The following is a 107,514-nucleotide window of genomic DNA, read 5'->3' on the forward strand; positions in this document are numbered from 1 at the left end:
GCGCCGAGGCGCGGGGCAGAAACGCGTTGGTACTCCGCCCGGAAAATCAAAATGGGCGGATGAGCAGCTAATGCGGCGAGTTTTTCAACGATATCCGCCAGAAGCGGACATCGCGCCACCCCGCGGCCACAGGCTGCTAGGCGGCGGAGACAAAGTCTCTCGCCGCCCTCCTTGGGCACATATAGTGGAGGCTAGATGCCGGAAAGAACTCCAATGTCGCCGGAGCGCCAGACGTTGTCGACGGTGTTGCGGGTGATGACCCAGAGGCCGCCGTTCCTCTTGAGTTCGACGTCGTAGCGGTTCTTCATCAGGTAGTGACGCGAGGGATCGCTGCGGGGAACGTGCTGGGCTTCGACGAGAACGTCCATGCGTGCGGTGTCTCCATCGATCATCACCCGCGGATTGCTGACGGAATGCGTCGTGTCCAGGTTGGCGAGCGATGTCGCCAACGCCGAGACGATGACATCCCGGCCCTCGATGACGGGATATTCGAAGCCGGCCTTGGCAGCAGCCGGTCGGAAGTCGGAGACGGCATTCTCCGCCAGCGATGATGCGAGGAGATCGCTGTCGCGAAGATCGATGCCGGCCGTGAAGCGATAGAGAGCCTCGACGACGGCGAGCCGGTCTGCAGCATCCTGTGCGAAGGATGGCGATAGGGTCATGAATTTGCTCCTTGTCGTGCCGGAGGCCTGCGGAATGCACGCCCTCCCCGGCATCGGCGCGCTGGGCGCAGATGTTCCTGTTTTGATAGGGCTGAAAATTAGTCTGTTATTCGAGATCGGCGTCGATGCGCTCGATCAGGCCATCGGGATTGACCGCGATCTTCAGGATCCCGATCTCGTGTCCGAAATCGCCTGTGAAATCGAGCCGGACGTCCGAATGGAATTCGTCGAGCTCTTCGATCGACAGCAGCTTGCTGTTGGTGCTGTAACCAACGAAGAACCGCTCGAGGTAATGCCGGACATCATTGCGGCCGACAAAGGCATCGCCGACTGAAACGTCGTCGATGACGGCGTCGGCTGCGAACAGCGACAGCGTCCCTTCCACGTCGAAGGCATTGGCGGCCATGATGAAGGATTCGATGAGCTTCTGCATGACGCCGGTCTCCTTAGACATCGTTGATCGAGGTATCGGCGATGGTCTGCGCGAAGCCGGTTCCGAACAGGGCCGCAGGCGTCTGGAAGCCGGGACGGACTTCGCCGCCAAGGACGCGCCGGCCAGCCTCGGCCGCCGCCATCGCCGTGAACGTGTAGCCGTTGACCGTATCGAGGATGGAACGGGTGATCGTTCCATCTGCGCCAGTAACTTCGACGGCTGCCTGGTAGCGGTTCGCCCGCCGCTCCTCTTCACTGGGGCCGTCCGGTAGGGTCGAGAGATCACCCTGCGGGAAACCATCGCCGGTGACATGCACAAAGGTCTCGACGTCGGGGACCCCCGTCGCCAGCCAGATGGTGATAAGATCAGGCAGCGTCACCGGGAAGCAGTCGACCGCGCCCTTGCCGAAATCGAACTTGCGGATGCCGTCGGCGGCAATCGAGACAAGCTCTCCGTCCACACGGGCCAGGGTTTCGACTGTGGCGTTCTCCATGGCGCTGATCGCCGACCCGCGCGAAAGTCCGCCTGCGACATGCAGCGCAATCCTGATCTTGCGGGGGTCGTCCACACGAGCGACCGCATGTCCGGCAAGGCTGCCGAGCATGGAGACGCTTCCGCCGCCGCCCGGCATGAGCATCACGCCCGCAGCCTTCGCGTCGTCGTCGAGCGTGCCGGCCAGACGGTAGCTGTCGAGTTCGGCAGCCGTGTCGAGATAGTGGATGCCGTTGCGGATCGATGCCTTCATCAGCGCATCGGCGGTGCGCATGAATGGTCCTGCGCAGTTCAGCAGGACGGAGACGCCAGCCAGACCGACGTCAATTGCCGCAGCATCATCAAGGCCGAAGACGCGGTACTCGACGCCGAGTTCCGCAGAGAGTTTCGAGAGGGTCGCTTCGTTGCGGCCGGCGAGAACGAGAGGCGTGCGGGCAGCCTTCGCATGTTCCGCCGCCATGCGGCCGGTATAGCCGGTCGCGCCGTAGATCATCAGCTTTGTCATATCAGTGCTGCCATTCCTTGTAGGCGAATTCGAGGCTGTAGCCGTCCGGGTCGCGAACCTGGGCGGCGTAGTAGCGGGGGTCGTAGTGAAGCTGCGCTCCGGGCGGATGGATTTTTGACGCGCCCGCGGCGACAGCTGCGGCATAGGCGGCGTCGACCTGGGAGGTGCTGTCGGCGACGAAGCCGATATGAGCAGCACGGCCTTCGACCACGCCTTCGCGGAGCCAGAAGAACACCCTGCCATTCGCGCCGAACCCCTTCAGATCAGGATGGCCGGGCGGCCCGTCCTTTCCGTCATAGTCATGAGCATGAACAATCCCGAGTGGTGCCAGTGCCGCTTCGTAGAAGGCAATCGACCGATCGATGTCGCTGACGGATATGAAGACATGGTCGAGCATGGTGCTCTCCTTTGCTCAGACAATGTATCCGCCCGAGACCTCGATGTTCTGGGCGTTGATCCAGCGGTTCTCTGCCGACAGGAGACTGGCGACGACTCCACCGATCTCTTCAGGCTCGCCGACACGGCCAAGTGCGGTTTGGCCTGCCAGCATGGCCTCGAACTCGTCGTTGAGGCCGCCGCCAAGCTCCGTGCGGATTGCGCCGGGTGCGATCGAGTTCGCCCGGATGCCGCGCTCGCTGAACTCCTTGGCCATGTAGCGGGTCAGGACTTCGAGCCCACCCTTGAAGGAGGCATAGGGCGCGACGCCAGCGGTTGCCACGCGCGAGGTGGCGCTAGTGATGTTGATGATCTGGCCGCCATCCGCCAACAGCGGCAGCAGGATCTGGGTCAGGAAGAACGGCCCCTTGAGATGGACGTTAAAGAGCCCGTCGAACTGTTCTTCCGTAACAGTCGCGATCGGATTGAAGAGGCCGTATCCGGCATTGTTGACGAGATAATCGAAATCGTCCCGGCCGAAGATGGAACGCAGTTTCGAAGCAACAAAATCCCGGAAGGCCGGAAACGCGCTGATGTCGCCGACGTCGAGTTTTAGGGCAACGGCCTTACCGCCGTTCCCGATGATTGCCTTGACGACATCGTCCGCTTTTGCCGGGTTGCTGTTGTAGGTCACGACAACGCCCATTCCTTTGCGGGCGCATTCGATGGCTGTGCTGGCTCCAAGACCCCGGCTTCCTCCGGTGACGATGACGATCTTCATGGCTGTTTCCTTGCCTGTTTGCTGTGCCCTGAAGCTAGGCCTGTGCCATCTTGCCCGCTCACCTATTCCTCTCCGAAGCTTGCCTATTTCTGCTTTACGCTTGCAGGGGCTTTCTCGAGCTGTCACGGTCATCGCCATGGAAAAGCAACTTCAGGAACTGCGTGCCTTGGCATCGACGGCGGAAAACCGCCGCACGGAAACGGGAATTCCCCGTGTTGCGATGGTCCAGGGCGAGATCCCGGAGCACCGGCTCTCGGCCGTCTACGAGCCGATGATCAACCTGATCCTCACAGGCTCGAAAACGATGACGGTCGGCGAGCGGACATTCGCCTACGACCCGGCGACGTATTTCGTCATGTCGGTCGATCTTCCGGCGGTGGGGTCGGTTCACCCTTCGGTGGCGGGAGAACCCTATCTCGCGGTCAGCCTGACACTCCACCCGCCAACGGTCGCCGCCCTCATCAGCGATCTGCCCGTGCAGGTGTGCAGCAAGCTGTTCGGCTCCGGTTTCTCCGTCGCGCCGGTCAACGACGAGTTCCTCGACGCCTGGGTGCGGATGCTCCGGCTGATGGACCGTCCGGACGAAATCGCCGTGCTTGCACCTGCCTACGAGCGTGAGATCCTCTTCAGGGTGCTGCAAGGCCCGCTCGGCTGGATGCTGCGGGACATTGCCGCGCCAGATGCTGCACTATCGCGGATCGGCGTTGCGATCCAATGGATCCGGGAAAATTTCGCCAAGCCGCTCAGGGTCGAGGCTCTCGCGGAGATGGCGGCGCTCAGCGTCTCGGCGTTCCATCGACACTTCAAGGCAATCACGGCACTCAGCCCGATCCAGTACCAGAAGCAAGTCCGGCTGCTGCATGCGCGCAGGCTTTTGATGGCTGGAGAAGGAACGGCAACGTCGGTCGCCTTCGGCGTTGGTTATGAAAGCCCGAACCAGTTCAGCCGTGAATACGCAAGGCAGTTCGGACTACCGCCCTCGAAGGATGTCGTGCGCCTTCGGGGGTGAGACCGTGTGACGGGATGCTTTCCTGCAACGGCGCTTTGGGCCGAAAGCGGCCACCCCGCCGTAGCCAACGAGCATCTGCTGGCCATAACCGCAATCCTCCTCAGTCCCGATAGCCCGACCCCTCCCCATCCAGCACCCGCCGCACACTCTCCAGATGCATCCGGGCGCTCTCCGGGTCGCCCTCGCGCATCTGCTTTGCCGCAGCCGCCGCCACCTCGGGCGCGACCGGGAGCAGGCGGCGGCCGGTGCTCATGGCTTTGAGCTGCACTTCGGCGGCGCGTTCGAGGTAGTAGAGATCGTCCCAGGCCTCGGCGATATTGGGGGCGCAGACCATGACGCCGTGGTTCTTCATGAACAGGATGTCGTTGCCGCCGAGGACGGCGGCGATGCGGTCGCCTTCGCGTTCGTCGAGCGCCAGGCCGTTGTAATGCTCGTCGACGGCGACGCGGCCGTAGAATTTCAGGGCGGTCTGGCCGGCGAAGATCAGCGGCTCGCCTTCGACCATGCTGAGAGCCGTGGCGTTCGGCATATGGGTGTGGAAGGCAGCGCCGACGCGGGGCGACATCTTGTGCAGGCGGGCATGGATGAAGAAGGCGGTGGCCTCGGGCACGCCGTCACCGGCGACCACATTGCCCTCGAAATCGCAGATCAAGAGCGACGAGGCGGTGGCTTCCTGGAAGGCAAAGCCGAGGCGGTTGACGAGGAAAAGATCGGGATGACCAGGGACGATGGCCGAGAAATGGTTGCAGATCCCCTCTTCCAGGCCGAGCTTTGCAGCCATCCTCAGGCAGGCGGCGAGATCGGCGCGGGCCTTCCAGATCTCCTCGCTATCGAGCGGGATGTTGCGCAGGATGGCTGGGCCGCCCTTCGAGAGATTGAGTTCGTGCGCCATGTCTGCCTCCGCAATATCCGTTACATCCAGCCGGCGGCAGCGAGCACGCCGGGCACCTTGTCGAGCGTTGGAACCACCGCGTTGGCGGCGTAATCGGCCAGCGGCTTGCGCCCCGTGCCGCGATCGACCCAGACCGTACGAAAGCCGAGTTCGCGGGCGGCGGCAAGGTCGAGATGCGGGCTGGCGCAGATATGCACCAGATCATTGATGCCGATGCCCAACTCTTTCCAGGCGTGACGGAAGATTTGCGCCGATGGCTTGTAGGCGCCTGCCTGCTCGGCGGTGATCACCCGGTCGACATGGCCGCAGAGCTGGGCGACGTTGCCCGCGATGATCGCGTCATCGGTGTTGGAGATAATGGCGAGGCGGAAACCGGCTGATTTCAGCTGACCGAGCGTTTCGACGACTTCGGGAAATGGCGGCATCCTGCCGATCGAGGAGGTCAGGATCTCGGCATCGTCAGGCGTAAAGCTTAGGCCGAATTCGCCCATCGCCTTTTCCAGCGCCACGGCGCTGACTTGCTTAAACGAGCGGTGCGGGCGCTCTTCCTCCAGCGCGTGCTCATGGCGGTCATAAGTCGCGATGAAGGCTTTCTGGTCGATGTCACCGCCCTTGGCAGAGAGGATGCTATCCATCGCCGCCAGCAGCCCCTCGTCCCACTGGATCAGGGTTCCGTAGCAATCGAATGTCAGCCAGCTCGGCCGGGTGCCTGGAAGCGTCATCTGCGTCATCTCCGTTGATGCGGCCAGATTGACAAAGCGCGCGGTCATTGAGAAATTAAATATAGAAATTTCTCTCAGTGAAAAATCGAATGAGCTACGGATTCGACCTCGATCTTCTCAGAACCTTCGCAGCCGTTATCGATTGCGGCGGCTTCACCAAGGCGGCCGAGCGGGTGCATCTGACGCAATCGACCGTCAGCCAACAGGTGAAGAAGCTGGAGGCCAATCTCGGCCACACGCTGCTGTTGCGCGACAAATCGACGGGCGGAGTACAGACGACGGAGGCCGGCGAACTGCTGCTGAGCTACGCCAGGCGGCTACTTTTGACGGCTGATGAGGCATCCGAAGCGATGCGCAAACCGGCAGCGCCGAAGACCGTTCGTCTCGGCGTTCCCGAGGATTTCGCCGGGCGGCGGCTGATTGACCTGCTCTCCGGCTTCTCGGCGGCGTCGCCGCATATAAGGCTGGATACGGTCAGCGGCTGGAGCACGGAGCTCCGGCGGCTGCTCGATGCCGGCGAGATCGACCTGGCGCTGATCAAGCGCGAGCCCGGCGATGGCGCCGCTTTGGCGAGCTGGAGCGAGGAACTGATCTGGGTCGAAGGCGGGCAGCCGAGTGCCGGGAGCGACCCGGTGCCGCTGGCGGTTTTTCCCGTCGGCTGCATCTATCGCGACCGGGCGATCCGCGCCATCGAGCGCAGCGGACGGCGCTGGCGGATCGCCTATACCAGCCAGGGGCTGATGGGCGTGCAGGCCGCCGTCGCCTCCGGCCTCGGCATCAGTCTGCTGCCATCGGATGCAGTGCTGCCGGAACACAGGCCGCTCTCGGCAGGGGACGGCTTCGAGCCGCAGCCGAACTCGGAACTGGCGCTGGTCAAGGGACGGACGCGGCTTTCGGCGGAGGCGAAATTCCTCGGCGAGTTTCTGGTGGGCAATCTGGCGCCTTGATGATGCGGCAGGGGCGAGCCACAGCCCGCCCCTTTGCGTTTGCTGATATCAGCCGAACTTCTCGGTCGTGTCAGCCTTGCCCTTCACCCAGTAGCCCGAGGCCTTGATCCAGGCGAGCGGGTAGCCGCGCTCTTCGGTCAGATAGGCGCGGATGGCGCGGACGACGGAGGCTTCGGCGGCGACCCAGACGAGGGTCTGCGGGGCGATGTCGATGCCGCTCAGCGCCGCGATCAATGGCGCGGCATCGGTGGCATCAAACAGCGGGCGGTGGACCCAGCGCGCCGTCAAGGCGGCTGCCGTCTCGAAGGTCTGCTGCTCTTCCGGTCCGGCGACGGCGCCGAGCACGGTGATGACGCTGTCTTCGCCGCTTTCCTCGATGCGCCGGCCGATCGCCGGCAGGGCCGTCTCATCGCCGACCAGAAGCCAGCGCTTCACCTTGTTCGAGATGACCGCCGAGCCGCGCGGGCCGCCGATTTCGAGCGTTGTGCCCGGCTTCGCGTCGATCGCCCATTGGGTGACCGGACCGGCCTCATGGAGGGCGAAATCGATCGTCAGGCTGCGGGCGGCGTTGTCGTAGCGGCGCGGGGTGTAATCGCGGCGTTCTTCCTCGCCGTCCTTACCTGGCACGATCACCTTGATATGGTCGTCGGGCGCCAGGCTGACGAAATCGGCGAGGTCTTCGCCTGTCAGCACGACGCGGCGCATGCCGGGGGTGATGTCGGTGACGCTCTTGGCGATCAGCGAACGGCGGCGCAGTTCATGCCTGACACGCTCGATTTCGGGCGCGGCATTGGCGTTGTTTGCAGAATTGGTGTTGTTATCCATCTTGTCCTTCTTGGGGCTCATAGAGCTCGATCCGCAGGACATGGTCGCGCAGATCGAAGCCGCAGAGCCGTTCGATCATACGCGTTGAGTGACGTTAACGCTTACGTGACCGGGCAAGCGCCCGGACATTGACGAACCGGCTTTAACCGACAGAGCCCCTCGCCGCAAGACGGACGGCGGAGCGAATATCCGATGTTACTAAGATTTAACTTTTGCAAGGCCGATCATCCGCGTCAGATATTTCCCATATAGGCATTCGAAATCAGATGGAAAAGATGATGGACGCCAAGATCCGCACGGTTCTCGACACATATGAAGAGATGATCGCCAAGGAGCGCACCAGCCCCCGCATCGAGCCGCCGGGCGGGCGGGACGGCGGGCAGGACCGGCGGATGCGCGCCGTCGGCCCGGAGACCGGCCAGTTTCTCAACATTCTGGCCAAGAGCCTCGATGCGCCTGTCATCCTGGAGCTCGGCACCTCCTTCGGCTATTCCGGCATCTGGCTGGCGGATGCGGCGCGCGCGGCGGGCGGCAGGCTGATCACCATGGAAATGCACGGCTACAAATCCGCCTTTGCGCAGGAGATGGCAGAAAAGGCCGGGCTATCCGCGCATATCGACTTCCGGATCGGCGATGCCGTGGAGATGATCGGCACGCTCAAGACGGGCGTCGATTTCGTCCTCGTCGATCTCTGGAAGGATCTCTACCTTCCCTGCCTCGAGGCCTTCTATCCGCGGCTCAATCCCGGCGCGATCATCGTCGCCGACAACATGATCCGGCCTGGCGACGACAATGTGAAAGCCTACAGCCGGGCGATCCGCGCCAAGCCGGGGATTTCGAGCGTGCTGCTGCCTGTGGGCAGCGGGCTGGAGATCAGCCGGTACGAGCCTTAGCGGAAGGTGGTCTCCATCTCCGGCCGATACCCTTCCTCGCCCCAATGCTGCATCCGCACGGCTCGTCGCGGCGGGTTATAGTGGCGGGCGAGCGCCAGGAGGGCGGTGCGCAGCATCAGCTTGGCAGAGCGCACCGGCCATTGGCGTTCGCGTTCCACGGTTTCCAGCCCCTTCATGAAGCAGCAGATATCGAGGGCTGCGCCTGACAGTTCCGGCCCCATCGCCTCGATCGCGCGGTTGACGGCGATGCGGGCGGCGACGGCGCTGTCGGCGAGATCGGCCATGCCGCCGCGCTCGCCCTTGCTGCGGCCGGAAAGCCGCGGCTGCCAGGAGGCGGTGACGCGCGGCTGCAGCTGGGCGCGGGTGAAATCGGCATGCAGGTGCTCGCCGGCGGCAAGGGCGGCCTTCGGCAGGAAGGGCTCGCCATTCCTGTCCTTCAGGCGGGCGAGCGAGGAAAGCGGCGATTCCGCCTCGTTGACCCTGAGCGTCTCGGGCCGGCCATCGATGTCGCGGGTTGCGCGGGTGATAGTGCCGTGCTGCTCGATGAAGGCCTCGTCGCGTTCGGCCAGCGCCCGGCGAAGATAGGCGCGGGCTGCCGGCGCCAGGCTGGCGCTGTCCTGCGCCATCGCGACAAGGCCGCGGGAAACGGCTTCGGAGAGCAGGCCGGACGGGATTTCATGACGGGCTCCGCCCTGATGGAGGGCGACGGTCTCTGCGCCGAAGCGCTCGAGCAGCACCTCGCCTTTCGCCAGGAAACGCAGCATTTTCAGCATCTGCCTGTCGTTGTTGACGGGTCGCTCAGTCATGGGCTGCTCCTTCCGGAAAGCGGAAGACGGAGACGACGGTGCGCTCGATGGCCGAGACGAAATCATCGAAGGCCGGGTCGTCGCGGCGCTGCTCGACGATCATGCAGGCATGGGCGACGGTGGTGCGATGGCGCCCGAAGCCGCCGGCGATCTCCTGCTGCGAGAATTGCAGCGCCGTGTGGCAGGCATACATGGAAATCTGCCGGACGTGGCAGAGCATGCGGCGGCGATCCCGCCGCTCCAGCATGCGGCTGCCCGCGATCATCACCATCTCGGCGGTGATCTTCTGGGCGGTGCGGCAGACGATGCGCACCGGCAGCGACACCGATGGCGGACGCGGCTCAGGCGGTGGAGCCGGCGGCTCGTCGTCGATGATCGGGCGGAGAGCTGTTTCGAGGCGATTGCGCGGTAAAGGGATTTGAGTGTGCGGCATGTGAAACTCCCGGAAATAGGAATTAATTCACACACCATAAGAGAGGAATGCGCGAAGCGGAAGAGCAATGCTGCAAATTTTTCGTGCTCTTGGCTCTAAGGGCGCTTAACCTGCTGAAATTGAATGTGGATTATTTTCCTATATCGATCGTCCCGCCGAAGGCGCTGGAGATGGGCTGCCGGAGAGGAGAAGGCGAATGCCGAGGCCGACAAGGACGATGCCGGTGAAGCGCTCCTGCCAGGCGAGCAGTTTCGGAAAGCGGTGAAGGACGTGTCCGACAGTCCCCGATGCCAGTGCGACGCCGCCGAGCGAGAAGATGCCGACCAGTTTCTGGATCGATCCAAGGACCAGCAACTGCAGCCAGACCGGCCCGGCATGAGGATCGACGAAGAGCGGCAGGAAGGTGAACATGAACAGCAGGGACTTAGGGTTAGTCAGGCTGTTCAACGTTCCCTCGCGCACGGCCTTCCACCCTGACACCGGCCTGGATTTCAGCCTTGCTGCGGATTGATGGGCAAAGCTTGCCCATACCATCCTGATCCCGAGATAGATCAGATAGGCCGCGCCCAGCCATTGGAGGACATGCAGCGCAGACGGATAGGCGGCCACCAGCGATGCCAGGCCGAGGACCAGCAGGCCGACCTGCACGGCCCCGGCGACAAAGACCATGCCGACGACCGTCAGAAGCGCGGTCCTGCGCCCCTGGCCGACGCCGCGGGCGATGACCAGCATCATGTCCGGTCCCGGCGTGATTTCGAGGACGGCAAGGGCGATGAGGAAGGTCAGGAAGATCGAGGCGTCGGGCATGGTTTCGAGATCGCGGAGGGAGGAAAGCTACCAATTGAAAACAAGAGGTAGCGGAAGATGGGTTGCCGTTACAACCCCGCTTCGGCCATCCAGAACTCGGCGTCGGCGCCTCCAGGGATGCGCAGCGGTGCTGCGGGATCGGTGGCGGCGCGCCAGACGGCTTCGGCGACATCGGGCGCGTGGGTGACCGGGCCGGTATCGTCCTGAACGCTTTTGACGAATTCCTGGATCAGCGGCGCATAATCCGGGTCATCGGCGCCGCGCAGATGCGGCCGGGCATTCTGGCCGAAGCGGGTCTCCGGCGAGCGGCCCGGCAGGACGATATGCACCCGCACGCCGAACGGCTCCACTTCCACCGCCAGGGATTCGCTCAGCGCATTCACCGCCGCCTTGCTCGCCCGGTAGACGCCGATGACGGGCATCACCTTGACCGTGACCGTCGAGGTGACGTTGATGATGACGCCGGCGCGCCGCTGACGCATCTGCGGCAGCACCGCCTGGATCATCGCCAATGTGCCGATCACATTGGTCTGAAACAGCGACTGCGCCGTCTCGGGGTCGGTCAGTTCGATCGGCGCCGGCGCGCCGAAACCGGCATTGTTGACCAGCACGTCTATGGGACCTGCGCTCTTCACCGCTTCCGCGACGCTTGCGGGATTGGTGACGTCGAGCGGCAGGACGCGAAGGCGATCGGATGGCTGAAGCAGGCTGGCAGCCGGCGTGCGCATCGTCGCAATCACCTCCCAGCCGCGTTCGAGAAACAGTTTGGCGGTTTCAAGGCCGAAGCCGGACGAGCAACCGGTGATCAATATCTTGGGCATGTGCTTCTCCATGTGAAAAGGAATGCCGCGATGGTAGTGACCGGTGACAGGACTTTATATAGGCTATAGTCTCCTTTTCTTTAGCGTTAGTCCTGATCATGAGCATCGATCCGCTTGCCGACATCGTCACCTTGCTGCAGCCCGCAGCGCGCTTCTCGAAGCTGGTGGAATGCGCCGGCGAATGGCGCATTCGTCGCGAGGCCACCGGCGAGCCGTTCTATTGCGCCGTCCTGGACGGCGCGTGCCGCGTCACATTCGGCGACGATCAGCCGTTCATTCTGGAAACCGGGGATTTCGTGCTGGTGCCTGCGATGCGCGATCTCGTCAACGAGAGCCTCGATGCGCCAGCCGATCTGCCGGATACGATCCCGGCGCAGCTCGCCGACGGCCGTTTTCGCGCCGGACGCCTCGATGGACCGGCGGATCTGCGCATGCGGATCGGCCATTGCAGCTTCGGCGCGCCGGATGCCGCCCTGCTCGTCTCGCTGCTGCCGGATGTGGTGATCGTGCGCGGCGAACCGCGGCTGGCGACGCTGATGCAGCTCCTTGGCGAGGAGACGCGGGCGCGGCGCGCGGCCCGCGAACTGGTGCTGGAGCGGCTGCTTGAAGTGCTGCTGATCGAGGCCCTGCGATCCGGGACCGAGACCACCGCGGCACCCGGGCTCGGCCGCGGCCTTGCCGACGAGCGCCTGGCGGCAAGTCTGCATGCCCTGCATGCTCGCCCTGCCCATCCCTGGACGGTGGCCGATCTTGCGGCCGAAGCCGCCCTCTCCCGCTCCGCCTTCTTCGCCCGCTTCAGCCGCGTCGTCGGGCTGGCGCCGATGGAATATCTGCTCGCCTGGCGCATGGCGCTCGCCAAACAGCTGCTGCGCCGGCGGGAGCTCACCATGGACGAGGTGGCCGAGCGCGTGGGCTATGGGTCGGCGAGCACGTTCAGCGTTGCCTTCACCCGCCATGCGGGGGTGCCGCCGGCACGGTATGCGCGGGGTGGGTGAGATGAGGGTGCCGTGCGGGTGGTTTGGTCGCAAGGGTTGGGGCGTGTGGCCCCCTCATCCGGCCCTTCGGGCCACCTTCTCCCCGAGGGGAGAAGGGACCGTCTCCATTAGTCACCGCGGCTCGCTGAAACCAGCACAGAGGCTGCCGCGACCCTTCCCTTCTCCCCTCGGGGAGAAGGTGCCCGAAGGGCGGATGAGGGGGCTGCGGGTGAGGTGCTCACAAAGCAGGGCGCTCAGCGCAAACGCAATGCTTTCGGCTCCATGACGAATAGAGTCGGGGGCCCCTGCAACCGCAATCCTCTCCTCTCCCACCCGCGGCGCCAAAGCACCCCTCGCCCCACCACTCCCTGTCATCAAACTGATAGAATTCACTTGCTAATGATTTGCAATTGCAGATCGGAACGCATTTGATGACCAGACCAGAACCAGAGACGAAAATCCTCCTCCCCCTCGTCGTCCTGTCGATCGCCCAGCTGATCGGCTGGGGTGCCGTCGGCTTTCCGGCGGTGGTCGGGCGGGACGTGGCGGCTGATCTGCAGATCGGCATGCCGGCGGTATTTGCCGGAACGATGACCTTTTACGTGATGATGGGAGCCTGCTCGCCGCTGCTGTCGCGGTTCTTTTCTACCATCGGCGCGCGGGTGGTGATGATGGCCGGGACGGTGGTTTCGGCTGCGGGGCTCATGCTGGTGTCGCTGGCGCATTCGCCCGTCACCTATTTTCTCGGATGGCTTCTCATCGGGGCGGCGGGCAGCGCCAGTCTCACCATGCCGGCGCATATCCTGCTCAACGAGATCGCCGGACGCAGGGCAGCGCGGGCGATCGCGACGCTGATGCTGGTGACCGGCCTGTCGAGCACGATCTTCTGGCCACTCACCTCGTTTCTGGCGGCGCATGGCGGGTGGCGGGGCGCGTGCCAGGTCTATGCGCTGGTCATGGCCCTGATCTGCCTGCCGCTCTATGGCTTCGGGCTGCCGCGCAGGCGCAACGAAGCCGCCTCTTCTGCAGCGGCGCCAGCGCCGGTCGAGGCGCGCGCCTATGACGGGACCTTCTACCTGATCGTCGCAGCAATCGTCTTCAATGCCTTCATCACCTACGGCTTCAGTTCAGTGCTGATCGAGCTCCTGAAAGGCGAAGGTCTCAGCGCTTCGCAGGCGCTGGCTTTCGGCTCGACGCTCGGCATCATCCAGATCGCCGCGCGCGGGGTGAACCTGATCGGCAAGACCGAATGGGACGGCGTGACGATCGGCGCCGGCGCCTCCGGAATGCTTTGCCTGTCGCTCCTGATCCTGCTCGCCGTTCAGGGCTCGCCCGTTGCCGTCGGGGTTTTCCTGGTGCTCTATGGCACCAGCAGCGGCGCACTGGCCGTGGCCCGCTCTACCATTCCGCTCACCTTCTACGACAAGGCTGAATTTGCGCGAGCCCTGTCGCGGATCGCCCTGCCGCTCAACTGGATCTCGGCGGCCTCGCCGCCGCTGCTGATCTGGCTGATGACCACGTATGGCAATGGCGCGGTGCTGGCCCTGTGCCTGTTCTGCTCGCTTTGCGCCATCGGCATGCTGCTTTTGCTGCGCGGCCGCCGCCCGGCCGATCAGGCCGCCGCCGTCCCGTCATAGCCGCAAAACAAAAAAGCCGGGCGCAAAGCCCGGCTCTTGACATCGACTGCGCGCTTTTCAGCCGCGGCCGCGCTTGCGGCGCTGGCCGAGACCCATTTCCTTGGCAAGGCGCGAGCGCGCTTCAGCATAGGCGGGAGCGACCATCGGGTAGTCGGCGGGAAGATCCCACTTCTCGCGGTATTCTTCCGGCGAGAGACTGTGATGGGTCATCAGGTGGCGCTTCAGGGACTTGAAGTTGCCACCGCATTCCAGGCAGGTGATCTGCTCGTCCTGAACGGACTTGCGGACAGAAACAGCAGGCTTCTGCTTTTCTACGATCGCTGCGGCGGGCTGTGGTACGGACGTGTTGCTGAGGGCGGAATGCACGTCGGAAATCAGATTGGCCAAGTCGGTGACCGGGACTACATGATTGCTGACATAGGCCGCCACGATGTCAGCCGTCAGCTCTACCAGCAATTCCGGCCCAGTGCCGGTCGCGGTATCCGTCATATTTTATATCTCCTGTTCGCATGCGTGGATGATCTTTGTGCCAAAAAGCACAAGATCGCCTTCGTAGAGGCTAACAGTAGAAGTCCAGCTTACAGCAGCATGTCCTAAAACGCGAATCCACCCCTAGATTCTTGCCGCCGAAATCTGTCCCAATACTGCCTGAATCCGAATCATACGTCGCACTCTTCGACCGCAGCCTTAATTAGACATTGGATATCAACGTTAAGGATGGAAAAAGCGAAACGATTCTAATTCGAAATCAGAACTCTACTTGCAATTCAATTAGCATCGTTTGACCGAAAGTCCAATTCTTATTTGCGTGATCTCTACGTAAAAAATTGTCCGACATTAAGATTTTGCAAGCAAGCATCCGACTTTAGTCCATAAGCAGAGACAAAATTTGCGTAAAATTGCTTAAAGCCCTGTATTTTATACTCTCATCGTTTGCGCATATCGTCACGTACGGAAAATACCGACAAAGCATGTCCGGTGGCATGTGCCGCCCTTGCAAGCAGATGTGCAGCAACCGGAGCGGTCAGAAGCAGAAAGGCTATCCCGGCCACAGCTCGCGTAAAAATTGATAAATCCCCGGAATGGACCCCGGCAGCGAGCAGCAAGAGGCTGGCACCGACCGTGCCGGCCTTGGAGGCGGCATGCATACGGCAATAGACATCAGGCAGCCGCAGCACGCCGATGGCTGCAGCCAGCGTGAAGAATGCGCCTGCCAGCATCAGGACGGCGACGATGATCGCAACAGCATAATCCATCACCGCGCCCTCCCCGGTTTGGCGGCTTTCACTTTTGTCTTCGGTTTTGCGGCCTTGCCCTGCTTCGGAACCGCGTCCGGCTCCGGTTGCCCGGCCGGCATTCCCCGCGACAGTACGAAGCGGGCAAAGGCGACGGTCGCCAGGAAGCCGACGAGGCCGAGCGAGACGGCGATGTCGATATAGAGTGCGAAACCGGTCCTGGCCGCGACCACGGCGATGAAGCCGATGGCGATGCCGGTCAGCATGTCGAGACCGGCGATCCTGTCGGGCAAGGTCGGCCCGGCGGCGATGCGCCAGGCGGTGAGCAGCAACGACAGACCAAGCACGGCCAGTGCCGCATCGGCCGCAAGCTGGATGATGACGGCGGGCTCGATCACCGGAAGGCCTCCATGATCTTGCGCTCGAAGCCTTCGGCAATCGCCTTGCGGGCCGCCTTCGGATCGGAACAGTCGAGCGCATGGACATAGAGCGTCTTGCGGTCGTCGCTGACATCGACCGACAGCGTGCCGGGCGTCAGCGTGATCAGGTTGGCGAGCAGGGTGATCTCGAAATCGCGATCGACGGTCAGCGGAAAGGCGAAGATGCCGGGCTGTATCCGCATCTTCGGCCGCAGTACCGTCAGCGCCACCGCCGAGGCGGACAGTGCGAGCTCCCGCAGGAAGAGCAGAGCCAGCGACAGAACCAGCCGGAAGCGGCGCAGATAGCCGCTGCCGCCGAAGGGTTCGCGGACAACGGAGAGAACGGCAGCGCCGAGCACGAAGCCGAGCAGCAGATTGTGCAGCGAAGCGCTGCCCGATACGGCGGCCCAGGCAATGGCGAGCAGCAGGTTGAAGACGAAGGCGATCATGGTGTGCGAGCCTCCGGGAGGACCGAATGGATATAGGCGGTCGGATCGGCAAGGTTTTCGGCGGCCTGCTGCGTCAGCGACAGCAGCTGCTCCGGCAGCACGCCGAACAGGGTGACGAGCGCCGTCAGTGCAATCAGCGGCGCGGCGGCAGTCCAGCCGACCGCCACTGGTGCAAGCGGAGCCGCTGCCGGACGCCAGTAGGCGAGCAGGAAGAGGCGGCCGAAGCAGATCGTCGACAGGAAGCCGCCGGTCAGCAAGGCTGCCGCCAGCCACCAGGCGCCGACATCGAGCGAGGCCTTGACCAGCATCAGCTTCGGCCAGAAGCCGGAAAAGGGCGGCAGGCCGGAGGAGGCGAAGAACAGCATCAGTGAGACGGCTGCGAACCAGCCGTTTGCCCGGTAGAGGCCGCCAAGCGACACGAGCGAGAAGCTGCCGCCGAGGCGCCCGGCAATACCGGCTGCCAGATAGAGCGCGGTCATCAACACGATCGACTGCAGCGCATAGAAGATCGCGCCGCTGACGCCACCCGGCGTGCCGATCGAGATGCCGATCAGCATGCTGCCGATGCCGGAGATGACGGTATAGCCAAGCACGCGGCGGATATCGCTCTCGGCCAGCGCCCCCAGCGCACCCAACAGGACGGTGGCGGCACCGAGAATGGCGATCAGCAGGCTGAGCTCCTCGCGCTCGACCGGCATCAGCATGATCATCACGCGGATCAGCGCGTAGATGCCGACCTTGGTGAGCAGGCCGGCAAACAGCGCCGACACGACGGTTCGCGGCGTGTGATAGGAGGCGGGCAGCCAGAAATTGACCGGAAAGGCGGCGGCCTTCATGGCGAAGGCGAACAGGAAAAGAGCTGCCAGTGTCATCAGCGGCGCGCCGTCGCGCAACCCGGCGGCCTTTTGGGCGATATCGGCCATATTGAGTGTGCCGAAGATGGCATAGAGATAGCCGACGGCCACGAGGAACAGCGTGGTGGCGATGAGGTTCAGCACCGTATATTTCATCGCCCCGTCGATCTGCCTGGGCTCGGAACCCAGGATCAGCAGGCCGAAGGAGGAGATCAGCAGCACCTCGAACCAGACGTAGAGATTGAAGACGTCGCCGGTCAGGAAGGCGCCGCTGACCCCGGCCATGAGCAGAAGCAGCAGCGGGAAGAAGCCGAAGCGGCGATGCCCGGCATCGGTATCGGACAGCGCATAGAGACTTGCCGCCAGCGCCGCGATAGCACCCGCCAGCGCCATCAGCACGCCGAAGAGATCGGCGGTGAAGGCAATGCCGAACGGCGGCAGCCAGCGGCCCATGACCATGGTGACAGGGCCTTCGGCGATGACCTTCTGCAAGAGCAGTGCATCGATGACGACGAGAGCCGTCAGGCCGGCGATGGCGATCGGGGCATGGAGATGGATGCGGGACCGTAGCGTCAGCAGCAGGGCGCCGAGGACGATGCAGAGCGCGACCGGGAGAATGACCAGCCAGTGACCGGCCGGCACGGGGGCGGTGAGCATGGCGGTGGAGAGGTCGAGAGTGGTGGTGGGGGTGGCCATCTAGGTAGTGGCTCCCTTGAGTGTCGAGGGTGTGGTGGCGGCCTCAGCTGTGGGCGTTACGGGTGGGGTACCCCCCTCTGCCCTGCCGGGCATCTCCCCCTCAAGGGGGGAGAACACGAGTGGTGGGCTCCCCATCTCATCTTCGAGCGACATCGCCAATTTCGGCTCGCTGAGAGAGGCACGAGCGGATGCAGCCAGCCAATCTCCCCCCTTGAGGGGGAGATGCCCGGCAGAGCAGAGGGGGGTAGCCACGCGCACAACACCCATCCTCAATACCCCACCGGCGGAACCGGCTCGTCGCGCGGCTCGGCCATCCGCATCTCGTCGGTATTGTCGGTGCCGGTGTCCTGATAGGCGCGGTAGGTCAGCACCAGCAGGAAAGCGAGGAAGGAGAAGGAGATGACGATCGCCGTCAGGATGAGGGCCTGCGGCAGCGGGTTGGCGGCGCCCGCAGGAAGGGTGTCGAGACCGGCGGCGATGATCGGCGGCACCTCGCGGGTCAGGCGTCCGGCGGTGAAGAGCAAGAGGTTGACGGCATTTCCGAGGATGGCGATGCCGAGCATGATGCGGATCGAGAATTTCGACAGCATCAGATAGATGGCGGCCGAGAAAAACAGGCCCGAGAGGATGGCGACAAGCGGCTCCATCAGTCGTCCTCCCTTTCTTCCAGCGCCAGGGCGATGGCGGTGATAGCGCCGAGCACGACAAAATAGACGCCGATATCGAAGAGCATGACCGAGGAGAGCGGCACTTCCAGACCGAGGATGACGGGATAGATCCAGAGCCCGGTCATGAAGGGGACGGCGGCGGCGATGGATATCAGCCCGGCAGCCGTGGACATCAGCAGTCCGGCACCGGCGATTGCCAGCGGGTGGATACGGATGGCGCGGCGCACGGCCGGCACGCCATTGGCGATGCCATAGATCGCCAGCGCGGAAGCCGCGATCAACCCGCCGATGAAACCGCCGCCGGGCTCGTTGTGGCCGCGCAGCAGGATGAAGACGGAAAAGAGCAGTATCAGGGCCGTGAGGAAGGGGGCGATGGTGCGGAAGATCAGGGTGTTCATGGGTGGGCGGCCTCGCCTTCCCTTCTCCCCCGCGGGGAGAAGGTGCCCGGCAGGTCAGGCGCAACTTGTTGCGCCGGGGATGAAGGGGCCGCGTGCTCGAAGCGATTGATGAAGCTGGGCACGGCCTTATCGTGTAGCCCCCTCATCCGGCCCTTCGGGCCACCTTCTCCCCGAGGGGAGAAGGGGAAAACTAGCACCACCATCACGTCTCCCTCCCCGGCCGCTTCGGCAGTGGCCGCGCGCCGCCTGCCCGCATGCCGATCAGGGCGATGATCGCCAGGGCGGCGACGGCGACGACGGCGATTTCGCCCAGCGTGTCGGTGCCGCGGAAATCGACGATGATGACGTTCACGACATTGGCGCCGTGGGCGATGGTCTTCGAATAGGTGTTAAAGAAATCGGAGAGCGTTGCATCGAATGGCCCCGCGGTAGCGCGGATCAGCAGCAGCGTCAGCCCCGCACCGCAGGCGAGCGCGATCGCCGCATCGGCAAAACGCTGGCCGGGCGGGCGGCGGTCGGCGGGCGAGAGCCTGAGCCGGGTCATCACCAGCGCCAGGATGACCACACTCAATGTCTCGACCATGAACTGGGTGAAGGCAAGGTCAGGGGCGCCGAACAGCAGGAAGATCAGCGCCACGGAGAGGCCCTGGATGCCGAGCGCGGCAATCGCCGTCAGCCGGTCGCGCGCCACCAGCACGGCGCCGAGCCCCGCTGCGGCAAGAAGGAACACCGCCCATTCATAAAGGCGCACGTCGCGCGGCCAGACGATCGCCTGTGGCCACTCGCCATAGACATAGAGCGGCACCAGCAAGATCGCCGCCAGCAGCACGAAGGTGGTGGTGACGTAGATTTCGAGCTTTCCCGGCTGCAGCAGCCGGGTGACGCGATGCGAGAGGCGCACGAGGCCCGAGATGAAGAGATCGAAATACCAGTCCGGCCCCGGCCCGGCAGCGCGGAAGAAGGCATCCGTCCATCGGCGGCAGCGGTCGAGTTGCCAATAGACGGCGATGCCGAGCGCAATGGTGACGACTGACAAAAGCAGGGGCACGCCGATATGCGGCAGCAGCGAGATTGTGACCTCCACCGGCCGGTGCTCGATCGCCGAGGCCATGGGGATGGAGATGTAGCGGTGCACGGCAGGCGCGAAGATGGCCGCGGCAAGGCCGAGCAGCGCCAGAAGCGCCGGGCCGAGCCAGAGCAGCAACGGCGCCTCATGGGCGATCTTCGGCGTGGTAACGGGCGTGCCGATGAACGGCTTGAGGCCGACGGCGAAGGCAATCGCAAACATCAGCGCATTGCCGAAGATCGCAACCGAGGTGAAGACAATGGAGCGCAGATCGCCGAGCGCAAGCGCGGCATAGATCTCTTCCTTGGCGAGGAAGCCGAAGAAGGGCGGCAGACCGGCCATCGAAATCGCGGCAGCAAGGGCTGCGGCGCAGGTGAGCGGCATTGCCGGTCCGAGACCGCTGAGGCGGGTGACATCGCGGGTGCCGGTCTCGTGATCGAGAATGCCGGCGACCATGAACAGCGCGCCCTTGAACAGCGAATGGGCGACCAGATAGAGCACCGCCGCCTCGATCGCATATTCCGAACCAAAACCGGTGAGCAGCACCAGGAGGCCAAGCGAGGCGACCGTCGTATAGGCGAGCTTCAGCTTCAGATCGGTCTGGCGTATGGCGAGCGCCGATCCGGTGACCAGCGTCATGCCGCCGAAGAACGGCAGCAGGATTTCCCAGGCGGGCGTTTCGCCCAGCAGCGGATGGAGGCGGAGCAGCAGATAGACGCCTGCCTTCACCATGGTTGCCGAGTGCAGGTAGGCAGAAACCGGGGTCGGCGCCTCCATGGCATTCGGCAGCCAGAAGTGAAAGGGAAACTGTGCCGACTTGGTGAAGGCGCCGCCGAGCACCAGCAGCAGTGTTGCCAGATAGAACGGGCTCTGGCGCATCAGATCGCCGGCTTCCATGATCAGCGACAGCTGGGTGACGCCGGTGATGTTCCAGATGAACAGCAGCCCCGCCAGCAGGCAGAGCCCGCCGCCGCCGGTGACGACGAGCGCCTGAAGCGCCGCGCGCCGGGCTGCCGCGCGCTCGTGGTCGAAGCCGATCAACAGGAACGAGGTGATCGAGGTCAGCTCCCAGAAGATGAAGAGCATCAGGAAGCTGTCGGACACGACGAGACCCAGCATCGAGCCCATGAACAGGAAGATGAAGGAAAAGAATCGGCCCTGATCTCTATGGCCCTTCAGGTATCCCCCGGCATAAAGCACGATCAGCGTGCCGATGCCTGTGATCAGCAGCGCGAAGGTCAGCGACAGACCATCCAGAAACCAGGAGAAGCTCAGATTGTAGCTCGGCACCCAGACATAGCCGCCGGTCGCCACTTCGCCCGCGGCGATCTCCGGCAGGAAGCGGGTGAAATGCAGGAAGGAGAGTAGCGGAAAGAGCGCCAGGGGCCAGGCGGCTTTGGCGCCGAAGATGCGGACGGCAAGCGGTGCGGCGGCGGCGCCGATGAGCGGCAGACACAAGGCAAGGAATGTCAAAGCCGTGACATCGCCCATGCGCCCTCCCCTTGCCAGAACCCTAGAAAATTCCGGAAAAACCGGGTGCGTCGCCAAGATTTAGGTCAATCGGCGGCGGGCCTCAAGCCTTTTCGGGATGGGTGCACAGGCAAAGCGCGGCCCGGCAGCGGCATGGATCAGCGGCAACAGAAGAACCAGCGGCCAGAACAGGCAGGCAGCCAGCCCGGCGATCCGCCAGGGGCCGAAGCGGTCATGGTTCACCCAGCCCTCCAGCGAGGTGGCGGCCATGCAGACCGCAGCGGCAGCGGCATAGGCAATGACGAAGATAACGGTCAGCACCTCCAGATCCCCCTGTTGCGCCGTTACCCGACAGAATAGGCGCTGGAGCGGCCAGCCGCAAACCTGCAATAGGGACTAAGCTTTTCAGGCTACCCTTGATCCGGCCCGATTTCCGATCCACATTCCGCAGGTCGAAATTTGTCTTCTCCGGCGCCGAAGGAGCAAGCCCCCATGTCCGACACCGACAGTTTGAAGATCGATAAGACCGACGACGAATGGAAAGCGCAGCTGACGCCGGAGCAATACCGCATCACGCGGCAGCACGGCACCGAACGCGCCTTTACCGGCCCCTACTGGGATCGTTTCGAGACCGGCCTCTACCGCTGCATCTGCTGTAATGAGCCGCTGTTCCGCTCCGACACCAAATTCGACGCCGGATGCGGCTGGCCGAGCTATTTCGAGGCGGTTTCGCCTGAAGCGGTGACCGAGTATCGCGACACGTCCTATGGCATGGTGCGCACCGAAATCCGCTGCGCCAATTGCGATGCCCATCTCGGCCACGTCTTCCCCGACGGCCCGCCACCGACAGGGCTGCGGTATTGCATCAATGGGCATGCGATGGTGTTCGAGCCGGAGGGGTGATCAGCGGCGCAGGCGCTCGACGACGAGCGCTGCGGCTGGTCTACTGAGGTGCATAACGCGGCGACGTTAGGAAAACCGTCTAAGCGATCTTTTTCGGACTCACTCCGGCACCCTCAGCTCCATAAACGTCAAATCCAGCCAGCGGCCGAACTTCTTGCCGACTTCCCTGAAGGTGCCGCCGTTGCGGAAGCCGAGCTTTTCGTGGAGGGCGATCGAGGCGGTGTTGTTGGCTTCGATCCCGGCAATCATCACATGGATGCCGTTTTCGGAGGCGCGCTTGATCAGCGCCTGCATCAGGAGCTTGCCGATGCCGGCGCCCTGATTGTCTTTCTCGACATAGACGGAATGCTCGACCGTGTGGCGGAAACCGTCGAAGGCGCGCCAATCGCCATAGGCGGCGTAGCCGGCGATCTGGCCGTTGCGTTCGGCGACCAGCACCGGAAAGCCCCTCGCCCTGCGGGCATTGAACCATTCCACGCGGTTTTCGAGATCGACGACCGTCTCGTTCCAGATCGCCGTCGTGTGCTCGACCGCATGATTGTAGATGTCGCGGATCGCCGCAAGATCGGCTTCGGTGGCGTCGCGAAGGGTGACGGCGTCGGTCATATCATGTTCCATTCCGGCGGATGTTGCAGGACCGATACGCTGGCATTCCGGGGATGTAAACCCGGAGATTTGCCGCGACTGGGATTGCGGTTTGCGCTAGTCTGCGGCGATCTCTGAGGGAGCCTTCATGCGCCTGCTCTTCGTACTTCCGCTGCTTCTTGCAGCGGCGCCTGCTCTTGCCGACGGCTGGAAGCCCTATGCTAATCCGCGCTTCGGCTATGTCATCGACCTGCCCGGCGATTTCCGCACGATCAGCGAGGCTGACAATGGCGATGGCATCACGCTGCAATCGAAGGATGGCAAGGCGACCCTGCGGGTGTTCGGCTCCACCGTGACCGAGGGCACGCTCGGCGAAGATGTCGCCAACCGGAAGCAATCGGAAAAGGACGAGGGCTGGACGATCACCTATGAGAAATCGGCCAAGGACTGGATGAGCTATTCAGGCACCCGCAAGGACCGCATCCTCTATGTGCGGGCGGTCTCGCTCTGCCAGGGCGCCGGCGGCTATTTCACGCTCGAATATCCGAAGGCGCAGGCGAAGCTCTACGACCCGACGGTTGCCCATCTGGTCAAGACGCTTTCGGGCCCGCCGCACTGCCGCTGATCAGAGATTGGAAGCGCTCATGCTGAAGCAGGTGAGCACGGCCGAGTAGTGTACGGCGGCCGCGGCAACGACGAAGCCGTGCCAGATGGCGTTCTGGAAGCGCAGCTTTTCCCAGACATGGAAGATGACGCCCGCCGAATAGATGACGCCGCCGATGACGATCAGGAGCATCGAGGCGAAGGGAATGCGCGAGGCGACAGGTTCGGCCACCAGCACGCCGCTCCAGCCCATCGCCAGATAGAGCAGGATCGCCAGCCGGTCGTAACGCCCGGGAAAGACGCATTTCAGCACGATCCCGGCGATGGCGACCACCCAGATGCCGATCAGCATGGCAAAGAGCAGCGGATCGTCGGAGCCCTTTTCGAGGAACGGCGTGTAGGTGGCGGCGATCAGCACGAAGATCGACGAGTGATCGAAGCGGCGCAGGAACCATTTGGTGCGCGACACCGGCCAGGCATTGTAGGTGAAGGAGATGCCGATGGTCATGACCAAACCGACACCATAGACCCAGGCGGCGGCCAGCTCGCCATAGCTGCTCCACAGCGTCGCATAGAAGATCAGCACGGTGGCGCCGACCAGCGCCAGCGCCAGCCCGACACCGTGGACGATGCCGTCGGCGATCAGTTCGTATTTGTCGTAAGCCCAGCGGATCCCGTTGAACTCGGCCATCATGCACACCCGTTTTTCATCGGCCGCAATGCTCGCATCGAACAGGGAGCGGCGCAACCGACACTAAGGCAGTAGGCGGTAAAACTTCGTGAAGCCGGGGATGGCAGGGCGCGGATTTCCGGCTATAGGCACGGCCGGAAGAGACGAGCGGCAAGAGGCCGCATCGCGGCCTTCTGCCCGAAGGCTTAGAATTCCTTCATCGATATCGTTGAAAACAGTTCCCATGATCCGCATTCTTCTCGCCGTTCCGCTGCTTGCAGCCTGTCTTTCCGCTGCCTCTGCGGCCGAGCTTCCGGCTCTGCCCGCCGCACCTGCCGCCGCCGCGCCGGTGGCGAAACCCAAGGGACCGAAGCTTGTCGAGCCGCAGCTGCATGTGGTGCGCTCAGGGGTTCCCGGGCGTCCGCGGATCGCGCTGACCTTCGATGCCTGCATGGGCAAGGCGGATGACCGGATTATCTCGACGCTGGTTTCCGAGCGAATTCCGGCGACGATCTTCGTCACGGCACGCTGGCTGAAGCACAATCCGCAGGCGCTTTCGATCTTCCTGCAGAATCCCGATCTGTTCGAGCTCGAGAACCACGGCCAGAACCATATTCCGGCCGTCGACAAGCCGGCGTTGATCTATGGTATTGCCGCGGCCGGATCTCCTGAGGCGGTGCACCAGGAGGTGCAGGGTGGCGCCGACGCGATGCTGGCAGCAGGCATTGCCGCGCCCCACTGGTTCCGCGGCTCGACGGCGAAATACGATCTCTCCGCAATCGCCCAGATCCGCGCCATGGGCTACAAGATCGCCGGCTATTCTGTGAATGGCGACGGCGGCTCGCTGCTGGGAACGGCGATTACTGAAAAGCGGATCAGCTCCGCCAAGGACGGCGACGTGGTGATCTCGCATATCAACCAGCCGACGCATGCCGCCGGTGCCGGGGTCGCCAAGGCGATCGTGGATTTGAAGGCGAAGGGCGTGGAGTTCGTACGGCTGGAGGATGCCGAGGGGCTTGGGGATGACAAGACGACGAATTAGTCGCTGAGCCTTCCAACGGCGTTGTGCCCTGCAAGCCCCGAGCACAACGCCCGCTCCTACCGCAGCACCGTCTCCACCCCACGCTCGCCAGCCCTGACATTCCGGAATCCCGGCCCGTCGCGGTCCAGCGCGTAGTCGTCGAACCAGTCGCGATAGATGCCGGCCACCATGGCGCCGACCATCTGGGCGGCGAGGAAGGAGAAGGTGATGCCGTTGCCGCCGTAGCCGTAGGCGGCGTAGACATTCGGCATGCGGGGCACCGGGCCGATCAGCGGCAGGCCATCGGCGGTTTCGCCGAAGGTGCCGCACCAGGCGGTGGCGATTTCCGCATTGGCTTGCGGCCAGAGCCGCTTCATCTTCTCGCGGATCGCCTGCGCCTTTGCAGCGAGCTTGGCATCGCGCCGGTCGGGATCGGTGGTGGCGTCGTCCTCGCCGCCGGCAACGATGCGGTGGTCCGCCGTGGTGCGCATGTAGAGATAGGGGTCGGCATCCTCCCAGATCAGCGTTTCTCCACGCCAGAGGGTTGCCGGATCCTGCGGCACGGTGGCGATCGCAAAGCTGGAGGTGGAGCGATGCAGCTTCGGCGTGTCGATACCAGGCATCGTATAACCCGTCGCCAGCACAGCGGTATCGGCCTCGATGACGAAGGGGCCGTCGAGCTCGGCGGTCACCTTGCCGCCTTCGCTGTGCAGCCGCTCCACGGTGCCCTTCACCAGCATGGCGCCGCGGGCGATGGCGATATCGAGAAGCCCCCAGGCGAGCAGCAGCGGATCGGCCTCGGCGGAGCCCGGCGACAGGATCGCCCCATCGCGGTCGAGTTCGAACTGGGTCAGGAGATCGCAATGTTCCAGATAGACGCCCGGAAGACCGGCGCGGCGGCGCAGCTGGCGCTCCTCGTAGAGATCGCGAGCGCTCTCATGGTTCTGCGCCAGAAACAGCGTCTGCCGCGGCTGGAACTGGCAGGGCAGCGCGTGGGTGGCGACGAGCTTGGCAAGGCCGGAGACGGCAGCCGCGCTGCGGCGGTACATGCCAGCGGCCCGCTCGAAACCGTAATAGTGCTCGAGTTCCGAAAGCGTGCTGTCGATTTCCCATTGCAGCATGGCGGTACTTGCCGCCGTGGAGCCGAGTCCAGGCTCTTCCTTGTCGATGACGACGACCGACAGGCCGCGGGCCGTCAGATGCTCGGCAGCCAGCGCGCCGGTGATGCCGCCGCCGATGACCAGCGCATCGGCCTTGAAACTCTGCGTCAACGGCTCAAAAGCAGGGCGGCGCCCGCCCCTGCCCCACGGGCTGCGGCCGCTGCGCAGATCGTCCTGGCTTGCCGGGTCGAATTCGATGCCGTTTGCCATCATCGTCTCCCCTTCACTTCGGCAACTGCGGCGTGACGCGCTCTTCGATGAACAGCTCATCGACGATGGTCATGACGATCAGCGACAGCGGCAGCGCCAGCATGGCGCCGACAGCCCCCCACATCCAGGTCCAGAAGATGATGGCGAGGAAGACGACGAAGGGATTGATCTCGAGGCGGCGGCCCATGACCGCCGGGAAGATCAGATTTTCCATCAAGAGGTGGACGATGAAGAAGGCGGCCGCCGGCAGCAGCGCGAACAGCATGCTGTCATGGGTCAGGATACCAGCAACGGCGATGGCGAAGGTCATCATGGTGATGCCGAGATAGGGAATGAAGCTGGAGAGGAAGGCGAAGAAGCCCCAGAGAATGGGGACCGACAGCCCACCCGCCCAGGCGATCACCGTCATGATCACCCCGAGGCCGGCATAGATGATGGCGGCGGTGGCGAAATAGAAGCCGAGCACCTGCTCGACCGAGCTGATGACGCGGATGGCCGCCAAGCGCTGCGGCCGGCTGCGGAAGGTCATGATGATCGTCTTGCGCAGGTTGACGCGGCCGACGAGGAAGAGCAGCAGCGCGGCAAAGAAGATCAGCCCCTGCACCAGCGCCGGCGTCAGGTTCGCGGTGACGACATGCAGGACGTTGCCGGTGTTTTCGAGCAGCTTGTCGGCCGACATCGGGCCGCTCTGGAAGGTCTCGGGCGTGATATGCAGCCAGCGGACTTTCTCGAGATAGGGCATCAGCCTGTCGATGGTCTTCTCGACGAAGGCGGGCCCCTCGTTCATCAGGGTGCCGACCGGCCCGGCCAGCGCATTGGCGACCAGGAAGATGACAAGCGCCACCGCACTCGACAGGATCACCGCATTGGTGATGCGGGGCACGCCGAGCTTGCTCAGCTTTTCGGCGAGCATGCCCAAGATCATGCCGACGACAATGGCGAGCGTCAGCGGGATCAGGATCAGCGACATCTGATAGACGGCGGCAAGCCCGAGAATGCCGAAGATACCGATGATGGCCCAGGCCATGCTGACATCGAGACCATCCTTCTCGACGCGGCGCACCGGCGCCTGCTGCATCTCTTCGGTGGCGGCCGAAAGCTTTTCGGCCCAGGCGCTGGTGCGCCGCTCGCCGATGGCGATCTTCTTCGCATGCTTCTTGATGCCGTTGGCGATGCCCATATCCCATGTTCCCCGAAAGCCCAGCGCTTCGCCACGACAACGCGGATTGGGGGATTCGGTTCCTTGGGGGAGAAGGGTGGGGGCGCGGGTGTGGCGGAGCGGACACGTTTGGAAACTTCTGGTTGATTTTCCGGGAAGCGAAGGCATTGTGTGCGAAAACTGACCAATACGCCTGAGCCTATCAACCATGGACACCACGGACCGCGCATGGAGCCCATTCTCGAGATCATCGCCTCAAGCCCGCCGATCGAAATTCGGCAAGCTATCGAAGCCGCCCTGGATGCTTTCAACATCGATGCGGCGGGTATCGCCGACGCAGATCCGGATTTTGCCGTCGCATTGCGAGACCCGGAGACGAATGGTGTGTGCGGTGGTCTCTACGGCGTCGGAGACTACGGTTGGGCGTTCATCAAGCTGGTTGTGGTCCCGGCGGAATATCGCGGCAGAGGTCTCGGCACCAAGCTTCTTGCCGAAGCCGAGGCCATCGCCAAGGCGCGCGGATACGCCGGTGTGTGGCTTGATACGTTCGAATTCCAGGCACGGCCATTTTACGAGAAGCTCGGCTATACGCTATTCGGCGAACTCGAAGGCGACGGCAACGCAATCGCGCGATATTTCCTGAAGAAGAAATTTTGAACGTATCTGGCGGGACAGGTGAAGGGATGGCGGCGGTAGAGCGGCATGTGATCGATCGTGGCGACGGCGCCTCCGTCGAGCTTCTCCAGGCGGGAGGACCGGTTGGCGCGCCGCGGGGAGCCATCCTTTTCGTCCACGGCAATCAGGGCGGAATGCTGCTGGGGGCCAAGGAGGCTGCCGACAACGGAACGCTGCTGCGGTTCTCCTCACGGCTGAATGTGACGGCGGCGGCCGTATCGCAGCCGGGCTTCGGCGCATCGGACGGACCGGCGGATTTCTGCGGACCGGCGACCCAGCGTGCGATTATCGCCGCGCTCGACTTTCTCAAGGTGCAACCCGCCGTCGACCCGGCCCGCATCGTCCTCTATGGCAACAGCCGCGGCGCGGTTGCGTCTGCGATGGTCGCAGCGCAGGTGGCCGACCTGAGGGCGCTCATCCTGTCGGGCGGCGTCTACGATCTCAAAGAAGCCTACCAAAACAGCGCTCCGGGCCTGCAGCAGGCGATCATCCGGGAGGCTGGCACTTCGGACCAGGCGTTCCTGGAGCGCTCCGCGCTTTATCATGCACACGAGATCAGTGCGGAAACATTGCTTCTGCATGGCCAATACGACGACCCGGCGTCGATCGAGCAGGCCGAGAAGTTCGCGGCCGTGCTTTCGCAGGCGCGGGTGCCCGTGGCGCTGCACCGGTTCGAATGTGGGCATCAGATCCCCCGCGAACAGCTGACCCCGGTTCTCCGGGATTTTCTAAAGAGCGTACTTGCCCCTGCCACTGCGACATACCACTGAGCGGCCGCCAATCAATCGGCTTGCACTTAGAGTAGAGCAATTGTTTACGCCCGGCTGCGATTGTGGAGCGGGCATATGGCGAGAGTGTCTGATGGTGGGAACCGAACGGCAAGCAAGCGGTCGGCCCAATATTCGGATGCCTGTCTGAGACCCCAGCGGCATTAGATCCAGCATGTCACTTTAGACAACTTCGGCCCCAGGCATGTTCCATGATTGAAGCAACGAGACGCGACGCCTTCATCGATCAATGCAGGGGAATCGCGATCCTCATGGTGATAACGATACATGCCGGTCAGTCTGTTGCGGGGTTGGCGCGATGGACGACGTCAATCACCGAACTCGGTCAGTTAGGCGTGCAGCTTTTCTTTGTCGTCTCCGCCTATACCCTGTGCGAGAGCGCAAGCCGTCGATGGTTTCATGAGGGCTGGGTCTCCGGGTTCTTTGTTCGGCGATGGTTTAGAATTGCGCCTCTTTATTACCTTGCGATCGCATTGTATTTCACCGTCTCAGCAGGGATGGCCCGGCAGGGGAACACAGCGATAGAGGCCTACAGTTTGGCAGCTGTAGCTGCCAACTTTGCCTTGGTGCACGGTTTCATACCAGCTGCGAACAACAGCATTGTGCCAGGGGGCTGGTCGATAGGCACGGAGATGGCGTTCTATCTGACGTTTCCGCCCCTGTTCTGGTCCTTGTCTCGGCTCGCAAGCGATGCGGCGCGAGGCGGCATGGCGTTGGCGGCCGCAGTGATCGTTTCCGCGGCGAGCGTATACGTCGCCAGCACCTTCCAGGATTCTGCGCTGGCAGATAACAACAGCTTCTATTTCTATAATCTTTTCAACCAGATGCCGGTCTTTCTCGCCGGCATCTCTGCCTACTGGTGGAGAGACCAATCCGCAGCAAGAAATGCCTTGGTGACCTCGCTCGTATCCGTCGTCTCATCGGCATGCGGGGTGGCCCTATTCTATTCCGGTCTTCCATTCGCATTCGAGATGCTTCCGATCGCCGCAGGGATCGCTTTCGCGTCGTTGGCGCTCACCCTGCGGTCTATCGGGGTAAGAGCAAAGGTGATCGAATATATCGGCGTCCGATCATTTTCGATCTACATTTTCCACTTTATGTTCGTCTCTCAAGCTGCGAAGATTTTTGAAATCGCGGCCATTAAAATAGTCGCGTTGCCCGCGCTCAGCATCTTCGTTCTGACATGGCTAACGACCGTCATAGTAACAACGTTGCTTGCCACGATGACAGAGATGAGTATCGAGCGCCCATTCATAGCGCTCGGGAGCAAGGCCGCCGGATTTTTTGAGCGCCGTGAGGCTTCCTCCAGATCGTAGCGCCTCACCGCCGCTTGACGGATCCATGAACTTGGCGCCTCCAAGGGCTTACCCCGTCACCCTCTCCAACACCCTCCCCAGCCTCCCCACTGCCACATCCGCCTCCTCCGCCGTCAGCCCCGAAAAGCCCAGCAGCAGCCGCGGTTCCGGCCAGGCGGAGATGTGCATAGGCGAAACGGGGATGACGACCACGCCACCCTTGAGCGCGGCCTCGGCCAGCGCGCGGTCATCGCGCCATGTGCCGGTGCTGGAGACGGTGAAGTGGATGCCCTGTTCGGGGACCGGGGCGATCAGGTGATCGGAGAGCCGCGCCTTCAGTTGGAACGCGAGATTGTCGCGGGCGGCGCGGTGGCTTTCGCGCAGGCGGCGCAGATGTGCCGGGAAATAGCCCTCGTTGAGGAAATCGGCGACGACGAGCTGATGCAGCGGTGCCGGGAAACGGTCGATGATCGGGCGGACGGCACGGAAGGCGGCGACGAGATCGTCCGGCACGATCAGATAGCCGACGCGGAAGCCCGGCAGCAGCGCCTTGCTGAAGGTGCCGGCGTAGATCACCCGGCGCGTCGCATCGAGGCCCTGCAGCGAGGCGATCGGGTGGCCGTCATAGCGGAATTCGCTGTCGTAGTCGTCCTCAATGATCCAGCTGCCGCGAGCCTGAGCGAAGGCCAGCAATTCCAACCGCCTCGCCAGCGGCAGGGCCGAGCCTGAGGGATATTGATGCGACGGGGTGACGTAGATCGCTGCCGGTGCCGGGCCGTCGTAGAGGGAGAGCTTACCGGTGATCACGCCCTCGCCGTCGACGGGCATGCCTGAGATCGCCGCACCGTTCAGCAGGAAAGCGAGCCTTGCCGGCGGATAGCAGGGATCCTCGATCATCACGGTTTCGCCGGGCGAGACGAGCACGCGGATGGCGAAATCCAGCGCCTGCTGGGTGCCTGAGGTGATGAAGATCTGGCCGGGATGGCAGCGCACGCCGCGCGAGGCGGCGAGATGGGCCGACACCGCCTGTCTCAGCGAGAGCTCGCCCTGCGGATCGCGGTAGCGGTCGCTGGCATAATCGATATGGCGATGGGCAAGCCGCTTCAGCAGCCCGGCGGTGCGCGCGTCGTGGATCACCCGGCCGGTGGCGAAGGCGACCTGGGCGGGCGGCGCCAGATCGGTGCGCATCGCCAGCCGTGCCGCGGTGGAGATGCCGCGCCGGGCGCTGTTATCCGCCATCTCCCGCACGGTGCCGCTTCCTGATGGCATCGGCGGCAGGCCGGAGGCGACGTAGGTGCCGGAGCCATGCCGTCCCTCGGCATAGCCTTCGGCGATCAGCATCTCATAGGCCTCGGCGATCAGCCCGCGCGACAGCGACCATTCCGATGATGCCGTGCGGGTCGAGGGCAGGCGGTGGTGCGGCTGCAGCGTTCCCGCGACGATGGCATCGCGCAGCTGCAGATAGAGCTGGCGGACCGCCGGAACCGACGTGGACGCATCGATATCAGGCAAAAAGCCGGCCGCGGCACTTTCGCGGCGGAATGTGCGGGCGCTGGTTTGGCGGGGCGAAGTGGCTTGCATGGCTGACTCAAAGTGGCTCTGGATATGTTTGCCATTATTCCTTTTTATCGGACCACTTTCAACCGCTGTCCGGACATGCCGATGCGCCCTTCCGCCGCCCCTTTTCTCTTCACCGGCACCATGCTTGCTGCGGGAGGCTATGGCGCCACCTTCCTGTTTTCGGCCTATTACCGCGCTCATGGCGGCAGCGATGTCGATACCGGGCTGACGCTGGGTGCGGCGATGGCCGGCACTTTTACCGGCGTGCCGCTGGTCGGCTGGCTTTCGGGGCGGATCGATGCGGCGCGGATGAGCGCTATCGCCACCTGCTCCGTCGCCTTCGGCTTCCTGCTGCTCGCCTTTGCGGCGGGCGGCGGCCTCGCCCTGCCGCTGGTCTCAGGCTTCTTCATCGGGCTTGGCTGGGGAATGTTTTATATCGGCGCGCCGATGGCGCTGTCCGAGCGGGTCACCGATGCCGATCGCGGCTTCTGGTTCACCCGCTTCGGCGCCTTCCAGATGGCCGGCATCGGCGGCGGGCCCGTCATTCTCAATCTCATGCTGCGGCAGGTGGGGCTCTCGGTCGAGGCGACCTTCATGCTGGTGGGTGCTGCCTGCCTTGCGGCTTCCATGCTGCTCTGGGTCTTCGGCTCGATGGCGCCCGGCGGGCCGCGAACAGCGGGACTTCGCCCTTGGGTACGCGATATCGGCGTGATCGGCCGCAGCGCTTCCGTCCGGCCGATCCTGATGGTGGCGCTCGGTGCCTGCGTCTTTTCGGGTCTGCTGACCTTCCAGTCGTCGCTGGTGGAAGGAACCTCCGCCGATGCGGCAACCTTCTTTGCCGTCTACGCCGTCACCGTGGTTGCCGCCCGGCTGCTGCTTGCCCACTTGCTGGCGGCGCTGCCACAGGCACAGCTTGCAACGGCCTTGCTCACCTCGATGAGCCTCGGCGTCGCCGCCATGTTCGGCACCGGCATCCACCCGGCCTTCCAGATTCTTTCAGCCATCCTCACCGGCATCGGCTACGGCCTGGTCTATTCGGTGATCCAGACCTGGGCGGTGAACAACACCGAACCGCGCTACCGCCATGCGGCGCTCACCTGGTTCGTGATGTCCTATTTCACCGGCATCTTCGGCTTCCCTGTCATCGGCGGCTGGGTGCTCGTCCATCTCGGCCGCGACGTCTTCCTCGGCATCCTGCTTGCCGCTGCGATCGCCGAACTGGCGATCGCAGCAAGCATCGGCCTCAGAAAGGTTCAGGCCGCGTGAGCGCGCTTACCGATCGACCGTCGCCATGATCCACGAGGCGTAGCGCTCGCCGGAGACCTTTTCCGGCGCGAGTGCAGCGTCGAGGCTTGCGAGATCGGCGGCGCTGAGGGCAACGGCGGCGGCGCCAACATTTTCCTCCAGATAGCTCTGCCGCTTGGTGCCGGGGATCGGCACGACGTCGTCGCCCTGGTGCAGCAGCCAGGCGAGCGCGATCTGGCCGGGCGTTGCATTGTGATCGCGGGCGACGGCATGGACGATCTCGGCGGCCTTGACGTTCTCGTCGAAATTCGCGCCCTGATAGCGCGGGTCGTTGCGGCGGTGGTCGTTCTCCGGATATTCCTCGGCGCGCATCACCTTGCCGGTCAGGAAGCCGCGGCCGAGCGGCGAGAAAGGCACGAGGCCGATGCCGAGTTCGCGCAGCACCGGAATGATCTCCGGCTCCAGATTGCGCTCCCACAGCGAATATTCGCTCTGCAGCGCCGAAACCGGGAACACCGCATGCGCCTTGCGGATATTGGCGATACCGGCTTCCGACAGGCCGAAATACTTGACCTTGCCTTCCTTCACCAGCTCACCGACCGTGCCTGCGACGTCTTCCATCGGCACGTTGCGGTCGACGCGGTGCTGGTAGAGGAGATCGATATAGTCAGTCTGCAGCCGCTTCAGCGATCCCTCGACCGCCTTGCGGATGTCTTCGGGACGGCTGGTGGTTTCCGCGCCCCGCTGCTTGCCCTCGACGATCTTGAAGCCGAACTTGGTGCCGATCGTCACCTCGCTGCGGCGGCCCTTGAAGGCGCGGCCGAGCAGGTCTTCATTGGTGTGCGGACCATAGACCTCGGCGGTGTCGAAGAAGGTGCAGCCGAGATCGATCGAGCGGTGCAGCGTGCGGATCGCCTCGTCCTGATCGGCCGGTCCATAGGACTGGCTCATCGGCATGCAGCCGAGGCCGATCGCCGAGACTTCGAGGCCCTGAGTGCCGAGTTTACGTGTCTTGAGGCTCATGATGCATTCTCCATTCGTGATTGCATCCGGAGACTGCGCCCGGCGCGCCGAATTTCAAATACTTGTAAATTCTGATTACATGCGCGAGAATTCGAAAATGTCGAACGATCCCTTTTCCGACCTGCTCACCCTCACCAATGCCCAGTCCGTCATATCGGGCGGCTTCACCATCGGCGGCGACTGGTCGCTGCAGTTCCGGCCGCAGCAGATCAAGTTCTATGCGGTGCTGAAGGGCAGCTGCTGGCTGGATGTCGAGGGCGGCGCCGGGCCGGTGCGGCTGGAAGCGGGCGACACGTTCCTGGTCACCACCCGCGACTTCGTGCTCTGCACCGATCTGTCTCTGACCCCTGTCGAGGCCAAGCCGCTGTTTGCCACCTATATCGGGCGGGTCAAGCATATCGGCGACGTCAAGGAAGTGGAGATCGTCGGCGGCCATGCCGGTCTCGATCCGGAACGCGGCGCGCTTTTGACCGATGTCATGCCGCCCTTCATCCATGCGAAAGCCGGATCGCCGCAGGCTGCCGTGCTGCAATGGGTGGTGGCGCAGATCGTCTTGGAGCAGACCGCCGATCTGCCGGGCGGCTCGGTCGCCTCGGCGCAGTTGGCACAGCTGATGTTCGTGCAGCTGCTCCGCGCCCATCTCGATCACGGCGGGCCGCTGTCCGCGGGCCTGCTGCGCGCCGTCAGCGACCGCCGCATCGCCCCGGCGCTCCGCATGATGCATGCCGAGCCCGGCCGCGCCTGGCAGCTGGAAGAGCTTGCCGCAGCCGCAGCCATGTCGCGCACCACCTTCGCCGTCTATTTCAAACAGGTGGCCGGCATCGCCCCGCTTGCCTATCTCACCGAATGGCGCATGCGGCTTGCCGAACGGTCGCTTCGGGAAGACGACGTGCAGGTGGCGACGCTCGCCCGCTCACTCGGCTACACCTCGGAAAGCGCCTTCTCCAACGCCTTCAAGCGGGTGACAGGCCGGGCGCCGAAGTTTTACCGGAACGATACGCGGGCGATGGCCGTGGCGGCGGAGTAGCTGACGGCGCCTCAGATCGCCGGACCCAGCCGGATCGGACTGCCATCGGAGAAGCGTGACAGGCGGAAGCGGTCGAGATTGTGGCCCGTCGCGTTGCCCTGGATCAGATCCGACATGACGCGGCCGATGCCCGGGCCGATGCCGAAGCCGTGACCGCTCATGCCGGTGGCGACGAAGAGCCCGGCGATGGCGCTGACGCGATCCACGACCGGGACGACGTCGGGCATGGCATCGATCATCCCTGCCCATGCGGTTTTCAGGCGCAATTCTCCGAGCTGCGGAAACAGATTTTCGAAGCCGCGCTTGATCGAGGCGAGATCGGATTGACCGGGCGCCGGATTGAGGACGCGCATGCGCTCGAACGGGCTTGTCGTCTCGGGCGTCCAGTCGCGCGGCGTCGACCAGCTGTCGGGGAAACCGGAGGGTGCTGCCGGGAGATAGCGGGTGCCGAGGGGATGGTCGATGAGCGCCGGGAGATATTTGGTGGCGTTGCGGAAGGCTTCGGGGCCGACAAACAGCAGATTGCTGCCGCCCGGGGCCAGCGTATAGCCGCCATCCTGCCTGCGGCGGAAGGCGATGTCCTTTTCGATGGCCGCACCGGCGTGGAATTCCGGCAAGGGCTCGGTTGCGGCAACCGTGGCGCGGACGCTGAGCTGGGGGATGGAGACGCCGTGCTTGCGCAGGAACAGCGACGACCAGGCACCGCCCGCCACAAGCACATTGGTGGTCGCGATCCTGCCGCCTTCAGTCCAGACGCCCGCGACCCGGCCGGCAGTGATATCGAGCGCCCGAACCGCGCAATTCTCGATGATCCTGACGCCCTTGCGGGCCGCCAGCCGCGCCAGCGCAGGCACTGCGAGCCAGGGCTCGGCACGCATATCCGACGGCGTCGTCATCGCTCCGGCATAGGTGCGGGCCATGCCGCCGATCCTGGCCGCGACCTCTGCGCCGTCGAGAAGGCGGGTATCGAGATCGTGGGCGGCGGCGAGCTGCATGAACCGCGCAAATTTCGCCATGTCTTTGTCGGTACGGGCCAGATAGGTGACGCCGGTCTGCCTCAGGCCGATATCCTCGCCGCATTCTTCCGCCAGCTGCTGCCAGAGACGGCAGGCTTCCATCACGATCGGCAATTCGTCGGCATCGCGCCCCTGCTTGCGGATCCAGCCCCAGTTGCGCGACGACTGCTCGGCGGCGATGCGCCCCTTCTCGAGAAGCGTGACCTGGATATTGCGCGACGCGAGGAAGAGCGCCGTCGAAACGCCGATCACCCCGCCGCCGACGATCACCACCTCCGAGCTTTCAGGCACGGGGCTCGCGTGGCGGATCGGGTCGGCTTCTGAAAAGGGAAACATGAGGGAGGGTCTTGCTGCATGAGGGATGTTAACCGATCCCTAGCGCTGCGTTAGCAAGTGTTCAAGCATGGTTATGCTGCAGCAAGCCAGCGCCTGGAACGATCTTTCCAGAGCGGCAGTTCCTCAGGCAAACCTGAGCGCCGAGCGGGCCTTTGCCTTGGCGGCCTCTTCCTCGCGGTCACGGGGCGGTTGAGAGGTCTCCAGCGACGTCAGCAATTCCGCCGCACATTTGGCGATCGCCAGGACCGCGTGATCGAAGGCGGCCTCGTTGCGCTTCGAGGGCTTGTTGGTGCCGCTCAGCTTGCGCACGAACTGCAGCGCCGCATCATGGATTTCCGCCTCCGTTGCCGGCGGGTCGAAGTTGAACAGGGGTTTGATGTTCCGGCACATGGGCTGCTTCCTCCTCGTCTCGGCGCCGCGGAAGAGCGCGGCGCAAGGGGAAAGCTAGTCGTATCGGCGGCAATTGCAACGGATTGGACGTGTCCGCTCACGCCGTCAGCGTCAGACCAATCCCCCAGGGGTCCCTGAGGAACACGCCGCCGTCGCGGGCTTCGGTCTTGATCTCGAGCTTTTCCAGCGCGGTCTTGGCTGTTTCCAGCGCGGCCTTGTCGTTGAAATGTAGCGAATAGTCGGACAGGCCGGTCATGTTCTGGCTGCGGGTGCCGGCGCCGCGGCTGTTCCAGATGTTGGCGGCGACGTGGTGGTGGTAGCCGCCGGTGGCGAAGAAGCTGGCGCCGGGATAGCGGGCCATGATCTTCAGGCCGAGAACGTCGCGGTAGAACGTGTCGGCTTCCGGGATATTGCCGACCTGCAGATGGATGTGGCCGATCGCGGTGCCGTCCGCCATACCGCTCCAGGTGTCCTGAGGGGCGCTGTCATAGAGCGCCTGGAGGTCGAGGCGGTTCGTCGCCATTTCCACCTGGCCGTCTTGGTGGAATTTCCAGACGTCATGCGGGCGGTCGGCATAGATCTCGATGCCATTGCCTTCGGGGTCGGAGAGATAGATCGCCTCGCTGACGAGGTGATCGGACGCGCCTTCGAGAACGACATTGTTATGCGCGGCGTGGCGCAGCCAGCGGGCAAGCTCGGTGCGGTCGGGCATCAGGAAAGCGGTGTGGAACAGGCCGGCGGCATTACGCGGCGCGGTTTGCGCGTTGCTGTCCGTCGTCAGCGTCAGCAGCGGCAGGCCCGATACGCCGAGCACTTCGCCGCTGGCCGTCTTCTCGATGACCCTGAGGCCGAGCATCGACTGGTAGAAGCCGGAAACGGCGGCCAGGTCCTTCACAACCAGATGCGAATGGCCGACATGGGCAGGGCGCGTCAGCGCGTAGGAAGTCTCTGTTGTCATCGATCTGTCTCCTGCCATCAGTTGCGAAGCTGCACCGGCGGTGGCGGCGAAGGCGCCGCCTGTGGCAAGCTCGAGGAATGTTCGCCGGTTCATGATCTCATGGTCCCCTCGGCCACCGTACTTGCATTCTATATGGCGCATTCCGATTGTTCGCAGAAGATGCGTTCTTGCGGATAAATCGTTCAGCATCTGTTGACGCTGGAGATGCGGTGCTTGATCCGCGTCAAAGCGCCTTATGTTTCCTCCGATAGGTTGGATGCATCTCGTAAGGATGAAAGCCATGTACAAGAAAATCCTGGTTCCCATCGAAGTCGGTGCCATCGACCGCGGCGAGAAGTCGTTTCGCAAGGCTGCCACGCTGCTCGACGAGGGCGGCGAGATCATCCTGCTCAATGTCGTCGAGGACATCCCGACCTATGTGGCGATCGATCTGCCGGTCGAGCTGGTCGAGAACGCCATCAAGGACGGCAAGGCGCGGCTAGAAGCGCTGCGGCTCAAGACCGGCATTCCGGCCAGCGTCGAGATCGGCCGCGGGCCACCCGCCAACGGCATTCTCGCCGCCGCCGAAACCCACAGCGCCGACCTGATCATCGTCGCCTCGCACATCCCCGATTTCTCCAACTATTTCATCGGCGCGACGGCAGACCGCGTGGTGCGGCATGCGAAATGCTCGGTGCTGGTGGATCGCTAGGGGCGTTCAGAGCTGCTGCAGGAACGTGATCATCCGTTCCGAGACCTCGGCCGGGCGCTCCTGCTGAAGCCAATGACCAGCGCCGGGAATAATATGCGAGCCGCGCAGCTGCGGCACCAGCGCCGGCATGGCGGATATGATTTTGTCCATGCCGGGAATGGCGAGGCCGGGGTCGCGTTCGCCGGTCATGAACAGTGCGGGGATGGTGACGGTCTGGCCGGCGTTCGCCTGCTGGAGTTCCCAGTTGCGGTCGAGATTGCGGTAATAGTTGAGGCCGCCGGTGAAGCCTGATGCCTTGACGCCGGCGACCAGTCTTTCGAAGTCTGTGGGCGGCAGCCAGGCGGGAAGCTCTGCGGGGTCGGGCAAATCGGCAAGCAGGCCGGTGCTGCGGCTGACCATCGAAAAGGGATTGGGCGTGCCGTCGCCGGGCTTTCTGGGACCCGCCTCGCCGCTTGCCGCGTGGATGATCTTGCGCAGTGTCAGCGCGGGATCGCGGCCGAATTCGGCATCCGCCACACCCGGCTGCTGGAAATAGAGCGTGTAAAACAGCGCCTCGTCATTCTCCGGAAAGATCTTCGACGGCGGCACCGGCGGCAGGCCCATCATCGGCACGCTGAGGGCGACGACCGCCCTGAACCTGTCGGGGCGGAGCAGCGCCGCCTGCCAGGCGATCGTCGCGCCCCAATCGTGACCGGCGATCACCGCCTTCTCCTCACCGAGCGCATCCATCAGTGCGATCAGATCGCCGACCGCGTGGAAGACGGTGTATTGATCGGCGCGGCCGGGTGCCGCGGTCTTGCCGTAGCCGCGCATATCCGGTGCCACGGCGCGATATCCGGCCCTTGCGAGATCTGCGACCTGATGGCGCCAGGCATGTTTGGTTTCCGGAAACCCGTGGCATAGCAACACGAGCGGTCCGGAGCTCGCTTCGAGGATACCCATGCTGATCGTCCTGGTGTCGATGACTGTGTCATTCATGATGGGCTCCTGATTTGTTGCCTTGGCGCCGGAAACTGAGATAACCAGAGTCGGTGCGGCGAGTAGAAACTGGCGGCGCAGCATGCGTGCTCCTTTTATCCGTAACAATATCTGTTACAGATAACCAGCACCGTCAAGATAGCGTAACAATAATTGTTCCGGAAAGGTTCGCGATGAAGACCGATGGCCGGCTTGCCCGGATGCTGCATGTGCTGGTGCATATGGGCCTGCTTGGCGGCCGGGAGACGTCGGAACGGATCAGCCAGATGCTGAACACCAATCCGGTCGTCGTGCGCCGGACGCTGGGGGCGCTGCGCGACCATGGAATCGTGGAATCGGAAGGCGGGCGCGGCGGTGGCTGGAAGCTGGTCAGGTCACTCGACGAGGTGACGGTGCTGGATATCCAGCGGGCGCTGAACGAGGGCGCGATCCTGCCGGCGCCGCTCTCGCGCGATCACCCCTCCTGCCCTGTCGAGCGGGCCTCGAATTCCGTGCTGCAGATGGCGCATGCAGCGGCCGAGAAAGAGCTTCTGGAGAGATATGCGGCGACGACGCTGCGGCAGATCGCCGAAATGGCGATCATCGATCAGGGCAAGGTGCCGCCGAAGCTCGCCTGATCAAACAATGAAGCCGAAAGGCCTCAATCGTAGAGGTAATACTTCGTCCAGCTCTCCTTCGGCACCTTGTCGCCGATCTCGTACTGGAGTTCGCGGACATTGATGTGCTGCGGGCCGGTGATGCAGGTGTAGGAGAGATGGTACCAGACGCCCTTGCTGCGGAACACGGCGCCAGGTGCCACCAGGCGATCGTCGCTCGGCACCGGATCCTTGAAAGTGTAGGCGATCACCTTGTCGGGGTTGAAACCGGTCTTGTCCTTGTTGATGCGGCTCATCGCCTCGGTATCGCAACTCTGTTCGAGGCGGGTGGCCGGATCGAGCTTTTCAAGCTGCTTCTTGATGGCAGGATCGACGGCATAGGCGGAGGAGGCAAGGCTGAGAAGCGATACGGACAGGACCAGGCATTTCGGCATGTAGGAATAATCCCTCTATCTGCTCAATCCGGAACAAGCCTCAGCCAGACGCCCCCGTCATCTCAGTCTGGCAAGGCGCGGGTTCCGCGCGATGTAAGAGCCTTTCCGGGTTCTATTGCATCATTCTGCCGGAGCAGGTTTTCGACAGGGCAAAGGCGATTGGCGAAGGGCATACCCCTAGGTACGTCCGAGCCGATCGCCTTTGATCCTGGCGGAAGGATGCCCGGCCCTCCGGGTTGGCTGAAACGGGCCGCCTGATCGGCCGGCTGGCTTGGCCGTAGGACTGGGCTACGACGCGCGCCAGCCGGCCGACCATCCGACTCCGTTTGAGCCAACAGAATGATGCAATAGAACCCGGAAAGGCTCTCCCGGACTTTCTTAAACAATGTGGTGACATCAAGGCAACGTGAGGAACACTTCGATTTAGACGAAGCTTATCCACGACGGCTTGCGCGGCGCTTGATTGCGTCCCGCAGCACCTCTATCTCTTCCCCACCGCAATACCGATCCGGAGCTTTTCATTTGTCCGTTTTCAAGAACCTGCCGACCCCGCCCGCTGCCGCCAAGAAGCCGCTTTCCGATACGCGCCACGGCATTACCAGGACGGACGATTACGCCTGGCTGCGCGCCGATAACTGGCAGGCGATGTTCAAGGATCCCAGTATCCTCGACCCCGAGATCCGCAAGCATCTGGAGGCCGAAAACGCCTATATGAACGCGGCGATGGAAGATACCAAGCCGTTGCAGAAGGTGCTATTTGGCGAGATGCGCGGCCGCATCAAGGAAGACGACAGCTCGGTGCCGACGAAGGACGGCGCCTATGCCTATGGCACCTTCTTCGTCACCGGCGGCGAGCAGCCGCGCTATTTCCGCATCCCGCGCGACGGCGACACCAAGGACGAGACGATCCGCACCGTGCTGCTCGACGGCGACAAGGAAGCGGCGGGCAAGAGCTATTTCCGCCTCGGCGGGCTCGACCACTCCACCGATCACAATCGCGGCATCTGGGGCTATGACGATAAGGGTTCGGAGTTCTTCACGCTGAAGGTGCGCGATCTCGCGACCGGCGAAGACCTGACCGACGTGATCGAGAATACCGGCGGCGGCGGTGTCTGGGCGCCCGATGGCAAGAGCTTCTTCTATTCGGCGCTGGACGAAAACCATCGCCCCTCGAAGGTCTATCATCACATCATCGGCACGCCGCAGAGCGACGACCGGCTGGTTTACGAAGAGCCGGACGCCGGCTTCTTCATGGGCGTCGGCGGCTCGCTGCTCGACGATTTCATCTATATCGACATCCACGATCACGAGACCTCCGAGTACCGGCTGCTCTCGACCAAGGACCTGACGGCCGAGCCTCTCATCGTTGCCGAGCGCGAGGAAGGGATCGAGTACACGCTGACCGAGGGCGGCGACGTCTTCTACATCCTGACCAATGACGGCGACGCCAAGGATTTCAAGATCGTCGAGGCGCCGGTCAATGCGCCGGGCAAGGACAACTGGCGCGAAGTGGTGCCGCACAAGCCGGGCACGCTCATCATCAATCACATGGCCTATGCCCGCCATCTGCTCTGGCTGGAGCGCAAGGACGGCCTGCCGCAGATCATGATCCGCGACCGGAAGACCGGCGAGGAACATGCGATCGCCTTTGCCGAGGAGGCCTATTCGCTGGGTCTTTCAGGGGCTGCCGAATATGACACCGACGTCATCCGCTTCTCCTACTCGTCGATGACGACGCCCTCGCAGCTCTACGATTACAACATGGTGACGCGCGAGCGCACACTGCTCAAGACCCAGGAAGTGCCGTCGGGCCACAACCCCGACGACTACGTCACCCGCCGCGTCTTCGCGCCCGCCTGGGACGGCGAGACGGTGCCGGTCACCCTGCTCTACCGCAAGGACACCGCGCTCGACGGATCGGCGCCCTGCCTGCTCTATGGCTATGGCGCCTATGGCATCACCATTCCTGCCGGCTTCAACACCAATTGCCTGTCGCTCGCCGACCGCGGCTTCGTCTATGCCATCGCCCATATCCGCGGCGGCAAGGACAAGGGGTTCGCCTGGTACGAAGACGGCAAGATGGAAAAGAAGACCAATACGTTCAAGGACTTCATCGCCGCCGCCGACTATCTGAATCAACAGAAGTTCACATCCTACGCGAACATTATCGCCGAGGGCGGATCGGCCGGCGGCATGCTGATGGGGGCGATCGCCAACATGGCGCCGGAGAAATTCGCCGGCATCATCGCCGCCGTTCCCTTCGTCGATGTGCTGAACACCATGCTCGACGACACCCTGCCGCTGACCCCGCCGGAATGGCCGGAATGGGGCAACCCGATCGAGAGCCAGGAAGAATATGAGCAGATCGCTGCCTATTCGCCGTACGACAATGTCGGCGAGAAAGCCTACCCGCCGATCTTGGCGCTCGGCGGTCTCACCGACCCGCGGGTGACCTATTGGGAGCCGGCGAAATGGGTGGCGAAGCTGCGTGAGAAGACGACGGGCGACGCGCCGATCCTGATGAAGACGAATATGGATGCCGGGCATGGCGGGGCGTCCGGGCGGTTTCAGCGGCTGGAAGAGATCGCGTTCGAGTATGCGTTTGCGATCAAGGTTGCGGGGAAGATGTAGGCGTCGGGATGGGCCGCGGCGGTAACATCCTCTCGGCCCCTCATTCCTGTGCTTGTCACAGGAATCCAGCCGCCACGCGTCTGCGTGGCGGCTGGAGTCTTTTCGGCCCAAGGACTTGGGCCGGCTGGATCCCTGTGACAAGCACAGGGATGAGGGAGATGTTGTGCATCCCATCCCCCCTAATCCGGCCCTTCGCGATGCCGCACAGAGGAGAAAACCCATGCCCGTCTACATCGCCCTGCTCCGCGCCATCAATGTCGGCGGCACCGGGGCGTTGCCGATGGCGGAGCTGAAGGCGATCTGTGAGGGGCTCGGGTTCGAGGATGTGAAAACCTATATCCAGAGCGGCAATGTCGTCTTCCGCTCCGGTGACAGCGAAAAGGCAGCGGGCGAAAAACTCGACGAGGCGCTGGGCAAGCGGCTCGGCAAGAAACCCGGCGTGATGATCCGCAGCCGCAAGGAAATGGCAGCGATCGCGGAGAATGCGCCCTTCCCGGATGCCAAGCCGAGCTTCGTGCTGGTGCATTTCCTGGCTGAAGCTGCGCCCCAGAACGCGCTCGATGCGATGGTTGCGCCTGACGGCGAAGAGGCGGTGATCTCCGGCCACGAGATCTATGTGCACTACCCCATCGGATCGGGGAAATCGAAGCTCAAGCTTCCGGCGCTGAAGGCGGGAACCTCGCGCAATATCAACACGGTGCGCAAGCTTGTGAAGATGGCGGCCGAGATGGACGATCCGAGCTAGGCCGCGAATGCCTGAACAACCCGCCAGCCGCGCTTATGTCACCTTGGTCATCGGCGGCTGTTTCCACTTTCCGTCCAGCGCCTCCGGCTTCGGCCAATAGAGCCGCGTCGCGATCACGAAGGGACCCTTCGGCGCGGGTAGCCAGTTTGGTTCCTTGTCCTTGTCGGGGGAGTCGGTCTGGACGTAGAAGGTCAGCCCGCCATCGGCATCCTTGACGAAATCCGGCAGCATCGGCGAATTCAACAGGTAGCGGTCGATCGGATTGGCGACGAGCAGGCTTTCGGGCAGCTTGTACATGGTCAGCGACCAGAAGGCATTGACCGGCGGCAGTTTGCCTTTGGCGAAACGCACGGTGTATTTGTTGGCGCCGTCGAGCTTGTTGCCTTCGGCATCGACGGCGTAGGCCGGGTAGATGGCTTCCTGTTTGGAGTTGCCGTAGATGCCGAGAACAGCTGCCGTCATCCGGTAGAGATAGTTGCTCTTCAGGTAGGCGCGGGTGCCGAACACGTCGCCCGAGGTGACTTCGCCGGTATCGAAGCGTTTGCGCAAGCCCTCGATATCCGCCCAGGCGTCGGCCCTGCCTTGCTCGAAGGCCGTCTTTATGTCCGGCGTCAGCTTGGCAGGGTCGAACGGTTTGCCGGCGCCGATGCCGATGCTCTCGAAGCGCTTCATCAGCGCCGTTTCGGATGGATCGGGGGGGCAGAACTGCAGGATGAAATTGAGAATGGTGAAGAACTCGAGCGAGGTCTTTTCGCCATCGGGGGTGAGCGGCTTGGCGAAGTCGATGGCCGGTGCTGCGGCGGGTGTCGGTTTGCCGAGGAATTTCGACAGCGGCTCCGCCTTGTAGGCCGCCTGGATCTTCTTGACGTTGTCGAGATCGCCGGGATTGAAAAGCTGCGTGCGGTAGACGGCCAGCAGCAGCTGGGTTTCCGAGCGCATCACCTTATCGATGCCCTTCGGCGTCTCGCCCTTCCAGTCCGGCCCGGCGATCAGGAAGCTGCCGCCGCCGTTTCCGGTGGCGCGGCTGCCGATATAGTCGAAATTGAAGGTATAGGCATCGATCAGCTGGATGCTGAAATAGCGGTCCTTTTCGATCGGCGGCACGGTCAGCACCATCGGCTCGGCGCGAAGGTCCAGGCCGAGCATCGAGTAGGGCGTATCGGAATTCGGCGTCTGCACCGCGGTGTCGGCAGGGGTGTAGACCCGCGGAATATTGACCAGATGGTTCCACGGCCCCTTGTATTCCGGATTTTTGGTATCGACGAAATAGGCATGCTGGATGCGGTAGCTGTCGACCATCGGGAAGCCGTAGATATAGGCCTCCTTGGCGATGGCGCGGGCTTCAGCGGCGCTGACTTCGGCGGCCAATGCAGTGGCCGGTCCGAGACCCGCGAGCCCTGCGGCCGCAACCATGCCCTTGGTGAATTCACGTTTTGTCAGATGCATGACACCCTCCCCTTTTTGCGGAACAGTCACTTCACCGGCTGCGGCTCGGGAAATGTCCATGATCCGTCAAGGATCGCCTGTCGCGGGCGGTAGAGCCGGACGGTGTAGTTCCAGCCTGGCGTCGTCGGCAGGCAGTTTTCGATCTTGCCGTCGCAGCCACCGAACTGGATGGCGATCGAACCATCGGCACTCTTCTTCGCGGTGACGTCGTTCAGCGCATAGGCGCCGTATTTGTTCTTCTTGTAGTAGCCCTTGGCGTCATAGAGGCTGACCGACCAGAAGCCGTCGACCGGGACGTCCTTGACGGTGAGTTTGTAGACGGTCTTGCCGTCATTCTTCGGCGGCGTGATGTTGAGATAGGTGGCGTCCTTGTCGGGATTGCCGCCCCAGGCAGCGGCGCTGGCCACCAGATGGCGGATGGGATCGACCGCGTCCTTGGCGCCGAACGCCTTGTTGAAATTGGGCATTGTCGATGCCAGCACCAGCAGCGCGTCGCGCACCTTCTTCTGGCTCACCGGATCCCATTGCGGGATCGCGAACTTGCCGGGGCCGCCCGGCTGCTCGGCCTTGATCGCATCCTGTAGCGCGTGGACCGCTTCGACGTCCTTGGGGTCGGCCGGATTGACGAAGGTCCGGATGCCGGCGATCACATAGCGGGTGCCGACCTGCTCCTTGGTGAAGGTGCTGGCGCTCTGGTAGGAGACGACCGGAATATAGTGGTCCTCGCTGACGGCAAAGAGCGACATGAAGCGCCCACCGGCATCCGGCAGGGTGATGGTCACCGGCCCGGCGTCGAGATCGAAGACCGCCGAGGTATAGAGCGTATCGCGGTTCAGACGGATCACCGTCTGCTTGTCGATATCGGCCGGTTCGCGGCGGTGGATCAGCTTGCCGAAACCGCCATCCTTGACGATGTTATTGAAATAGAGGTCGCTCTCGGCCCTGACGAAATTGTCCACCGTGACAGCTTCGGCGGCAAAGGCCGGATGCGGTGCGGTCACGACGGCCAGTGCCACGGCGGCGGCAGACACCAACGGTCTCAATCGCAGGAAGGTTTGTCCAGGCATCGCGCATCTCCTGAATGGTGGAAATGCACCCTTCCGCAAAGCCCGCGCGGCGGTAAGTACGTTACAGTAACACGGGCGTAAATGGAGCGGTATTTACGGCGATGAGCGAGCCGCTTACATCCAGTATTTCACGGCGTAGACCACCGTCATGACGGCGCCGGTGACGATCACGAACCACCGGACAACGGATCCCGGCAAGATGCGGACCAGGTAGCCGCCGAGATAGCCGCCGAACAACGCGCCAAAGAGCATCGTCAGCGTCTGTGGCCAGCGGACGGCGCCCTGCAGGATGAAGATCGTCACGGCGGCGATGCTGACGGCGGTGGCGAGCAGGTTCTTCAGCGCCTTGACGCGGCGGATATCGTTGGGGTCGCCGATGGCCAGAACAGCCGTCACGATGACGCCGAGACCGGCGCCGAAGAAGCCGCCGTAGATCGACGCGAATGCCAGCACCGCGGAGCCGGCGAGCTGTGACGGCTCGCTGCCGCCGCGGCGCCTTTCGGCCCAGGCTGCGATGCGTGGCGAAAACAGGAAAAGCAGCGTGGCGGCGCCGATCAGCGCGGGCACCGGCAGCACGAAGAGCCGCTCCGGCAACGCCAGCAGCAGCAGCGCGCCGAGAATGCCGCCGATGAGGCAGACCAGAACCGAGAGGCCAAGTTTGAGATCGAGCGGCTGCAGCTTCCGGTGATCGGCAAGCACCGCAAGCAGATGGCCGGGGACGATGGCCACCGCATTCGAGGCGTTGGCGGTGATCGGCGGCAGGCCCGAGGCCAGCATCGCCGGAAAGGTCAAGAGCGTGGCGCCGCCCGCCAGCGCATTTATGACGCCACCGGCAATGCCTGCGGCAAACAACAGAATTGCGATTTCCAGGCTCATCGGCGGCTCCCCATCCCCCTGCCCTTGCTAGCCGCCTCCGGCTCCGGCGCCAAGCCGTCCTTGACGCCAGGCGGTTCGCCCCGAACGATGATTTTGAGATTTGCCGCGTCAATGCGATACTCAGCGCAGGAGAGAGCGATGGGGCGTCACTGGCGGATCCTGGCTGCGCTGCTTTCACTGGCGCTCGTCAGCGCCGGTCCGGCCGACGACGGCCGCTGGTATGCCGGCGACTTCTCCTTTTCAGACGAGCTCGGCGGCTTCCGGATCCTGTCGATCAAGGGAAAGGGCACACGCGCCGATCCGATCGAGATCACCGAGGCGCTCATTTCGACCGAGCCGGTGACGCTGGTGATCCGCGCCGCCAATGCCGCCAGTCTCGATACGCTGCGGCAGAACTCGTTCCACATGAAGATCTCGGCGGTGAACCAGAGCAAGCTTGCCTGGATCGGCTTCGAATTCGAGCTGGAGGAAATCCGCGGCAAGCCCAGCGACTTCTATGACGGCCTGTCCTTCGGCCAGACCAATCCCAATCCGGATTTCTTCTCCTCCGACCGCTATGCGCATTTCCAGAACCAGTTCGAAAGCTTCGACCGGCTGCGCTTCGATGACGGCCATTCCGACCCCGGCGTGACGACCGGCTTCGGCTTCTTCGTCACCGACGTGACGCCGGTTGCCGAGTTCTATCTGGTGGAGGATCCGCTGATACCGGATTCGTGATTATCCGAGGCTGACGAGCGCCGTCCCGGCGATCGCCAGCGCGGCCCCCGCCCAGGCATAGGCATGCGGCATCTTTCCGCTTCGGAGCCACACCATCGGCAGGATGACAATCGGCGTCATCGACGACAGCGTCGAGACGATACCGACGCTGCCGGTCTTCAGGGCTGCGAGCAGCAGCGACATGCCGAGCGCGGTACCGAAGAAGGCGGAAACAACAGCGAGGGACACATCCTTCCTGCGCAGCGCGCCGGACTGGCGGCGGATGACCGGCAGGGCGAGCAACGCCCAGAAGAAGATGACGGCGATGCCTGCGCGCACGGCCATTGCCGCAAAGGGCTCGACGCCGGCTGCCATGGCCGGACGAGCGAAAAGACTGCCGAGCGCCTGGCCGAAGGCAGTGACGACACCCAGCACGATGCCTGTCAGTGACGTGCGCTCCTGCGGTGCTGGAGCCTCGATCGGCTCACCATCGGCCAGCGGAATCATCGGCGCCGGGCGGCGGCGGCGCGCGGCGATGGCGATCAAGATGCCGGTCAGGATAAGCACGACGCCCGTTGCCTGCAGCAGGCTGATCGTTTCGCCGAGCGCGACATATCCCATGGCGAGCGCAAAGGGCGAGGTCAGCGAAAACAGCAGCGCCGTCACCCGTGGACCGGCGGTATAGATGGCCGCGAAATAGGTGGTGCTGGCAATCGCGATACCGAAAACGCCGGATGCGGTAAGCGCCATGAACTGCCAGCCGCCCAGCGTCGCCCAGCCACCGGCGACCGTGGCTGCTGTTGCCGTCATCAGGAACGCTGCGGTCAGCTGCCAGCGGGCGAGCTGCATCAGCGGCACCCGGCCGTTCAGCTCGTTGATGAACATCGAGCTCAGCGCGATACACGTCGCGGAACCAAGGGCAAGGGCTTCGGAAATCAGCATCAATAGCTCCGGGAGAGAGCTCATCCTTGGCGTGCGCCCGGTGCGCTGTCAATGGACCGGGAGACGGCTTGCCTGCAGCATCACTGCCGGTAGGTAGCGCCTGCCTGCGGCTGGAACAGCAGCTTGACGAAGGAGCGCAGCACGAGGATCTGTTCGGCGAGGCTGTTCGGCTCCTTCAGCGCCTTGGACAGCACGATGCCGCCTTCCAGCACGGTGGAGACCATATCGGCCAGCTGATCGACCTCCAGCGGTTCACGGGGCGTATAGACCGCCATGATCTCTGCAAACATCTGGCCGAAGCGGCGGCGCCAGGCGAGCACGGCGTTGCGGTTGGTCTCCTGTATCTCGCGGTCGAAGATGCGCTCGTAATAGCAGACAGTGGCGACGAGACAGCCGGGATGACCGTTTGGCAGATCGGCCAGCAGTTCGGAGAGCAGCTTGAGGCCGAGCAGGAAGGCCTGCAGCGGATCGTCGGTCAGCTCGCGGGCGCGGCTGAAGATCTCGTCATAGATGCGCTCGTCGTTTTCGATGTAGCGGTTGAGCAGCGCCTTCGCCAGCTCGTTCTTGTCGCGGAAATGGTAGAAGAAACCGCTCTTGGTGATGCCGGTCTCGGCGATCAGCTCCTCGATCGAGGTGCCGCCGAAACCCTTCTGCAGCACGGCGGCTTCAGCGACATCGAGAATGCGCGTGCGTGTTTCGGCGCCCTTTTTCATGCTCCCTCCTGTACCGCCGGTACAGTTTTCAGTTGCCGAAGCCATCTCGCGGCTGCGGCCGCGCCTTCAAAAGCGCAAGCAAGATCATGATTTCAATAGGCAATATTCCCGGCCCGCAGCAAGTATACCGCAAGTCTTCTAGTTTCGCATGCGATTAAGCGCGAGAAATCTATCTGCCGGACACCCGATAAGGTGGCGCCGGCCTGTGTAGGGTGGGCTTTTCAATGGCACAGTACAGACGGAAATTGCCGCAGCTTGGCGGCGGTGCCTACATTACCGATGGCGGGCTGGAGACGACGCTGATCTTCCACGAGGGCGTGGAGCTGCCGCATTTCGCAGCCTTCGTGCTCCTGGAGACCGAGGCCGGCCGCAGCAAGCTGCGCCACTATTACAGGCGCTATCTCGATCTTGCCCGGCGCCATGGCACCGGGTTCGTGCTCGACAGCGCGACATGGCGTGCCAATCGCGACTGGGGTGGGAAGCTCGGCTATTCCAGCGCCGGGCTGAAAGCCGCCAACGAGGCGGCGATGGCGCTGATCGTTGCATTGCGCAAGGATTACCAGCGGCCGAACCTGCCTGTCGTGCTCAGCGGCTCGATCGGCCCGCGCGGCGACGGCTACAAGGCCGGCGCAATGACCGCCGCCGAAGCGGAGGATTATCACAGCGAGCAGATCTCTGCCTTCGCCGAAACCGAGGCCGACATGGTGAGCGCCTTCACGCTCACCAATATCGACGAGGCGATCGGCATCATCCGGGCCGCCAAGGCACACGGGATGCCGTCGGCGATCTCCTTCACCGTCGAGACCGATGGGCGGCTGGTGACCGGAAAGAGCATTCAGGAGGCGATCGAAACGGCCGATGCGGCAACCGATGGGGCACCGGCCTATTACATGATCAACTGCGCCCATCCCCTGCATTTCGAGGCGGCGCTCGATCCCGGCAGCGTCTGGGCAAAGCGGATCGGCGGCATCCGCGCCAATGCCTCCACCATGAGCCATCAGGAACTCGACGGCAGCGAAACGCTGGATGCCGGCGATCCCGCCGATCTCGGGCGGCGCTACCGGCAGCTCCTGTCTGCCATGCCGCAGCTGAAGGTGCTCGGCGGCTGCTGCGGCACCGATCACCGGCATGTCGCGGCGATCTGCGAGGCCTGCCTGCCGCAGGCAATGAGTGCGTAAGGAGGGTAACGCGATGACGACGCTGCGCAAGAAGCTGCGGCCGAAGCGGCTGCTGCGGATGATCCTGCACCACCCCGTCTGGCCGAAGACCAGGAGCAAGGCACGGCAATTCGCCGATGCCGGGCTGACGCCCTTCGAGGCCCTCGACAGCCACCTGCTCCGCGATATCGGCATCGGCCCGCATGGGCGGCGCTCGGGCTGCGATTAAGAGGAACGAGACTCCGGGTGCGGACGGCACCCGGAATTGCCTAGTGCTCGGCAGCCGCCACCGCATCCTTGCGGCGGTGACCGCTGATCTCCGAACCGGCATTTGGCGTGAAGCGCAGGTTCCAGACGGTGGCAGCGAGCGAGATGATGGTGACGACGATGAAGGCGGCAGAGAAATCGTGCAGTTTCGGCTGCTCGCTGCTCGTCGTGGTCATCGAGGCATGCAGCGCCAGCGCGCCGATGCAGATGCCGAGCGACAGCATCAGCTGCTGGAAGGTGGTGTAGAAGCTGGTGGCCGAGCTCATGCGCTCATGGCTGATCTCGTCATAGGCGATCGTATTGTAGGCCATGAACTGGAACGACAGGAAGAAGGCGCTGAGCGTCAGCACCGCGAACATGACGCCGACGGGCCAGGCCGGGCTGAAGGCGGCACAGAGGCCGTAGCCCAAAGTGCCGAGCAGGCCGTTGATGATCAGGCTGTTGCGGAAGCCGAGGCGGCGGAAGACCGGGCCCGACAGCGGCTTCATCGCCATCGAACCGATCGCGGTGGCGATGACGATCTGCCCGGCTGTGGCCGCCGACATGCCGAAACCGACCTGGAAGAGCAGCGGCAGCAGGAAGGGCTGCGCCCCTTGCGTGATGCGCGTCAGCGAACCGGCAATGACCGAGGTGCCGAAGGTCGGCACCTTCATCAGCGAGAAATCCATGATCGGCGACGGGTGCTTGCGGGCATGGCGGAGATAGCCGATGCCGAACAGCAAGCCGATGGCAATCAGGAACACCGCCATTGAGGCCTCGCCCTCGCGGCTCGACATTTCGAAACCGAAGAGCAGCGAGCCAAGCGATATGCCCGAGAGGATGAAGCCAACCGTATCGAAGGGACCGATCGCCTTACCCTTCACCTCGTCGATGAAGATCGACACGAGGATGAAACCGACGATGCCGATCGGCACGTTGATGTAGAAAATCCAGCGCCAGTCGAGATAGGTGACGATGAAACCGCCGAGCGGCGGACCGACGATCGGACCGATGAGCGCCGGGATCAGCAGCCAGGACATGGCATTGACCATGTCCTTACGGGCGACGCTGCGCATCAAGACGAGACGGCCGACCGGCATCATCATGGCGCCGCCGGCGCCCTGAATGAGGCGGGCAACGACCAGCAGGAAGAGGTTCGGCGCCAGCGCGCAGGCGATCGACCCGGCAACGAAGACGGCGATCGCCGAGCGGAAGACGGTGCGCGAGCCGAAGCGATCGGCCATGCGACCGCTGGCGGGAATGAAGATGGCGAGGCTCAGCAGATAGGAGGTGAGCGCGATGCTCATCGACGGCGCATCGACGCCGAAATCGCGCGCCATGGTCGGCAGCGCTGTTGCCAGCACCGTGGCATCGACGTTTTCCATTAGCATGGCACTCGCAACGATCAGCGCGATCGTGCGAAAATTCGGGGCAGCCCGCTCGGTGCGAACGGGGTGGAATATCTGATCCGGCATCCGCAGGGATCACTCGCAAAGAGGCGGCGAAGCCATGAAAGGACGACAGGGCCGCAGATGTGAAATGGCATGATGCCACAAGGGAGATAACACCGTGTATACGCCCGCAAACGTGGCAAAGGCATGCATTTTAGACAATGCTGGCATGAAGTAACCGAATGGCTACTTGGGAGGGTGCAGGAGGGTGGCGTAATCGCGGGTGCCGATGTCTTGGTTTGCCCCTCATTCCACCCGCCACCCTTTCTCGCTACACTCCACCCCAGGTGGAGGTTTTCAGCATGGCGAAGCTTGTCTTTGAAATGAACCAGTCGCTGGATGGCTATGTCGATCATGACAGGATGTCGCCGGAGCCGTTGTTTCAGCATTGGGTGAAGCGGACCGAGGAGCTGAGCGCCACCGTTTATGGGCGGACGATGTATGGGCTGATGCGCTATTGGGACGAGGACCAGGACGATTGGGACGATGCGCGCCGGGCGTTTGCGGCGGCGTGGCGCAAGCTGCCGAAATGGGTGGTGTCGCGGACGCTGACGGAGGTCGGGCCGAATGCCACTTTGGTCAGCGGCGATGTCGAGGCGACGATTGCCGGGCTGAAGGCGGAGCGTGAGGGGGAGATGACGATCGCCGGGCCGGTGCTCGCGGGTAGTCTTGCGGCAAGTGGGCTGATCGATGAATACCGGCTCTACGTGCATCCGGTCGTGCTCGGTCATGGGCGGCCGTTCTTTACCGGGGTGCGGCCGCCGCTGAGGCTTGTGGCCCATGAGCGGATTGCTGGCGATGTGGTGCGGCTCACCTATGTGCCGGCCTAGAGTGAACAATAGAAGCAGCTTGCGCCTCCCCCGGCCCGGCCCTACCTATTGGGCATGAGCTCCGCACCTTCAAAGACCGCGCCTGATGGCGCCGCATTCCCGTTCGATAACAGCTATGCCCGGCTGCCTTCGCATTTCTTTGCGCGGCAGATGCCGTCGCAGGCCGCCGAGCCCTGGCTGATCAAGCTCAACGAGCCCTTGGCGGCGGAACTCGGGCTTGATGTCGAAGTCTTGAAGCGGGATGGCGCGGCGATCTTTTCGGGCAATCTAGTGCCTGATGGCGCCGATCCGCTAGCGATGGCCTATTCCGGACATCAGTTCGGCCAGTTCAACCCGCAGCTCGGCGACGGGCGGGCGATCCTGCTTGGCGAGGTGGTCGACCGCAACGGCAAGCGCCGCGACATCCAGCTGAAGGGCGCGGGGCAGACGCCGTTTTCGCGCCGCGGCGATGGACGGGCGGCGATCGGCCCGGTGCTGCGCGAATATATCGTCAGCGAGGCAATGTATGCGCTCGGCATTCCGGCGACGCGGGCGCTTGCGGCGGTTTCGACCGGGGAACCCGTCTATCGCGAGCGGGTGCTGCCGGGTGCCGTGTTTACGCGCGTGGCGGCGAGCCATATCCGCGTCGGCACCTTCCAGTTCTTCGCCGCCCGCGGCGATACCGATGGCGTCAGGGCGCTTTCCGACCATGTGATCGAGCGGCACTATCCCGACGTGACCGGGGCGGACAATCGCTATCTGGCGCTGTTCGAAGCGATTGCCGAGCGGCAGGCGGCGCTGATTGCCCGCTGGCTGCATGTCGCCTTCATTCATGGGGTGATGAATACCGACAACATGACGGTTTCGGGCGAGACGATCGATTTCGGCCCCTGCGCCTTCATGGATGCCTATGATCCCGGCACGGTGTTCTCCTCGATCGACCAGCAGGGCCGCTATGCCTATGCCAACCAGCCGGGCATCGGCCAATGGAACCTGGCGCGGCTCGGCGAGACGCTGATCCCGCTTTTCGACGAGGATCAGGACAAGGCGGTGGATCTCGCCAATGGCGTGATCAAGAATTACGGCGCGCGGTTCCAGGCGCATTGGCTTGATGGCATGCGCAAGAAGATCGGGCTTGTGTCCGAAGAGGACGGCGATCTGACGCTGGTTCAGGCGCTCTTGGCAGCGATGCAGGCCGGACAGGCGGATTTCACGCTGACCTTCCGGCGTCTCTCGGCGCTTGCCGGTGACGAGGCTGCCGAGGGTGAGTTTCTCTCGACATTCGACGGCATCGGCGAGGCGATTGGCTGGCTGGTGGGCTGGCGCGAGCGGCTCAGCCGCGATCCGCAGACGGCGGAGGAACGCAGCACTGCGATGCTGTCGGTCAATCCGGCCTTCATTCCGCGCAACCACCGGATCGAACAGGCGATCAATGCCGCCATGGATGACGGCGACTTCTCGCTGTTCGAGGCGCTGGTGAAGGTGCTGGCCAACCCCTATCAGGATCAGCCGGCTTTTGCGGCCTATATGGAGCCGCCGAAGCTGGAAGAGCGGGTGCTGCAGACGTTTTGCGGGACGTAGTCTTCCGGTAAGGCTGCGGCTCGGAGCCCCCTCATCCGCCCTTCGGGCACCTTCTCCCCACTGGGGAGAAGGGAAGTCGAGCACCCTTCGACGCTACTTGCCGTGACCTTCGTGGCCCGAATGAGCGGCCGAGGCAGTGGCCGCGCCGAGTGTCACCGTTCCCTCGAAGCTGGCGAAGGCCTGCAAGGCTTTCGGGTCTGCTTGGGCTTCGGCATCCTTGAGTGCCGCCGCCAGTGCCGTTGCCACATCGGCGGGAATTCCGGCCTTCGCAAGCTCATCCGTCTCCCGGATCGCATCGCCGCTGCAGAGCAGCGGGCGCCAGCCGTGCGCGCCGTTCTGCAGCAGGATGCGGCCGCCGCGGCCGTCCTGTTGCCAGCCGGCGATCGCCCAGGTGCCGTGGACCGCGACCGGACCGATAGCGAGTGGTTTTTCCGGCGTTTCGAACATGGTCTTGAGCACATCGGGGATCAGCTGTCGGGGATCGCCGGAGGGCGGTTGGTCCATCGGCATGTCCATCTTCGTGCCGTCGGGAATCTGCATGGTTTCGGCGTGAACCGGCAGCGATGCGGCCAGCGAAATGGCGGCGGCGATCAGGATCGGGATTGATTTCATGGTCCTCTCCCTCACGAAAAGGCGCGCCGGAGCGGCGGTACGAAGCGGATGACGAGCTGGTCGAAGGCGATCATCGAAAGGATCGCGAGGCCGGTCAGCGGGAAGGCGATGCCGAAGATCACGGCGATCACCCAAAGACCGATATAGACCGAGCGCTGCGGCGGCACGCCGACGCGGCCGGCCGGGCGGCGCTTCCACCACATGATGACGGCGGTGACGCAGGAGAGGATGATCGCGAGACACGTGGCGAGCATCAGGAACTGGTTGAAGCGGCCCCATTCCTGCCCCTGATGGACGTTGATGCCCCATTCGATCGCCTTGCCGAGGAAGGGATAGGCGCCATAGCTGATATCGACCAGCGGCTTGCCGGAATATTGATCGATATGGAGGGTGCGCTCGCGGGAGAGATCATCGGGGAAGATGGCGGCGGTATAGACGCCCGCCTCGCTCGACGGGATCGCCATGTCGAAGCCCGGCGTCATGCCTGCGGCCTTGGCGATCTCGACGGCGCGGTCGAGGCCGATCGGCGGCTTTGACTGCGCGGCAGCGATATCCGACAGTGGCACCGGCGCTTTTTCGACGGTCCAGCCGACCTTCGGCAGGATATCCTCGGTCACCTTCGCCGATTTCGGCACGTCGTCCCAGAGCTGGGCCGGATAGCCCATGCCGTGGCTGCCGAGGAAGGACTGGACATTGGCGCCCCAATAGCCGGACCAGGGCATGCCGGTTGCCGCCAGGAAGAAGATCAGCAGCCCGGCGAAGGCGCCGGTCACGGCATGCAGATCCCGCCAGAAGACCCGGCGCGAAGGCGTGCCGCGGACGCTGACCACCCCGCCCGTCTGGCGGCGCGGCCACCAGAGATAGATGCCTGTCAGAACGAGCACCATGGCAAAGCCGCCGGCGATCTCGACCAGCCGGTTGGCGGCGCCGCCGAAATAGGCAAGACTATGGATGTGCTTGACGACGGTGTTGAACTCTTCCGTCGTGCCGACCTTGTCCAGCACCTTGCCGTCATAGGGATTGACGAAAACCAGCGTCGACTGATCGCCCGAGGCGACGGTGACGACGGCCGAGCGCTCGGGCGTGGCCGGATCGCGATAGGTGGTTGCCACAGATCCGGGCACGGCTGATGCAGCGATATCGCTCAGCGCCTGCGGCGCAAGCGGCTGGCCCGTGGGCGTCACGTCATAGCGATAGGCGAAAACGGTATCGTTGATCTCGTCCTTGAACAGATAGAGCGAACCGGTGATCGCCAGATTGAGCATGAAGGGAACGGCGAGCAGGCCGGCGAAGAAATGCCAGCGCCAGATGGCACGATAGAGCGAGACGCCTGAAACGGCGCTCTCCACCGGCTCAGTGGAGGTGATTGAAGACATGAGACAGTTCCAGATCCAAGGCTGGCGTCAGGGGCGCAGCCGAAAGCGAAGCACGCCTGGCCGGGTGGCCGGGCGCGGGTTCAGGCAGTCGCTGGATCTGTGGGCGGAGCTCTCGGCCCGGTATTCGGCGGGAACGGATCGCGGTGGAAGACGGCAGCGCGCAGCGGCGTGGCTTCGGCAACGGCATAGCCGAGCGGCGCACCCGACAGATCGGCCGGAGACGGCAGCATCGCCGTGGCGCTGATGCGGCAGGCCTCGCAGCCATGATTGTGATCGGCGCCATGCTGGCTCTTGCCGGTCTCATCGGTAACCGTGACGCAGAGCGTCGGCAGGCTTCCATCCGGCAGCGCATAGGCGGAATAGTCGGCGGGGCCGGACGGCGAGGCAGCCGCGGCGGGCACCTGATGGGCAAAGCCGACGGACACGAGCGCGATGGCGCATAGAATGCGCACCGCCCACTGCTCGAATCTGCTGCCGATATACTTCATGTGACCCCTGCCCTCAGGCCTGGTTCTGATAGCGGCACGATCTGGAAATCGCAATGCGACATTGTCGCGTGTTGAAGCCCGCCCAGCGCATGGCTGCCCTGCGCAGACTGCGGCAATTGTGGCGGTTGAAAGGCAGGCGCCTCGCTCTATGTGCTTGAGAATGCTTGTGGCGGCGCCCCTGGGAGCGGGCCGCAAGCGCTTTCTCATTCGACCCGAGCCCCCTCGGGAACCTGCCCGCGCTCCGTCCCCGGACGCGGCTTTCAGCGGGAGACATTTTTCATGGCGATTGCCATAACCTCCATCCTCTTCCTTCTCATTGGCCTTGCGCTCGGCGGCGGCGGGCTCTGGCTCGTCATCCTCGGCGGTAGCATCTTCTATCTGTTCGCGGGGCTGATGTTCATCATCACCGCCGTGCTGCTTCTCATGCGCAAACCTGTGGCGCTCTGGGTCTATGCGGCGCTCGTCGTCGCGGCGCTGATCTGGGCGGTTTGGGAAGTCGGCTTCGACTGGTGGCAGCTCGGTCCGCGCGGCGGGCTGATCATCCTGCTCGGTCTGTGGCTGCTGACGCCGTGGATCCGCCGTCCGCTCGGCTTCAAGAGCCCAACCGGCGCCGTCTACAGCACCAATCCCTGGCCGCTCGGCGTCCCCGTCATCATCGCCATCCTGGTCGCCGGTTACTCGATGACCACCGATCCGCACGATCTCTCGGGCGACCTGCCGAAGGATGTCGTCGCCGCTGCCCCGCCTTTCGGCGGCAATGTGCCCGATGGCGAATGGCATCAATATGGCCGCACGCCGTTCGGCCAGCGCTATTCGCCGCTCGCCCAGATCAACGCCACCAACGTCAAGGACCTGAAGGAGGTCTGGCGCTACCAGACGGGTGATGTGAAACGGCCTGACGATGTCGGCGAGACCACCTATCAGGTGACGCCGCTGAAAGTGGGCGACACGCTCTATCTCTGCACGCCGCATAACTGGGCGATCGCGCTCGATGCCAAGACCGGCAAGGAGAAATGGAAGTTCGACGCCAATTCCGGCATGAACCCCGACCGTCAGCATCAGACCTGCAGGGGCGTCACCTATTATCACGACACGGCCGTCGCCGCCGGCCAGCCCTGCGTTGACCGCGTCTATCTGCCGACCTCGGATGCCCGGCTGATCGCGCTCGATGCGAGCAACGGCAAGGTCTGCGAGAGCTTTGCCGACAAGGGCACGCTGCATCTGCAGACCGGCATGAAATACAATCCGGCCGGCTATTATTACTCAACGTCGCCGCCCGTTGCCGTCGGCAACAAGCTGATCATCGGCGGTGCGGTGAATGACAATTACTCGACGCAGGAACAGTCGGGCGTCATCCGCGCCTTCGACATCAATACCGGCGCGCTGCTCTGGAACTGGGATTCCGGCAATCCTGACGTCACCACGCCGCTACCGGAGGGGCAGACCTATACGACGAATTCGCCGAACAGCTGGTCGGTGCTCTCGGTCGATGAGGGCCTCGGCATGGTCTATATCCCGCTCGGCAACCAAGTGCCCGACCAGCTAGGCATGAACCGCAGCGCCAATGTTGAGAAATTCTCCTCCTCGGTGGTGGCGCTCGACATCAATAGCGGGCAGCTGAAATGGGTGCAGCAGTTCGTCCATCACGACCTCTGGGACATGGACGTCCCGGCCCAGCCGGTGCTGTTCGACATGACGAAGCCTGACGGTTCGGTCGTACCGGCGCTGGTGGCACCCACCAAGCAGGGCGATCTCTACGTGCTCGACCGGCGCACCGGCGAGGCGATCATCCCCTTCAAGGAGATTCCGGCGCCGGGTGGCGCAATCCCCGAGGACAAGACGGCGCCGACACAGCCGATCTCCGATCTCACATTCTCGCCCGATCCGCTGCAGGAAAAGAACATGTGGGGCGTCTCGCTGTTCGATCAGCTGGCCTGCCGCATCGAGTTCCACCGCTACAAATACGAGGGCCGCTACACGCCGCCGTCGCTGCAGGGCACGATCGTCTATCCCGGCAATTTCGGCACGTTCAACTGGGGCTCGGTCGCGGTCGACCCGGAACGGCAGATCCTGTTCGGCATGCCGACCTATCTGGCCTTCACCTCAAGGCTCGTTCCGGCCGCCGACATCCCGCCGAAGGGCCAGGACGAAAAGGGCAGCGAACAGGGCCTGAACCGCAATGACGGCGCGCCCTACGGCGTGTTCATGGGCCCGTTCCTGGGACCGCTCGGCATCCCCTGCCAAGCGCCGCCATGGGGCTATGTCGCCGGCGTCGACCTGCGCACTGGCAAGATCGCCTACATGCACAAGAACGGCACGGTCCACGACATGACGCCGCTGCCGCTCCCCTTCAAGCTCGGCGTTCCCGGCATCGGCGGACCGATGATGACCAAGGGCGGCGTCGCGTTCCTCGGAGCCGCAGTCGATAACTACCTGCGCGCCTATGACGTCACCAGCGGCGCGCAGCTCTGGCAGGCCCGCCTGCCCGCCGGTGGCCAAGCAACGCCGATGACCTACACGACATCCGACAACAAGCAGTATGTGGTGATGGTCGCCGGTGGGCATGGCTCGGTGGGGACGAAGCCGGGGGATTATGTGATCGGGTATACGTTGCCGTAGAGCAACCGTCGCGCCCGGAGCCCCCTCACCCTACCCTCTCCCCGCTGGGGAGAGGGGGAGGTCGGCAAATGCGGCGACCTTCCCTTCTCCCCGGCGGGGAGAAGGTGCCCGACAGGGCGGATGAGGGGGCCACGGGCACGGGGTTTTCCTACCACTTGTCCCGGTCAGCGACGGGGAGCGCTTTAGGGCCGGCCTAGCAACCTCAAACCCACAACCTTAAATAAGCATCTCCAGCTTCGCGCAGGCTTCAGCACCGATGGTTCCCGCAATATTCAAGGGAGTCCTTTCATGGAAATCGGTGGCAGTGTTCTAAGCCTTTTCAATCCCTATAATCTTTCCAGCGACCAGCGTTCCAAGCAGCAGGGTGCGCCGCTGCAGGTGGAAAGCAGCGGGCGGGAGACCGGTGGCGGGATGGTGCCGAGTTATACGGCGCCGTCGATTTCCAGCGTCATGTGGTCGATGCAGACCGCGCCGGATACGACGATCAAGGAAGAGAGCCAGGCCGATATCGAGGCCAAGCAGAAGCACGATGCGCTGCTGCAGGAATTTCACGATTACGCCGACATGACGCCGGCGGAGAATATCCGCAAGAGCATTCTCGACCAGATGGGTCTCAGCGAGGACAGCCTCAAGGGGATGGATCCGGATGCGCGGGCGGCGATCGAGAAGCAGATCGCCGATGCGATCAAGCAGCAGCTGACGGGCATCGACGACGATGGCAAGACGGCAGCGGCCGACGTGCCGCAGGGCGCCTCCGAGAGCGGTTCCGAGACCAAGTAGGCGCCGCTTTCAGACTTCAGATTCTGATTCAAAGAGATCGGGCGGAGATTCACATCTCCGCCCGATCTCTTTGATGGCGTTTGATTATTTTACTATTGCAGCATGCCGGCGGCGAGCTTGGCGACTTCGGCAAAGACATCGTTGAGTTCGGACACCGGAGCCGTCGCCTCGGCGACATAGACAGCGACGAGGATTGGCGAGGCGCTTTCCTCAGGCCAGATGATGGCGATATCGGCGGCGGAGCCGTTGCTGCCTGTGCCGGTCTTGTCGCCCACTTTCCACTCTTCCGGCAGGCCGGCCCGCAGGCGCGCAGCGCCCGTGGTGTTGGCGATCATCCAGTCGATCAGCTGTTGGCGCGAGGGCTCCGACAGAACCGTGCCAAGCGCCAGGTTGCCTAGCGTATCGAGCATCGCATCCGGCGTCGTCGTGTCGCGCGGATCATCTTTCTTCGCTTCGTTGAGCTCGGTCTCGATGCGGTCCAGACGGCTCGACGTGTCGCCGATGGAGCGCAGCCATTTGGTCAGCGCCTCGGGACCGCCGAGACTGTCGAGCAGCAGGTTGCCGGCAGTGTTGTCGCTGAGCGTGATCGCCGCCTTGCAGAGCTCGCCGACGGTCATGCCTTCGGCGCCGACATGCTTTTCCGTCTCGGGCGAATAGGTGACGAGCTTGTCCTGATCGTAAGTGACTCGGCGCTCCAGGTTTTCGTCGCCGCCGTCAACCCGGGCGAGCACCATGCCCGCGGCCAGAACCTTGAAGGTGCTGAGCAACGGGAACCGTTCGGTCTCCCGGTTGGTGAAGCTGACATTGGTGCCGGTGTCCATGACCGAAACACCGAGACGGCCGCCGGTGCGCTTTTCCAGTGCCGCCAGCTGCTGATCGACATCGTCGTCATCGGCACGCGCAGATGGCGCCAGCATCAGCGAGGGATAGAGAAGCGCAGAGCTGACGAGCAGGCTCCGGCGGGACAGGGCAATGGGCATGAAATCCTCCGGCAGAATCACCGGAGGACAGAATTAAGGAGCGATTGTGGCGCGATCCCGCCGCCTCGATAAAGTTATCAGGCGGCAACCCTTGCTCGGCTGACCTCGACGGTCACATGCGACAATTCGCCGAGCGTCTGAAGCTTCGCCTTGTAGATTTCCGGCGGCTGCGGATCGGGGCTGACGAGGGCCACGATTGCCGCATGGTGGCCGGGGCCGACCTGCCAGACATGCAGGTCGGTGATGCGGTCGCCGCCGGTTTCGATCAGCTTTCGAATGTCGCCGGGCAGATCCTCGTTCTCCTCCATCGCATCGAGCAGCACACGACCGGAGGATTTCATCAAGCCGAAGGACCATTGGGCGATGATCACACCGCCGACGATGCCCATCAGCGGATCGAGCCATAGCCAGCCGTAGACACTGCCGAGCGCGAGTGCGGCAATGGCAAGCACCGAGGTCAGCGCATCAGCGATGACGTGGATATAGGCGGCGCGCATATTGTTGTCGGCGCCGTGGTTACCGTGGCCATGATGGGCGTGATCGCCGTGGTGATGGTGACCGTGATCATGGTCGTGATGATGGCCCTCGCCTCTCAGCAGCCAGGCGCTGACCAGATTGACGCCGAGACCGGCAATGGCCACGCCTATCGCCTGCGAGAAGCTGATCGGCACCGGATGGGTGATACGCAGAAAGCTCTCCCAGGCCATCAGCAGGGCAATGATGGCGAGGATGATGGCGCTGGCGAAGCCGGCGAGATCGCCGAGTTTGCCGGTGCCGAAAGTGAAGCGCGGATTATGCGCCTGCCTGCGGGCGTAGAGATAGGCGCAGGCCGAGATCAGCAGTGCGCTGGCATGCGTGGACATGTGCCAGCCGTCGGCCACCAGCGCCATCGAACCGTAATAGGTCCCCGCCCCGATTTCGACGGCCATCATGACGCCCGTGAGCGCGATCACCAGCCAGATGCGGCGTTCGTTGCGGTCGTGATCGTCGCCCAGGAAAACGTGGTCATGTTCAAGCGTGTTCGCAGTCATTGCGCAGTCCTCAGGTCTCTAGCGGATATAGGTCCGCAGCACTTCCGAAATCTCTTCGACAGCTTCCGCCCGCGCCTTTTCATCGGCGGCGTGCAGGACGTGTTCGTGCAGGTGATCGTCCAGCACCTCGCCGGTCAGCCCGTTCAGCGCGCCGCGGATCGAGGCCAGCAGCTGCAGGATATCGCCGCAGGGCCGCTCGGCCTCCAATGCCCGCTCGACGGCCTCGAGCTGGCCCTTCAGGCGGCTGATACGGGCGATGAGCTTTTTCTTGTGGTGCTGGGTGTGGGACATCTCTGCTCTCGATTTAATATAGGGGGGTACCCTATCATTGAATGAGCTTTCTTGAAAGAGCCAAGCTGACGCAGGCATATCTTGAATTTATATAGGACTCCTATATATAAGCATCATGGAAACGCCATTAGACCCGACCCCGATCTCACATCGCATCAGCGAAGGGCTTGCGCGCCTGGCCGTGGCGATGCGCAGCGACGACTGGACTCGCGCCGAAGCGACCGGCCTGAAGCCGACGCAGCTGGCGATCCTCGATTACCTCGCGGGGCGCGACCAGCCGGTGCGGGTCAAGGAGATCGCCGTCCATCTCGGCGTCTCGCAGCCGACGGCGACGGATTCGATCGCGGCGCTGGAGCGCAAGGGCTGTGCGGAAAAGGCGGCAGCGGCCGGAGACAAGCGCGCGGCCGCCGTGGCGGTGACAGCCGCGGGACGCGCGATCCTTGCCGAGGCGAGCGCGGCCGAAGGATCGGCTGCGGCGGCGGCACGCACGCTGCCCGCTGAGGAACAGGAAGATTTGCTGATGTCGATCATCAAGATGATCCGGCATCTCCAGGAGGCCGAGGCGATACCGGTGCAGCGCATGTGCGCCACCTGCCGCTATTTCCGGCCCTACCAGCACGATGACGCGGCCAAGCCGCATCATTGCGCCTTCGTGAATGCGGCCTTCGGCCAACGCGATTTCCGCGTCGATTGCCGCGAACATGAAACTGCCGATCCGGCAACCCGGGCTGCCACCTGGGACGCCTTTCAAAAGGGATAGGCAGACCTCTCCAGGCAAACAGGAACAGAAAAGGAAACGACCATGTTAAGGCCTATACTGACCGGCGCGCTGATCGCCGGAACGCTGGCGCTTGCGCCGAATTTCGCCATAGCCCACTCCGTCGATGCAAAGCCCGACGGCAAGGTGAAGGCCGCGTTCGACATCGTGGAGACGCGGATCACCACCACCGGGGATAGCGCCGTCTTCTCGACCCGCGTACGCGGCGAGGCAGGCAGTGAGAAGCCCACGCAACGGGCAAGTTCGAAGGATCCGGCGTCTATGCCTATGTCTGGCCGACCTCGCTCAACAGCGGCGATATCGGCTTCGACAAGGACAAGGGCATCGTGGCGCTCGCCGTCACCTTCCATCCGGATTTCGACGATGCCGCCTATGGCAAGCAGAACCGCTCCGTCTGGCATCCGCATTGGGTGGTGCTGAACGAGGACAAGGCCTGCGCCGGCGGACTGAAGGTCAGCGACATTCCTGAAGGCAGCAAGCCGAAGCTGCCGGCCACCTGGCCCCGCGTGCCGCTTTTGATCGACAGCCCGGACTATCCGACCGCGCTCAAGGGCGATACCGTCGATGTCACCATCCCGCTGTCGCTGATCGGCGGCATCACGGGCGCATCCTATGACGGCGTCACGGCCGGACTGAAGATCAACGGCAACCTGCATTCGCCGCTGCTCTGCGTCGACAATGTCTTCAAGGTCGCCTCGGGCAATCTCAGCCTTCCCGGCAAGGTCATGCCCGCCAAATAAACGGGGGCGCCGGTCCGCCAACTGCCATCGGCGGACCGGCATGTTCCTCTCTCCAGGCAAATGGAAAAGAGAAAGCCGCCCAGCCTTACTCCCCTCAATGCGCCGTTTGCAACCGCGCCGGGGTGGCCGGCTCACGAAAGGATCAAAGCAATGCCGAACGAAACGGCCATCAAGGCGCCGGAACTCGCCGTCAGCCAATGGTTCAATACCGAAACGCCGCTCACCCTCGAAGGCTTGCGCGGACGGGTTATCTATCTCCACAGCTTCCAGCTTCTCTGCCCGGGCTGCGTTGCCGAAAGCCTGCCGCAGGTGCGCCGCATCGAACGGCTCTTCGGCCACACGGATCTGCAGGTCATCGGCCTGCACACCGTCTTCGAGCATCACGAGGCGATGACCCCGGTGACGCTGAAGGCCTTCATCCACGAGTACCGCCTGACCTCGCCGATCGGCGTCGACCTGGCGGATGGCCAGTCGGACATTCCGGTGACGATGCGCCGCTACGGATTGCGCGGCACGCCCTCCTCCGTGCTCATCGGCCGCGACGGCACCATCCTGCATCACGCCTTCGGTGTCGAAGACGACATGGCCGTCGGCGCCCGGATCGCCATGGCGCTGGCGGCACCCATTCCGGTCACGGCGACGTTGCCTGCAGACGCAGAGGACGGCTGTGCGGGCGGGCGTTGCGCATTGCCTGACCTGTGATGATCACAACCGGCGGCCCGGATGACAGGGCCGCCGGCAGTGCAGAGCGTCAGCTATGCGCGACGGGCGAACACGCCTTCCAGAGGACCGACCCGGCCCAATGTCGAAAGGCGTTCGATCTGCTCCGTGTTGAAGAGCTGGTGGCGATATTCTTCGTCAAGCGTGCCGTGCTCGATCGCCTTGGCCAGGCGGCGCCAATGCCAGGCGGCGGTCGGGTGCATTTGCGGATTTGCCGCAAGCGTCGCGGCCGCATTCCGGTATTTCTGCTCGAACTTGGCATAGCTCGAGATCGGAAAATGAAGGATCAGAAGATCTTCCGGAACAACCTGCGTCTTCAGCTGCGGGCTGGCAACGGAGTGATGGCCGAGTGAAAGCTGCGCGCCGACACCCCGGTGCATGACCTTGGGACCGATGGCGCCCGAATAGATCGGCGTGCCGATCGGGCTGTTGGCATCGACAGGCGCGCGTTCGATATAGACGATCTGCTCGCGGAACCGCGCCGGATCGAGCTGGCGGCCGTTGACGACCTCATCGACATTCTGGACGGCATTGTAACGCCGCACACTCATCACATCGGCCTGGCCGGGATCGCGCAGCGACGCCAGCGTTCCGCCATAGGGGATCCAGAATTCATCGGGATCGATATGCGCCACATAGTCGGGCTTGAGCTCGGTAACGGCAAATTCCAGCATCCGTCCGGGCCAGTTGGTGCTGCGGAGATCGAGGCCCGCGTGCAGCAGGGAGACGCGCGAGGTGGCCGCGATGCGATCCTCGACGATCTCGATACTGCCGTCCGTCGATCCGATATCGGTGACGACAATATGGTCGAAGCCGATCGCAAGGTGATAGTCGATGCAAGTGCCGATGCAATCGGCCTCGTCTATCAGTCCGATAAGCGCAACAAATTTCATGAATGACTTCGCTCTCAAATTAAGGCCGAAACCGGATTTCGGCAGCCATGATGAATTTCACTTTGAACCCGCATGCGAGCCGCAAAAGCCCGGCGCTGCATGGCCTACAGCTTCGACACTAGCCGATTCGAATGTCATGCAAAAATGTGAAATCCCACGGGTATGCCGCGGCCACGCGTCGAATCGGTTAGACATGACGGCAATTTGGATCTGACGATCGGGATGGGGGTATTTGCGATGACCGATAGCTTTTTGTCACATGACGAGCTGCATGCGCTGGGCCTGAAAGCGTTCGGCAAGAACTGCAAGGTCAGCAGATTTGCCCGCATCTATGGCGCCCCGGCGATCAGCCTCGGAGATCACGTGCGGATCGACGACTTCTCCATTCTCAGCGGCGAGATCGTGCTGCAGGACTATATCCACATCGCCAGCCACTGCACTCTGCATGGCGGCAAGGGTGACGCGCGGATTACCATGCAGAGCTTCAGCGGATTGTCGGCACGCGTTTCGATCTATGCCCGAAGCGACGACTATAGCGGCGAATGGCTGACCAACCCGACGGTTCCTGCCGATTTCACCAACGTCATTTCCAAAGGGGTGACGATCGGCCGCCATGCAATCATCGGCACCGGCGCGGTCGTTCTTCCCGGCGTGACGATCGGCGAAGGCGCCGCTGCCGGCGCGATGACACTCGTCAACAAGAGCCTCGACCCATTCATGATCTATGCCGGCAATCCGGCCCGCCCCCTGAAGCCACGCAGCCGCGCCTTTCTCGACCATGAGAAGGCGATGCTGGACAGAGGCTAATCAAGCAAGGGCGGTTATGCCGAGCGCAGGAAATCGGTGATCTTCTCCACCGTCGCCATCTCCAGATCCGGGTAGATCGGCAGGCACAGCACCTGGGACGCAGCTTCCGTCGCAACCGGAAGATTGCCGGTGCCGGCGGATGGCAGGCTACGATACATCGGATAGCTTGAGATCAGCGGGTAGAAATAGCGCCGCGCATGAATGCCGAGATCCTTGAGCCGGTCGTAGACATCGTCGCGCGACATCGGGAAATCCGGACGGATGAGGACCGGGAAATAGGAATAGTTGGCGACCGTTTCCGTTGATGCGCCAAGGCAATGGATACCCTTGATGCCTGCAAGCTGTTCGCGATAAGCGGCATCAATCCGGGAACGGGCCTCGATTGCGACATCGACATATTTCAGCTGCAGAACGCCGAGCGCTGCATTGAATTCGCTCATCTTTCCGTTCGTGCCGGGTGCCACGACCGTCACTTCGCCGACATGGCCGAAATTCTTCAGATTGTCGATCCGTGCCTTGGTCTTGGCGTCGGGAGAGACGATGGCGCCGCCCTCGAACGTGTTGAAGACCTTGGTCGCGTGGAAGCTGACGACGGAAAGGTCGCCATAGTTCAGGACGCTGCCGCGATGGTCTTTGACGCCGAACGCATGGGCGGCGTCATAGATGACCTTGAGATTGTAGTTGTCGGCGATGCGCTGGATCGCATCGACATCGCAGGGATGGCCGTAGCAATGAACCGGCATGATCGCCGTCGTGTGCTGGGTGATGGCGCCTTCGATGCGTGCCGGATCGATGTTGAGCGTGACAGGGTCGATATCGACGAAGACGGGCTGGATGCCGTTCCACAGAAGCGAGTGCGAGGTGGCGACGAACGAATACGGAGTGGTGATCACCTCGCCGGTGATGCGCAATGCCTGAAGCGCGGTCAGCAAGGCCATCGTGCCGTTGGCAAACAGGCTCACATACCCGACACCAAGATGTTCCGCGAGGCGCTCTTCAAGCTCCTGGTGGAACGGCCCGCCATTCGTCAGGATCTTGCTGTCCCATATCTTCTCCAGCGATGGAATGAATTCTTCCAGTGGCGGCAAGCTGGGTCGGGTAACAAAAATCTTCTCGTTTTTCATCAGGGCCACTTGGTGAGAGAATCCGTCGCGGGATCGTTGCGAGGACCTTTGCATCCATAGCTTTTGTCAAACTTGCCTTGGCCATCCACGGGCGCGCTCCTGCGGTTCGCGAAGCATCGGGCGCGGTTATCTTCACTGACATGTCAAATGCAAAAGCCAGAACAGGGTTGCCGGTGTAGCATCCACTCGGGCGCACTTTCATGGGGATGCAACGGCTGACATTGAGCGGCATTGCGAGGTCGCCCATATGGCGAATACGGTAAACGAACGGCCGGATGTGACGTCCGCTGAGACCATGGCGCGGCCTCCGGCCGGATTGAAAACCTATCTGCTGCGCACTCCACCGGCCGTCCGCCGGATCCTTGGATGGTGCGCGATCATGGCGCTTGTCGTCTTGATCTTCAGCCTTTCATCGCTTGCCGCATGGTGGCCGCGATGAGCGGGCGGATCGAGCGCGGGGCGCTGACGGTGATCTGCATCGCGGCAATCGCCGGGCTGATCTATGCCTTCTGCTAATTGGAGACATACCTCCAAAGGCTGCCCGAAGTGCCATTGACAAAGTTTCCGTTCTGGAGAATCTATCATCCCATGATCCAGAACGCGCACATCAACCGCTCGTACTTTTGGCTGTACCTCTAGAGGGCGGCCCGACAGATCATATTGTCAACAAGCCGCCGTCAGGCGGCTTTGTTGTATCAGCAGCGTCCTGACGGCAGAAACACACAAGGACGCGAAGGCCATGATTGAAATCGAAGACCGTGAAATTTCGCTGATCCGCCCGCCGGTGGTGACCATCCGCACGGCCAAGCCGCGCGATCTGCCCGAACTCAACGACATGATCAACCTGCTTGCCATCCACCATGGCGATGCCTCGGCATCGACAATGGAACAGCTGGAGAGTGACCTGTTCGGCACCGTGCCGTGGATCACCGCGCTGGTGGCGGAAACCGATGAAGGCCTGATCGGCTACGCGATCCTCTGCCCGCTCTATCGCGCCCAGGAAGGCAAGCGCGGCATGGATCTGCACCATCTCTTCGTGCGCGACGGCCATCGCGGCCACGGCATCGGCCAGCATCTCGTCAACCGCGCCCGCGAGACGGCAAAGGGTGCGGGCTGCGACTACCTTTCGGTCAGCGCCGCGACCGGCAATATCCAGGCCCATCGTTTCTACCAGTACATGGATTTCACAGCGCGCCCGGTGACCGGCATGCGCTATATGCAGGCGCTCGCCTGAGCGCCTTCAGGCGTTTCAGCGGATCACCGGCTCGCCGTGGAAGCGGCGCCGGGATGGCTTGGAGACGCCAAAGCCGACCTCCATCATCAGCCGGGGCGCGGTGACAGGCACCGTGCCCATGTGGAAGCCGAAGGGATCCTCGACGAAGCCCTGCCCGGCCTTGCCGGTCAGCGTCACGGCGCTATCGCTGCCATAGTAATCCAGGATTTCATCGGCAGGATGACCGACCAGCAGGGTCAGCTGATGCCTGACGCTACGCCTTCTGTGGCTGCCCCTGACATAGACATGCGGGCCGGTGCCCTCGTCGACATCGACGAGATAGAAGAAGAACTTCAGCATCCGCCAGTCGTCGAGATCAAAGTGATATTTGTCGAGCGAGGCGAGGCTGCGATCGGCTTCGCTGGCTTCGGTCGGGAAGCTCCACCAGATGCGGGTGGTGATGAGCTGCGCCTGGGCGCCGAGATATTGCCTCGCGACCGCCGACAGCAGCGGATCGCGCTGGACAGCAAGCACGGCATCGCAATCCAGAACCCGCTCGAAATGGTGACCGCTGAGCAGCGGGCGGCCGAAGCGTTTTTCGGCATCGCGGTGCTCAGGCGCCAGGAATTCCATGCGGCGATCGAAATTGCCGAAGCACGGCGTCTCCGCAGCAAAGCGCGCGATCTGCCGATGAATGCCCTCCGGCAGCACGAGCCCCGAGAACAGCCCCTCGCCCCTGAGGCTGGCAACGACAGTTTCCACATCGGCTCCCTCGAACATCGACGGCAGCGCCTGTTCCCCGTCATTGACGCGCCTTGCCGTCAGCCAATGGGCGCGGCGGCCTGGAATGGTGCGCGCCAGCAGGAACATCGGCAGCCAGGCCGGGTTCTCCCTGACATCGGCAAGATAGGTCGGGATGCGCACCGCCATGCGGCGCAGCTTGCCGCCTTTGCGGGCGACGGCTTCAAGATCATTATTCCGGGAGACAGATATGCCGTGCATTCAACTATCCTTTTCTTACGGAAGACCAGAGCGTTCTTCAGTCAGTCACGGATGAGATCTCGCCAAGGCGGCAAGCATCGGGCAGCACGGAAACAATTGTGCTGCAATGCGGCATTTATTTGTTCTCGCTGGATGGAATAATACTTTTTAAACTTAAATATAACCATGGCGCGACTGTATATTCACCTGCAACCTCGTCCGGGCAGCATCACGCACGGAAGAGATATGGAACCGCTATACTCCTTTCGGATTAACTCGATCGGAGAGGGTTGGCGGCAGACAAGGAATGGTACCGCTGTGACAAAAGACAAGCTGGAAGAGATTTACCGCCAATACATCGACTGCCTGAATGCACAGGATTGGCCGCAGCTCGACGCCTTCGTCCATCCCGATGCCCAACACAATGGCCGGCCGCTCGGCGTGGCCGGCTATCGCGCCATGCTGGAGAACGACTATCGCGAAATCCCCGACCTTCGCTTCACCATCGAACTGCTCGCCGCCGATCCGCCTTATATCGCCGCCCGCCTGGCCTTCGATTGCACGCCCGTTGGGATATTCATGGGATTGCCGGTCAACGGCCGGCGCCTCACCTTTGCGGAGAACGTGTTCTACCGGTTCGAGGATGAAAAGGTGCGTGAAGTCTGGTCGGTGATCGACAAGGCGGCGATTGAGAGGCAGCTGGGGATGTAGGCTGCGTGCTATCTCACTGCGCTAATTCCTGTGCCCGTCACGAGAACAAGGGAAGTTGAGACACGTCTTGACGTCCAATAACAAAATCAAGCCGCTGACTTATCCGCTGCGCTCGCCAGCACTTCTTCCGCCCACTGGTTCAGGCTCTTGCCTGCCAATTCGGCCGCCCTTGCGGCGCGGGCGTGCACATCCGGATCGACGCGGAACATCATCTTGCCGGAGAAACTCTTCTGCGGCTCCTTGCCGATCTTGCGGCAGGTCTCGAGATAGTCGTCGACGGCCTCGTGAAAGGCGCTTTTCAGGTCTTCGACGGTGTTGGCATGGAAGCCGATGACATCGGAAATTCCGGCGATATTGCCGAAGAAGATTTCATCTTCGGCATCGAATTCGATGCGCGCAGCATAACCCTTGTAACTCATCACATTCATGGCTCAACTCCCAATGACTGCAGGAAGCGCCTGGCATCCCTCACTTGGTAGCGCTTGGCTTCCTTTTCCGGATGCGGGCGATGGAAGAAAGCCAGTTTGCCGTCCTTTTCGAACCGCACGCGCGAGCCGCTTCCTTCGACAATGACGCAACCGGCAGCCAGCAACAGGCTTTCGATGTCATCCCACACGATCGAGCCGGACACCGGATCGCGAAAGACTGACTGCAATGTCCGTTTGTGGCGCCCATTCATCTCGTGGCAAGATAGCGGTGCTAGCATTTTTTGCAAGCGTTATCGCTTCGGCACTGCCTTCAGATAGGCGGCGATCGCCTCGATGTCGCTCTTCGGCAGATGTGCGATGTTCTGCTGGACCTCGGTCATCGAGCCGCCGGCGGAGTCGAAGTCGGGGGTGAAGCCGGTTTCGAGGTAGTTGGCGATGTCGGCCTCGCTCCAGTTGCCGATATCCTGGCCGCCGGGGGTGATGTTGGGGATGCGTCCCTCGCCTTCGGGATTCGGGGCGCCTGCCAGCCACATGTCGGGCTTGAAGCCGCCGAGCGCGTCGCGCGGGGTGTGGCATTCGCCGCAATGGCCGGGGCCTTCGACGAGATATTGGCCGCGCCTCAGCTTGTCGTCGGCATTGGCGAGCACGACGCGGGGCTGATCGTTGAAATACAGGAACTTCCAGCCGCCGAGCGCCAGGCGGATATTGTAGGGGAACGGCAGTTCGTGCGGCGGCGCGACGTTTTCGCTTTTCGGCAGGGTCTTGATGTAGCCGAAGAGGTCGACGACATCCTTGTCGCTGATGCGCGCATAGGAGCCGTAAGGGAAGGACGGATAGAGATGCTGACCCTGCGGGCCGACGCCGCGCTTCATGGCGTTGCCGAATTGCGCCAGCGTCCAGGCGCCGATACCGGCCTTCTCATCCGGGGAGATATTGGGAACGTGGAAGGTTCCGAAGGGGCTCTTCAGTGCCAGGCCGCCTGCGAGCGCGAGCTTGGCATCGCCCTGCGAACCGGGTGCCGCATGACAGCTGACGCAGCCGCCGGCCCAGAAGACCATTTCGCCATTCTTGATATCAGCTTCGCCGAGACCGGCCCAGTGGCTCTCGGGCAGCGGATTGGGGGCGGTGATGAAATAGAAAGCGGCGCCACCGAGAACGGCGACGCCGATCAGACAGAGCAAGAACCGGATGAACCTGCGGACCATCTGCCGCTCCCCTTTTCGCAATCACTGCATCTAAACATAAACCGGCCCGCACCCGCGGCAAGGCGGGAACGGACCGAAAGCTTCAAGGATGGGAAAGGCCTACCGCTATTCTTTCAGGCGGTAGGCCTGATGACAGCCGCCGCAATTGGCGCCGAGGGTCTTCAGCGCACCACCGACACCGGCGGAATCTGCCGGAAGCTGGGCGAGGATCGTATCGGCGTCGGTGCTGAGCTTGTCGGCGCGCGCCTTGAAGTCCGCCATGTTTTCCCAGATCTTCGGGCTGGCTTCCTTGTCGCCCTGCTCGGTGCCGGGCTTGAACTGGTCGGGGAAAGCCTTGGCGGTTTCCGAAATGGTGGTCAGCGCCGCCTTGATGGCTTCGGCATCGTAGGGCTTCTCGCCCTTGGCAATGGCCGACATGGCGCCGACGGAACCGCCGATCTTCTTCATCATGGCTTCACGCGCTTCATGCGTGCCGTCCTGAGCAAAGACCGCCGTGGCCGCCATTCCGGCAACCATGACAGCCGCCGCTATCGCTTTGAATTTCATATTGCAGACTCCTCTTGGATACCGAGGGCTTAGAATCCCGGCGCCTCTTATTCGCGGCCGCATGATGGCAAGTTTCTCGGAGCCGCGAAGTAACAATTGGGTGATATGACAGGGATTTCAAATTGGTAGGGAGCTAGCGAAATTGCGCGACGTTGGCGTCGGTGGCCCCCTCATCCGGCTACCGCCACCTTCTCCCCGAGGGGAGAAGGTGCCCGCAGGGCGGATGAGGGGGCTGCGGGCACATAGGGAGATAGTGCTAAGCCGCCCGGAACTCGATCGCCCCGTTGTTTACGAAGCATGCCTTGTTAAACAGGCCGAGATCCAGCGGGTTCGGCAACCGGATATCGGTCATATCAGGGCACGGCTTCACCGCCGGATCGTAGGAGCGGTCGATCTGCGAGATGAAGACGATGATGAGGCCTCTTTCCTGCGCGAAAGCCTTCAGCGTCCGCACCTGCGTCATCAGATCCGGCTTGTCCCGCCGCTGGTCGAGAATCTGCAGGTAGTCGATGACCACGAGCGTGCCACGCGCGGCGGATGACAGGCGGCCGGCGATGTAGTCGGCACTGATCGCCTCCGACGTATCGAACTCGAAGAGCGCCTTGTAGCGCTCCCAATCGGCACCGATCATGCGGAAGCGGTCGAGGACGTCCCTCCCCGTATATTCCAGCGTCAAGAAGGCACTGCGGTGGCCCGATTTCATCGCCTCGACGGCAAGCTCCAGGCTTATCAGCGTCTTGCCGTGGCCGGGACGCGCGCCGAGGAGAACGAGATCACCGGGGCTGAGGCGGGCGAAGAGTTCGCTTGCCGGCATGGCCTCCGCCAATCGCGCGGATAACAGGCTCCAGCCCGAAAAGCCTTCCCTGGCGGCGATCCGGTCGAGTGCTTCGTGCAGGGGGATGTTCTCCTCGCGGGAGAGGAGCTTTGCCTTTCGTTTCAGGCGATAGACAGGTGCAGACAGTTTCATCATAAACCTCCTGATGCGGGCAATGGCTGCACTCCCTCCTTATGCGTCGTGCCCGGACAGTGGGTTCGATGATCATATGCCCTGCATGATCGATACTTTCCCTTCGGAGGGGGGAGGCACGGGCCGCGCCAGAATCAGATCATAGCTCAATTGCCGGCGCCGGAGAATTGTACTTCCGTTTCCCAGCCGTGCCACGCCGTCAGGACCGCAACGATGATCAGCAGTGCTCCGGCAACGCGGCCGACCATGATGGTGACGCCGGGATTGGCGATCAAGAGGGTGCGGCTGCGGTCGGCGGTAAAGGCAACGGCGCCGTAGATGGCGAACTGGGTGGCGAGCGTCATCAGGCCCATGATCACGCCCTGCACCCAGATCGGCCCGTAGACCGGCTTCAGGAATTGCGGATAGACGGCGAGCATGAAGAGATAGGCCTTGGGATTGATCAGACAGGTAATGGCGCCCTGGCGGAAGGCGCGCCAATCGGTGCGCACGGCACCGTCGCCGACCTCGTTGACGGTGATCGAGCTGCGGATCAGCGTGAAACCGATCCAGACCATGTAGGCGGCGCCGATGAAAAGCAGCGGCGCGAAGAGCGATGGCAGCAGGCTGGCGAGAATGCCGACGCCGATTGCGCCGTATAAGGAATGCACCGCCCCGCCCGCCATGATGCCCGCCGTCGCCGCCATGCCCCGCGCCCGGCCGCCGGTCAGCGAATTGGCGAGCACGAAGAGCATGTCCATGCCGGGCACGATGATGATGCCGAAGAGAAGCGTGAAATAGAGCCAGAGGTTTTCGCTGTATGTCATGTCAGTTGCCCGTTTGCTGTTTGGCGGCAGAATTTCGCTCTCCGCTTTTGATTTCAAACCGATAAGCAACGGCTATACGCAAGGGCAACTGACAGTGTATTGTCAGGAGCGTTTCAACGAGCGGGCAAAAATGCGCAAGGCATCGCGGCTTTTCGAGATCATCCAGATCCTCCGGCTTTCCAGGAAGCCGATGACGGCGCAGGCGATGGCCGACCAGCTGGAGGTGACGGTCCGGTCGATCTACCGCGATATCGCTGCCCTCCAGGCGATGCGCGTGCCGATCGAGGGCGGGCGCGGCATCGGCTATATCATGCGCCCAGGTTTCGACCTGCCGCCGCTGATGTTTTCGATCGAGGAGATGGAGGCGATCGTGCTGTCGCTCGCGCTGCTCGACCGCACCGGCGACAGCGAACTGAAACAGGCGGCGCGGCGGGTGAACCAGAAGATATCAGGCGCCGTTCCCGGTCCACTCCGGCAGGCGATGGAGAACAAGGCGCTCTATGCGTGGGGCTCGGTGGCGCAGCCGCCTGCCGGTTTCGATCTCGGCATGGTCAGGCGGGCAATCCGCGACGAGGAGAAACTGTCGCTCGACTATCGCGACGAACTGGGCCGCGCCACCGAGCGCATCATCCGGCCAATCGCGCTGATCTATTATTCGCAATACGCCAATATCGTCGGCTGGTGCGAGCTCAGACAGGCGATCCGCAATTTCCGCAGCGACCGTGTGGAGCATTGCGAGAGCGCGGCTGCTTTCTTCCGCGGCGATGGCGACCGGCTGCGCGAGGAATGGATGCGCGGCTGGGCCAATCCTCCGGCCTGACATCAGACGATCTTCGCCCTATGTTGCCCTGGAATTTTGCGGAATCAGCATGGGAGTGGAGGAATGCGCAAGGCAATCGTCGTCTGGGGCGGATGGAAGGGACACGAACCGGAAGAATGCGCCGGTGTGGTCGGCGACATCCTGCGGAAGAACGGCTTTTCCACTGAGGTGACCGGCGATCTAGGCATCTTAGGCTCACCCGATATCGCCAAAGCCGATCTGCTGGTGCCCATCATTACAGGCGAGAGGCTGGAAAAGGCGCATGCCGATGCGCTGGTCGAGGCGGTGCGCGGTGGGCTGGGGCTCGGCGGGCCGCATGGGGCGCTGGCGACTTCCTTCAAAGAAAGCGCGCCCTTCCGCTATGTCTCCGGCGTCACCTGGGTTTCGCACCCCGGAAATATCATCGATTTCCGCGTCAACATCACCAAGCAGAACGATCCCATCGTAGAGGGCATTCCCGACTTCGACTATCGCTCTGAGCAATATTACCTGCACTACGACCCGACCGTCGAAGTCCTGGCGACGACGACCTTCAGCGGCGAGCACGACGAAGCGGCGCGCAATGTGGTGATGCCGGTCGTCTTCAAGCGGCATTTCGGACAGGGCCGCGTCTTCTACTCGGCCCTCGGCCATATCGCGGCCGAATACGAGCACACAGATATGCGCGAGATCCTGCGGCGCGGGCTGCTGTGGGCGGCGCGCGGCTGAGTGGCTAGCCACAGCCACGCGCCTTGATGTCAGAGATTAGCGCCGCCGGAGACTTCGATGCGCTGGCCGTTGACCCAGCGGTTGTCGTCAGAGAGCAGCGAGGCGATCATCGGGCCGAGATCGTCGGGCAGGCCCGGGCGCCCGAGCGCCGTCGTATCGGAGACCATCTTGTTATAGGTCGGGTTGTCGCGAACGACGCCACCGCTGAAATCGGTCTGGACGGCGCCGGGAGCGACCGTGTTGGCGGTGATGCGGCGGGGGCCGAGTTCCTTGGCGAGATAGCGGGTGAAGACCTCGATGGCGCCCTTCACCGAGGCGTAAGCGGAAATGCCGGGCACGGTGAAGCGGGCAAGGCCGCTGGAGATATTGATGATGCGGCCGCCGTCATTCATCAGCGGCAGCAGCTTCTGCGTCAGGAAATAGACGCCCTTGAAGTGGATATTGACGAGCTCATCGAAGGCCTCCTCCGTCGTCTCTGATATCGGCGCGTGATAGCTGTTGCCGGCATTGTTGACGAGATAGTCGAAACGATCGGTTCCAAGGGTCTGCAACGTTTCTTTCACCTGTTCGACGAAGGCGTTGAAATCGCTTACGCGGCCGGTATCCAGCTGGAAGGTGAAAGCCCTGGCGCCGAGCGCCTCGATCTCGGCAACGGCAGCATCGGCTTCTGCCCGATTTGCACGGTAGGTGAAGATCACATCGACGCCGCGCCTTGCCAGGTTGACGATGGTATTGCGGCCGAGACCGCGGCTGCCGCCGGTGACGATTGCGATCTTGTGCTTTGAATTCACTTGCGTTTCGCTGGGCATCTTCGCATTCCTCTGTTGGATGGGATGCTCTGACGGTAGGCCCGAAACGGCTTTCTGTTGATGCCGGAACTCTCGAATTTCTTGCCTATTCCTCCAAGCCAGTTGCGGGAGGCGCCTCTGTGGCGCATACCTTCAGGCAAGGAGTTTCTTTCCATGCTGACACCCTTGAGACATGCCATTCTCGATTATATCGACCGTCTCGCGGGCGATGCCGAGGGACGCTTCCAGACGCCGGTCCCTGCACTCTCCGTCTCGCGCGTCAGCCAGCCTGTCATGCCGCGCCACATGATCTACCGGCCGACGATCTGCGTTGTCGTGCAGGGCGCCAAGCAGATCATGGTCGGCGACCGGGTGTTCGATTATCACGAGATGCAGTCGCTGGTGGTAACCTTCGAAGTGCCGGCGCTCGGGCAGATCACGCAAGCCAGCAAGGAGGCACCCTATATCGGCCTCAACATCGATTTCGATGTGGCGATCCTGCGCGAGGTGATGGAGGCGATGGAAGAGCCGCCGCGCCCGGCCGGCGAAGGCGCGGCCGGAGTGTTCGTACAGGATTTCGACGGCGTGCTGGCCGATTGCGTGCTGCGCCTCGTGCGGCTGACGGAGACGCCGAAGGCGATCCCGGTGCTCTATCCGGCGATCATGCGCGAGATCTGCTACTGGCTGCTGACGGGGCCGAACGGCCGCGAGGTCTGCAAGCTGGCACTGCCCGGCAGCCACGCAAGGCGGATGACCGATGCCATCAACCTGCTGCGCGACAATTTCACAACGCCCATGCGCATCGAGCAGCTGGCGGCAGCAGCCCGCATGAGCCCTTCGTCCTTCCATCAGCATTTCAAGGAGATGACGGCGATGACGCCGCTGCAATACCAGAAGAACCTGCGCCTGCTCGAAGCGCGGCGGCTGATGGTGGCGGATGGCGCCAGCGTTGCGACGGCGGCCTACGAAGTGGGCTATGAAAGCGCCTCGCAGTTCAGCCGCGAATATGCCCGCACCTTCGGCACGCCGCCGAAGCGGGATGTCACCGAGATCAAGGCGATGCCGTTTCAGGCGGTTGCCTGATGCCGTCTGGAACAGGCGGATGCTCCATAGAGAAGCATCCGCCTGTCGCACTTACTCAGCAGCCTTCAGCGAGCTGATGATACCCTGCAGTTCGGAAGCATGCGCTTCCTGGGTGCCCTGGGAGCCCCAATAGGTGATGACCAGCAGCTTTCCGGCTTTCGGCGAGAGCAGCGACAGGCCGACATTGACGGCGCCGTCGTCGTCCTTGCCGGTCCAGTCGAAATTGGTCATGTCCATGCCGTTGATCTGCTCATCGGACTTCTTCTGGGTCGAACCGTCGATCTTGACGCCGTTCTTTTCAAGGAAGGCGACGGCATCGTCGATCACCTTGTCGGTCGTCTTCTCGTCGGCAATGTCGATCGAGAGGTAGATTGCAGAGTCTGCCGAGGTCGCCTGGATGCCGGTATCGGTCTCTTCAGGGTTCCAGGCGTCGGGGATGGCAATTTCGGCGATCGGCGCGTCGCTTGGAAATTCAAGCGTTTTGGCCTGGCTGATGCCGGGCAGCAATGCGGCCAGAACGACGCCTGCAAGCAAGATTTTCATGGGTAGTGTCCTCTTTGGAAATTGGGGCAACAAGCCATAACGCTTTAGCATTAACGCAATTTGGATTGACCAGCGCCAAGGCGCCGCTTTTAGGCTTGTGCCCAAAAATGGTCCGGCGGCGCGGCGCTTATCGCGTGCAGCCGCAAACGAAAACACCCGGCGCCGATGACGCCGGGTGTGTCTTGTCCAGGACTATCGAGCCACAGATCAGAACTTGACGTTCCAGCCTGAGCGCAGCCAGACGTTCGGATCGTCGCCTTCGGTGGTGACGTTGATGCCGAGTGAAGCGGTGCCGCCTGCGACGTCGAACTCGGTGCCGATGGCGCCGCGCAGCCAGAGCTGCTTGACGTCTTCGCCGTCGAATTCGAAGGCCGAAAGGCCGACGATCTGGCCGCTGGTGCCCGCCGTGGTCTTCTCGAAGCGGTAGTCGGCTTCGGCGCGGGCCGTCAGGCGGACGGTGTCTGTCACGTCATGGATGAAATCGACGCCGATGCGGGCAACCGTCGAGTGGTCGTTGACGGAATCGAAGGCCGACGGGAAGGAGCCGCCCTCTTCCGTGTAGCCGTCCATATGCGAGTGAGCGTAGGTCAGGCTGGCATAGGGCGTCAGCTTGGTGCCTGCGATCGTCGCAGCGTTCAACCAGTCGAAGCGGATCTTGGCGCCGTAGGTATCGACGTCGGTTTCGCCATGCGAGAAGTCCATCGCCGCGCCATTCATATAGCCGCGGTGGATGTTCATCCGGCCAGTCGAATAGTAGCCGCCGATCGTCGCATAGACGTTGCTGCTGCCAAGCGCGATGGTGGCTTCCGGCGACATGTAGAAGGCCGCCTGATGGAAGTCGCCGCCGGTCTCGATATCCTGCTTGGTGTAGAGACCGCCGCCGGCAAAGCGGGCGGTGACGCCTTCCGCAAGACCGTAACCGAAGGTCACGTCGCCGATGCCGACGCCGCCGTTCGAAACGCGGCTGTCGTCATAGCCGATGTCGGAGGTGAAGGCGACGGAACGCTGGCCGAGACCGAGCAGATCGCGCATCGGCTCACCGTGAGCACCCTGGAGAACGGTGTTGGCATAGCCGAGACCGACCTGTGCGGAGGGCTTGGCAACGAGGGTGGTGTTGTATTGCTGGACGTCGATGATGCCGGAGGTGGGGCCGGGCGTGTCGGTGTCGCCCGAAGTGATTGCACGGGCAATGAACATATGGCCGTTCTCGGCATCGCCGACGATTACCTTGCCATCTTCGGAAACGCCGGTCGCCGTCGTGGTGAAATCACTGCCACCGAGCTCGACACCATTGTCTTCAAGCCAATCCTCGACTGTTTGCATTTGACCATTGGCCCACCGGAACGCGCGATCGGCGGCCCCCTGCCGAAGCTGACCGACGATCACCGACCCGTCGCCGCTGACGGCATTGGCAACGGAATAAGCCTCGCTGCCACGGTTGTCGATATCCGCCGTGCCTTGGGCAGTCCACCGGAAGGCGTGAGTGGTGCCCGAGTCCTGCCCAAAGGAACCGACGATAACAGAACCATTGCTGCTGACAGCGGATGCAGTGGACCACACTCCGTTTCCGCTGAGCAAACTGCCAAGATCGTGGACCTCTGTGCCTTGGTCGGTCCATCGCACGGCATACCTGTTGCCGGGATTGTTGCCATCTTGGGCTTCACCAACAATGACGCTACCATCACCGCTCACGCCAAAGGCTTTCGACATCTCGCTGCCATTCAGTCCGGCGAGAGTCCGCATGTCGGTACCCTCCCAACGAATGCCCTGGCTGGTGCTGGGACTGCTATCAAATTCGTTGTATCCGACGATCACAGAGCCGGTTCGGCTGAGGCCGGTTGCGACAGTATTGACCGCATCGGTTACACCAGTGAGTTCTTCAGGAGTGCCGTTCGTCCAGCGTACAGCATGTTGCCGGCCGCCGCCCTCTGAAGACGTGCCGACGATGACCGAGCCATCATAGTTGACGGCGAGAGCCGTGGTGTACGAAACCGTCGACACGAACGATACGACGGGAAGCCCATCCAGAAACGTCCATTCATCGTTGATTCCCCAACTGAAGGCATGCGGCGCGGCCGAGCCGTTGGTATTTATTTGACCGACGACAACCTTTCCATTGCCGCTGATGCCGGCGCTGCGGCCTTCGCCCATTTGTGGATAAATGATGTTGATCGGCTGGCTGCTGCCATAGCCGTTATCGATGGCGCCCGCGCGTGCCGCGCCCATTCCTGCTGCCAGCAATCCGGCGGAGAAGACCAGCGTCAGCGCCGAGGTTTCCAGGAGGCGCCGCGCCGCGGATCCGGCGTTTGACCGGTATGTGATGTTCGTCATCATTGTTAAAAGCTCACCCTGCTTTTTCAATTGCTTAAAAAGGAAATACTGTGCATGCCGCCGCGCAAAACGGGCGGCCGGTCAGCTTTCGAGCAAGCCGGAAAGCACCTGTCAATAAGGTTGCAATTCAGTGCGCACTTTACAAAAAGTTGCTTTTTTAGCACAATTTATGCGCTAAAAACGTATGCAACCTGAGGCCGCGCAGCCTCATTCAGAACATGATTAAAAACTTTAATCAGTTTCGAAATGGCGCATCGCGCCGGGCGGTCGTTTAACCAAATACCAAAAAAGGTCCGGATGCCGGGCAGCAGGAAAGCGCCGGGAGACCCTCCGCCGTGCCGGTAGGACGAAATGTAAAGGAATTGCTGCGTGTGAGTCGCAAGCCGGGCGTGACGAATGCCCGCCGCTCCATCACTGGTGGTGTTAAAATGCCCGGTCTTCCGTGGAGATCGCAATGTTCTGCGGGGCGCGGCCTGGCGCGCGCGAACATCGCTGCCGTCAGCGGCGGCAGCGATGATGATTGGCGTCACTCTGCGCCAATTACTTCTTCTTGACGTCGCTTTCGCTCGACTTCACCTGCGAGCCGAGGGCGGGAGGGGCCTTGGCTGCCACCTTGTCCTTCTTCGGCTTGCGTGTCTCTTTGTTGCTGCGAACCTGACCCTTGGCCATAATTTGCTCCTCCTGTTGAAACCCTAGCTAGCAGCCTATTCGCGGAAAATTGCAAGCGGCTCCAGCACGTTCGCGGGCGCGGAAACAGAAAATCCTATCCGGAGCGCTGACGGCCGCCGCGGCGGGCGCACCTTGCGCAAACAAAAACACCCGGCGCTTTCGCACCGGGTGTCGTCAAATCCGTTCGCTTCGAACCGATTACTTCGTGGCTTCTTCGTAGCGCTCCAGGACGTAGTCCCAGTTGATCAGGCTGTCGACGAAGGCTTCGAGATACTTCGGGCGGGCGTTGCGGTAGTCGATGTAATAGGAGTGTTCCCAGACGTCGACGCCGAGGATCGGGGTGGCGCCGTGGACGAGCGGGTTTTCGCCGTTCGGGGTCTTGGAGATTTCGAGCTTGCCGTTCTTGACGGAAACCCAGGCCCAGCCGGAGCCGAACTGCGTGGCGCCTGCATTGGCGAAATCAGCCTTGAACTTGTCGTAGCCGCCGAGATCGGAGTTGAAGGCCGCTTCGAGCTTGCCCGGCAGCTTGTTGCCGCCGCCGCCCTTCTTCATCCACTTCCAGAAATGGACATGGTTGTAGTGCTGGGCAGCATTGTTGAAGAGGCCGGCGTTGGTGCCGAACGACTTCTTGACGATTTCTTCGAGCGAGAGATCGGCCAGACCTGCTTCAGCCGCGAGCTTGTTGCCGTTGTCGACATAAGCCTTGTGGTGCTTGTCGTGGTGGTACTCCAGCGTTTCCTTCGACATGAAAGGCGAAAGCGCTTCGTAGTCGTACGGGAGTGCGGGCAATTCAAAAGCCATGGTAAGTCTCCTCTTGGCAATGGGTTGCGTGATCGGCAGGTGAGGCGGAACATAGGAGCGGAACCTGCCAGTGGCAACGGCGGAAACATCAAAAAAGGCAGCCTCAGAGGAAAAATTGCCTTGATTGCGGGCTTGGCTTTGAGGGGTAAAATCACCGATGATGCACAGACAAACCCGAACGATACGCCACAGCGAACCGAACGAGGCCCCTGATGCAGAGGAATAAAATCCGCCTTTCCGTCTCCCTTCTGCTGCCGCTGTGCGCCGGCAGCGCTCTCGCCTCCTCCGACGACGCCTGGAAGGATTTTGCTGCCGATGTCGAAGCCAAGTGCAAGGCGGCCGCCACCGTCTCCATCGACGAGGCACGCGCCGTCGTCGATCCCTTCGGCAGCGAACATTACGGACTGGCGCTGGTGACCGGCCGGCCGAAGGGCGCCAACGGCTTCGTCACCCATATCTGCGTCTATGACAAGCAGTCGAAGGCCGCCGAGATCGGCAGCGAGCTGCAGACCGACAAGCTGAACCTGCTGCCGGAAGAATAAGCAGCGCTCGCTGCCCGTCCAAATCTTAAAAAACTGTTGATTTCATCGAACGGTGCTTTGACAGGCGGCGGGTTTGCGGTCCTAGATGCGCTACAAGTTATCCGGGCAAAGATCGTTAGAACAACCTTTGATAGGACGAACTTAATTAGCGTGAATTGATAATTCGAAACTGCATTTTGACATCGATCTTTTGGGGCGCGAGTGATGGTCATGAGTTTTTTCCGCCGGGGCGACGAGCCGGGCAAGACGGATATCCGCACGAACAGCCAGGCCTACCGGCCGGCCTCCATCACCGAACAGCCGATGACGCCCCAGGCAACGGCGCCGCAGCCCTACCAGATGCCCGAGATCAACGAGTTCCAGGCCTTCGGATCGGTGCTTGAGGAAAACCAACGCAATTCCAAGGAGCTGATAGCCGGGCTTTCCGCATTGCAGGACCGCGTGACCACGCTTCTCGGCGCCCATGACCATTCGCTTTCCGAGACCGGACGGCTGCAGGCCGAATGCGCCCGCATCAGCTCGCTGCTCGACTACGAGAGCGGCGCGAGACGCAAGGCCGACGAGGACAATGCGCGGCTTGCCGCCGAGAACAAGGACATCCGCACCGCAAACGGCCAGTTCCGCATCGAGATCGAAGCGGTGCGCGAAGAGCTGACCAAGCTGCAGAACGTGCACGGCATCACCTGCGAAGAATTTTCGATCATCGAGACACGGCTGCTCGACGCCGAGCGCGAGCTTGCCGGACGGATCATGCAGTTCGACGAAGCCTCGATGCTTCTGAAGCGTGCGCAGCAGGAGCTCGACAGCCGCAGCCGCGAACTGTCCGCCACGCGTGAAAAGCTCGATCTGGAAACGACGGCACACCAGTTGCTGACCGAGACGTCGCGCCGCGAAAGCGCTGTGCAGGCCCGCGACATTGCGCGGCTGACGGAAGAGCGCGGCCACCTGAAGAGCAATCTGATGGCGCAGGAAGCGCTGGTTTCCAACCTGCAGACGGCCGTCGCCAGCCTGAAGCAGGAACTGTCACTGGTCGAGGAGCGCCACAAGCGCGCCGAGGTCGAGCTGCATACGGTCACCACCTCTTCGGCACTCGAGATTGCCCACCTGACGACCAAGAGCGACGCGGTCGGTTCCAAGGCCGAGCTGGTCGAGAAGCTTTTGATCACCGCCAATGGTCGCAACAAGATGACCGATGAGGAGCTGCAATCGGCGCGCGGCGAGATGAAGCGGCTGAAATCGGAACTCGCGGCCACCATCTCGCGAGCCGAGCGCGTCGAGGAAGAGCTGCGCCGCGCCCGCATGAGCGGCACCGAGAGCGAGACCGCCCGCCGCGAGCTTTCCGCCTATAATAACGAACTGACGGTGAAGCTGCGCGAGGCGGAAAGCCTGCGCACGCGCCGCGACCGGGAAGCCGACGCCATGCGGCGTGACCTCGACACCCGCATGGACAGCGACCGCCACGAAATCGGCCAGCTGCGCACCAGCCTGGAGATCGCCAAATCCGAGATCCGCCAGCTTCGTGCCGAACGCGCCATCCTGAACGGCCAGCTGGAGGTCGCCCGCGGCGACAGGTCTTCACCTGCTGCGTTCGACGAGCCCGAGGATGTGCGCATGCCGGCAGCCACCTTCTCCCCGCTGATCGACATTTCGGAGAAGTCGCTGCGCTCTTCGGGCGATAGCTTTGGCGGTGAGCGGGAATTCTCTGGCGAGCCAGCGCGCGTACCGCCAGCGGAGTAAGCGCCCGCTCATTTTGAAGGCCTTGTTTTCGCCGGGATTTTAGAGCGTTTCCTGGTTATATTGAAACATTCTGTTGGCTCAAACGGAGTCGGATGGTCGACCGGCTGGCGCGCGTCGTAGCCCAGATCTACGGCCAAGCCAGCCGGTCGATCAGGCGGCCCGTTTCAGCCAACCCCGCAGGGGCCGGGCATCTTTCCGCCAGGATCAAAGGCGATCGGCTCGACCGTACCCGAGGTATACCCTTCGCCAATCGCCTTTGCCCTGTCGAAAACCTGCTCCGGCAGAATGCTTCAATATAGCCAGGAAACGCTCTAAGGTTTCTTAAGAGGATACCAGCCGGAGGAATATCATGGCGCTCGGCGCATCTCACCGCCTGCACGACGGCATCGAAGCCGTGGAAACGATGACGCGCTTTGCACTGGCGGTTCTGGCGCTCGCATCCGGCGTCTATACCTATCTCGGCGTGCGCAGCCTGCTCGACGGTTCGCCGACCTCCACCTTCTTTGCGGCGCTGATCTATTCGGCTGCGGTTTCGGTGGCGATCTATGCCTTCTGGACCTATCTCGCCCGCTTCTACCCGCATGTGACGACGGTGGCGGCGCGCACCGCCCTGCTCTGCATCATGGCGCTCGGCTGTGCGATGATCATCGCCATGGCGAGCTGGCTGAACGCGGCAGCTCTTGCGGGTTCGGCAGCGCTCGAACAGCATCTGGCCGAAACGCTGGAGGATTACACCGGCGATCTCGACCGGGCGCACCAGAATGCGCTGGCGGCACAAAGCCTGCTACCCGATATCCAGCGCACGCAGGAACGCTTCCAGCGGCTTGCCGATCAGGAGCGCGAGACCGGCGCGCTGACCGGCACCACGGGTGCGGGCAGCGTCGTGCAACTCTTGTCGCAGATGGCCTCGCAGCTGACCGAGCTGCAGAACAACATCAATGCTTCGCGCGAGCGCGTCACCACCCTCTTCGACGACGGGCGCAAGCATCTGGAGACCATGCGCACGCTGGTTTCGGCGCCCGGCGCCATCGACCAGCGCGCCGACCAGTTTGCAGCCGAAGTCGTGACGCTGACCGGCGTCATCACCTCGCTGGAGCAGACCTCGATCGCACCCTCCGTCAAGCGCGCCGCCGAGGACCTGTCGCTAGGGTTCATCGCCCCTGTCGCCGATGGCCGCGAGGTCGATCTCGCCAACCGGCAGGACCAGGTGATGGAGACGATCCGCTCCTCCGTCGCCGCGCAATCGAAAGTGCTGTCGCAGGCTGCCGACCAGATCCTCGCCCGTGAACCTGTCGGCGAGCGGCGCTTCGTGCCGCTGTCTTCGGCCGAAGCCGTGCTGCGTTATGCGTCCGACTTCATCCCCAGCTGGGCTGGCGCGATCTCGATCGACCTTCTGCCCGGCGTGCTGGTCTTGATGCTTTCGGTCGCCCATGGCGCGCTGCGGCGGCAGGAGCAGAACATGCCTTTCGCCGAGCGGATCACCGCCGCCGAGCTTCTGGAGGCAATCGAGGTGCAACGGGCGCTGCAGGCGCGCGGCATCGATATCGAGGCGGTCGTTGCCCGGGCGGAAGCCACGGCTTCGGCGAAGGCTGAAGGGCACGCCGAAGCGGCGTCCGAAGCGCATGCTGCCGGGGAACACGAGCCCGAACCCTCCAACGTCACCAGCCTCGACCTGCCCGGTAAGCCGCCACGCAAGGGTCCGCAGACATGAAGATCGAAGCGGCAGGCGAGCATATAAAGCGCAGGCTGCTTGCCACCGACGACTCGACGCTGCCGAGGCTGGTGCTGCATGCGCTGATCGCCGCCGCCGTCGCATTCCTGGTGATCGACTTCCGCGATCTCAGCATCGCCAATGCCACGCTGCCGGTCTTCGATCCCGCCGCCCCTGACAGCGTGCCCGTTCTGCCGCCTGCGCTGACCGACGGCGAGCCCGAAAACCCGCCTGCCGAAATCACCACCAGCGCCGAGCTGCTGAAGCAGCCGATGACATTCGAGCTTCAACCAGGCGGCATTCTGCTGGCGCGCGGCGCGATCGAATACGGCGCCGCCGGCCGTTTCCAAAAGGAGATCGAGGCGCGCGGTGAATATGTGAAGACGGTATCGCTGGATTCGCCAGGCGGCGCGGTCGGCGATGCGCTCGCCATGTCGAAACTGATCCGCGAAAGGAAGATCGGCACCACGGTGGCGAAAGGCGCGCTCTGCGCCTCCTCCTGCCCGATCATTCTTTCCGGCGGCGTCAGCCGCAGCGCCGACGACGGCGCGGTGATCGGCGTGCATCAGGTCTTCAACGGCACGAAAGAAAAGCTGTCGCCCGAGCGCGCCATGTCGGATGCACAGCGCACCACCGCCGACGTCACCCGCCATCTCGACGCGATGGGCATCAAGCCCGGCCTCTGGATCCACGCGATGGAAACCCCGCCGGACCGGCTCTATTACCTGAAGCCCGCCGAGATGAAGGAATTCGCGCTGGTGACAACACCCGAAAAGGTCAGCGCGGCTGCCGCGAAGGTGAAGTGACGTCGAGGCCGCGGTCCGCCGGAATCCCGGCGCTAGTAGAGCGTCCTCTTGTAGTCGGCTTCGAGATCGTCATCGATCTTGCGCATTGCCGACGCGTCGGCAGGCGCCCCGGTCGTTTCGTCCAGAATGATCTTCACCAGCGACGGCATTCCGCTGCGGTCCTGGAAGTGCTCGGGGTTCCACAGATGGGAGCGACGGAACGCCTTTGCGCAATGCATGAAGGCTTCGCTGATAGTGACCACGATTGCGAGCTTCGGCACACGATCGTTGACACGCATGCGCTCAAGCAGGCCGGGGTCTCGCGAGAGAGTGGCAGTCCCGTTCACCCGCAAAGTGTCGTCAAACCCCGGGATGATGAACAGCAATCCGACATTTGGATTGGCCAGAATATTGACCAGCGTATCGAGGCGATTGTTGCCCGGACGGTCCGGTATCGCCAAGGTGCGCTCATCCAATATCTTGACGAAACCGGCAGGGTCGCCGCGCGGGCTGACATCGGCGCTGCCATTCGAACTCTGTGTGCCGATGCAGAGGAACGGCGAGCGGCGGATAAATTCCTGCGCGTGCCTGCCCAGCGTGTTTTGGCACTTCTGTATGGCGAGAGCATGGGTCGGCTCGAACAGGCCCCGAAGTGCCTCTTCGTCTCTGATGGCAAATTCCGGCTTTGGATTGAATATTTCCACTGTCCTGCCTCCCGCGTTCCAGTTGAGTTCCGAAATGACGTACGTACCTCATTTATGAGATACATTAAACGCCGGTTGTCATCAACAGAGATCAATCGCCGAAGCGTCGCTGAGCTACGAAAACAAAAAACCGGGGCCTCTGCCCCGGTTTGCTATTCGCTTCACTATCGCTCAGTAGCGGTCGTAACGGCCACCGCCATCCCAGCCGCGGTCACGGTCGCGGTAATAGGGACTCGGGCGTTCCCAGCCGCCGCCCCAGCCCCAGCGGGGCGGCGGGGGACGGTGCCAGTAGCGGACCGGCGGTGCATAGCGGCGATAGTCGTTGCGGCGGCATTCGCCCCAGCGGGTCATGTGCCAGCCGCGGCCGCAGGCGTAATCCACCTTGGTCACATCGGATGCGGCGGCATTGTCCACGGCAAGCGGCGCAACCGGCATCGCTTCGGCTGACAGTGCCGAAAGGCCTCCGATAACGAGCGCTGCTGCCAGCGTGATGATCTTCATTGCGGTTCTCCAAAAATCCAGCCAGGCGAGAGATTTAGCCCCCTGCCCTGAACCGGCGATGAACCCGCCGTTCATGCAAAATGTGGCGGATCAGGGCCGGTGCGCCTGCACCAGTCTGGAGGTCTTTTCCGGGTGGATTTCCGGCCACTTGCTGTTTGGCGCCGGCGCCGTGCCGATCGCCGAAATCGACACCACGATCGCCGTCACGGCCGAGAAGAGCACAAGTGCATAGGTCATAGCTTCCGATCCTTCGAGGTTGGTTCCCAGCCACCCCGGCCGCAAACTGCTCTGGGAGGATGAATCAAAGGCTAAGCAACATGGTTAAACCCACGTGTTTTTCCCGTTAATGGACAGGATGAGGATGGCACGGCGGCCCCGGCGCTTTCGGAACCGGTCCTGCCAGCCGTGAATTGTCCCCAGGCAAGATCTGAAAGGCGGCCGGCGATCGCGCCATTCGTCGTCATCGATCATTGGCCTCCCGCCCGAAGTAAACATCGACCGAGACGATCTTCCCGCTCTTGAAGCGGAAGCTTTCCATGTTGCGGAAGGCGGAGCCGTCGTTTTTGACGGCGCGATAGCGGATGGCGGCTTCGTCGCCGGAGATGGTGAGATACTCGATCTCGATGGCGCGGAAGGCAGGCGGCTCTGGCCAGCAGCGGTCGAAATAGGCCTCACGGCCGATGTGGTCGTCTCGCGGGCTGGAAAAGGTGAAATCATCCGACAGCATCGCGCCGACGATATCCTTGCGGCCTTCGAGATAGGCGGCGAACACGGCGCGGATCATCTGCTCTCGATCGTCCGTCACACTCATCGCAAACCTCATCTTTTTCCGGTTTCGATTTGCAATCAGTTTATAGCGGAAACCAGTGAAAGCCGCAAATGAGCCGACGGTTCGGGCGCTATCCGTCCTTGGCACCGGGATAAGCCGGGCGTAGGCTGTCCGCGCCCCAAGACTTCCGAAGACGCATAGAGAACCCCTGATATGGCCGACACCCCGATGAACGCAGCCGACGCCGCGGCCGGGTCCGTTTACTGGAAACGCAACCTCGCCGTCTCGCTGATCGGCTCGTTCACGACGATCGTGGCGATGACGCTGCTGCTTCCCTTCCTGCCGCTCTATGTCGAGGAGCTTGGCGTCCGCGATCATGCGGCGATCGTCCAATGGTCGGGTATCGCCTATGGCGCGACCTTCTTTGCCGCCGCGTTCGTGGCGCCGCTCTGGGGCAGGCTCGGCGATATCTATGGGCGCAAGCTGATGCTGGTGCGCGCCAGTCTGGGCATGACGATCGCCATTTCGCTGATGGGCATGGCGGGAGACGTCTGGCAGCTGGTGGCGCTCAGGCTGTTCGTCGGCCTGGCCGGCGGCTATTCCTCCGGTTCGATGGTGCTGGTGGCGACGCAGACGCCGAAGGACCGCTCTGCCTGGGCGCTCGGCATGCTGTCGTCAGGCATCATGGCCGGCAATCTTGTCGGCCCGCTGATCGGCGGGGCGCTGCCGCCGCTGATCGGCATCCGCGGCACGTTTCTGGCGGCCGGTGCCTTCATCTTCCTGGCGTTCCTCGGCACCGCTTTTCTGATCAAGGAAGAGAAGTCCCCTGCCCGCAAACAGGCCGCCAAGGCCAGCGGCGGCTGGCGCTCGATCCCGGACAAGGGCCCTGTTATCGCCATGCTTCTGACCGGCATGCTGCTGATGCTCGCCAACATGTCGATCGAGCCGATCATCACCGTCTATGTCGCCGATCTCGTCACGGATCAGGCAAGCGTGACGATGATCGCAGGCGTTGTCATGTCGGCAGCGGCTCTCGGCAGCATCCTCTCCGCCTCGCGGCTCGGAAAGCTTGCCGACCGCATCGGCCACTGGCCTGTGATTGCAGGCGCGCTGGCGGTGGCCGCGGTTCTGCTGATCCCGCAGGCCTTCGTCACCAGCGCCTGGCAGCTGATCATCCTGCGCTTCCTGATGGGGATCGCGCTCGGCGGGCTGCTGCCCTGCATCTCCGCGGTGATCCGCCATAGCGTGCCCGACAGCGCGGCGGGCAGCATTCTCGGCCTCTCGGTCTCGTCGCAATATGTCGGCCAGGTGGCCGGGCCGGTGCTCGGCGGCTTCGTCGGCGGCCATATCGGCATGCCTTCGGTTTTCCTGGGAACCTGTGTCCTGCTTGCCGCCGGTGCCGCCTTCACCTGGATTGTGAAGCCAAAAGACCAAGAGCTGCGATAGAAGAAAAAGGTGTGCTGCACCCGCCTTTGGCGTGTATTTCTTGATCCGGAATTTCCCTCGCCGGGATCGCCCCCTGACCAAACCATCCCGAATCATAGAACTGACGCTTCGATATTTGCTGGTTTTCTGACCGGTCGCGTTCGCCGATATTCGAGAGGCAGCTCGTTGAAGCGCGCCAGATATCGAGGAATAGCTCCAATGCCGATTTTCACCGTCACAATGAAATCAAGCCGGTCAGCCCATGAGAAAGATCGGCTTTCCGTGGCTATCCATGCAGCGTCCATCGCCGCCGGATATCCGGAAAACGATTTCTTTCAGCGCTTTCTTGCTCTCGACCCCGGTGATTTGAGAGCAGACCCACATTATCCGGATCTACCCAAACCACGCACCGATCAGTTGCTGCTGATCGAGGTTCTCCTGTCGACGGGAACTCATATCTCCAGAAAAAAGAAGCTCGTCGTGGACTTGGTTGAGAAGCTCGCGGAAGCAGGCGTCGATGCCAACGACATCATGGTGTTCTTCGTCGAGACCGACCGGACAAGCGGGTCGTTTGGCGGCGGGCTGTTTGCGCCACCCATTGCTTTCGATGCCCGCTAGACCGCGCCTCGCAGCAACCCAACCAAGACTATCGCCGATCGTGAATGTCGATTGGCCCTAGCCCTCGCAACTTCTGCCGCTATGATTGCGTTTACGTGAGAGTACGGAGCGACAGGGAGAAGCGCTTGCAGCAGATATTCGTCACCGACCGTCTTATTTTGCGTCCGCGGACGCTGGCGGACCTTGATGATTGTATGGCGATGGACCGCGACCCCGAGGTGACGCGCTATATCCCCGGCCCCTGGGCCGATCCGGACGGGCACAGGCGCTTCGTCATCAACCGCATGGAAAGCGATTTCGGCGAAGGCCTCGGCTACTGGTCGATCTTTGCCAAGACCGCGCCGAAGCAGTTTCTCGGCTGGGTGATGCTGATCCCCTACGACACGATCGGACCCGACATCGAGATCGGCTGGCGCCTCAACCGCCACGCCTGGGGCCAGGGCTACGCGACGGAGGCCGCCCGCCCGGTGCTCGACCATGGCTTCGAGACACTGAACCTGCCACGCATCGTCGCCAACATCTTTGCGGGCAATGATGCATCGATCAAGGTGGCCGAAAAGCTCGGGATGACGTTTCTCAGCGACGAGGTGTCGGACGGCTTGCCCTGCAAGGATTATGGAATCACGCAGGATGAGCGTGCGCGGATGCTGACGGTGTGACACGGCGCCGTTGAGGGTGGAGCAGCCGTTACTCCCCGCTCGCCGTGCGCCCATAGGCCCAGTTCATATACAGCTCCAGCGCCTTGCGCGTGACCGGGCCTTCCTGGAAATCGCGGCCATCGAGCCTGACGACGCCGACGACCTTGGAGTAGTTGCCCGAGGTGAATATCTCGTCGGCATTCATGAAGTCTTCGACCGAGAGCGTTGTCTCGCGGACGTCGAAACCCGCCTGGCGGAGCAGGCCGATGACGCGGGCGCGGGTGATGCCGGCGAGGAAGGTGCGGTTGGCGACCGGGGTGAAGACCACGCCATCCTTGACCATGAAGACGTTCGAGGAAGCCGTCTCGACAACATTGCCGTTTGTGTCGCGCATCAGCGCGTTGTCGAAGCCGCGCGCGCGGGCTTCGGCGATGGCACGGCCGGAATTCGGGTAGAGCGAGCCAGCCTTGGCCTCGGTCATCGCCGTCTCCGGCGTCGGGCGGCGGAAGGGCGAGACGGTGATCGACGAGCCGCCATGGCCGCCCATCGGCGCTTCGAAGAGGCAGAGCACGAAACGGGTCGATTCCGGATCGGCGGTGACGACGCTGAAGGGCGCACCATGCTCGGCCCAGTACATCGGCTTGATATAGATTGGCGTCTTGCCGTCGAACTTCTTGATGCCTTCCCAGGCGAGCGCCTCGATTTCCTCGGGCGTCTTGGTCGGCTTCAGGCCCATGTTGGCGGCCGAGCGGTTGATGCGCTGGCAGTGCTGGTCGAGATCAGGCGCGATGCCATCAAACCAGCGGGCGCCGTCGAAGACGGTGGAGCCGAGCCACATGGCATGCGAGGTCGGGCCGATCAGCGGCGGATTGCCGGTCAGCCACTCGCCATCGACATAGGTCCAGGTGGTGGAACGGGGCGCTGTGTTGACGGCCATTTTTCTTCTCCTCAAACAAGTTGCAGAAGCAAAATCCTTCCAAACTGGCGGGGTCAAGGAGAAACTATCGCTCAAAAAGCGGACGCAAGAAAATGGCGCACGCGCTTTCCCCGCCGCAACAATCCGTCTCCGCCCTTCACGCCGATGCGATGGATCGATCAGCAAAAATGATATAAAGCGAGGCGCGCGCCGTGCCATCATAGGGCCGGATTCGAACGCGGGAGAGCACCATGAAAGCCATGTATTACGACGCCTTCGGCAAGCTGCCGGAGATCCGCACCGTGGCCGATCCCTCGCCCTCGGAAGACGGCGTCGTCATCGCCGTCGGCGCCACCGGGCTTTGCCGCAGCGACTGGCATGGGTGGATGGGGCACGACCCCGATATCCGCCTGCCGCATGTGCCGGGCCATGAGCTGGCCGGCAAGATCGTCGCCACCGGCAAGGGCGTGATGCGTTTCAAGGTCGGCGACCGGGTGACCGTGCCCTTCGTCTCGGGCTGCGGCCATTGCGGCGAGTGCCATTCCGGCAACCAGCAGGTCTGCCCCAACCAGTTTCAGCCGGGTTTCACCCATTGGGGCTCGTTCGCCGAATATGTGGCGATCGACTATGCCGAGACCAACCTCGTGCATCTGCCTGAAACGATCGACGATGCGACGGCGGCCAGCCTCGGCTGCCGCTTCGCCACCTCCTTCCGCGCCGTCGCCGATCAGGCGCGCACCGGACCCGGCGAATGGATCGCCATCCATGGCTGCGGCGGCGTCGGCCTTTCGGCCATCATGATTGCCGCCGCCCTCGGCGCCAATCCGATCGCTATCGATATCTCCGACGAGAAGCTCGCCTTTGCGCGCGAATGCGGCGCGGTGGCGACGGTCAATGCGGCCACGGTGGGCGACGTGCCCGAGGCGGTGCGCGAGATCACCAAGGGCGGCGCGCATGTCTCGATCGATGCGCTCGGCCATCCCGTCACCTGCTTCAACTCGATCAAGAACCTGCGGCGCCGCGGACGGCATGTGCAGATCGGCCTGATGCTCGGCGACCATTCGACGCCGCAAATCCCGATGGCGCAGGTAATCGGTCACGAGCTGGAGATCTACGGCAGCCACGGCATGCAGGCCTGGCGCTATGACGCGATGCTGGCGATGCTTTCGGCCGGCAAGATCGCGCCGCAGAAGCTGATCGGCAAGCGGATCAGCCTGGCCGATGCCGTGCCCGCCCTTACCGCGATGGAACGATCTGAGGGGCTCGGCATCAGCGTGATCACGCAATTCTAGGCGTGCCGCAACGGCACAGTCGAAGCGCAATCGTTAACTATTTATTGGTGTATTTAGTCGAGTTGCAATTTATAATACATGAAGCATAATCCCTTCCGCCCGGAATGATTTCGGAGCGGAGGGGAACATGACGGTTCGTTTTATTCTATCGATCGATGGCGGCGGTATCCGCGGCCTCATTCCTGCACTTGTGATCGCCGAGCTTGCCAAGCGCCTGAAGGACCTTGCCATGCACGAGGCCTTCGACCTGATCGGCGGCACCTCGACCGGCGCCATCATCGCCGCCGGGCTGACCTGCCCGAACCCCAAGAACAAGAAGATCGCCGCCTGCACGCCTGCCGATCTCGTCAAGCTCTATGCCGACGAAGGCAAGGACATCTTCTATTCCAAGATCATCGCCCGCATTCTCAATATCGGCGGATGGCAGGAGGAGCGCTACGATGCGACGGCGCTGGAGGAGAAGCTGCAGGCCCGTCTCGGCGCCAACACGCTGATTGCCGACGGACTGACGAAAGTGCTGATCACCGGCTACGACATTCACCAGCGCGAAGCCGTGTTCATGACCAATTGCGATATGGAGAACGCCAAGTTCCGCTTCTGGGAAGCGGCGCGCGGCTCCTCTGCCGCACCCACCTATTTCGAGCCGGCGCTGGTCGAGAACCTCGGCAAGCCAGCTGGCGACGCGCAAAGAAAGATCCCGCTGATCGATGGCGGCGTGTTTGCCAACGACCCGGTGCTGGCGGCCTATGTCGAAGCGCGAAAACTCTGGCAGGCGGCGGATGACAGCTTCGTCGTGCTGTCGCTCGGCACCGGGCGGCAGAACCGCAAGATCCCCTATCAGCAGGCCAAGAACTGGGGTGCCTTCGGCTGGATCAACCCGCAGAACGGCACGCCGCTCATCTCCGTGCTGATGCAGGGACAGGCAAGCACGGCGGCCTATCAGGCGAACAAGCTGCTGAACCCCAAGGGCGCCAGGCTGAATGCCGAAGGCTCGACCGACATGAGCTTTGCCAAGCCCGAGACCCTTGCCTATTTCCGCATCGACGGCGCGCTTCAGGGCGCCAACGACGATCTGGACGATGCCAGCACGACGAATATCGAACAGCTGAAGGTGGTGGCCGAGCGGTTCATTACCGGCAACAGTGCGGTGCTGGATGCGGTCGTTAAGCGGATCAAGGCGGAGAAGAAGCGCTAGAGATCGTCAAGGCCCGCAAACAGGATGGCTAGACGCTCCCAGATGGCGCTGACCCTTGGCACGCCCATGAGGCCCGATGGCGCCAGCATCCAGAGCTCGCGGCCCGGCATGACAGCGCCGAAATCAATCTCGACGAGCGACGGATATTCCCTCGCCTGAAAGCGTTGCAGCATGACGACGCCCATGCCGTTTGCGGCGGCAACTGCCTGGGTGATGGTGCTGCCGGAGCGCACCGAATAGGAATGATCCGCATAGTGCGTTTCGAGCCAGCGGGCCTCGGCGATCAACTGCTCGCTGTCGAGATCGAATCCGATCAAGGGCACGGCCTCGCCTGCCCGCCAGCGGGCAGCCATCGCCGCACTGGCGTAGAAACCGTGCGTGATGGTGGCAACGCGCTTGCCGGTCAGGTCGCTGTCCTTCGGCCGACCGAGACGCAACGCGACATCGGCCTCGCGATGTGCAAGGCTGTGGACGCGAACATCCGTCAGGATTTCGAGCTCGATGCCGGAAAGTCCATCGAGGATCTGGCCGAGATGTGGCGCGAGAAGCAGATCGGCAACCGAACGGATGGTGGTCAGCCGTACGCGTCCGCCCGGCCCCTCCGGCGAGACGACCCGGTCACGGATCGCAGAGGCCGCCGACGCCATCGCCGCCGTCTCCGCCGCTATCGACTGCCCCTGCGCCGTCAGCACATATCCATCGGGGCGGCGTTCGAAGAGCTGTGCGCCGAGGCCCAATTCGAGCGCCGATATCCGGCGCGCAACGGTAGCATGGTTGACCTTCAGTGCGCGGGCCGCCGCAGACAGGCTGCGATGCCTGGCGAGCGCTGCGAAGAAGCGGAGATCTTCCCAATCGATATCTGTGCGTTTTTGCTCAGTCATTGCGAATAATTAGCGAATATTCGATCAGATGGAAAGGCATTACATCATTCTCCATCTGTAAAACAGGAGATGAACGCATGGCTCCCTTCACCCTTCTTCAGCGCTCCGGCGTCACCGCGAAAGTCGCCGACTGGACGAAAGCGGTTCTCGTCATCATCGACGCGCAAAATGATTATGCAGACGGCAGCCTGCCGCTTTCAGGCGTTGCCGATGCCACCAGAGAAATCCAGAGCCTGCTTGGCAAGGCCCGCGCTGACGGTGTTCCGGTTGTTCATGTAGTCCACCTGTCAGGAGCCGACAGCTGGCTGTTTGCGGCCGGTTCGCATGGCGCCGGTATCATGCCTGCGCTGACGCCTGCCGGCGGTGAGCCGATCATTTCGAAGACGCTGCCCAACGCCTTTGCCGGAACCGAACTCCAGGCGACCCTAGCCGCGATTGCTGCGGATACCGGCCGAACGGAACTGCTGATAGAGATGGCCCGCGGCGCACTGATCGGCGCTCCGCGCACAGCACATATCAGCAGGAGGTTCCGCCATGGCATGGTCTGCCAGCCAATACGTCAAATTCGAGGATGAACGGACGCGCCCGGCGCGCGATCTCCTGGCGCAGGTGCCGCTGGCATCCGTCAGACACGCCATCGACCTCGGCTGCGGACCGGGAAATTCGACTGAGCTGATCGTCGATCGCTATGGTGCGGACAACGTCGCCGGCCTCGACAGCGACGACAACATGCTGGAAGCAGCCCGCAAGCGCCTGCCGCAGACGCGCTTTGAAAAGGCCGATCTGTCCACCTGGCATCCTTCGGGCGAGACCGATCTGCTATTTGCCAATGCCGTCTTCCAATGGCTGCCCGACCATCTCGACATCTTCGACCGGCTGATGGACGGACTGGCGCCCGGCGGTGTGCTGGCCGTACAAATGCCCGACAATCTCTCCGAGCCGACGCATCTGGCAATGGAAGAAACCGCCCATGCCGGGCCGTGGAAGGCTAATTTCGAGAAGAAGAGCGTGCGCCGCAAGCCGCTGCCGCCGGCTTCGACCTATTACAGCCGGCTTTCCGCCAAGGCTGCTCGCGTCGATATCTGGCACACGATCTACAACCACCCGATGGCGGATGCGGCTGCGATCGTCGAATGGCTGAAGGGCACCGGACTGATGCCCTATCTCGCCCAGGCCGGCGAAGAGAATCGCGAGGCGTTTCTGGCCGATTACCTGGAACGCATCGAAAAGGCCCATCCGAAAATGGCCGACGGCCGCGTGCTGCTGCGCTTCCCGCGGATTTTCATGGTGGCGGTGAAGGGCTGATCAGCCCGCTGACGGTTCACCATCATCATCCAGTACGGCATTTCTGCCGTGATTGAAGATGCGCAGGATTGTAACGCTGTCCGCCCGGACAAGGAAGGCGATCGTCGCCTTCCTTTTGAAACCGACTGTGCGCAGACCTGGCCTCATATGGTCGAGACGGCGGCCACGCTCAGGAAACGTCTCGAATTCCTGGCAGTAGTCGATGATCTGATTGACGTAAGCGCTGGCGATCCGGTGACCGGCCAAATCCGCCAGATAAAGATAGATCTGCTGCAAGTCCGCTTCGGCCCGTGGATCGAAGGCGACCGTGTATTTCATTTGGCGGCGGGCTTGGCGGAGTGTCGAGCGTCCATGAAGGATTGAAGGCGCTTGCGCGTCTCTGCGATGGGGATCGCGCGGCCGGGATCGGCGTCATGCGCATCGATCGCCGGCAGCACCTCTTCCTGCAACCATCTGTCGATCGCGGCATTTTGAGCGTTCAGGGCCCGCAGACCGGCACGAATGACCTCGCTTTCGCTGGCATACTCGCCGGATGACACCTTGTCCTTGACCATCTGGGCCATTTCAACCGGCAATGTGATGCTCAATGCTTGCGTGGTTCGCATCCCGGCCTCCTTGATACGATTAAATCATATCAAGGTTCGGTGGGTTGTTCAAACAGGCTGCTATTGCTTCACCCCCGCCTTGCTGCCTCGATCTTCGCAATGTCGATCTTCCGCATCGTCATCATCGCGTCGAAGGCGCGCTTGGCTTCGGCGGGAGAGGCTTTCAGGGCCTCGCTCAGCACGCGTGGGGTGATCTGCCAGGAGAGGCCCCATTTGTCCTTGCACCAGCCGCATTCGCTTTCCTTGCCGCCATTGCCGACGATGGCGTTCCAGTAGCGGTCGGTTTCTTCCTGGGTTTCGGTCGCGATCTGGAAGGAAAAGGCTTCGCTCTGCGGGAAGGCCGGACCGCCGTTGAGGCCGATGCAGGCGACGCCAGCGACGGTGAACTCGACCACCAGCACATCGCCCTGCTTGCCATCGGGATAATCGCCAGGCGCGCGGACGACAGCCGTGACTGCGCTGTCGGGAAAGGTCGCAGCGTAGAAGCCTGCGGCCTCCTCGGCATCCCCATTATACCAGAGGCAGATGGTGTTCTTGGCCATGTTGCGTTTCCTCCCCGCTTGTTGCCGTCGGGAATGACATAAGGAGCGCTGCGGATTTCTCCAGTCCTGACATCGCGATATGGCGCTTGCCAGGGTTCGATGCTACGCCACCGGCTGCCTGAGCCACTGGCTCTGCCGTCTCGCAGCACGAGGAGTTTGACATGCGCCAACAGATCACCGCCGATTACCTCGAAGGCTTTCTCGGCAATCGCCGGCTGATGGAGCAGCTGGCCTTCATTCTCGAGGTCGAGAAGCTGAAAACCGTGCTGCGCAGGACGCCGCTTCTGGATCGCTCGCGGGTCGAGAACGATGCCGAGCACACCTGGCAGCTGGCGCTGATGGCCATGGTTCTTTCGGAGCATTCGCGCGAGAAGGTCGAGCTTCTGCGCGTCCTGAAGATGCTGCTGATCCACGATATCGTCGAAATCGATGCGGGCGATACCTTTGCTTATGACACCGTGCTTGCCGCCAGCCAGGCGGAGCGGGAGCTGAAGGCAGCCGAGCGGATTTTTGCGCTGCTGCCGGATGATCAGGCGAAGGAATTCCGGGCGCTCTGGGACGAGTTCGAGGCGAAGGTCACCGCGGAATCGCGCTTTGCCAATGCCATGGACCGGCTGCAGCCGCTGCTGCACAATTTCTTCACCGAGGGCGGCACCTGGGGTTCGGCCGGGGTGACGGCAGCAAGCGTCGAACGGCGCATGCTGCCGATCGGCGTGGCATCCGATACGCTGGGCGAACTCAGCGCCCGGCTGATCACGCTGGCTGTCGAGCAGGGCATCCTGGCGCCGGCGCCACAGGACACCTGACATGCCGGGCGGTCGGCGCACTCTGCGTCACGCCGTCCCGCTTGCTCCCGGCGCCCCCTCGCTTATATTCGCTGCCATACGCAAGGAGCGAGACCGCCATGACCGATGCCGTGCCCACCCCGCCCGCCACGCTTGTGATCTTCGGCGCCACGGGCGACCTGACGCGGCGACTGCTCATTCCCGCGATCATCAACCTGACGCGCAGCCGCCTTGTCGGCGACGATCTTCATATTCTCGGGATCGGCATCGATCCCGGCGATGACGAGATGCTGCGCGACAAGCTGGACGAGTTTCTCTCCGGCCTCGGCGGCGACCAGCCACTGTCGAAGGACGAGGCCTGGCTGAAGCTGCGCAGCCGCATCTCCTACCTCTCCGGGGATTTCACCAAGGACGAAATCTATGGCGAGATCGGCAAGCGGCTCGACGGCAATGCCGCCTTCTACCTCGCTGTTCCGCCGCGATTCTTCGGCGAAATCGTCGAGCGTCTTGCCGCCAACAAGCTGACCACGGAAGGCGACAACAGCTTCCGGCGCATCGCCATCGAAAAGCCCTTCGGCACCGACCTTGCCTCGGCCAAGGCGCTGAATGCGCAGATCCTTGCCAAGGTCTCGGAAAACCAGGTTTACCGGCTCGACCATTTCCTCGGCAAGGAAACGGTGCAGAACCTGATGACGGCGCGCTTTGCCAACATGATGATCGAGGCGCTGTGGAACAACCGCTATATCGACAATGTGCAGATCACCGCCGCCGAGATCGTCGATGTCGGCAGCCGCGGCGCCTTCTATGACGCGACGGGCGCGCTGCGCGACATGGTGCCGAACCATCTCTTCCAGTTGCTCGCGATGATCGCCATGGAGCCGCCGAATAGCTTTGACGCCGAGGCGATCCGCAACGAGAAAAGCAAGGTCTTGAAGGCGCTGCGGGTCTATACGCCCGAGGAAGCCAAGACCCATGGCGTGCGTGGCGTCTATACGGCGGGCAAGCTCAACGGCGCCGATGTCACCGCCTATCACGACACGCCGCAGGTGGCGCCCGATAGCAAGACCGAGACTTTCGTGGCGCTGAAGCTCTATGCCGATACCTGGCGCTGGGCGGGTGTTCCCTTCTATCTCCGCACCGGCAAGGCGATGACGGCGCGCGATACCGAGATCGTCGTCACCTTCCAGCCGGTGCCCTTCGCGCAGTTCCGCGAGACCGACGTGACGCGCCGCCTGCCGCCGAACCGGCTGGTGATCCAGGTGCAGCCGGACGAGGGCATGAGCATGGAAATCTCCATCAAGTCCCCCGGTCTTTCGGTCGATACCGTGCCCGTCTCGCTCGATTTCCGCTACGCCGACAAGTTCGATATCGGCAAGATGACCGGCTATGAATCGCTGATCTACGACCTGATGATCGGCGACCAGACGCTGTTCCAGCGCGCCGACGGCATCGAGGCCGGATGGGCGGCCGTCCAGCCCTTCCTCGACCTCTGGGCCAAGGAGGGCGAGCCGGAAGCCTATGCGCCGGGAACGATGGGCCCCGCCTGCGCCGACGAGCTCATCGAGCGCGATAACCGCCACTGGCACCAGATCGGCGCCGTGGCGAAGCCGTCATAACCGGATGGTTCAACGGCGGCCGTAAAAATGCTAGGTTGTGCCCGGCCACAGGGCCGGGAGTTCGGCTGACGCCCCCTCTGCACGATCTCCGCAAGGCGCATCCACGCGCATAAGGGAGGCTCTCGCATGGAAAAATCCGTCCTGTTCTGGCGCCGTACCGATATCGAAGGTTTCGAGCGGCTCACCCTGTCGGTCGGCGCCGAAAGCGTCACGGCATCCTCCACGGTCCTCTGTCTCGAAGACGGCGGCTTCCGGCTCGACCATCACTGGCGGCTGGACGCCACCTGGAGCGCGCAATCGGTCGCCGTCGAGCGCTGGAACGGCCGCGACCACCGGAGGCTGACGCTTGAGCGCGTGCCCGGCGGCTGGACGGTGGACGGTCTGCGCCGCCCCGATCTCGACGGCGCCGACGAACCCGACCTCTCCGTCACCCCCTTCTGCAACACCTTCCCGATCCGCCGCACCCCGGAAACCTCAGGCGCCAGCCTGACCCTCGACACCGCCTTTATCGACGGCCCGGCGATGATGGTGCACCGCTCCAGGCAGCGCTACGACAGGCAGGGGCCCGGACGGGTGCGCTATGTCGATCTTGGTAACTCGATCGGGTTCGAGGCGGATATCAGGGTGGATGAGCGGGGGCTGGTGGTGGTGTATGAGCATTTGTTTGAGAGGGTGGCGCCCCCGGAGTGAGGCGTCAACGCTCCGGTTTCAGCCCTTTGCGGATAAACGAACTAGAGTCATCCGGCAAAGGCGAGCGGTATGCCCGGCTGGATACGGAAATCGAATTGCCGCAGGGGTCTTTGGCATTGGCAAATTCATAGCCGTCGGCGACGTGAACGGGACCGAACGTCAACCCTTTCGCTACGCATTCGCCGCAAAACGCGCTAACATCCTGCACATCGAACACCAGCTTTACGATGGACTGCCCGCGCCGCTGCCCCTTGGCCGCGGGATGAAGCAAGATCGACCCACCGTCCGAGTTCGGAATGAGCTCGACGATCCTGTCACCTTCAAGCCTGTGAACGGTGAACTGAAAGTGCGTTTCGTAAAAGCTAGCGGTTGCCTCGATATCGGCCGCATAGATTATCACGCGATTGAACATTGCCCTTAAACCCTTTCGGCGAAGCGATGTTCGCCATTCGATCCTGCCCACTTGCGTGCCGCCAACGGCCCAGCCTATCAGCGGAAGTGTTGCCATTTCGTTCCGGCGCCGTTTGTATAGGTGGCGACGCACCGATTCTGGGGGATGGATTTGTGAGCAGGATGACAGTTGATGCGAAACCACCGGCGTGGCCTGAGCCGTGAACGCATATCTTGCCATCCTCACGATATCCGCCGCCCGCTGGTCCTATATCGCGGCTTTCATCGCCCGGTTGCCGATCGCCATGGTTCCGCTCAGCCTGCTGATCCTCGTCGAGGCGGCAACCGGCTCCTACGCGCATGGCGGCGCCGTCTCCGGAGCTTTCGCGCTCGGCAGCGCCTCGTCCGTGCCGTTCTGGGGCCGCGCGCTCGATAGAGGTCCGCACCGGCCGATCATCGGCGGGACATCCGTGATATCGGCGGCGTTTCTTGCCCTGGCGTTGACCGGCACGCAGATGGAATGGGGGCTTCCTATTATCGCCGGATTGGCGCTCGGCGTTGGCCTGTTTTTCCCGCCGATAACGCCAGCAATGCGCGTTGCCTGGCGGCAGCTGGTGCCGGAAAGCTCGGGGCTGCTGGCACCTGCCTATGCCCTCGATGCAGTGGCCGTGGAGACGCTTTTCGTGCTCGGGCCCTTGGTCGTCGCGGGCCTATATGGCGGTGGCCCGGCCCTTCCCGTCATTGCCACCTGCATCCTGCTTGCGGCAGGCGGGGTTGGCTATTCCTTCTCTCCAGCGGGCCAAGCCAGCGGCGAGAAGCCCGATACGCCGACGGCAGGCGCGGCACGGGCCGTTGTTCTGCAGCCCGGCGTGCTGCTCATCGCACTCGTTGCAGCAGCCATGTCTGTCGGCTTTGGGCAGATGGATGTTGCCCTGACCTCCGCAGCCCAAGCGATCTCGACGCATGGCCTGATGCTCGGCCTGATGTTTGCGGCAGTTGCCATCGGCAGCATCGGCGGCGGATTGTTCTTCGGCGCGCGGAAATGGCGCCTTGCCGGTCATCGGCTGCTTGCCACGTCTCTTTCCGGCTTCGGTCTTGGGCTGGCTGCCACAGGCCTCAGCCTGTGGCTGGCCTCCCCGCCGTTTCTGCTTCTTCCCATTCTCGCGCTCGCCGGGATCTTCATCTCGCCCGGTTTGCTCGTCATGCAGCAGATGATCGATCAGGCACTGCCGCCCGGCCGGACATCGGAAGGTCAGGCACTGCTCAATGCTGTGCTGACAGCAGGCGGAGCGGCAGGTATGGCGCTCGGCGGTCTCTGGGCCGATATGGTGCCGGCGATGGCAGTGTTCTTCGCGGCGGCAGGAACGATCCTGGGCGGGGCCGTTATTGCCAGCTGGGCTGGTGGAAGGCTCTTACGCCATGGATCCAACCTGCGCTGACTCATTTCCGCCGCCCCAAAACCCCCAGCCCTAAAAATCGCGTGGTTTATTCAACCCATCCTTTACATATCGATGGCTACCTCATACGGCACCGCGACCGCCATGAGGACACATGTTGTTTAAATTCGCTCGGGCAGGCACCCTGTTTGTAATTTTACTCGGCTCACTTGTCTTCCTGCCGCCATTCAGCGGCTATGTGCGCGATGCCGCAGATGTGTTCGATAAACGGCCGCAGGAGACGGCGCTGTTCATCGGCAACAGCCGGACCTTTTATCACCACATGCCTGACATGGTGCGCTCGATCGCCGACTCCGCGGGCTATCCCAACAAGCTTGAGATCGTCATGGATGCCGAGCCGGGCGTCAGTCTGAAAACCCATATGGACGACCCGAATACGCAGGCTCTGCTGGCGCAGCGCTGGGACCATGTCGTGTTGCAGGTGCTGAGCAGCGATCAATACAGCGCCGAGCGCGCCGGCGACACCTGGGATGTCGCCGCCGATCTGATCCGGGAAGCGCAGGGCAAGGGGTCCAGGCCTGCGATGTTCGTGACCTGGCGCTATACCGATCAGTGCAAGGACAACGAAGGCATGCCGAAATCGGCAACCGGGATTTCACCTGCCGGCTATGCCAACATGCACCGCAATATTCAGGAACAGCATGCCCGCCTTGCGGCATCGACCGGGGTCGATCTGGTGAATGTCGGGCTTGTCTGGGAAGATCTGCAGAGCCGCCCTCAGCCTTTCACCCTTTACGACGACTGCAACCATCCATCGATCTATGGCAGCTATCTCTCGGCCTTGATGTTCTACGGCTATTTTTCAAAACGCGACGTGGCCGATGTCACCTACGAACCGCATGGAATTTCAGCTGACGATGCCAAGGCACTGCGTCTGACAGTTTCCCAATATTTCAAGGAGGCGGCGCGAAATGCCACGCCATCCGCCGATGGTGTCAGCGGGAAGTCTGGGTCGACCTAAAGCGGTGACGGCTGCCCTACACAACGGTCGCGAAGTTCGGATGCCCGGCGAAGCCGAATTTCCGGAGCACATATCTCAGGTTGCCGCAAAAAATTGCGATTTGCGGGCGCTCGGTGCAACCTGAGAAGAAAAATTAAGATCTAATAAACATTCCTATGATTGCATTGCCTGGGTTGGGGCAAACAATCATGACGGACATCAAATCGGGCGGGCGGCGCCACGATCTCGACGCGTTGCGCGTCCTGTGTTTCGGCACGCTGATCATCTATCATACAAGTCTCGCCTATGGGACGAGAACATGGCTGCTCAATTCTATCGACGGCAGCCGGCTGGTCGATCTGATTGCTGCCGCTTCTCATCCGTGGCGGATGAGCCTGCTTTTCTTCATCTCGGGGCTCGTCACGCGGTCGCTTCTGCGCAGCCGATCCGTCAGTGACATCCGCGGGACGCGAACGCGGCAATTGCTGCTGCCCTTCACGTTCGGCGTTCTCCTTGTTGTCCCGCCCCAGATATATCTTTCGGAGTTCAATCCCTTTCCGGGCCTCTCCTATTGGGAGTTCTGGAAAGCCTTCATGGTCTCCGGGCTAACGCTCGAGCACCTCTGGTTCCTGGCCTATCTCTGGATCTATGTCTTCGCCTGGTCGTTTCTCTGGCCATATCTGCAGAGGGTCTGGCCGAACCTCCCGTCTGCATTCGCAAATTCGCTCCGGGGCGTAAACCTCTTCCTGATCCCGATCATCCTGCTTTCCGCCTCGAGACTCTGGCTGTACCCGGTCTTCGGCGAGACGCGGGCGATACACACCGACATCTATGCACATCTCGTCTATTTCTCGATGTTCATGGCCGGCTCGCTGCTGATGGAGGAGTCGACGTTCTGGCGTGAAGTCGACCGGCAGAGATGGCTTGGCGGCGCTCTTGCCATCATCTCTTTTCTGGTCGTTGCGGCAGCCGTCGTTGCCGTTCCACGGGAAGATTGGCCGGATGCCGTCGTGGTCCTGGTGCGGATTGCCAGATCGATCTTCCAGTGGTGCGCCATCATCGCATTGCTGGGCTTTGCCGGCAGGATCGCCAACCGCCCCAACCGCGTGATCGCATTCCTGAACAGATCGATGATGACCTACTATGTGGCCCACCAGACCGTCATCATCATCGTTGCCCATCAGATCTCGAAAATGGGCCCGTTGGATATTCGATCCTTTGTCCCGGTGGTCCTCTTGAGCACGCTCGGCTGCGGACTGATCGGCGAGGCGCAGAAGCTGATAAAGGCCTTCCTTTCGCCTCTTATCGCAAGGGTGATAGCCTTGATAAAACCGCCTCTGAAAACAGCGCCATCGGGGGCCGCGGCGGATTGACCCTCAATCCCATCTGACTTCCCGGACGAGTTCGACAAACGCCCTCAGCTTGGCCGGAATATGCCGCCGTCCAGGATAATAGAGGCACAGCCCCGGATAGGGCGCCGTCCAGTCTTCCAGCACGCGGATCAGGCGGCCGGCCGCCAGGTCTTCGCCGACCTGCCATTCGTTGAGGTACGCAAGGCCCGCGCCTTCGCGCGCAGCGCGCAGGATGAGGTCGCTTTCGTCGAGCATCAGCGTGCCGGGCACATCCATGGTGAAGGCCTCGCCGCGCCGCTCGAACTCCCAGCGATAGATGGTACCGCTCGCCATGCGGGCGCGGATGCAGCGGTGGGTTTCGAGGTCGGCGGGGGTCTTGGGGATGCCCTTCTCTTTGAAATAGCCGGGTGAGCCGGCGATGAGAGGGCGGATGAAGCGGTTGATCGGCACGGAGATCATATCCGGCGGTACGGCTTCCAGGATGCGGATGCCGGCGTCGAAGCCCTTCGCGTTGATATCGACAAGCGCGCCTTCGGTGACGATTTCGAGCTGCATGGCCGGGTAGCGCCTGAGATATTCGGCGGCGAGCGGCGCGACGATCATCCGGGCGGCGCCGATGGAGGTGTTGATCCTCAGCGTGCCCGAAGGCTCGGAGCGGTGCTCGTCGGCCTGGTCAATAGCGCGGCGGATGGCCGATAGCGCCGGGGTCACCTCGGCCACGAACTGCTCGCCAGCCGAGGAGAGCGTGACGCTGCGGGTGGTGCGGTTGAAGAGGCGGACGCCCAGCCTTGCCTCCAGCGTGGCGATCTGCTGGCTGAGGGCCGAGGAGGAAATCGAGAGGTCGCGGGCAGCAGCGCGGAAGCCGCCTTTGGCAGCGACGGCGATGACCGCTTCCAGTTCCGCCAGCGTGCCGCGCATCATTGTCCTGATCTCCTTATCAGCTCGTCCGTTATTGAGCAGCTTATCAGATCAATCGGCCGGTGCCAGATAGGGCGTATCGCATAAAGGAGAAAAGCGATGCGCAACATTACTCAGGTCTATATCGACGGCGCCTTCGTGACGCCTCAAGGCGAGGAAACCGCCGAACTCTTCAATCCTTCGACCGAGGAGAAGATCGGCACAGTCAGGCTCGGCAACCGCGAGGATGCGCGCGCCGCGATCGCCGCCGCCAAGCGCGCCTTCCCGGCTTTCTCGCGCACCAGCAAGGAAGAGCGGATCGAGATGCTGCAGCGGCTGGCCGCTGCGGTTTCCGCCCGCGCCGAAGAGATGACCGCGGCGATGGCTGAAGAATACGGCGCGCCGCAATATTTCACCGGGTTTTCGGTGC

Annotated in this window: 122 protein-coding genes (1 of these 122 only partly in view); 52 read left to right on the plus strand and 70 right to left on the minus strand. The window is 62.8% G+C overall.

Features of this window, described 5'->3' with window-relative positions:
• Window positions 1-191: 191 nt before the first annotated feature.
• The 5 genes from J2X43_RS05100 to J2X43_RS05120 form a co-directional block, all read right to left on the minus strand.
• Window positions 192-662: a nuclear transport factor 2 family protein gene (locus tag J2X43_RS05100; protein WP_112390948.1), complete on the minus strand. Its 471-nt coding sequence runs from the start codon at window positions 660-662 to the stop codon at window positions 192-194.
• A 106-nt stretch (window positions 663-768) separates the two neighbouring features.
• A complete protein-coding gene (locus J2X43_RS05105) occupies window positions 769-1,095 on the minus strand; it encodes a nuclear transport factor 2 family protein (RefSeq protein WP_310291313.1) in 327 nt (108 codons plus the stop codon).
• Window positions 1,096-1,108: 13 nt separating this feature from the next.
• Window positions 1,109-2,092 carry a saccharopine dehydrogenase NADP-binding domain-containing protein gene (locus J2X43_RS05110; protein WP_310291316.1) on the minus strand — a complete coding sequence of 328 codons (984 nt, stop codon included), beginning with the start codon at window positions 2,090-2,092 and terminating at the stop codon, window positions 1,109-1,111.
• 1 nt (window position 2,093) lies between these two features.
• Window positions 2,094-2,489: a VOC family protein gene (locus J2X43_RS05115; protein WP_310291319.1), complete on the minus strand. Its 396-nt coding sequence runs from the start codon at window positions 2,487-2,489 to the stop codon at window positions 2,094-2,096.
• Between the two features lie 15 nt (window positions 2,490-2,504).
• On the minus strand, window positions 2,505-3,248 hold the full coding sequence (locus J2X43_RS05120; RefSeq protein WP_310291321.1) for an SDR family oxidoreductase: 744 nt from the start codon (window positions 3,246-3,248) through the stop codon (window positions 2,505-2,507).
• Between the two features lie 136 nt (window positions 3,249-3,384).
• Between J2X43_RS05120 and J2X43_RS05125 the strand changes: the two genes are divergently transcribed.
• Window positions 3,385-4,257 carry an AraC family transcriptional regulator gene (locus J2X43_RS05125; RefSeq protein ID WP_310291323.1) on the plus strand — a complete coding sequence of 291 codons (873 nt, stop codon included), beginning with the start codon at window positions 3,385-3,387 and terminating at the stop codon, window positions 4,255-4,257.
• Between the two features lie 100 nt (window positions 4,258-4,357).
• On the opposite strand, the gene J2X43_RS05130 is transcribed toward J2X43_RS05125, so the two are convergent.
• Both J2X43_RS05130 and J2X43_RS05135 read right to left on the minus strand, forming a co-directional pair.
• Window positions 4,358-5,149 (minus strand): aldolase, encoded by a 792-nt coding sequence (locus J2X43_RS05130; protein WP_310291326.1) that lies wholly within the window; start codon window positions 5,147-5,149, stop codon window positions 4,358-4,360.
• Window positions 5,150-5,169: 20 nt separating this feature from the next.
• Window positions 5,170-5,871 carry a haloacid dehalogenase type II gene (locus J2X43_RS05135; RefSeq protein WP_310291329.1) on the minus strand — a complete coding sequence of 234 codons (702 nt, stop codon included), beginning with the start codon at window positions 5,869-5,871 and terminating at the stop codon, window positions 5,170-5,172.
• An 89-nt stretch (window positions 5,872-5,960) separates the two neighbouring features.
• Between J2X43_RS05135 and J2X43_RS05140 the strand changes: the two genes are divergently transcribed.
• On the plus strand, window positions 5,961-6,818 hold the full coding sequence (locus tag J2X43_RS05140; RefSeq protein ID WP_310291332.1) for a LysR substrate-binding domain-containing protein: 858 nt from the start codon (window positions 5,961-5,963) through the stop codon (window positions 6,816-6,818).
• Between the two features lie 48 nt (window positions 6,819-6,866).
• Here the strand turns inward: J2X43_RS05140 and J2X43_RS05145 are convergent, their stop codons facing one another.
• Window positions 6,867-7,643: a siderophore-interacting protein gene (locus J2X43_RS05145; protein WP_310293745.1), complete on the minus strand. Its 777-nt coding sequence runs from the start codon at window positions 7,641-7,643 to the stop codon at window positions 6,867-6,869.
• A gap of 278 nt (window positions 7,644-7,921) precedes the next feature.
• Here J2X43_RS05145 and J2X43_RS05150 point away from each other — a divergent pair, with 278 nt between their 5' ends.
• The gene (locus J2X43_RS05150; protein WP_310291335.1) at window positions 7,922-8,536 is read left to right on the plus strand and encodes a DUF1442 domain-containing protein; all 615 of its coding nucleotides are present in this window, start codon (window positions 7,922-7,924) and stop codon (window positions 8,534-8,536) included.
• Here the strand turns inward: J2X43_RS05150 and J2X43_RS05155 are convergent.
• From J2X43_RS05155 to J2X43_RS05170, 4 genes are all read right to left on the minus strand, one after another.
• Entirely contained in the window at window positions 8,533-9,342 is an 810-nt protein-coding gene (locus tag J2X43_RS05155; protein WP_310291337.1) for a DUF6456 domain-containing protein, read from the minus strand. The two genes, J2X43_RS05150 and J2X43_RS05155, sit on opposite strands and share 4 nt — an antisense overlap.
• Entirely contained in the window at window positions 9,335-9,775 is a 441-nt protein-coding gene (locus J2X43_RS05160) for a helix-turn-helix domain-containing protein (protein WP_310291339.1), read from the minus strand. Before J2X43_RS05160 ends, J2X43_RS05155 begins: the two co-directional genes overlap by 8 nt.
• Window positions 9,776-9,913: 138 nt before the next feature.
• Entirely contained in the window at window positions 9,914-10,582 is a 669-nt protein-coding gene (locus J2X43_RS05165; RefSeq protein WP_310291342.1) for a LysE family translocator, read from the minus strand.
• Window positions 10,583-10,650: 68 nt separating this feature from the next.
• Window positions 10,651-11,403: an SDR family oxidoreductase gene (locus tag J2X43_RS05170; RefSeq protein ID WP_310291344.1), complete on the minus strand. Its 753-nt coding sequence runs from the start codon at window positions 11,401-11,403 to the stop codon at window positions 10,651-10,653.
• A gap of 98 nt (window positions 11,404-11,501) precedes the next feature.
• Here J2X43_RS05170 and J2X43_RS05175 point away from each other — a divergent pair, with 98 nt between their 5' ends.
• Window positions 11,502-12,398 carry an AraC family transcriptional regulator gene (locus tag J2X43_RS05175; protein ID WP_310291346.1) on the plus strand — a complete coding sequence of 299 codons (897 nt, stop codon included), beginning with the start codon at window positions 11,502-11,504 and terminating at the stop codon, window positions 12,396-12,398.
• Window positions 12,399-12,808: 410 nt separating this feature from the next.
• Window positions 12,809-14,014: an MFS transporter gene (locus tag J2X43_RS05180; RefSeq protein ID WP_310291348.1), complete on the plus strand. Its 1,206-nt coding sequence runs from the start codon at window positions 12,809-12,811 to the stop codon at window positions 14,012-14,014.
• Between the two features lie 57 nt (window positions 14,015-14,071).
• Here the strand turns inward: J2X43_RS05180 and J2X43_RS05185 are convergent, their stop codons facing one another.
• The 9 genes from J2X43_RS05185 to J2X43_RS05225 form a co-directional block, all read right to left on the minus strand.
• Window positions 14,072-14,503, minus strand: a complete 432-nt coding sequence (locus J2X43_RS05185; protein ID WP_112389884.1) for a MucR family transcriptional regulator — start codon at window positions 14,501-14,503, stop codon at window positions 14,072-14,074.
• Window positions 14,504-14,940: 437 nt separating this feature from the next.
• Window positions 14,941-15,270, minus strand: coding sequence for a monovalent cation/H(+) antiporter subunit G (gene mnhG, locus J2X43_RS05190; protein ID WP_112445356.1), 330 nt, complete (start codon window positions 15,268-15,270; stop codon window positions 14,941-14,943).
• Complete coding sequence (locus tag J2X43_RS05195; protein WP_310291353.1) at window positions 15,270-15,647, minus strand: cation:proton antiporter; 378 nt, start codon at window positions 15,645-15,647, stop codon at window positions 15,270-15,272. The genes mnhG and J2X43_RS05195 overlap by 1 nt, the downstream gene beginning before the upstream one ends.
• Window positions 15,644-16,117 carry a Na+/H+ antiporter subunit E gene (locus tag J2X43_RS05200; RefSeq protein ID WP_310291356.1) on the minus strand — a complete coding sequence of 158 codons (474 nt, stop codon included), beginning with the start codon at window positions 16,115-16,117 and terminating at the stop codon, window positions 15,644-15,646. The genes J2X43_RS05195 and J2X43_RS05200 overlap by 4 nt, the downstream gene beginning before the upstream one ends.
• Window positions 16,114-17,667 carry a Na+/H+ antiporter subunit D gene (locus J2X43_RS05205; RefSeq protein ID WP_310291358.1) on the minus strand — a complete coding sequence of 518 codons (1,554 nt, stop codon included), beginning with the start codon at window positions 17,665-17,667 and terminating at the stop codon, window positions 16,114-16,116. The genes J2X43_RS05200 and J2X43_RS05205 overlap by 4 nt, the downstream gene beginning before the upstream one ends.
• 269 nt (window positions 17,668-17,936) lie before the next feature.
• A complete protein-coding gene (locus J2X43_RS05210; protein WP_310291361.1) occupies window positions 17,937-18,314 on the minus strand; it encodes a Na+/H+ antiporter subunit C in 378 nt (125 codons plus the stop codon).
• On the minus strand, window positions 18,314-18,733 hold the full coding sequence (locus J2X43_RS05215; protein WP_310291364.1) for a Na+/H+ antiporter subunit B: 420 nt from the start codon (window positions 18,731-18,733) through the stop codon (window positions 18,314-18,316). The genes J2X43_RS05210 and J2X43_RS05215 overlap by 1 nt, the downstream gene beginning before the upstream one ends.
• Before the next feature lie 202 nt (window positions 18,734-18,935).
• Window positions 18,936-21,290: a putative monovalent cation/H+ antiporter subunit A gene (locus J2X43_RS05220; protein ID WP_310291367.1), complete on the minus strand. Its 2,355-nt coding sequence runs from the start codon at window positions 21,288-21,290 to the stop codon at window positions 18,936-18,938.
• Window positions 21,291-21,350: 60 nt separating this feature from the next.
• A complete protein-coding gene (locus J2X43_RS05225) occupies window positions 21,351-21,590 on the minus strand; it encodes a hypothetical protein (protein WP_112389875.1) in 240 nt (79 codons plus the stop codon).
• Window positions 21,591-21,761: 171 nt separating this feature from the next.
• Here J2X43_RS05225 and msrB point away from each other — a divergent pair, with 171 nt between their 5' ends.
• The gene (msrB, locus tag J2X43_RS05230) at window positions 21,762-22,172 is read left to right on the plus strand and encodes a peptide-methionine (R)-S-oxide reductase MsrB (RefSeq protein ID WP_310291369.1); all 411 of its coding nucleotides are present in this window, start codon (window positions 21,762-21,764) and stop codon (window positions 22,170-22,172) included.
• A 99-nt stretch (window positions 22,173-22,271) separates the two neighbouring features.
• Here the strand turns inward: msrB and J2X43_RS05235 are convergent, their stop codons facing one another.
• Complete coding sequence (locus J2X43_RS05235) at window positions 22,272-22,778, minus strand: N-acetyltransferase family protein (protein WP_310291371.1); 507 nt, start codon at window positions 22,776-22,778, stop codon at window positions 22,272-22,274.
• Between the two features lie 127 nt (window positions 22,779-22,905).
• On the opposite strand from J2X43_RS05235, the gene J2X43_RS05240 reads away from it, so the two are divergent.
• Window positions 22,906-23,382, plus strand: a complete 477-nt coding sequence (locus J2X43_RS05240; RefSeq protein WP_310291373.1) for a hypothetical protein — start codon at window positions 22,906-22,908, stop codon at window positions 23,380-23,382.
• On the opposite strand, the gene J2X43_RS05245 is transcribed toward J2X43_RS05240, so the two are convergent.
• The gene (locus J2X43_RS05245) at window positions 23,383-24,051 is read right to left on the minus strand and encodes a hemolysin III family protein (protein ID WP_310291376.1); all 669 of its coding nucleotides are present in this window, start codon (window positions 24,049-24,051) and stop codon (window positions 23,383-23,385) included. It abuts the gene before it with no gap.
• Window positions 24,052-24,274: 223 nt separating this feature from the next.
• Here J2X43_RS05245 and J2X43_RS05250 point away from each other — a divergent pair, with 223 nt between their 5' ends.
• Window positions 24,275-25,072, plus strand: a complete 798-nt coding sequence (locus J2X43_RS05250) for a polysaccharide deacetylase family protein (protein ID WP_310291379.1) — start codon at window positions 24,275-24,277, stop codon at window positions 25,070-25,072.
• Between the two features lie 56 nt (window positions 25,073-25,128).
• On the opposite strand, the gene J2X43_RS05255 is transcribed toward J2X43_RS05250, so the two are convergent.
• Window positions 25,129-26,421, minus strand: a complete 1,293-nt coding sequence (locus tag J2X43_RS05255; protein WP_310291382.1) for an FAD-dependent oxidoreductase — start codon at window positions 26,419-26,421, stop codon at window positions 25,129-25,131.
• Window positions 26,422-26,434: 13 nt separating this feature from the next.
• Complete coding sequence (locus tag J2X43_RS05260; RefSeq protein WP_112389869.1) at window positions 26,435-27,601, minus strand: AI-2E family transporter; 1,167 nt, start codon at window positions 27,599-27,601, stop codon at window positions 26,435-26,437.
• A 207-nt stretch (window positions 27,602-27,808) separates the two neighbouring features.
• Here J2X43_RS05260 and J2X43_RS05265 point away from each other — a divergent pair, with 207 nt between their 5' ends.
• The 3 genes from J2X43_RS05265 to J2X43_RS05275 all read left to right on the plus strand — a co-directional run bounded on the left by J2X43_RS05265 (window position 27,809) and on the right by J2X43_RS05275 (window position 30,359).
• Complete coding sequence (locus J2X43_RS05265; RefSeq protein ID WP_112517219.1) at window positions 27,809-28,237, plus strand: GNAT family N-acetyltransferase; 429 nt, start codon at window positions 27,809-27,811, stop codon at window positions 28,235-28,237.
• A gap of 26 nt (window positions 28,238-28,263) precedes the next feature.
• Window positions 28,264-29,025 (plus strand): alpha/beta fold hydrolase, encoded by a 762-nt coding sequence (locus tag J2X43_RS05270; protein WP_310291386.1) that lies wholly within the window; start codon window positions 28,264-28,266, stop codon window positions 29,023-29,025.
• 209 nt (window positions 29,026-29,234) lie between these two features.
• Entirely contained in the window at window positions 29,235-30,359 is a 1,125-nt protein-coding gene (locus tag J2X43_RS05275) for an acyltransferase (protein WP_310291389.1), read from the plus strand.
• 48 nt (window positions 30,360-30,407) lie between these two features.
• On the opposite strand, the gene J2X43_RS05280 is transcribed toward J2X43_RS05275, so the two are convergent.
• Entirely contained in the window at window positions 30,408-31,919 is a 1,512-nt protein-coding gene (locus J2X43_RS05280) for a PLP-dependent aminotransferase family protein (RefSeq protein ID WP_310291392.1), read from the minus strand.
• An 81-nt stretch (window positions 31,920-32,000) separates the two neighbouring features.
• On the opposite strand from J2X43_RS05280, the gene J2X43_RS05285 reads away from it, so the two are divergent.
• Window positions 32,001-33,164: an MFS transporter gene (locus tag J2X43_RS05285; RefSeq protein WP_310291394.1), complete on the plus strand. Its 1,164-nt coding sequence runs from the start codon at window positions 32,001-32,003 to the stop codon at window positions 33,162-33,164.
• Window positions 33,165-33,170: 6 nt separating this feature from the next.
• Here J2X43_RS05285 and J2X43_RS05290 read toward each other — a convergent pair whose 3' ends face one another.
• A complete protein-coding gene (locus tag J2X43_RS05290) occupies window positions 33,171-34,166 on the minus strand; it encodes an aldo/keto reductase (protein WP_310291397.1) in 996 nt (331 codons plus the stop codon).
• Between the two features lie 97 nt (window positions 34,167-34,263).
• Here J2X43_RS05290 and J2X43_RS05295 point away from each other — a divergent pair, with 97 nt between their 5' ends.
• On the plus strand, window positions 34,264-35,193 hold the full coding sequence (locus J2X43_RS05295) for an AraC family transcriptional regulator (protein ID WP_310291400.1): 930 nt from the start codon (window positions 34,264-34,266) through the stop codon (window positions 35,191-35,193).
• 11 nt (window positions 35,194-35,204) lie between these two features.
• Here J2X43_RS05295 and J2X43_RS05300 read toward each other — a convergent pair whose 3' ends face one another.
• From J2X43_RS05300 to J2X43_RS05310, 3 genes are all read right to left on the minus strand, one after another.
• Complete coding sequence (locus J2X43_RS05300) at window positions 35,205-36,545, minus strand: FAD-binding oxidoreductase (protein WP_310291403.1); 1,341 nt, start codon at window positions 36,543-36,545, stop codon at window positions 35,205-35,207.
• Window positions 36,546-36,668: 123 nt separating this feature from the next.
• The gene (locus tag J2X43_RS05305; RefSeq protein WP_112389860.1) at window positions 36,669-36,935 is read right to left on the minus strand and encodes a DUF2277 domain-containing protein; all 267 of its coding nucleotides are present in this window, start codon (window positions 36,933-36,935) and stop codon (window positions 36,669-36,671) included.
• 97 nt (window positions 36,936-37,032) lie between these two features.
• Entirely contained in the window at window positions 37,033-37,893 is an 861-nt protein-coding gene (locus J2X43_RS05310) for a VOC family protein (RefSeq protein WP_310291406.1), read from the minus strand.
• A 280-nt stretch (window positions 37,894-38,173) separates the two neighbouring features.
• Between J2X43_RS05310 and J2X43_RS05315 the strand changes: the two genes are divergently transcribed.
• Window positions 38,174-38,584 carry a universal stress protein gene (locus tag J2X43_RS05315; RefSeq protein ID WP_310291409.1) on the plus strand — a complete coding sequence of 137 codons (411 nt, stop codon included), beginning with the start codon at window positions 38,174-38,176 and terminating at the stop codon, window positions 38,582-38,584.
• Window positions 38,585-38,590: 6 nt separating this feature from the next.
• On the opposite strand, the gene J2X43_RS05320 is transcribed toward J2X43_RS05315, so the two are convergent.
• Window positions 38,591-39,562 carry an alpha/beta hydrolase gene (locus J2X43_RS05320; RefSeq protein ID WP_310291412.1) on the minus strand — a complete coding sequence of 324 codons (972 nt, stop codon included), beginning with the start codon at window positions 39,560-39,562 and terminating at the stop codon, window positions 38,591-38,593.
• A 173-nt stretch (window positions 39,563-39,735) separates the two neighbouring features.
• Between J2X43_RS05320 and J2X43_RS05325 the strand changes: the two genes are divergently transcribed.
• Window positions 39,736-40,179, plus strand: a complete 444-nt coding sequence (locus J2X43_RS05325) for an Rrf2 family transcriptional regulator (protein ID WP_112389858.1) — start codon at window positions 39,736-39,738, stop codon at window positions 40,177-40,179.
• A gap of 23 nt (window positions 40,180-40,202) precedes the next feature.
• On the opposite strand, the gene J2X43_RS05330 is transcribed toward J2X43_RS05325, so the two are convergent.
• On the minus strand, window positions 40,203-40,592 hold the full coding sequence (locus J2X43_RS05330) for a DUF930 domain-containing protein (RefSeq protein WP_112389857.1): 390 nt from the start codon (window positions 40,590-40,592) through the stop codon (window positions 40,203-40,205).
• A 522-nt stretch (window positions 40,593-41,114) separates the two neighbouring features.
• Here J2X43_RS05330 and J2X43_RS05335 point away from each other — a divergent pair.
• Entirely contained in the window at window positions 41,115-43,223 is a 2,109-nt protein-coding gene (locus tag J2X43_RS05335; RefSeq protein WP_310291415.1) for a S9 family peptidase, read from the plus strand.
• 220 nt (window positions 43,224-43,443) lie between these two features.
• Window positions 43,444-43,968: a DUF1697 domain-containing protein gene (locus J2X43_RS05340; protein WP_310291418.1), complete on the plus strand. Its 525-nt coding sequence runs from the start codon at window positions 43,444-43,446 to the stop codon at window positions 43,966-43,968.
• A gap of 33 nt (window positions 43,969-44,001) precedes the next feature.
• Here J2X43_RS05340 and J2X43_RS05345 read toward each other — a convergent pair whose 3' ends face one another.
• From J2X43_RS05345 to J2X43_RS05355, 3 genes are all read right to left on the minus strand, one after another.
• Window positions 44,002-45,414 (minus strand): DUF1254 domain-containing protein, encoded by a 1,413-nt coding sequence (locus J2X43_RS05345; RefSeq protein ID WP_310291421.1) that lies wholly within the window; start codon window positions 45,412-45,414, stop codon window positions 44,002-44,004.
• A gap of 26 nt (window positions 45,415-45,440) precedes the next feature.
• Window positions 45,441-46,481, minus strand: coding sequence for a DUF1254 domain-containing protein (locus tag J2X43_RS05350; protein WP_310291423.1), 1,041 nt, complete (start codon window positions 46,479-46,481; stop codon window positions 45,441-45,443).
• A 114-nt stretch (window positions 46,482-46,595) separates the two neighbouring features.
• Window positions 46,596-47,357 (minus strand): sulfite exporter TauE/SafE family protein, encoded by a 762-nt coding sequence (locus tag J2X43_RS05355; RefSeq protein WP_310291426.1) that lies wholly within the window; start codon window positions 47,355-47,357, stop codon window positions 46,596-46,598.
• Between the two features lie 138 nt (window positions 47,358-47,495).
• Between J2X43_RS05355 and J2X43_RS05360 the strand changes: the two genes are divergently transcribed.
• On the plus strand, window positions 47,496-48,074 hold the full coding sequence (locus tag J2X43_RS05360) for a hypothetical protein (RefSeq protein WP_310291429.1): 579 nt from the start codon (window positions 47,496-47,498) through the stop codon (window positions 48,072-48,074).
• On the opposite strand, the gene J2X43_RS05365 is transcribed toward J2X43_RS05360, so the two are convergent.
• Window positions 48,075-48,995: a DMT family transporter gene (locus J2X43_RS05365; RefSeq protein WP_310291431.1), complete on the minus strand. Its 921-nt coding sequence runs from the start codon at window positions 48,993-48,995 to the stop codon at window positions 48,075-48,077.
• 80 nt (window positions 48,996-49,075) lie between these two features.
• Complete coding sequence (locus tag J2X43_RS05370) at window positions 49,076-49,708, minus strand: TetR/AcrR family transcriptional regulator (RefSeq protein ID WP_310291434.1); 633 nt, start codon at window positions 49,706-49,708, stop codon at window positions 49,076-49,078.
• A gap of 224 nt (window positions 49,709-49,932) precedes the next feature.
• On the opposite strand from J2X43_RS05370, the gene J2X43_RS05375 reads away from it, so the two are divergent.
• Together J2X43_RS05375 and J2X43_RS05380 are read left to right on the plus strand one after the other, a co-directional pair.
• The gene (locus J2X43_RS05375; RefSeq protein WP_310291437.1) at window positions 49,933-50,886 is read left to right on the plus strand and encodes a homocysteine S-methyltransferase family protein; all 954 of its coding nucleotides are present in this window, start codon (window positions 49,933-49,935) and stop codon (window positions 50,884-50,886) included.
• A 13-nt stretch (window positions 50,887-50,899) separates the two neighbouring features.
• Window positions 50,900-51,094, plus strand: a complete 195-nt coding sequence (locus J2X43_RS05380) for a hypothetical protein (protein WP_112389848.1) — start codon at window positions 50,900-50,902, stop codon at window positions 51,092-51,094.
• A gap of 40 nt (window positions 51,095-51,134) precedes the next feature.
• On the opposite strand, the gene J2X43_RS05385 is transcribed toward J2X43_RS05380, so the two are convergent.
• Window positions 51,135-52,586: an MDR family MFS transporter gene (locus J2X43_RS05385; RefSeq protein ID WP_310291441.1), complete on the minus strand. Its 1,452-nt coding sequence runs from the start codon at window positions 52,584-52,586 to the stop codon at window positions 51,135-51,137.
• 278 nt (window positions 52,587-52,864) lie between these two features.
• Between J2X43_RS05385 and J2X43_RS05390 the strand changes: the two genes are divergently transcribed.
• Window positions 52,865-53,392 carry a dihydrofolate reductase family protein gene (locus J2X43_RS05390; protein ID WP_310291444.1) on the plus strand — a complete coding sequence of 176 codons (528 nt, stop codon included), beginning with the start codon at window positions 52,865-52,867 and terminating at the stop codon, window positions 53,390-53,392.
• Window positions 53,393-53,446: 54 nt separating this feature from the next.
• Window positions 53,447-54,952: a protein adenylyltransferase SelO family protein gene (locus J2X43_RS05395; protein ID WP_310291447.1), complete on the plus strand. Its 1,506-nt coding sequence runs from the start codon at window positions 53,447-53,449 to the stop codon at window positions 54,950-54,952.
• Between the two features lie 93 nt (window positions 54,953-55,045).
• Here J2X43_RS05395 and J2X43_RS05400 read toward each other — a convergent pair whose 3' ends face one another.
• From J2X43_RS05400 to J2X43_RS05410, 3 genes are all read right to left on the minus strand, one after another.
• Entirely contained in the window at window positions 55,046-55,564 is a 519-nt protein-coding gene (locus J2X43_RS05400) for a copper uptake system-associated protein (RefSeq protein WP_310291450.1), read from the minus strand.
• 11 nt (window positions 55,565-55,575) lie between these two features.
• The gene (locus J2X43_RS05405; protein WP_310291453.1) at window positions 55,576-56,940 is read right to left on the minus strand and encodes a PepSY domain-containing protein; all 1,365 of its coding nucleotides are present in this window, start codon (window positions 56,938-56,940) and stop codon (window positions 55,576-55,578) included.
• 80 nt (window positions 56,941-57,020) lie between these two features.
• The gene (locus J2X43_RS05410; RefSeq protein ID WP_310291456.1) at window positions 57,021-57,428 is read right to left on the minus strand and encodes a hypothetical protein; all 408 of its coding nucleotides are present in this window, start codon (window positions 57,426-57,428) and stop codon (window positions 57,021-57,023) included.
• Between the two features lie 279 nt (window positions 57,429-57,707).
• Between J2X43_RS05410 and J2X43_RS05415 the strand changes: the two genes are divergently transcribed.
• The gene (locus tag J2X43_RS05415; RefSeq protein ID WP_310291458.1) at window positions 57,708-60,047 is read left to right on the plus strand and encodes a glucose/quinate/shikimate family membrane-bound PQQ-dependent dehydrogenase; all 2,340 of its coding nucleotides are present in this window, start codon (window positions 57,708-57,710) and stop codon (window positions 60,045-60,047) included.
• Between the two features lie 288 nt (window positions 60,048-60,335).
• Window positions 60,336-60,827, plus strand: coding sequence for a hypothetical protein (locus J2X43_RS05420; protein WP_310291460.1), 492 nt, complete (start codon window positions 60,336-60,338; stop codon window positions 60,825-60,827).
• 92 nt (window positions 60,828-60,919) lie between these two features.
• Here the strand turns inward: J2X43_RS05420 and bla are convergent, their stop codons facing one another.
• From bla to dmeR, 3 genes are all read right to left on the minus strand, one after another.
• Window positions 60,920-61,807: a class A beta-lactamase gene (gene bla, locus J2X43_RS05425; protein ID WP_310291463.1), complete on the minus strand. Its 888-nt coding sequence runs from the start codon at window positions 61,805-61,807 to the stop codon at window positions 60,920-60,922.
• A 77-nt stretch (window positions 61,808-61,884) separates the two neighbouring features.
• Window positions 61,885-62,838 (minus strand): CDF family Co(II)/Ni(II) efflux transporter DmeF, encoded by a 954-nt coding sequence (dmeF, locus tag J2X43_RS05430; RefSeq protein ID WP_310291466.1) that lies wholly within the window; start codon window positions 62,836-62,838, stop codon window positions 61,885-61,887.
• Between the two features lie 18 nt (window positions 62,839-62,856).
• On the minus strand, window positions 62,857-63,129 hold the full coding sequence (gene dmeR, locus J2X43_RS05435) for a Ni(II)/Co(II)-sensing transcriptional repressor DmeR (RefSeq protein ID WP_310291468.1): 273 nt from the start codon (window positions 63,127-63,129) through the stop codon (window positions 62,857-62,859).
• A 115-nt stretch (window positions 63,130-63,244) separates the two neighbouring features.
• On the opposite strand from dmeR, the gene J2X43_RS05440 reads away from it, so the two are divergent.
• Complete coding sequence (locus J2X43_RS05440; RefSeq protein WP_310291470.1) at window positions 63,245-63,889, plus strand: helix-turn-helix domain-containing protein; 645 nt, start codon at window positions 63,245-63,247, stop codon at window positions 63,887-63,889.
• Here the strand turns inward: J2X43_RS05440 and J2X43_RS05445 are convergent.
• Window positions 63,877-64,257 (minus strand): hypothetical protein, encoded by a 381-nt coding sequence (locus J2X43_RS05445; protein ID WP_310291473.1) that lies wholly within the window; start codon window positions 64,255-64,257, stop codon window positions 63,877-63,879. The two genes, J2X43_RS05440 and J2X43_RS05445, sit on opposite strands and share 13 nt — an antisense overlap.
• Here J2X43_RS05445 and J2X43_RS05450 point away from each other — a divergent pair.
• Together J2X43_RS05450 and J2X43_RS05455 are read left to right on the plus strand one after the other, a co-directional pair.
• Window positions 64,234-64,647 carry a hypothetical protein gene (locus J2X43_RS05450; RefSeq protein WP_310291476.1) on the plus strand — a complete coding sequence of 138 codons (414 nt, stop codon included), beginning with the start codon at window positions 64,234-64,236 and terminating at the stop codon, window positions 64,645-64,647. The genes J2X43_RS05445 and J2X43_RS05450 overlap by 24 nt on opposite strands.
• A gap of 150 nt (window positions 64,648-64,797) precedes the next feature.
• Complete coding sequence (locus J2X43_RS05455) at window positions 64,798-65,349, plus strand: redoxin family protein (RefSeq protein WP_310291477.1); 552 nt, start codon at window positions 64,798-64,800, stop codon at window positions 65,347-65,349.
• 53 nt (window positions 65,350-65,402) lie between these two features.
• On the opposite strand, the gene J2X43_RS05460 is transcribed toward J2X43_RS05455, so the two are convergent.
• A complete protein-coding gene (locus J2X43_RS05460; RefSeq protein ID WP_310291480.1) occupies window positions 65,403-66,260 on the minus strand; it encodes a glycosyltransferase family 2 protein in 858 nt (285 codons plus the stop codon).
• Between the two features lie 237 nt (window positions 66,261-66,497).
• Here J2X43_RS05460 and J2X43_RS05465 point away from each other — a divergent pair, with 237 nt between their 5' ends.
• Window positions 66,498-67,067, plus strand: coding sequence for an acyltransferase (locus J2X43_RS05465; protein WP_310291483.1), 570 nt, complete (start codon window positions 66,498-66,500; stop codon window positions 67,065-67,067).
• 14 nt (window positions 67,068-67,081) lie between these two features.
• On the opposite strand, the gene J2X43_RS05470 is transcribed toward J2X43_RS05465, so the two are convergent.
• A complete protein-coding gene (locus J2X43_RS05470; RefSeq protein ID WP_112389830.1) occupies window positions 67,082-68,191 on the minus strand; it encodes a DegT/DnrJ/EryC1/StrS aminotransferase family protein in 1,110 nt (369 codons plus the stop codon).
• A gap of 366 nt (window positions 68,192-68,557) precedes the next feature.
• Between J2X43_RS05470 and J2X43_RS05475 the strand changes: the two genes are divergently transcribed.
• Together J2X43_RS05475 and J2X43_RS05480 are read left to right on the plus strand one after the other, a co-directional pair.
• Window positions 68,558-68,707, plus strand: coding sequence for a hypothetical protein (locus tag J2X43_RS05475; RefSeq protein WP_162698658.1), 150 nt, complete (start codon window positions 68,558-68,560; stop codon window positions 68,705-68,707).
• 223 nt (window positions 68,708-68,930) lie between these two features.
• Window positions 68,931-69,425, plus strand: coding sequence for a GNAT family N-acetyltransferase (locus J2X43_RS05480; protein WP_310291487.1), 495 nt, complete (start codon window positions 68,931-68,933; stop codon window positions 69,423-69,425).
• A 15-nt stretch (window positions 69,426-69,440) separates the two neighbouring features.
• Here the strand turns inward: J2X43_RS05480 and J2X43_RS05485 are convergent, their stop codons facing one another.
• A complete protein-coding gene (locus tag J2X43_RS05485) occupies window positions 69,441-70,406 on the minus strand; it encodes a phytanoyl-CoA dioxygenase family protein (RefSeq protein WP_310291490.1) in 966 nt (321 codons plus the stop codon).
• Between the two features lie 297 nt (window positions 70,407-70,703).
• Here J2X43_RS05485 and J2X43_RS05490 point away from each other — a divergent pair, with 297 nt between their 5' ends.
• Complete coding sequence (locus tag J2X43_RS05490; RefSeq protein WP_310291493.1) at window positions 70,704-71,096, plus strand: ester cyclase; 393 nt, start codon at window positions 70,704-70,706, stop codon at window positions 71,094-71,096.
• A gap of 86 nt (window positions 71,097-71,182) precedes the next feature.
• Here the strand turns inward: J2X43_RS05490 and J2X43_RS05495 are convergent, their stop codons facing one another.
• The 6 genes from J2X43_RS05495 to J2X43_RS05520 form a co-directional block, all read right to left on the minus strand.
• Window positions 71,183-71,524 (minus strand): type II toxin-antitoxin system HicB family antitoxin, encoded by a 342-nt coding sequence (locus J2X43_RS05495; RefSeq protein WP_112389826.1) that lies wholly within the window; start codon window positions 71,522-71,524, stop codon window positions 71,183-71,185.
• Window positions 71,521-71,775 carry a type II toxin-antitoxin system HicA family toxin gene (locus J2X43_RS05500; protein WP_112517258.1) on the minus strand — a complete coding sequence of 85 codons (255 nt, stop codon included), beginning with the start codon at window positions 71,773-71,775 and terminating at the stop codon, window positions 71,521-71,523. Before J2X43_RS05500 ends, J2X43_RS05495 begins: the two co-directional genes overlap by 4 nt.
• Before the next feature lie 39 nt (window positions 71,776-71,814).
• A complete protein-coding gene (locus J2X43_RS05505) occupies window positions 71,815-72,729 on the minus strand; it encodes a cytochrome c (protein ID WP_310291501.1) in 915 nt (304 codons plus the stop codon).
• Window positions 72,730-72,834: 105 nt separating this feature from the next.
• Entirely contained in the window at window positions 72,835-73,275 is a 441-nt protein-coding gene (locus J2X43_RS05510) for a cytochrome c (protein WP_112517260.1), read from the minus strand.
• Window positions 73,276-73,531: 256 nt separating this feature from the next.
• On the minus strand, window positions 73,532-74,242 hold the full coding sequence (locus J2X43_RS05515) for a DNA helicase (protein ID WP_310291505.1): 711 nt from the start codon (window positions 74,240-74,242) through the stop codon (window positions 73,532-73,534).
• Between the two features lie 146 nt (window positions 74,243-74,388).
• Window positions 74,389-75,048 (minus strand): LysE family translocator, encoded by a 660-nt coding sequence (locus tag J2X43_RS05520; RefSeq protein ID WP_112389821.1) that lies wholly within the window; start codon window positions 75,046-75,048, stop codon window positions 74,389-74,391.
• A 130-nt stretch (window positions 75,049-75,178) separates the two neighbouring features.
• Between J2X43_RS05520 and J2X43_RS05525 the strand changes: the two genes are divergently transcribed.
• Window positions 75,179-75,868 carry a YafY family protein gene (locus tag J2X43_RS05525; RefSeq protein WP_310291509.1) on the plus strand — a complete coding sequence of 230 codons (690 nt, stop codon included), beginning with the start codon at window positions 75,179-75,181 and terminating at the stop codon, window positions 75,866-75,868.
• Between the two features lie 63 nt (window positions 75,869-75,931).
• Window positions 75,932-76,576: a ThuA domain-containing protein gene (locus J2X43_RS05530; RefSeq protein WP_310291512.1), complete on the plus strand. Its 645-nt coding sequence runs from the start codon at window positions 75,932-75,934 to the stop codon at window positions 76,574-76,576.
• A 29-nt stretch (window positions 76,577-76,605) separates the two neighbouring features.
• On the opposite strand, the gene J2X43_RS05535 is transcribed toward J2X43_RS05530, so the two are convergent.
• Window positions 76,606-77,385, minus strand: coding sequence for an SDR family oxidoreductase (locus J2X43_RS05535; RefSeq protein ID WP_310291514.1), 780 nt, complete (start codon window positions 77,383-77,385; stop codon window positions 76,606-76,608).
• Between the two features lie 153 nt (window positions 77,386-77,538).
• On the opposite strand from J2X43_RS05535, the gene J2X43_RS05540 reads away from it, so the two are divergent.
• Complete coding sequence (locus tag J2X43_RS05540) at window positions 77,539-78,447, plus strand: AraC family transcriptional regulator (RefSeq protein WP_310291517.1); 909 nt, start codon at window positions 77,539-77,541, stop codon at window positions 78,445-78,447.
• Window positions 78,448-78,498: 51 nt separating this feature from the next.
• On the opposite strand, the gene J2X43_RS05545 is transcribed toward J2X43_RS05540, so the two are convergent.
• The 4 genes from J2X43_RS05545 to J2X43_RS05560 all read right to left on the minus strand — a co-directional run bounded on the left by J2X43_RS05545 (window position 78,499) and on the right by J2X43_RS05560 (window position 82,791).
• Window positions 78,499-78,990 carry a histidine kinase gene (locus tag J2X43_RS05545; protein ID WP_112389816.1) on the minus strand — a complete coding sequence of 164 codons (492 nt, stop codon included), beginning with the start codon at window positions 78,988-78,990 and terminating at the stop codon, window positions 78,499-78,501.
• Window positions 78,991-79,197: 207 nt separating this feature from the next.
• Window positions 79,198-81,321 carry an autotransporter domain-containing protein gene (locus J2X43_RS05550; protein WP_310291520.1) on the minus strand — a complete coding sequence of 708 codons (2,124 nt, stop codon included), beginning with the start codon at window positions 81,319-81,321 and terminating at the stop codon, window positions 79,198-79,200.
• Between the two features lie 540 nt (window positions 81,322-81,861).
• Complete coding sequence (locus J2X43_RS05555) at window positions 81,862-81,990, minus strand: hypothetical protein (protein WP_310291523.1); 129 nt, start codon at window positions 81,988-81,990, stop codon at window positions 81,862-81,864.
• Window positions 81,991-82,188: 198 nt separating this feature from the next.
• The gene (locus J2X43_RS05560) at window positions 82,189-82,791 is read right to left on the minus strand and encodes a superoxide dismutase (RefSeq protein WP_112389814.1); all 603 of its coding nucleotides are present in this window, start codon (window positions 82,789-82,791) and stop codon (window positions 82,189-82,191) included.
• Window positions 82,792-83,003: 212 nt separating this feature from the next.
• On the opposite strand from J2X43_RS05560, the gene J2X43_RS05565 reads away from it, so the two are divergent.
• From J2X43_RS05565 to J2X43_RS05580, 4 genes are all read left to right on the plus strand, one after another.
• The gene (locus J2X43_RS05565) at window positions 83,004-83,333 is read left to right on the plus strand and encodes a hypothetical protein (protein ID WP_112389813.1); all 330 of its coding nucleotides are present in this window, start codon (window positions 83,004-83,006) and stop codon (window positions 83,331-83,333) included.
• A gap of 210 nt (window positions 83,334-83,543) precedes the next feature.
• Entirely contained in the window at window positions 83,544-85,070 is a 1,527-nt protein-coding gene (locus tag J2X43_RS05570; protein ID WP_310291527.1) for a hypothetical protein, read from the plus strand.
• A gap of 349 nt (window positions 85,071-85,419) precedes the next feature.
• Window positions 85,420-86,781, plus strand: coding sequence for a hypothetical protein (locus J2X43_RS05575; RefSeq protein WP_310291529.1), 1,362 nt, complete (start codon window positions 85,420-85,422; stop codon window positions 86,779-86,781).
• Window positions 86,778-87,587 carry a hypothetical protein gene (locus J2X43_RS05580; protein WP_310291532.1) on the plus strand — a complete coding sequence of 270 codons (810 nt, stop codon included), beginning with the start codon at window positions 86,778-86,780 and terminating at the stop codon, window positions 87,585-87,587. Before J2X43_RS05575 ends, J2X43_RS05580 begins: the two co-directional genes overlap by 4 nt.
• 32 nt (window positions 87,588-87,619) lie before the next feature.
• On the opposite strand, the gene J2X43_RS05585 is transcribed toward J2X43_RS05580, so the two are convergent.
• The 4 genes from J2X43_RS05585 to J2X43_RS05600 form a co-directional block, all read right to left on the minus strand.
• Entirely contained in the window at window positions 87,620-88,270 is a 651-nt protein-coding gene (locus tag J2X43_RS05585) for a pyridoxamine 5'-phosphate oxidase family protein (RefSeq protein WP_310291534.1), read from the minus strand.
• A gap of 171 nt (window positions 88,271-88,441) precedes the next feature.
• On the minus strand, window positions 88,442-88,771 hold the full coding sequence (locus tag J2X43_RS05590; protein ID WP_310291537.1) for a GCG_CRPN prefix-to-repeats domain-containing protein: 330 nt from the start codon (window positions 88,769-88,771) through the stop codon (window positions 88,442-88,444).
• Window positions 88,772-88,861: 90 nt separating this feature from the next.
• On the minus strand, window positions 88,862-89,008 hold the full coding sequence (locus J2X43_RS05595; RefSeq protein ID WP_162698656.1) for a hypothetical protein: 147 nt from the start codon (window positions 89,006-89,008) through the stop codon (window positions 88,862-88,864).
• Between the two features lie 223 nt (window positions 89,009-89,231).
• Window positions 89,232-89,582 carry a nuclear transport factor 2 family protein gene (locus tag J2X43_RS05600; RefSeq protein WP_310291539.1) on the minus strand — a complete coding sequence of 117 codons (351 nt, stop codon included), beginning with the start codon at window positions 89,580-89,582 and terminating at the stop codon, window positions 89,232-89,234.
• Between the two features lie 171 nt (window positions 89,583-89,753).
• Between J2X43_RS05600 and J2X43_RS05605 the strand changes: the two genes are divergently transcribed.
• The 3 genes from J2X43_RS05605 (at window position 89,754) to J2X43_RS05615 (ending at window position 92,242) form a co-directional block, all read left to right on the plus strand.
• Window positions 89,754-90,986: an MFS transporter gene (locus tag J2X43_RS05605; protein ID WP_310291542.1), complete on the plus strand. Its 1,233-nt coding sequence runs from the start codon at window positions 89,754-89,756 to the stop codon at window positions 90,984-90,986.
• Window positions 90,987-91,184: 198 nt separating this feature from the next.
• Window positions 91,185-91,583, plus strand: coding sequence for a tautomerase family protein (locus J2X43_RS05610; RefSeq protein WP_310291545.1), 399 nt, complete (start codon window positions 91,185-91,187; stop codon window positions 91,581-91,583).
• A 125-nt stretch (window positions 91,584-91,708) separates the two neighbouring features.
• Entirely contained in the window at window positions 91,709-92,242 is a 534-nt protein-coding gene (locus J2X43_RS05615) for a GNAT family N-acetyltransferase (protein ID WP_310291548.1), read from the plus strand.
• A gap of 28 nt (window positions 92,243-92,270) precedes the next feature.
• Here J2X43_RS05615 and J2X43_RS05620 read toward each other — a convergent pair whose 3' ends face one another.
• A complete protein-coding gene (locus J2X43_RS05620) occupies window positions 92,271-93,158 on the minus strand; it encodes a branched-chain amino acid aminotransferase (protein ID WP_310291551.1) in 888 nt (295 codons plus the stop codon).
• A gap of 230 nt (window positions 93,159-93,388) precedes the next feature.
• On the opposite strand from J2X43_RS05620, the gene J2X43_RS05625 reads away from it, so the two are divergent.
• Entirely contained in the window at window positions 93,389-94,429 is a 1,041-nt protein-coding gene (locus J2X43_RS05625; protein ID WP_112537271.1) for a zinc-dependent alcohol dehydrogenase family protein, read from the plus strand.
• A gap of 127 nt (window positions 94,430-94,556) precedes the next feature.
• On the plus strand, window positions 94,557-95,624 hold the full coding sequence (locus J2X43_RS05630) for a patatin-like phospholipase family protein (protein WP_112537270.1): 1,068 nt from the start codon (window positions 94,557-94,559) through the stop codon (window positions 95,622-95,624).
• Here the strand turns inward: J2X43_RS05630 and J2X43_RS05635 are convergent.
• A complete protein-coding gene (locus J2X43_RS05635; RefSeq protein WP_310291557.1) occupies window positions 95,621-96,505 on the minus strand; it encodes a LysR family transcriptional regulator in 885 nt (294 codons plus the stop codon). The two genes, J2X43_RS05630 and J2X43_RS05635, sit on opposite strands and share 4 nt — an antisense overlap.
• Window positions 96,506-96,582: 77 nt before the next feature.
• Here J2X43_RS05635 and J2X43_RS05640 point away from each other — a divergent pair, with 77 nt between their 5' ends.
• Together J2X43_RS05640 and tam are read left to right on the plus strand one after the other, a co-directional pair.
• Complete coding sequence (locus J2X43_RS05640) at window positions 96,583-97,080, plus strand: isochorismatase family protein (RefSeq protein WP_310291561.1); 498 nt, start codon at window positions 96,583-96,585, stop codon at window positions 97,078-97,080.
• A complete protein-coding gene (gene tam / locus J2X43_RS05645) occupies window positions 97,040-97,810 on the plus strand; it encodes a trans-aconitate 2-methyltransferase (protein WP_112537268.1) in 771 nt (256 codons plus the stop codon). The genes J2X43_RS05640 and tam overlap by 41 nt, the downstream gene beginning before the upstream one ends.
• Here the strand turns inward: tam and J2X43_RS05650 are convergent, their stop codons facing one another.
• The 3 genes from J2X43_RS05650 to J2X43_RS05660 form a co-directional block, all read right to left on the minus strand.
• Entirely contained in the window at window positions 97,811-98,128 is a 318-nt protein-coding gene (locus J2X43_RS05650; protein WP_310291565.1) for a type II toxin-antitoxin system RelE/ParE family toxin, read from the minus strand.
• Window positions 98,125-98,415, minus strand: coding sequence for a type II toxin-antitoxin system ParD family antitoxin (locus tag J2X43_RS05655; RefSeq protein ID WP_310291568.1), 291 nt, complete (start codon window positions 98,413-98,415; stop codon window positions 98,125-98,127). Before J2X43_RS05655 ends, J2X43_RS05650 begins: the two co-directional genes overlap by 4 nt.
• 68 nt (window positions 98,416-98,483) lie before the next feature.
• Window positions 98,484-98,957: a VOC family protein gene (locus J2X43_RS05660; protein ID WP_112537266.1), complete on the minus strand. Its 474-nt coding sequence runs from the start codon at window positions 98,955-98,957 to the stop codon at window positions 98,484-98,486.
• A 161-nt stretch (window positions 98,958-99,118) separates the two neighbouring features.
• Between J2X43_RS05660 and J2X43_RS05665 the strand changes: the two genes are divergently transcribed.
• The 3 genes from J2X43_RS05665 to J2X43_RS05675 all read left to right on the plus strand — a co-directional run bounded on the left by J2X43_RS05665 (window position 99,119) and on the right by J2X43_RS05675 (window position 102,048).
• The gene (locus J2X43_RS05665; protein ID WP_310291572.1) at window positions 99,119-99,763 is read left to right on the plus strand and encodes an HD domain-containing protein; all 645 of its coding nucleotides are present in this window, start codon (window positions 99,119-99,121) and stop codon (window positions 99,761-99,763) included.
• A 98-nt stretch (window positions 99,764-99,861) separates the two neighbouring features.
• Window positions 99,862-101,358, plus strand: a complete 1,497-nt coding sequence (gene zwf, locus J2X43_RS05670) for a glucose-6-phosphate dehydrogenase (protein WP_310291575.1) — start codon at window positions 99,862-99,864, stop codon at window positions 101,356-101,358.
• Between the two features lie 126 nt (window positions 101,359-101,484).
• On the plus strand, window positions 101,485-102,048 hold the full coding sequence (locus J2X43_RS05675; RefSeq protein WP_310291578.1) for a putative glycolipid-binding domain-containing protein: 564 nt from the start codon (window positions 101,485-101,487) through the stop codon (window positions 102,046-102,048).
• Window positions 102,049-102,052: 4 nt separating this feature from the next.
• Here the strand turns inward: J2X43_RS05675 and J2X43_RS05680 are convergent, their stop codons facing one another.
• Complete coding sequence (locus tag J2X43_RS05680) at window positions 102,053-102,460, minus strand: VOC family protein (protein WP_310293749.1); 408 nt, start codon at window positions 102,458-102,460, stop codon at window positions 102,053-102,055.
• Window positions 102,461-102,659: 199 nt separating this feature from the next.
• On the opposite strand from J2X43_RS05680, the gene J2X43_RS05685 reads away from it, so the two are divergent.
• From J2X43_RS05685 to J2X43_RS05695, 3 genes are all read left to right on the plus strand, one after another.
• The gene (locus J2X43_RS05685) at window positions 102,660-103,877 is read left to right on the plus strand and encodes a hypothetical protein (protein WP_310291581.1); all 1,218 of its coding nucleotides are present in this window, start codon (window positions 102,660-102,662) and stop codon (window positions 103,875-103,877) included.
• Window positions 103,878-103,992: 115 nt separating this feature from the next.
• Complete coding sequence (locus tag J2X43_RS05690) at window positions 103,993-104,856, plus strand: DUF4886 domain-containing protein (RefSeq protein ID WP_310291584.1); 864 nt, start codon at window positions 103,993-103,995, stop codon at window positions 104,854-104,856.
• 188 nt (window positions 104,857-105,044) lie between these two features.
• A complete protein-coding gene (locus J2X43_RS05695; RefSeq protein WP_310291587.1) occupies window positions 105,045-106,208 on the plus strand; it encodes an acyltransferase family protein in 1,164 nt (387 codons plus the stop codon).
• A gap of 3 nt (window positions 106,209-106,211) precedes the next feature.
• On the opposite strand, the gene J2X43_RS05700 is transcribed toward J2X43_RS05695, so the two are convergent.
• Window positions 106,212-107,105, minus strand: a complete 894-nt coding sequence (locus J2X43_RS05700) for a LysR family transcriptional regulator (protein ID WP_310291590.1) — start codon at window positions 107,103-107,105, stop codon at window positions 106,212-106,214.
• A 99-nt stretch (window positions 107,106-107,204) separates the two neighbouring features.
• Between J2X43_RS05700 and J2X43_RS05705 the strand changes: the two genes are divergently transcribed.
• Window positions 107,205-107,514, plus strand: partial view of an aldehyde dehydrogenase family protein gene (locus J2X43_RS05705; protein WP_310291593.1) — the 5' portion only. Its footprint extends 1,106 nt past the window's final position; the window shows 310 of its 1,416 coding nt (coding positions 1-310); the start codon lies at window positions 107,205-107,207; its stop codon lies beyond the right edge, outside the window.

This window comes from Rhizobium sp. BE258, assembly GCF_031457345.1.
Taxonomy (GTDB): domain Bacteria; phylum Pseudomonadota; class Alphaproteobacteria; order Rhizobiales; family Rhizobiaceae; genus Rhizobium.

Excerpts from the sequence above, each read along its gene's own strand:
- J2X43_RS05115 (WP_310291319.1), bottom strand. The coding sequence starts at position 2,489 with ATGCTCGACCATGTCTTCATATCCGTCAGCGACATCGATCGGTCGATT.
- J2X43_RS05440 (WP_310291470.1), top strand. The coding sequence starts at position 63,245 with ATGGAAACGCCATTAGACCCGACCCCGATCTCACATCGCATCAGCGAA.
- J2X43_RS05675 (WP_310291578.1), top strand. The coding sequence starts at position 101,485 with ATGGAAAAATCCGTCCTGTTCTGGCGCCGTACCGATATCGAAGGTTTC.
- J2X43_RS05610 (WP_310291545.1), top strand. The coding sequence starts at position 91,185 with ATGCCGATTTTCACCGTCACAATGAAATCAAGCCGGTCAGCCCATGAG.
- J2X43_RS05535 (WP_310291514.1), bottom strand. The coding sequence starts at position 77,385 with ATGCCCAGCGAAACGCAAGTGAATTCAAAGCACAAGATCGCAATCGTC.
- J2X43_RS05595 (WP_162698656.1), bottom strand. The coding sequence starts at position 89,008 with ATGACCTATGCACTTGTGCTCTTCTCGGCCGTGACGGCGATCGTGGTG.
- J2X43_RS05125 (WP_310291323.1), top strand. The coding sequence starts at position 3,385 with ATGGAAAAGCAACTTCAGGAACTGCGTGCCTTGGCATCGACGGCGGAA.
- J2X43_RS05505 (WP_310291501.1), bottom strand. The coding sequence starts at position 72,729 with ATGGTCCGCAGGTTCATCCGGTTCTTGCTCTGTCTGATCGGCGTCGCC.
- tam (WP_112537268.1), top strand. The coding sequence starts at position 97,040 with ATGGCATGGTCTGCCAGCCAATACGTCAAATTCGAGGATGAACGGACG.
- J2X43_RS05590 (WP_310291537.1), bottom strand. The coding sequence starts at position 88,771 with ATGAAGATCATCACGCTGGCAGCAGCGCTCGTTATCGGAGGCCTTTCG.
- J2X43_RS05295 (WP_310291400.1), top strand. The coding sequence starts at position 34,264 with ATGTCGAACGATCCCTTTTCCGACCTGCTCACCCTCACCAATGCCCAG.
- J2X43_RS05695 (WP_310291587.1), top strand. The coding sequence starts at position 105,045 with ATGACGGACATCAAATCGGGCGGGCGGCGCCACGATCTCGACGCGTTG.
- J2X43_RS05525 (WP_310291509.1), top strand. The coding sequence starts at position 75,179 with ATGCGCAAGGCATCGCGGCTTTTCGAGATCATCCAGATCCTCCGGCTT.
- J2X43_RS05655 (WP_310291568.1), bottom strand. The coding sequence starts at position 98,415 with ATGCGAACCACGCAAGCATTGAGCATCACATTGCCGGTTGAAATGGCC.
- J2X43_RS05250 (WP_310291379.1), top strand. The coding sequence starts at position 24,275 with ATGATCCGCATTCTTCTCGCCGTTCCGCTGCTTGCAGCCTGTCTTTCC.
- J2X43_RS05620 (WP_310291551.1), bottom strand. The coding sequence starts at position 93,158 with ATGGCCGTCAACACAGCGCCCCGTTCCACCACCTGGACCTATGTCGAT.
- J2X43_RS05145 (WP_310293745.1), bottom strand. The coding sequence starts at position 7,643 with ATGGATAACAACACCAATTCTGCAAACAACGCCAATGCCGCGCCCGAA.
- J2X43_RS05575 (WP_310291529.1), top strand. The coding sequence starts at position 85,420 with ATGGCGCTCGGCGCATCTCACCGCCTGCACGACGGCATCGAAGCCGTG.
- J2X43_RS05205 (WP_310291358.1), bottom strand. The coding sequence starts at position 17,667 with ATGGCCACCCCCACCACCACTCTCGACCTCTCCACCGCCATGCTCACC.
- J2X43_RS05140 (WP_310291332.1), top strand. The coding sequence starts at position 5,961 with ATGAGCTACGGATTCGACCTCGATCTTCTCAGAACCTTCGCAGCCGTT.
- J2X43_RS05370 (WP_310291434.1), bottom strand. The coding sequence starts at position 49,708 with ATGAAAAAGGGCGCCGAAACACGCACGCGCATTCTCGATGTCGCTGAA.
- J2X43_RS05255 (WP_310291382.1), bottom strand. The coding sequence starts at position 26,421 with ATGGCAAACGGCATCGAATTCGACCCGGCAAGCCAGGACGATCTGCGC.
- J2X43_RS05270 (WP_310291386.1), top strand. The coding sequence starts at position 28,264 with ATGGCGGCGGTAGAGCGGCATGTGATCGATCGTGGCGACGGCGCCTCC.
- J2X43_RS05235 (WP_310291371.1), bottom strand. The coding sequence starts at position 22,778 with ATGACCGACGCCGTCACCCTTCGCGACGCCACCGAAGCCGATCTTGCG.
- J2X43_RS05185 (WP_112389884.1), bottom strand. The coding sequence starts at position 14,503 with ATGACGGATACCGCGACCGGCACTGGGCCGGAATTGCTGGTAGAGCTG.
- J2X43_RS05540 (WP_310291517.1), top strand. The coding sequence starts at position 77,539 with ATGCTGACACCCTTGAGACATGCCATTCTCGATTATATCGACCGTCTC.
- J2X43_RS05350 (WP_310291423.1), bottom strand. The coding sequence starts at position 46,481 with ATGCCTGGACAAACCTTCCTGCGATTGAGACCGTTGGTGTCTGCCGCC.
- J2X43_RS05100 (WP_112390948.1), bottom strand. The coding sequence starts at position 662 with ATGACCCTATCGCCATCCTTCGCACAGGATGCTGCAGACCGGCTCGCC.
- J2X43_RS05415 (WP_310291458.1), top strand. The coding sequence starts at position 57,708 with ATGGCGATTGCCATAACCTCCATCCTCTTCCTTCTCATTGGCCTTGCG.
- J2X43_RS05325 (WP_112389858.1), top strand. The coding sequence starts at position 39,736 with ATGAAGACCGATGGCCGGCTTGCCCGGATGCTGCATGTGCTGGTGCAT.
- J2X43_RS05600 (WP_310291539.1), bottom strand. The coding sequence starts at position 89,582 with ATGAGTGTGACGGACGATCGAGAGCAGATGATCCGCGCCGTGTTCGCC.
- J2X43_RS05630 (WP_112537270.1), top strand. The coding sequence starts at position 94,557 with ATGACGGTTCGTTTTATTCTATCGATCGATGGCGGCGGTATCCGCGGC.
- J2X43_RS05135 (WP_310291329.1), bottom strand. The coding sequence starts at position 5,871 with ATGACGCTTCCAGGCACCCGGCCGAGCTGGCTGACATTCGATTGCTAC.
- J2X43_RS05560 (WP_112389814.1), bottom strand. The coding sequence starts at position 82,791 with ATGGCTTTTGAATTGCCCGCACTCCCGTACGACTACGAAGCGCTTTCG.
- J2X43_RS05130 (WP_310291326.1), bottom strand. The coding sequence starts at position 5,149 with ATGGCGCACGAACTCAATCTCTCGAAGGGCGGCCCAGCCATCCTGCGC.
- J2X43_RS05420 (WP_310291460.1), top strand. The coding sequence starts at position 60,336 with ATGGAAATCGGTGGCAGTGTTCTAAGCCTTTTCAATCCCTATAATCTT.
- J2X43_RS05660 (WP_112537266.1), bottom strand. The coding sequence starts at position 98,957 with ATGGCCAAGAACACCATCTGCCTCTGGTATAATGGGGATGCCGAGGAG.
- J2X43_RS05470 (WP_112389830.1), bottom strand. The coding sequence starts at position 68,191 with ATGAAAAACGAGAAGATTTTTGTTACCCGACCCAGCTTGCCGCCACTG.
- J2X43_RS05220 (WP_310291367.1), bottom strand. The coding sequence starts at position 21,290 with ATGGGCGATGTCACGGCTTTGACATTCCTTGCCTTGTGTCTGCCGCTC.
- J2X43_RS05300 (WP_310291403.1), bottom strand. The coding sequence starts at position 36,545 with ATGTTTCCCTTTTCAGAAGCCGACCCGATCCGCCACGCGAGCCCCGTG.
- J2X43_RS05545 (WP_112389816.1), bottom strand. The coding sequence starts at position 78,990 with ATGAAAATCTTGCTTGCAGGCGTCGTTCTGGCCGCATTGCTGCCCGGC.
- J2X43_RS05385 (WP_310291441.1), bottom strand. The coding sequence starts at position 52,586 with ATGCCGGATCAGATATTCCACCCCGTTCGCACCGAGCGGGCTGCCCCG.
- J2X43_RS05515 (WP_310291505.1), bottom strand. The coding sequence starts at position 74,242 with ATGAAACTGTCTGCACCTGTCTATCGCCTGAAACGAAAGGCAAAGCTC.
- J2X43_RS05275 (WP_310291389.1), top strand. The coding sequence starts at position 29,235 with ATGATTGAAGCAACGAGACGCGACGCCTTCATCGATCAATGCAGGGGA.
- J2X43_RS05165 (WP_310291342.1), bottom strand. The coding sequence starts at position 10,582 with ATGCCCGACGCCTCGATCTTCCTGACCTTCCTCATCGCCCTTGCCGTC.
- J2X43_RS05550 (WP_310291520.1), bottom strand. The coding sequence starts at position 81,321 with ATGACGAACATCACATACCGGTCAAACGCCGGATCCGCGGCGCGGCGC.
- J2X43_RS05245 (WP_310291376.1), bottom strand. The coding sequence starts at position 24,051 with ATGGCCGAGTTCAACGGGATCCGCTGGGCTTACGACAAATACGAACTG.
- J2X43_RS05395 (WP_310291447.1), top strand. The coding sequence starts at position 53,447 with ATGAGCTCCGCACCTTCAAAGACCGCGCCTGATGGCGCCGCATTCCCG.
- J2X43_RS05320 (WP_310291412.1), bottom strand. The coding sequence starts at position 39,562 with ATGAATGACACAGTCATCGACACCAGGACGATCAGCATGGGTATCCTC.
- J2X43_RS05530 (WP_310291512.1), top strand. The coding sequence starts at position 75,932 with ATGCGCAAGGCAATCGTCGTCTGGGGCGGATGGAAGGGACACGAACCG.
- J2X43_RS05510 (WP_112517260.1), bottom strand. The coding sequence starts at position 73,275 with ATGAAATTCAAAGCGATAGCGGCGGCTGTCATGGTTGCCGGAATGGCG.
- J2X43_RS05700 (WP_310291590.1), bottom strand. The coding sequence starts at position 107,105 with ATGCGCGGCACGCTGGCGGAACTGGAAGCGGTCATCGCCGTCGCTGCC.
- zwf (WP_310291575.1), top strand. The coding sequence starts at position 99,862 with ATGACCGATGCCGTGCCCACCCCGCCCGCCACGCTTGTGATCTTCGGC.
- J2X43_RS05480 (WP_310291487.1), top strand. The coding sequence starts at position 68,931 with ATGATTGAAATCGAAGACCGTGAAATTTCGCTGATCCGCCCGCCGGTG.
- J2X43_RS05155 (WP_310291337.1), bottom strand. The coding sequence starts at position 9,342 with ATGACTGAGCGACCCGTCAACAACGACAGGCAGATGCTGAAAATGCTG.
- J2X43_RS05265 (WP_112517219.1), top strand. The coding sequence starts at position 27,809 with ATGGAGCCCATTCTCGAGATCATCGCCTCAAGCCCGCCGATCGAAATT.
- J2X43_RS05495 (WP_112389826.1), bottom strand. The coding sequence starts at position 71,524 with ATGAATGTGATGAGTTACAAGGGTTATGCTGCGCGCATCGAATTCGAT.
- J2X43_RS05400 (WP_310291450.1), bottom strand. The coding sequence starts at position 55,564 with ATGAAATCAATCCCGATCCTGATCGCCGCCGCCATTTCGCTGGCCGCA.
- J2X43_RS05445 (WP_310291473.1), bottom strand. The coding sequence starts at position 64,257 with ATGGAAGGTGACGGCGAGCGCCACGATGCCCTTGTCCTTGTCGAAGCC.
- J2X43_RS05150 (WP_310291335.1), top strand. The coding sequence starts at position 7,922 with ATGGACGCCAAGATCCGCACGGTTCTCGACACATATGAAGAGATGATC.
- J2X43_RS05380 (WP_112389848.1), top strand. The coding sequence starts at position 50,900 with ATGACGACGCTGCGCAAGAAGCTGCGGCCGAAGCGGCTGCTGCGGATG.
- J2X43_RS05520 (WP_112389821.1), bottom strand. The coding sequence starts at position 75,048 with ATGACATACAGCGAAAACCTCTGGCTCTATTTCACGCTTCTCTTCGGC.
- msrB (WP_310291369.1), top strand. The coding sequence starts at position 21,762 with ATGTCCGACACCGACAGTTTGAAGATCGATAAGACCGACGACGAATGG.
- J2X43_RS05635 (WP_310291557.1), bottom strand. The coding sequence starts at position 96,505 with ATGACTGAGCAAAAACGCACAGATATCGATTGGGAAGATCTCCGCTTC.
- J2X43_RS05485 (WP_310291490.1), bottom strand. The coding sequence starts at position 70,406 with ATGCACGGCATATCTGTCTCCCGGAATAATGATCTTGAAGCCGTCGCC.
- bla (WP_310291463.1), bottom strand. The coding sequence starts at position 61,807 with ATGCCCATTGCCCTGTCCCGCCGGAGCCTGCTCGTCAGCTCTGCGCTT.
- J2X43_RS05170 (WP_310291344.1), bottom strand. The coding sequence starts at position 11,403 with ATGCCCAAGATATTGATCACCGGTTGCTCGTCCGGCTTCGGCCTTGAA.
- J2X43_RS05580 (WP_310291532.1), top strand. The coding sequence starts at position 86,778 with ATGAAGATCGAAGCGGCAGGCGAGCATATAAAGCGCAGGCTGCTTGCC.
- J2X43_RS05285 (WP_310291394.1), top strand. The coding sequence starts at position 32,001 with ATGCGCCCTTCCGCCGCCCCTTTTCTCTTCACCGGCACCATGCTTGCT.
- J2X43_RS05665 (WP_310291572.1), top strand. The coding sequence starts at position 99,119 with ATGCGCCAACAGATCACCGCCGATTACCTCGAAGGCTTTCTCGGCAAT.
- J2X43_RS05410 (WP_310291456.1), bottom strand. The coding sequence starts at position 57,428 with ATGAAGTATATCGGCAGCAGATTCGAGCAGTGGGCGGTGCGCATTCTA.
- J2X43_RS05455 (WP_310291477.1), top strand. The coding sequence starts at position 64,798 with ATGCCGAACGAAACGGCCATCAAGGCGCCGGAACTCGCCGTCAGCCAA.
- J2X43_RS05120 (WP_310291321.1), bottom strand. The coding sequence starts at position 3,248 with ATGAAGATCGTCATCGTCACCGGAGGAAGCCGGGGTCTTGGAGCCAGC.
- J2X43_RS05390 (WP_310291444.1), top strand. The coding sequence starts at position 52,865 with ATGGCGAAGCTTGTCTTTGAAATGAACCAGTCGCTGGATGGCTATGTC.
- J2X43_RS05365 (WP_310291431.1), bottom strand. The coding sequence starts at position 48,995 with ATGCTGATTTCCGAAGCCCTTGCCCTTGGTTCCGCGACGTGTATCGCG.
- J2X43_RS05330 (WP_112389857.1), bottom strand. The coding sequence starts at position 40,592 with ATGCCGAAATGCCTGGTCCTGTCCGTATCGCTTCTCAGCCTTGCCTCC.
- J2X43_RS05110 (WP_310291316.1), bottom strand. The coding sequence starts at position 2,092 with ATGACAAAGCTGATGATCTACGGCGCGACCGGCTATACCGGCCGCATG.
- J2X43_RS05290 (WP_310291397.1), bottom strand. The coding sequence starts at position 34,166 with ATGAGCCTCAAGACACGTAAACTCGGCACTCAGGGCCTCGAAGTCTCG.
- J2X43_RS05105 (WP_310291313.1), bottom strand. The coding sequence starts at position 1,095 with ATGCAGAAGCTCATCGAATCCTTCATCATGGCCGCCAATGCCTTCGAC.
- J2X43_RS05405 (WP_310291453.1), bottom strand. The coding sequence starts at position 56,940 with ATGTCTTCAATCACCTCCACTGAGCCGGTGGAGAGCGCCGTTTCAGGC.
- J2X43_RS05310 (WP_310291406.1), bottom strand. The coding sequence starts at position 37,893 with ATGACAACAGAGACTTCCTACGCGCTGACGCGCCCTGCCCATGTCGGC.
- dmeR (WP_310291468.1), bottom strand. The coding sequence starts at position 63,129 with ATGTCCCACACCCAGCACCACAAGAAAAAGCTCATCGCCCGTATCAGC.
- J2X43_RS05315 (WP_310291409.1), top strand. The coding sequence starts at position 38,174 with ATGTACAAGAAAATCCTGGTTCCCATCGAAGTCGGTGCCATCGACCGC.
- J2X43_RS05475 (WP_162698658.1), top strand. The coding sequence starts at position 68,558 with ATGGTGCGCGATCATGGCGCTTGTCGTCTTGATCTTCAGCCTTTCATC.
- J2X43_RS05200 (WP_310291356.1), bottom strand. The coding sequence starts at position 16,117 with ATGATCGCCTTCGTCTTCAACCTGCTGCTCGCCATTGCCTGGGCCGCC.
- J2X43_RS05625 (WP_112537271.1), top strand. The coding sequence starts at position 93,389 with ATGAAAGCCATGTATTACGACGCCTTCGGCAAGCTGCCGGAGATCCGC.
- J2X43_RS05460 (WP_310291480.1), bottom strand. The coding sequence starts at position 66,260 with ATGAAATTTGTTGCGCTTATCGGACTGATAGACGAGGCCGATTGCATC.
- mnhG (WP_112445356.1), bottom strand. The coding sequence starts at position 15,270 with ATGGATTATGCTGTTGCGATCATCGTCGCCGTCCTGATGCTGGCAGGC.
- J2X43_RS05305 (WP_112389860.1), bottom strand. The coding sequence starts at position 36,935 with ATGTGCCGGAACATCAAACCCCTGTTCAACTTCGACCCGCCGGCAACG.
- J2X43_RS05375 (WP_310291437.1), top strand. The coding sequence starts at position 49,933 with ATGGCACAGTACAGACGGAAATTGCCGCAGCTTGGCGGCGGTGCCTAC.
- J2X43_RS05240 (WP_310291373.1), top strand. The coding sequence starts at position 22,906 with ATGCGCCTGCTCTTCGTACTTCCGCTGCTTCTTGCAGCGGCGCCTGCT.
- J2X43_RS05175 (WP_310291346.1), top strand. The coding sequence starts at position 11,502 with ATGAGCATCGATCCGCTTGCCGACATCGTCACCTTGCTGCAGCCCGCA.
- J2X43_RS05210 (WP_310291361.1), bottom strand. The coding sequence starts at position 18,314 with ATGGAGCCGCTTGTCGCCATCCTCTCGGGCCTGTTTTTCTCGGCCGCC.
- J2X43_RS05605 (WP_310291542.1), top strand. The coding sequence starts at position 89,754 with ATGGCCGACACCCCGATGAACGCAGCCGACGCCGCGGCCGGGTCCGTT.
- J2X43_RS05500 (WP_112517258.1), bottom strand. The coding sequence starts at position 71,775 with ATGAATGGGCGCCACAAACGGACATTGCAGTCAGTCTTTCGCGATCCG.
- J2X43_RS05360 (WP_310291429.1), top strand. The coding sequence starts at position 47,496 with ATGGGGCGTCACTGGCGGATCCTGGCTGCGCTGCTTTCACTGGCGCTC.
- J2X43_RS05465 (WP_310291483.1), top strand. The coding sequence starts at position 66,498 with ATGACCGATAGCTTTTTGTCACATGACGAGCTGCATGCGCTGGGCCTG.
- J2X43_RS05640 (WP_310291561.1), top strand. The coding sequence starts at position 96,583 with ATGGCTCCCTTCACCCTTCTTCAGCGCTCCGGCGTCACCGCGAAAGTC.
- J2X43_RS05340 (WP_310291418.1), top strand. The coding sequence starts at position 43,444 with ATGCCCGTCTACATCGCCCTGCTCCGCGCCATCAATGTCGGCGGCACC.
- J2X43_RS05570 (WP_310291527.1), top strand. The coding sequence starts at position 83,544 with ATGAGTTTTTTCCGCCGGGGCGACGAGCCGGGCAAGACGGATATCCGC.
- J2X43_RS05160 (WP_310291339.1), bottom strand. The coding sequence starts at position 9,775 with ATGCCGCACACTCAAATCCCTTTACCGCGCAATCGCCTCGAAACAGCT.
- J2X43_RS05555 (WP_310291523.1), bottom strand. The coding sequence starts at position 81,990 with ATGGCCAAGGGTCAGGTTCGCAGCAACAAAGAGACACGCAAGCCGAAG.
- J2X43_RS05680 (WP_310293749.1), bottom strand. The coding sequence starts at position 102,460 with ATGTTCAATCGCGTGATAATCTATGCGGCCGATATCGAGGCAACCGCT.
- J2X43_RS05180 (WP_310291348.1), top strand. The coding sequence starts at position 12,809 with ATGACCAGACCAGAACCAGAGACGAAAATCCTCCTCCCCCTCGTCGTC.
- J2X43_RS05280 (WP_310291392.1), bottom strand. The coding sequence starts at position 31,919 with ATGCAAGCCACTTCGCCCCGCCAAACCAGCGCCCGCACATTCCGCCGC.
- J2X43_RS05355 (WP_310291426.1), bottom strand. The coding sequence starts at position 47,357 with ATGAGCCTGGAAATCGCAATTCTGTTGTTTGCCGCAGGCATTGCCGGT.
- J2X43_RS05565 (WP_112389813.1), top strand. The coding sequence starts at position 83,004 with ATGCAGAGGAATAAAATCCGCCTTTCCGTCTCCCTTCTGCTGCCGCTG.
- J2X43_RS05215 (WP_310291364.1), bottom strand. The coding sequence starts at position 18,733 with ATGAACACCCTGATCTTCCGCACCATCGCCCCCTTCCTCACGGCCCTG.
- J2X43_RS05650 (WP_310291565.1), bottom strand. The coding sequence starts at position 98,128 with ATGAAATACACGGTCGCCTTCGATCCACGGGCCGAAGCGGACTTGCAG.
- J2X43_RS05260 (WP_112389869.1), bottom strand. The coding sequence starts at position 27,601 with ATGGGCATCGCCAACGGCATCAAGAAGCATGCGAAGAAGATCGCCATC.
- J2X43_RS05345 (WP_310291421.1), bottom strand. The coding sequence starts at position 45,414 with ATGCATCTGACAAAACGTGAATTCACCAAGGGCATGGTTGCGGCCGCA.
- dmeF (WP_310291466.1), bottom strand. The coding sequence starts at position 62,838 with ATGACTGCGAACACGCTTGAACATGACCACGTTTTCCTGGGCGACGAT.